General features: G+C 65.1%; 101 protein-coding genes, 2 tRNA genes and 1 pseudogene (2 of these 104 only partly in view). 52 read left to right on the top strand and 52 right to left on the bottom strand.

Translation table 11 applies throughout. From position 1 onward, the window contains the following. Both K0S66_RS03470 and K0S66_RS03465 read left to right on the top strand, forming a co-directional pair. Positions 1 to 173: the final stretch of a Xaa-Pro peptidase family protein gene (locus K0S66_RS03470; RefSeq protein WP_301073717.1), read on the top strand. Its footprint begins 1,099 nt before the window's first position; 173 of the gene's 1,272 nt are visible here — the last part of the coding sequence; its start codon lies off the left edge, out of view; the stop codon is at positions 171 to 173. Between the two features lie 17 nt (positions 174 to 190). Next, positions 191 to 1,543: a M24 family metallopeptidase gene (locus K0S66_RS03465; protein ID WP_301073716.1), complete on the top strand. Its 1,353-nt coding sequence runs from the start codon at positions 191 to 193 to the stop codon at positions 1,541 to 1,543. 93 nt (positions 1,544 to 1,636) lie between these two features. Here the strand turns inward: K0S66_RS03465 and K0S66_RS03460 are convergent, their stop codons facing one another. Next, complete coding sequence (locus tag K0S66_RS03460) at positions 1,637 to 2,980, bottom strand: M24 family metallopeptidase (protein WP_301073715.1); 1,344 nt, start codon at positions 2,978 to 2,980, stop codon at positions 1,637 to 1,639. Positions 2,981 to 3,167: 187 nt separating this feature from the next. Between K0S66_RS03460 and K0S66_RS03455 the strand changes: the two genes are divergently transcribed. Next, positions 3,168 to 4,478 carry a serine hydrolase domain-containing protein gene (locus K0S66_RS03455; protein WP_301073714.1) on the top strand — a complete coding sequence of 437 codons (1,311 nt, stop codon included), beginning with the start codon at positions 3,168 to 3,170 and terminating at the stop codon, positions 4,476 to 4,478. A 77-nt stretch (positions 4,479 to 4,555) separates the two neighbouring features. Then, positions 4,556 to 6,199 (top strand): MFS transporter, encoded by a 1,644-nt coding sequence (locus K0S66_RS03450; protein WP_301073713.1) that lies wholly within the window; start codon positions 4,556 to 4,558, stop codon positions 6,197 to 6,199. Between the two features lie 47 nt (positions 6,200 to 6,246). Here the strand turns inward: K0S66_RS03450 and K0S66_RS03445 are convergent, their stop codons facing one another. Together K0S66_RS03445 and K0S66_RS03440 are read right to left on the bottom strand one after the other, a co-directional pair. Beyond that, entirely contained in the window at positions 6,247 to 6,780 is a 534-nt protein-coding gene (locus tag K0S66_RS03445; RefSeq protein ID WP_301073712.1) for a PepSY-associated TM helix domain-containing protein, read from the bottom strand. A 284-nt stretch (positions 6,781 to 7,064) separates the two neighbouring features. After that, complete coding sequence (locus K0S66_RS03440; RefSeq protein WP_301073711.1) at positions 7,065 to 7,532, bottom strand: Lrp/AsnC family transcriptional regulator; 468 nt, start codon at positions 7,530 to 7,532, stop codon at positions 7,065 to 7,067. Positions 7,533 to 7,663: 131 nt separating this feature from the next. Here K0S66_RS03440 and K0S66_RS03435 point away from each other — a divergent pair, with 131 nt between their 5' ends. The 3 genes from K0S66_RS03435 (at position 7,664) to K0S66_RS03425 (ending at position 15,820) form a co-directional block, all read left to right on the top strand. Next, positions 7,664 to 10,999, top strand: coding sequence for a glycosyl hydrolase (locus tag K0S66_RS03435; RefSeq protein WP_301073710.1), 3,336 nt, complete (start codon positions 7,664 to 7,666; stop codon positions 10,997 to 10,999). Between the two features lie 67 nt (positions 11,000 to 11,066). Further along, complete coding sequence (locus K0S66_RS03430; RefSeq protein WP_301073709.1) at positions 11,067 to 13,034, top strand: TonB-dependent receptor; 1,968 nt, start codon at positions 11,067 to 11,069, stop codon at positions 13,032 to 13,034. A gap of 251 nt (positions 13,035 to 13,285) precedes the next feature. Further along, positions 13,286 to 15,820, top strand: a complete 2,535-nt coding sequence (locus K0S66_RS03425) for a TonB-dependent receptor (protein WP_301073708.1) — start codon at positions 13,286 to 13,288, stop codon at positions 15,818 to 15,820. Positions 15,821 to 15,874: 54 nt separating this feature from the next. On the opposite strand, the gene K0S66_RS03420 is transcribed toward K0S66_RS03425, so the two are convergent. From K0S66_RS03420 to K0S66_RS03390, 7 genes are all read right to left on the bottom strand, one after another. Then, the gene (locus tag K0S66_RS03420; RefSeq protein ID WP_301073707.1) at positions 15,875 to 19,066 is read right to left on the bottom strand and encodes a hypothetical protein; all 3,192 of its coding nucleotides are present in this window, start codon (positions 19,064 to 19,066) and stop codon (positions 15,875 to 15,877) included. A 128-nt stretch (positions 19,067 to 19,194) separates the two neighbouring features. After that, positions 19,195 to 22,122 carry a TonB-dependent receptor gene (locus K0S66_RS03415; protein WP_301073706.1) on the bottom strand — a complete coding sequence of 976 codons (2,928 nt, stop codon included), beginning with the start codon at positions 22,120 to 22,122 and terminating at the stop codon, positions 19,195 to 19,197. Between the two features lie 548 nt (positions 22,123 to 22,670). Beyond that, positions 22,671 to 22,904, bottom strand: a complete 234-nt coding sequence (locus tag K0S66_RS03410; RefSeq protein WP_301073705.1) for a helix-turn-helix domain-containing protein — start codon at positions 22,902 to 22,904, stop codon at positions 22,671 to 22,673. Positions 22,905 to 23,020: 116 nt separating this feature from the next. Then, positions 23,021 to 24,448, bottom strand: coding sequence for a L,D-transpeptidase family protein (locus tag K0S66_RS03405; RefSeq protein ID WP_301073704.1), 1,428 nt, complete (start codon positions 24,446 to 24,448; stop codon positions 23,021 to 23,023). Between the two features lie 84 nt (positions 24,449 to 24,532). Then, positions 24,533 to 25,309, bottom strand: coding sequence for a molybdopterin-binding protein (locus K0S66_RS03400; RefSeq protein ID WP_301073703.1), 777 nt, complete (start codon positions 25,307 to 25,309; stop codon positions 24,533 to 24,535). Continuing rightward, positions 25,306 to 26,163: a cytochrome b/b6 domain-containing protein gene (locus K0S66_RS03395; protein WP_301073702.1), complete on the bottom strand. Its 858-nt coding sequence runs from the start codon at positions 26,161 to 26,163 to the stop codon at positions 25,306 to 25,308. Before K0S66_RS03395 ends, K0S66_RS03400 begins: the two co-directional genes overlap by 4 nt. 28 nt (positions 26,164 to 26,191) lie before the next feature. After that, positions 26,192 to 26,803, bottom strand: coding sequence for a hypothetical protein (locus K0S66_RS03390; protein WP_301073701.1), 612 nt, complete (start codon positions 26,801 to 26,803; stop codon positions 26,192 to 26,194). A 224-nt stretch (positions 26,804 to 27,027) separates the two neighbouring features. On the opposite strand from K0S66_RS03390, the gene K0S66_RS03385 reads away from it, so the two are divergent. Then, positions 27,028 to 27,528 carry a MarR family transcriptional regulator gene (locus K0S66_RS03385; RefSeq protein ID WP_301073806.1) on the top strand — a complete coding sequence of 167 codons (501 nt, stop codon included), beginning with the start codon at positions 27,028 to 27,030 and terminating at the stop codon, positions 27,526 to 27,528. Positions 27,529 to 27,593: 65 nt separating this feature from the next. Here K0S66_RS03385 and treF read toward each other — a convergent pair whose 3' ends face one another. Beyond that, on the bottom strand, positions 27,594 to 28,823 hold the full coding sequence (treF, locus tag K0S66_RS03380) for an alpha,alpha-trehalase TreF (protein WP_366520769.1): 1,230 nt from the start codon (positions 28,821 to 28,823) through the stop codon (positions 27,594 to 27,596). Positions 28,824 to 28,826: 3 nt separating this feature from the next. Then, entirely contained in the window at positions 28,827 to 29,201 is a 375-nt protein-coding gene (locus K0S66_RS16740) for a hypothetical protein (protein ID WP_366520768.1), read from the bottom strand. 150 nt (positions 29,202 to 29,351) lie between these two features. Here K0S66_RS16740 and K0S66_RS03375 point away from each other — a divergent pair, with 150 nt between their 5' ends. From K0S66_RS03375 to K0S66_RS03365, 3 genes are read left to right on the top strand one after another with little or no spacing between them, the layout of a single operon-like run. Continuing rightward, positions 29,352 to 30,182 carry a phytanoyl-CoA dioxygenase family protein gene (locus tag K0S66_RS03375; protein ID WP_301073700.1) on the top strand — a complete coding sequence of 277 codons (831 nt, stop codon included), beginning with the start codon at positions 29,352 to 29,354 and terminating at the stop codon, positions 30,180 to 30,182. 37 nt (positions 30,183 to 30,219) lie between these two features. Continuing rightward, on the top strand, positions 30,220 to 31,161 hold the full coding sequence (locus K0S66_RS03370) for an SDR family NAD(P)-dependent oxidoreductase (RefSeq protein WP_301073699.1): 942 nt from the start codon (positions 30,220 to 30,222) through the stop codon (positions 31,159 to 31,161). Between the two features lie 50 nt (positions 31,162 to 31,211). Then, on the top strand, positions 31,212 to 33,029 hold the full coding sequence (locus tag K0S66_RS03365) for an NAD(P)/FAD-dependent oxidoreductase (RefSeq protein ID WP_301073698.1): 1,818 nt from the start codon (positions 31,212 to 31,214) through the stop codon (positions 33,027 to 33,029). A 2-nt stretch (positions 33,030 to 33,031) separates the two neighbouring features. Here K0S66_RS03365 and K0S66_RS03360 read toward each other — a convergent pair whose 3' ends face one another. The 3 genes from K0S66_RS03360 to K0S66_RS03350 all read right to left on the bottom strand — a co-directional run bounded on the left by K0S66_RS03360 (position 33,032) and on the right by K0S66_RS03350 (position 35,101). Next, positions 33,032 to 33,328: a hypothetical protein gene (locus K0S66_RS03360; protein WP_301073697.1), complete on the bottom strand. Its 297-nt coding sequence runs from the start codon at positions 33,326 to 33,328 to the stop codon at positions 33,032 to 33,034. A 4-nt stretch (positions 33,329 to 33,332) separates the two neighbouring features. Beyond that, the gene (gene rnk / locus K0S66_RS03355; protein WP_301073696.1) at positions 33,333 to 33,749 is read right to left on the bottom strand and encodes a nucleoside diphosphate kinase regulator; all 417 of its coding nucleotides are present in this window, start codon (positions 33,747 to 33,749) and stop codon (positions 33,333 to 33,335) included. Positions 33,750 to 34,060: 311 nt separating this feature from the next. Then, a complete protein-coding gene (locus K0S66_RS03350; RefSeq protein WP_301073695.1) occupies positions 34,061 to 35,101 on the bottom strand; it encodes a serine hydrolase domain-containing protein in 1,041 nt (346 codons plus the stop codon). Between the two features lie 236 nt (positions 35,102 to 35,337). Between K0S66_RS03350 and K0S66_RS03345 the strand changes: the two genes are divergently transcribed. From K0S66_RS03345 to mnhG, 7 genes are all read left to right on the top strand, one after another. Continuing rightward, complete coding sequence (locus tag K0S66_RS03345; protein WP_301073694.1) at positions 35,338 to 35,745, top strand: PRC-barrel domain containing protein; 408 nt, start codon at positions 35,338 to 35,340, stop codon at positions 35,743 to 35,745. 306 nt (positions 35,746 to 36,051) lie between these two features. After that, on the top strand, positions 36,052 to 38,949 hold the full coding sequence (locus tag K0S66_RS03340) for a monovalent cation/H+ antiporter subunit A (protein WP_301073693.1): 2,898 nt from the start codon (positions 36,052 to 36,054) through the stop codon (positions 38,947 to 38,949). Continuing rightward, complete coding sequence (locus K0S66_RS03335) at positions 38,949 to 39,287, top strand: Na+/H+ antiporter subunit C (protein ID WP_046406828.1); 339 nt, start codon at positions 38,949 to 38,951, stop codon at positions 39,285 to 39,287. The genes K0S66_RS03340 and K0S66_RS03335 overlap by 1 nt, the downstream gene beginning before the upstream one ends. Then, a complete protein-coding gene (locus K0S66_RS03330) occupies positions 39,284 to 40,897 on the top strand; it encodes a monovalent cation/H+ antiporter subunit D (protein ID WP_301073692.1) in 1,614 nt (537 codons plus the stop codon). The genes K0S66_RS03335 and K0S66_RS03330 overlap by 4 nt, the downstream gene beginning before the upstream one ends. Beyond that, positions 40,894 to 41,385, top strand: coding sequence for a Na+/H+ antiporter subunit E (locus K0S66_RS03325; protein WP_301073691.1), 492 nt, complete (start codon positions 40,894 to 40,896; stop codon positions 41,383 to 41,385). Before K0S66_RS03330 ends, K0S66_RS03325 begins: the two co-directional genes overlap by 4 nt. Positions 41,386 to 41,387: 2 nt before the next feature. Beyond that, positions 41,388 to 41,663 (top strand): K+/H+ antiporter subunit F, encoded by a 276-nt coding sequence (locus tag K0S66_RS03320; protein WP_301073805.1) that lies wholly within the window; start codon positions 41,388 to 41,390, stop codon positions 41,661 to 41,663. Further along, on the top strand, positions 41,660 to 42,034 hold the full coding sequence (gene mnhG, locus K0S66_RS03315; RefSeq protein WP_301073690.1) for a monovalent cation/H(+) antiporter subunit G: 375 nt from the start codon (positions 41,660 to 41,662) through the stop codon (positions 42,032 to 42,034). The genes K0S66_RS03320 and mnhG overlap by 4 nt, the downstream gene beginning before the upstream one ends. Positions 42,035 to 42,120: 86 nt before the next feature. Here mnhG and K0S66_RS03310 read toward each other — a convergent pair whose 3' ends face one another. Both K0S66_RS03310 and K0S66_RS03305 read right to left on the bottom strand, forming a co-directional pair. After that, positions 42,121 to 44,688 (bottom strand): PAS domain-containing sensor histidine kinase, encoded by a 2,568-nt coding sequence (locus K0S66_RS03310; protein WP_301073804.1) that lies wholly within the window; start codon positions 44,686 to 44,688, stop codon positions 42,121 to 42,123. Positions 44,689 to 44,836: 148 nt separating this feature from the next. Further along, positions 44,837 to 46,654, bottom strand: a complete 1,818-nt coding sequence (locus K0S66_RS03305) for a DUF885 family protein (protein WP_301073689.1) — start codon at positions 46,652 to 46,654, stop codon at positions 44,837 to 44,839. 275 nt (positions 46,655 to 46,929) lie between these two features. Between K0S66_RS03305 and K0S66_RS03300 the strand changes: the two genes are divergently transcribed. The 3 genes from K0S66_RS03300 to K0S66_RS03290 all read left to right on the top strand — a co-directional run bounded on the left by K0S66_RS03300 (position 46,930) and on the right by K0S66_RS03290 (position 49,831). Continuing rightward, complete coding sequence (locus tag K0S66_RS03300) at positions 46,930 to 47,586, top strand: flavin reductase family protein (protein ID WP_301073688.1); 657 nt, start codon at positions 46,930 to 46,932, stop codon at positions 47,584 to 47,586. Then, positions 47,583 to 48,494 (top strand): LysR family transcriptional regulator, encoded by a 912-nt coding sequence (locus K0S66_RS03295; protein ID WP_301073687.1) that lies wholly within the window; start codon positions 47,583 to 47,585, stop codon positions 48,492 to 48,494. The genes K0S66_RS03300 and K0S66_RS03295 overlap by 4 nt, the downstream gene beginning before the upstream one ends. A gap of 92 nt (positions 48,495 to 48,586) precedes the next feature. Further along, a complete protein-coding gene (locus K0S66_RS03290; protein WP_301073685.1) occupies positions 48,587 to 49,831 on the top strand; it encodes an acyl-CoA dehydrogenase family protein in 1,245 nt (414 codons plus the stop codon). A gap of 31 nt (positions 49,832 to 49,862) precedes the next feature. Here the strand turns inward: K0S66_RS03290 and K0S66_RS03285 are convergent, their stop codons facing one another. Together K0S66_RS03285 and K0S66_RS03280 are read right to left on the bottom strand one after the other, a co-directional pair. Beyond that, positions 49,863 to 52,187, bottom strand: coding sequence for a TonB-dependent receptor (locus K0S66_RS03285; protein ID WP_301073684.1), 2,325 nt, complete (start codon positions 52,185 to 52,187; stop codon positions 49,863 to 49,865). An 80-nt stretch (positions 52,188 to 52,267) separates the two neighbouring features. After that, positions 52,268 to 53,689: an amino acid permease gene (locus K0S66_RS03280; protein WP_301073683.1), complete on the bottom strand. Its 1,422-nt coding sequence runs from the start codon at positions 53,687 to 53,689 to the stop codon at positions 52,268 to 52,270. A 92-nt stretch (positions 53,690 to 53,781) separates the two neighbouring features. On the opposite strand from K0S66_RS03280, the gene K0S66_RS03275 reads away from it, so the two are divergent. Beyond that, the gene (locus K0S66_RS03275) at positions 53,782 to 54,237 is read left to right on the top strand and encodes an Lrp/AsnC ligand binding domain-containing protein (RefSeq protein ID WP_301073682.1); all 456 of its coding nucleotides are present in this window, start codon (positions 53,782 to 53,784) and stop codon (positions 54,235 to 54,237) included. 41 nt (positions 54,238 to 54,278) lie between these two features. Here K0S66_RS03275 and K0S66_RS03270 read toward each other — a convergent pair whose 3' ends face one another. From K0S66_RS03270 to K0S66_RS03260, 3 genes are all read right to left on the bottom strand, one after another. Further along, a complete protein-coding gene (locus tag K0S66_RS03270; protein WP_301073681.1) occupies positions 54,279 to 56,006 on the bottom strand; it encodes an amidohydrolase family protein in 1,728 nt (575 codons plus the stop codon). 41 nt (positions 56,007 to 56,047) lie between these two features. Further along, a complete protein-coding gene (locus tag K0S66_RS03265; RefSeq protein WP_301073680.1) occupies positions 56,048 to 58,540 on the bottom strand; it encodes a TonB-dependent receptor in 2,493 nt (830 codons plus the stop codon). Positions 58,541 to 58,788: 248 nt separating this feature from the next. Further along, on the bottom strand, positions 58,789 to 59,247 hold the full coding sequence (locus K0S66_RS03260; protein ID WP_301073679.1) for an Lrp/AsnC family transcriptional regulator: 459 nt from the start codon (positions 59,245 to 59,247) through the stop codon (positions 58,789 to 58,791). 148 nt (positions 59,248 to 59,395) lie between these two features. Between K0S66_RS03260 and K0S66_RS03255 the strand changes: the two genes are divergently transcribed. Next, positions 59,396 to 60,343, top strand: coding sequence for a DMT family transporter (locus tag K0S66_RS03255; RefSeq protein WP_301073678.1), 948 nt, complete (start codon positions 59,396 to 59,398; stop codon positions 60,341 to 60,343). A 69-nt stretch (positions 60,344 to 60,412) separates the two neighbouring features. Here K0S66_RS03255 and K0S66_RS03250 read toward each other — a convergent pair whose 3' ends face one another. Then, complete coding sequence (locus K0S66_RS03250) at positions 60,413 to 62,485, bottom strand: TonB-dependent receptor (RefSeq protein WP_301073677.1); 2,073 nt, start codon at positions 62,483 to 62,485, stop codon at positions 60,413 to 60,415. Positions 62,486 to 62,828: 343 nt separating this feature from the next. On the opposite strand from K0S66_RS03250, the gene K0S66_RS03245 reads away from it, so the two are divergent. Further along, on the top strand, positions 62,829 to 64,376 hold the full coding sequence (locus K0S66_RS03245) for a long-chain fatty acid--CoA ligase (RefSeq protein WP_301073676.1): 1,548 nt from the start codon (positions 62,829 to 62,831) through the stop codon (positions 64,374 to 64,376). A 235-nt stretch (positions 64,377 to 64,611) separates the two neighbouring features. Further along, entirely contained in the window at positions 64,612 to 66,234 is a 1,623-nt protein-coding gene (locus tag K0S66_RS03240) for an RNA-directed DNA polymerase (RefSeq protein ID WP_301073675.1), read from the top strand. An 87-nt stretch (positions 66,235 to 66,321) separates the two neighbouring features. On the opposite strand, the gene K0S66_RS03235 is transcribed toward K0S66_RS03240, so the two are convergent. From K0S66_RS03235 to K0S66_RS03165, 15 genes are all read right to left on the bottom strand, one after another. After that, positions 66,322 to 67,539, bottom strand: a complete 1,218-nt coding sequence (locus tag K0S66_RS03235) for a phage major capsid protein (protein ID WP_301073674.1) — start codon at positions 67,537 to 67,539, stop codon at positions 66,322 to 66,324. Between the two features lie 80 nt (positions 67,540 to 67,619). Then, positions 67,620 to 67,988, bottom strand: coding sequence for a hypothetical protein (locus K0S66_RS03230; protein WP_301073673.1), 369 nt, complete (start codon positions 67,986 to 67,988; stop codon positions 67,620 to 67,622). A 26-nt stretch (positions 67,989 to 68,014) separates the two neighbouring features. Beyond that, positions 68,015 to 68,215 carry a hypothetical protein gene (locus K0S66_RS03225; protein WP_301073672.1) on the bottom strand — a complete coding sequence of 67 codons (201 nt, stop codon included), beginning with the start codon at positions 68,213 to 68,215 and terminating at the stop codon, positions 68,015 to 68,017. Then, positions 68,212 to 68,457 carry a hypothetical protein gene (locus tag K0S66_RS03220; protein ID WP_301073671.1) on the bottom strand — a complete coding sequence of 82 codons (246 nt, stop codon included), beginning with the start codon at positions 68,455 to 68,457 and terminating at the stop codon, positions 68,212 to 68,214. Before K0S66_RS03220 ends, K0S66_RS03225 begins: the two co-directional genes overlap by 4 nt. Position 68,458: 1 nt before the next feature. Further along, complete coding sequence (locus tag K0S66_RS03215; RefSeq protein ID WP_301073670.1) at positions 68,459 to 68,974, bottom strand: hypothetical protein; 516 nt, start codon at positions 68,972 to 68,974, stop codon at positions 68,459 to 68,461. A 92-nt stretch (positions 68,975 to 69,066) separates the two neighbouring features. Next, positions 69,067 to 69,402: a hypothetical protein gene (locus K0S66_RS03210; RefSeq protein WP_301073669.1), complete on the bottom strand. Its 336-nt coding sequence runs from the start codon at positions 69,400 to 69,402 to the stop codon at positions 69,067 to 69,069. Further along, positions 69,399 to 69,719 (bottom strand): hypothetical protein, encoded by a 321-nt coding sequence (locus tag K0S66_RS03205; RefSeq protein WP_301073668.1) that lies wholly within the window; start codon positions 69,717 to 69,719, stop codon positions 69,399 to 69,401. The genes K0S66_RS03210 and K0S66_RS03205 overlap by 4 nt, the downstream gene beginning before the upstream one ends. A 180-nt stretch (positions 69,720 to 69,899) precedes the next feature. Beyond that, on the bottom strand, positions 69,900 to 72,161 hold the full coding sequence (locus K0S66_RS03200; RefSeq protein WP_301073667.1) for a primase-helicase family protein: 2,262 nt from the start codon (positions 72,159 to 72,161) through the stop codon (positions 69,900 to 69,902). Between the two features lie 58 nt (positions 72,162 to 72,219). Continuing rightward, on the bottom strand, positions 72,220 to 72,645 hold the full coding sequence (locus K0S66_RS03195) for a hypothetical protein (protein WP_301073666.1): 426 nt from the start codon (positions 72,643 to 72,645) through the stop codon (positions 72,220 to 72,222). 52 nt (positions 72,646 to 72,697) lie between these two features. Beyond that, a complete protein-coding gene (locus K0S66_RS03190) occupies positions 72,698 to 73,033 on the bottom strand; it encodes a hypothetical protein (protein WP_301073665.1) in 336 nt (111 codons plus the stop codon). Further along, the gene (locus tag K0S66_RS03185; RefSeq protein ID WP_301073664.1) at positions 73,020 to 73,262 is read right to left on the bottom strand and encodes an AlpA family phage regulatory protein; all 243 of its coding nucleotides are present in this window, start codon (positions 73,260 to 73,262) and stop codon (positions 73,020 to 73,022) included. The genes K0S66_RS03190 and K0S66_RS03185 overlap by 14 nt, the downstream gene beginning before the upstream one ends. Positions 73,263 to 73,361: 99 nt before the next feature. Next, on the bottom strand, positions 73,362 to 73,814 hold the full coding sequence (locus tag K0S66_RS03180; protein ID WP_301073663.1) for a hypothetical protein: 453 nt from the start codon (positions 73,812 to 73,814) through the stop codon (positions 73,362 to 73,364). Then, positions 73,811 to 74,995, bottom strand: a complete 1,185-nt coding sequence (locus K0S66_RS03175; RefSeq protein WP_301073662.1) for a site-specific integrase — start codon at positions 74,993 to 74,995, stop codon at positions 73,811 to 73,813. The genes K0S66_RS03180 and K0S66_RS03175 overlap by 4 nt, the downstream gene beginning before the upstream one ends. A gap of 182 nt (positions 74,996 to 75,177) precedes the next feature. Further along, positions 75,178 to 75,268: transfer RNA gene (locus tag K0S66_RS03170), tRNA-Ser, on the bottom strand. Between the two features lie 67 nt (positions 75,269 to 75,335). Continuing rightward, entirely contained in the window at positions 75,336 to 76,334 is a 999-nt protein-coding gene (locus K0S66_RS03165) for a ligase-associated DNA damage response exonuclease (protein ID WP_301073661.1), read from the bottom strand. 74 nt (positions 76,335 to 76,408) lie between these two features. Here K0S66_RS03165 and K0S66_RS03160 point away from each other — a divergent pair, with 74 nt between their 5' ends. Continuing rightward, on the top strand, positions 76,409 to 76,597 hold the full coding sequence (locus tag K0S66_RS03160) for a hypothetical protein (RefSeq protein WP_301073660.1): 189 nt from the start codon (positions 76,409 to 76,411) through the stop codon (positions 76,595 to 76,597). A gap of 27 nt (positions 76,598 to 76,624) precedes the next feature. Here the strand turns inward: K0S66_RS03160 and K0S66_RS03155 are convergent, their stop codons facing one another. Beyond that, the gene (locus K0S66_RS03155) at positions 76,625 to 77,212 is read right to left on the bottom strand and encodes a hypothetical protein (RefSeq protein ID WP_301073659.1); all 588 of its coding nucleotides are present in this window, start codon (positions 77,210 to 77,212) and stop codon (positions 76,625 to 76,627) included. 100 nt (positions 77,213 to 77,312) lie between these two features. On the opposite strand from K0S66_RS03155, the gene K0S66_RS03150 reads away from it, so the two are divergent. Both K0S66_RS03150 and K0S66_RS03145 read left to right on the top strand, forming a co-directional pair. Next, positions 77,313 to 79,724 carry a ligase-associated DNA damage response DEXH box helicase gene (locus K0S66_RS03150; protein ID WP_301073658.1) on the top strand — a complete coding sequence of 804 codons (2,412 nt, stop codon included), beginning with the start codon at positions 77,313 to 77,315 and terminating at the stop codon, positions 79,722 to 79,724. A 66-nt stretch (positions 79,725 to 79,790) separates the two neighbouring features. Next, positions 79,791 to 80,759, top strand: coding sequence for a retropepsin-like aspartic protease (locus tag K0S66_RS03145; RefSeq protein ID WP_301073657.1), 969 nt, complete (start codon positions 79,791 to 79,793; stop codon positions 80,757 to 80,759). A 184-nt stretch (positions 80,760 to 80,943) separates the two neighbouring features. Here the strand turns inward: K0S66_RS03145 and K0S66_RS03140 are convergent, their stop codons facing one another. The 5 genes from K0S66_RS03140 to K0S66_RS03120 form a co-directional block, all read right to left on the bottom strand. Then, positions 80,944 to 82,275 carry an ammonium transporter gene (locus K0S66_RS03140; protein ID WP_301073655.1) on the bottom strand — a complete coding sequence of 444 codons (1,332 nt, stop codon included), beginning with the start codon at positions 82,273 to 82,275 and terminating at the stop codon, positions 80,944 to 80,946. An 11-nt stretch (positions 82,276 to 82,286) separates the two neighbouring features. Then, positions 82,287 to 82,625: a P-II family nitrogen regulator gene (locus K0S66_RS03135; protein WP_301073803.1), complete on the bottom strand. Its 339-nt coding sequence runs from the start codon at positions 82,623 to 82,625 to the stop codon at positions 82,287 to 82,289. 129 nt (positions 82,626 to 82,754) lie between these two features. Next, the gene (locus tag K0S66_RS03130; RefSeq protein ID WP_301073802.1) at positions 82,755 to 82,955 is read right to left on the bottom strand and encodes a DUF2007 domain-containing protein; all 201 of its coding nucleotides are present in this window, start codon (positions 82,953 to 82,955) and stop codon (positions 82,755 to 82,757) included. Beyond that, positions 82,952 to 83,506 (bottom strand): pyridoxamine 5'-phosphate oxidase family protein, encoded by a 555-nt coding sequence (locus K0S66_RS03125; protein ID WP_301073654.1) that lies wholly within the window; start codon positions 83,504 to 83,506, stop codon positions 82,952 to 82,954. Before K0S66_RS03125 ends, K0S66_RS03130 begins: the two co-directional genes overlap by 4 nt. Positions 83,507 to 83,640: 134 nt before the next feature. Next, entirely contained in the window at positions 83,641 to 84,576 is a 936-nt protein-coding gene (locus K0S66_RS03120; protein WP_301073653.1) for a ribose-phosphate pyrophosphokinase, read from the bottom strand. Between the two features lie 111 nt (positions 84,577 to 84,687). Here K0S66_RS03120 and gltX point away from each other — a divergent pair, with 111 nt between their 5' ends. The 10 genes from gltX to K0S66_RS03070 all read left to right on the top strand — a co-directional run bounded on the left by gltX (position 84,688) and on the right by K0S66_RS03070 (position 93,467). Next, positions 84,688 to 86,028 (top strand): glutamate--tRNA ligase, encoded by a 1,341-nt coding sequence (gene gltX / locus K0S66_RS03115; protein WP_301073652.1) that lies wholly within the window; start codon positions 84,688 to 84,690, stop codon positions 86,026 to 86,028. Between the two features lie 45 nt (positions 86,029 to 86,073). Then, positions 86,074 to 86,421 carry a hypothetical protein gene (locus K0S66_RS03110; RefSeq protein WP_301073650.1) on the top strand — a complete coding sequence of 116 codons (348 nt, stop codon included), beginning with the start codon at positions 86,074 to 86,076 and terminating at the stop codon, positions 86,419 to 86,421. Beyond that, entirely contained in the window at positions 86,409 to 87,416 is a 1,008-nt protein-coding gene (ribD, locus tag K0S66_RS03105) for a bifunctional diaminohydroxyphosphoribosylaminopyrimidine deaminase/5-amino-6-(5-phosphoribosylamino)uracil reductase RibD (protein ID WP_366520767.1), read from the top strand. Before K0S66_RS03110 ends, ribD begins: the two co-directional genes overlap by 13 nt. Continuing rightward, complete coding sequence (locus K0S66_RS03100) at positions 87,398 to 88,012, top strand: riboflavin synthase (protein WP_301073649.1); 615 nt, start codon at positions 87,398 to 87,400, stop codon at positions 88,010 to 88,012. The genes ribD and K0S66_RS03100 overlap by 19 nt, the downstream gene beginning before the upstream one ends. Further along, a complete protein-coding gene (ribB, locus tag K0S66_RS03095; RefSeq protein ID WP_301073648.1) occupies positions 87,996 to 89,147 on the top strand; it encodes a 3,4-dihydroxy-2-butanone-4-phosphate synthase in 1,152 nt (383 codons plus the stop codon). The genes K0S66_RS03100 and ribB overlap by 17 nt, the downstream gene beginning before the upstream one ends. Before the next feature lie 152 nt (positions 89,148 to 89,299). Further along, positions 89,300 to 89,719, top strand: coding sequence for a 6,7-dimethyl-8-ribityllumazine synthase (gene ribH / locus K0S66_RS03090; protein WP_301073647.1), 420 nt, complete (start codon positions 89,300 to 89,302; stop codon positions 89,717 to 89,719). 143 nt (positions 89,720 to 89,862) lie between these two features. Continuing rightward, the gene (locus tag K0S66_RS03085) at positions 89,863 to 90,744 is read left to right on the top strand and encodes a bestrophin family ion channel (protein WP_301073646.1); all 882 of its coding nucleotides are present in this window, start codon (positions 89,863 to 89,865) and stop codon (positions 90,742 to 90,744) included. A gap of 133 nt (positions 90,745 to 90,877) precedes the next feature. Then, entirely contained in the window at positions 90,878 to 92,254 is a 1,377-nt protein-coding gene (locus tag K0S66_RS03080) for a cytochrome P450 (protein WP_301073645.1), read from the top strand. A 195-nt stretch (positions 92,255 to 92,449) separates the two neighbouring features. Then, complete coding sequence (locus tag K0S66_RS03075; RefSeq protein ID WP_301073644.1) at positions 92,450 to 92,740, top strand: hypothetical protein; 291 nt, start codon at positions 92,450 to 92,452, stop codon at positions 92,738 to 92,740. 61 nt (positions 92,741 to 92,801) lie between these two features. Continuing rightward, positions 92,802 to 93,467, top strand: coding sequence for a response regulator transcription factor (locus tag K0S66_RS03070; protein WP_076743664.1), 666 nt, complete (start codon positions 92,802 to 92,804; stop codon positions 93,465 to 93,467). Here the strand turns inward: K0S66_RS03070 and K0S66_RS03065 are convergent. After that, the gene (locus K0S66_RS03065; RefSeq protein WP_301073643.1) at positions 93,440 to 93,697 is read right to left on the bottom strand and encodes a hypothetical protein; all 258 of its coding nucleotides are present in this window, start codon (positions 93,695 to 93,697) and stop codon (positions 93,440 to 93,442) included. The genes K0S66_RS03070 and K0S66_RS03065 overlap by 28 nt on opposite strands. A 42-nt stretch (positions 93,698 to 93,739) precedes the next feature. On the opposite strand from K0S66_RS03065, the gene K0S66_RS03060 reads away from it, so the two are divergent. Beyond that, complete coding sequence (locus K0S66_RS03060) at positions 93,740 to 95,116, top strand: HAMP domain-containing sensor histidine kinase (RefSeq protein WP_301073642.1); 1,377 nt, start codon at positions 93,740 to 93,742, stop codon at positions 95,114 to 95,116. A 39-nt stretch (positions 95,117 to 95,155) separates the two neighbouring features. Here the strand turns inward: K0S66_RS03060 and K0S66_RS03055 are convergent, their stop codons facing one another. Then, a complete protein-coding gene (locus tag K0S66_RS03055; RefSeq protein WP_301073641.1) occupies positions 95,156 to 96,076 on the bottom strand; it encodes an SMP-30/gluconolactonase/LRE family protein in 921 nt (306 codons plus the stop codon). Between the two features lie 169 nt (positions 96,077 to 96,245). Here K0S66_RS03055 and K0S66_RS03050 point away from each other — a divergent pair, with 169 nt between their 5' ends. Next, a complete protein-coding gene (locus K0S66_RS03050) occupies positions 96,246 to 97,910 on the top strand; it encodes a thiamine pyrophosphate-binding protein (protein ID WP_301073640.1) in 1,665 nt (554 codons plus the stop codon). Positions 97,911 to 97,978: 68 nt separating this feature from the next. Here K0S66_RS03050 and K0S66_RS03045 read toward each other — a convergent pair whose 3' ends face one another. Together K0S66_RS03045 and K0S66_RS03040 are read right to left on the bottom strand one after the other, a co-directional pair. Then, complete coding sequence (locus tag K0S66_RS03045) at positions 97,979 to 98,497, bottom strand: DUF177 domain-containing protein (RefSeq protein WP_301073639.1); 519 nt, start codon at positions 98,495 to 98,497, stop codon at positions 97,979 to 97,981. Further along, positions 98,494 to 99,012 (bottom strand): ubiquinol-cytochrome C chaperone family protein, encoded by a 519-nt coding sequence (locus tag K0S66_RS03040; protein ID WP_301073638.1) that lies wholly within the window; start codon positions 99,010 to 99,012, stop codon positions 98,494 to 98,496. The genes K0S66_RS03045 and K0S66_RS03040 overlap by 4 nt, the downstream gene beginning before the upstream one ends. A 109-nt stretch (positions 99,013 to 99,121) precedes the next feature. Here K0S66_RS03040 and bamE point away from each other — a divergent pair, with 109 nt between their 5' ends. The 7 genes from bamE (at position 99,122) to K0S66_RS03005 (ending at position 106,560) form a co-directional block, all read left to right on the top strand. After that, on the top strand, positions 99,122 to 99,577 hold the full coding sequence (gene bamE / locus K0S66_RS03035; RefSeq protein WP_301073637.1) for an outer membrane protein assembly factor BamE: 456 nt from the start codon (positions 99,122 to 99,124) through the stop codon (positions 99,575 to 99,577). Positions 99,578 to 99,704: 127 nt separating this feature from the next. Then, positions 99,705 to 100,211, top strand: a complete 507-nt coding sequence (locus tag K0S66_RS03030; protein WP_301073636.1) for an RcnB family protein — start codon at positions 99,705 to 99,707, stop codon at positions 100,209 to 100,211. Between the two features lie 305 nt (positions 100,212 to 100,516). After that, complete coding sequence (locus tag K0S66_RS03025; protein WP_301073635.1) at positions 100,517 to 101,887, top strand: glycosyl transferase family protein; 1,371 nt, start codon at positions 100,517 to 100,519, stop codon at positions 101,885 to 101,887. After that, on the top strand, positions 101,884 to 103,089 hold the full coding sequence (locus tag K0S66_RS03020; protein WP_301073634.1) for a hypothetical protein: 1,206 nt from the start codon (positions 101,884 to 101,886) through the stop codon (positions 103,087 to 103,089). The genes K0S66_RS03025 and K0S66_RS03020 overlap by 4 nt, the downstream gene beginning before the upstream one ends. Positions 103,090 to 103,135: 46 nt before the next feature. Next, complete coding sequence (locus K0S66_RS03015; protein ID WP_301073633.1) at positions 103,136 to 104,050, top strand: sulfite exporter TauE/SafE family protein; 915 nt, start codon at positions 103,136 to 103,138, stop codon at positions 104,048 to 104,050. Then, positions 104,047 to 104,805: a TIGR02186 family protein gene (locus K0S66_RS03010; RefSeq protein ID WP_301073632.1), complete on the top strand. Its 759-nt coding sequence runs from the start codon at positions 104,047 to 104,049 to the stop codon at positions 104,803 to 104,805. Before K0S66_RS03015 ends, K0S66_RS03010 begins: the two co-directional genes overlap by 4 nt. A gap of 93 nt (positions 104,806 to 104,898) precedes the next feature. After that, positions 104,899 to 106,560, top strand: a complete 1,662-nt coding sequence (locus K0S66_RS03005) for a DUF87 domain-containing protein (protein ID WP_301073631.1) — start codon at positions 104,899 to 104,901, stop codon at positions 106,558 to 106,560. Positions 106,561 to 106,627: 67 nt separating this feature from the next. On the opposite strand, the gene K0S66_RS03000 is transcribed toward K0S66_RS03005, so the two are convergent. Both K0S66_RS03000 and K0S66_RS02995 read right to left on the bottom strand, forming a co-directional pair. Next, positions 106,628 to 107,167 (bottom strand): histidine phosphatase family protein, encoded by a 540-nt coding sequence (locus tag K0S66_RS03000; protein WP_301073630.1) that lies wholly within the window; start codon positions 107,165 to 107,167, stop codon positions 106,628 to 106,630. 12 nt (positions 107,168 to 107,179) lie between these two features. Then, positions 107,180 to 109,885 (bottom strand): ATP-dependent DNA helicase, encoded by a 2,706-nt coding sequence (locus K0S66_RS02995; protein ID WP_301073629.1) that lies wholly within the window; start codon positions 109,883 to 109,885, stop codon positions 107,180 to 107,182. A 255-nt stretch (positions 109,886 to 110,140) separates the two neighbouring features. Between K0S66_RS02995 and sucC the strand changes: the two are divergent. The 4 genes and pseudogenes from sucC (at position 110,141) to K0S66_RS02975 (ending at position 114,023) form a co-directional block, all read left to right on the top strand. Then, a pseudogene (sucC, locus tag K0S66_RS02990) lies at positions 110,141 to 111,332 on the top strand (ADP-forming succinate--CoA ligase subunit beta). 116 nt (positions 111,333 to 111,448) lie between these two features. Beyond that, positions 111,449 to 112,198 (top strand): electron transfer flavoprotein subunit beta/FixA family protein, encoded by a 750-nt coding sequence (locus tag K0S66_RS02985; protein ID WP_301073628.1) that lies wholly within the window; start codon positions 111,449 to 111,451, stop codon positions 112,196 to 112,198. Between the two features lie 76 nt (positions 112,199 to 112,274). Beyond that, positions 112,275 to 113,204 (top strand): FAD-binding protein, encoded by a 930-nt coding sequence (locus K0S66_RS02980; RefSeq protein WP_301073627.1) that lies wholly within the window; start codon positions 112,275 to 112,277, stop codon positions 113,202 to 113,204. 285 nt (positions 113,205 to 113,489) lie between these two features. Beyond that, a complete protein-coding gene (locus K0S66_RS02975) occupies positions 113,490 to 114,023 on the top strand; it encodes a septal ring lytic transglycosylase RlpA family protein (RefSeq protein ID WP_301073626.1) in 534 nt (177 codons plus the stop codon). Between the two features lie 114 nt (positions 114,024 to 114,137). Here the strand turns inward: K0S66_RS02975 and K0S66_RS02970 are convergent. Further along, positions 114,138 to 114,212 (bottom strand) — tRNA-Val (locus tag K0S66_RS02970). Positions 114,213 to 114,261: 49 nt separating this feature from the next. Continuing rightward, positions 114,262 to 114,639 carry a cell cycle two-component system response regulator CpdR gene (cpdR, locus tag K0S66_RS02965; RefSeq protein ID WP_301073624.1) on the bottom strand — a complete coding sequence of 126 codons (378 nt, stop codon included), beginning with the start codon at positions 114,637 to 114,639 and terminating at the stop codon, positions 114,262 to 114,264. 148 nt (positions 114,640 to 114,787) lie between these two features. Between cpdR and K0S66_RS02960 the strand changes: the two genes are divergently transcribed. Then, positions 114,788 to 115,343 carry the 5' portion of an N-formylglutamate amidohydrolase gene (locus K0S66_RS02960; protein ID WP_301073623.1) on the top strand. It continues 248 nt past the right edge of the window, so the window shows 556 of its 804 coding nt (coding positions 1-556); the start codon lies at positions 114,788 to 114,790; its stop codon lies off the right edge, out of view.

Here is a 115,343-nt window from a genome sequence, read left to right as displayed (position 1 = left end):
TCGTGCACGGCGAAACCACGCCGCTGGCGGCGGGAATGTGCTTCTCGAACGAGCCGGGCATCTATCTGCCGGGCAAGTTCGGCATCCGCATCGAGGATTGTTTCTACATGACCGAGCAGGGGCCGCGCTTCTTCACGCAGCCGCCCTCCTCGCTCGACAAGCCGTTCGGATAAACAAGGGGGAGGGCGCAATGCCACGATTGAAGAGCCTGTTGGGCGGCGCTGCGGCGTTCGCCATGGTGGCGCTCGCGCCCGCGGCGATGGCGCAGGAAGAACAGTCCATGTCGCCGGCCATGCCGAAGATCATGAGCCTGCGCGATCAGGCGCAGCTTCGCGACACGTGGCTGGAGCGCCGGTTCGAGACCGTGCTGCCGCAGCTGATGCGCGAGAACGGCATCGACATGTGGGTGCTGATCGCGCGCGAATATCTGGAAGACCCGGTGGTCTCGACGATGCTGAACGCGACCAATCTGCGCGCGCGTCGGCGCACAATCATCATCTTCTTCGATCCGGGCGCGGGCAAGCCGATCGAGCGGCTGGTGGTCAGCAAGCACGGCATGGGTGATCTCTACACGCCCGTGTGGGACATGGAGAAGCAGCCCGACCAGTTCGCCCGCGTTCGCGAGCTGATCGCCGAGCGTAACCCGAAGAAGATCGCGCTCAACATCTCCTCGCTGACGGCGTTCGGCGATGGCCTGACGCACAGCCAGTACACCGATCTGACGAAGGCGCTGACGCCCGAGCAGCAGGGCCGCATCGTCGCTGGCTATCCGCTGGCGATCGGCTGGCTGGAGACGCGCACGCCGGAGGAGATGAAGGTCTATCCCGAGATCGTGCGCGTCGCGCATGCGATCATCGGCGAAGGCTTCTCGCCCGCGGTGGTGAAGCCGGGCGTGACGACCAATGAAGATCTCGTCTGGTGGTATCGCCAGCGCGTCGCTGATCTGGGTCTCGCGTCCTGGTTCCACCCGTCGGTGGAAGTCACCCGCCAGGGCACGCCCGGCGTGCTGCGGGAGAAGGCCAGCGTGATTCAGAAGGGCGACATGCTGCGTGTCGACTTCGGCATCCATTATCTGAACTTCAGCACCGATACGCAGCACGTCGCCTATGTGCTGCGCGATGGCGAGACGGATGCGCCCGCCGGGCTGAAGGCCGGGCTTCGCGAGAACAATCTGGTGCAGGACGCGGTGACCAGCGAGTTCCGCATCGGCGCGACCGGCAACGAGGTGCTCAACCGTGCGCGCGCCAAGGCGATCGCGGCCGGGCTGAAGCCGACGATCTATTCGCATCCGATCGGCTATCACGGTCATGGCGCGGGCAGCTCGATCGGCCTGTCGGAAGAGCAGAAGTTCGTGCCGACCGGCGAATATAAGCTGCGGCCGAACATCGCCTGGTCGATCGAGCTGATGGCGACCAAGGCGGTGCCCGAATGGGGCGGCCAGATGGTCGATTTCAAGAGCGAGGAAGACGCCTTCTTCGACGGCAAGACCGTTCGCTATATCGACGGTCGCCAGACGAAGTTTCACCTGATCGGGGCACGCTAGATTCCCTTTGCGGCCGGCGTCTGCTGCGCCGGCCGGTCTGCGATGTCCCATAACTGGGCTCATTCCGTTGACCGGGATGAGCCCCATCTTTTCTTATTGGCGAGGGATGAGCAGGAATTCCTCCTGCCCGCCATCGAGGAAGCGGAACGTGCCGTCCGCGGCGAGGAAGCCGTTTTCCTCGTGCATGAAGCGGACCTTCTGCCCGCCCCACTCGGGCACATTGGCCTGCGCGTTCAGCTCGATCGACCAGGCGGTGTTCGGATCGATGCGATAATCGCCGCGGCCCGGCGCCGGCTTCTGGCTTTCCCACGCACCGATCCAGGTGCCGGCGCCATGGCCGTGATGCCCGATCGGGTGCGAATAGATCGTGCCGTCGATCTTCTCCGCTTCCACCTGGCGGCGAGCGGCGGCGAGCACTTCGTTGCCGCTGCGGCCGGGCTTCAGCGCAGCGATCGTGGCAGCACGCACGCGGTTCATTGCCGCCATGCCATCGCGCAGCCCCTTGGGCGCATTCGTCTCGCCTGGCTTCAGCACATAAGCGAGCCGCTGGATGTCGGTGTTCAGACCCAGATAGGTGATGCCGAAATCGACGTGCAGCATGTCGCCCGGCATGATGATCGTGTCACCGCGATGGCCCATCTCCTGCACGCTGAACTTGCCACCATCGGCGCGCTGGATCGCGACGCTCGGCTGGAACCATGTGTCCAGCCCAAGCGCGTTGATTCGGTTGCGGAAGAACCAGACGACATCGTCCGATGTGGTGACGCCGGGCGTGATGACGCGGTCGGAGAACCCCTCCTCGATGATCGCATGCGAGATGCGCGAGATCGTCGGATAGGCGGCCATTTCCTGCGGGATGCGCGTCTCGAGCCAGCCGAGCGCCAGCCGCTCATGCGCGACGAGGCGCTTCGACATGTCAGGCCCAAGCGCCCGGACGATTGCCTCATAATGGGTGGAGCTTAGGCCATCGGCGAGCGGGAAGGCCTCGGAGCGATTGAGCGCGATCGTCGCCGGGTTACGCGCAGCGATGATCTTGGCGAGCTCGGCCCATTGATCGGGCTGTTCGTCGGGACTCCACGCAGGCCGGAAATCGCCCACCGGATAGCGGGCGAGCGCCAGCTTCTCGATTGGCTTGCCTTCGCCCGGGTCGAAGAAGACGAGGATGGTGCGGCGGCGCGCGTGGAGCCAGGTGGCGGGCAGCATCGTCGCCATCACGGGATCTTCGTTATACTCGCCAGCGACGAGCACCCACATCTGCACCTTGTCGCGGCGCATCAGCGTGGGCAGCAGCGTTTCGAGCCGCTGCTTGAGCCAGCGGTCCTCGGTCTCGGCGCGGCGTTCGAGCGGCAGGATCGCAGGCATCGCCCGGTCGGCATTGCTTTGCGCGATTGCGGGTGACGCGGCGCCGATCGCCAGCGCCATGGCCAAAGGAATCATCTTACTCCCCCTCATACGTGTTCACATAGCGAACGGATGTTTGGGAGCGTGGCTACTCTGCCGGCGGGCGGTTGAAAAGGGGCGCGCTGTACCTTGCAGATGGGTTGATGATTTTGATCGCGGCACGTTGCTGACAGAGGGGTGACTCGGCATAAGCCCGCCACGTCTGCCACTTCCCGGAAAACCCATGCCCCAACCCTTTCGCACGCCGCAGATGGCTTGGACGCGGCGTCGCCTGGTGGGGGTGGCCCTGCTTCTGATCATCGGCGCCATCACGCTTGTGATGATGAGCCTGAAAAGCTCCTCGGCCGGCGTTGTCCTCGCCAGTCAGGAGATCAAGCCGGCAGTGCCGGATCTGCTGTCGACCGCCGGCACGAGCGAGCCGGGACGGGTGGATTACAGGCGGCTGGATTCACGCATCGCGCTGCTGATGCAGCAGAAGGATTTCGTTGGGCTGGCGGTCGCGGCGGTGGAGCGCGGCAAGGTCCGCTTCCTCCGCGGTTATGGCGAGACGCTCGCGGGGTCCGGCGATCCGATCACTCCGGACACGGTGTTTCGCTGGGCATCGGTATCCAAGGGCGTGGCGTCGGCGCTGGTCACCAAGCTGGCGGGCGAAGGCCGAGTGTCGCTCGAGGCGCCGATCGAGGGGCTGAACACGAGCTTGCGGCTGTCGCCGGCCGGCCGCAACGTCACCGTTGCCGATGTGCTGTCGCACCGGATCGGGATCGTGCGTAATGCCTGGGATGACCGGCTGGAACAGGGCGCTGATCCACGCGCGTTGCGCGCGCAACTCGGCACGCTGCCACTGCTGTGCTCCCCGGCGACCTGCTACGCCTATCAGAACATCGCCTATGATACCGCGGCCGAGATCGTCGAACATGCCGCTGGTCAGCCGTATGGCGATCTGGCGCAGGCACGGCTGTTCGCGCCGCTGGGGATGACAAGCGCGAGTGTCGGGCGACTTGGCCTGCAATCGGCGACCAGCTGGGCACGGCCGCATCGCGGGCGCACGCCGGTGACGGTGAACGACAGCTATTACCGCGTGCCCGCGGCCGGCGGGGTGAATTCCTCCGTCAGCGATCTGGCGCGCTGGATGCTGGCGCAGATGGGCAAGGCGCCGGACGTGCTGTCACCGCAGATGCTGCAGACGATGCACACGCCCCGCGTCTCCACGCCGCCGCACGGGCGCCGTTCGGCGATGGATCGCGCGCTGACGCAAGCATCCTACGGCCTGGGCTGGCGCAGCTTCAACTATGCCGGGCACACGCTGGTGGGCCATCGCGGCGCCGTGGAGGGCTATGGCGCGCTAGTGCTGTTCGACCCGGCAGAGCAGAGCGGGATCGTGATGCTGTGGAACAGCGGGAACTATAACGCTGCGCGCCTGCAGCTGGAATTTTTCGACATGCTGTACGGCCTGCCGCCGACCGACTGGCTGGAGCTGCCTGCGGCCAAGGGGCAGCAGAACGCGACCCGCCCGGGCACGGGCCGTGCCGGCTAGAGCAGGCGCGATAAAAGATATGTGATCCACTACCCCCGCGACGGATCGTCCGGGTGGTCTTCTGCATTCCATCAACGATGCGCTTCGCCCCTGATTCCCCTTTCAGCATTCCATTGTTCCGGGCGGTATGGATCGCCAGCCTGTCGTCGAACTTCGGTGGGTTGATCCAGGCGGTCGGTGCGTCGTGGATGATGACCAGCCTAGGCGCATCGGCGCAGATGATCGCGCTGGTTCAGGCGTCGACGACCCTGCCGATCATGTTGCTGTCGCTATGGGCCGGGGCGGTCGCCGACAATCTCGACCGCCGGCGCATCCTGCTGACCGCGCAAAGTTTCATGCTGATCGTATCGGTGCTGCTGGCGATCGGCACCTGGCTGGGGTGGATCACGCCCTGGCTGCTGCTGATCTTCACCTTTCTGATCGGCTGCGGCACGGCGATCAACGGCCCGGCATGGCAGGCATCCGTCGGCGACATGGTGCCTCGCCCGATGCTGTCGAGCGCGGTGGCGTACAACAGCATGGGCTTCAACATTGCGCGCAGCGCGGGCCCGGCGATCGGCGGCGCGATCATTGCGGCGGCGGGCACGGCGGCGGCGTTCCTCATCAACGCGCTGAGCTACGTCGGGTTGATCGTGGTGATCGCGCGCTGGCGCCCGAATCTGCCGCCTCGCAAGCTGCCGCGCGAACGGCTGGGCCTCGCGATGGCGGCGGGGCTGCGCTACGTCCGCATGTCCCCGTCGATCCGCATGGTGCTAGGCCGCGCCGCGCTGTTCGGCGTTCCCGCCAGCGCGATCCCCGCGCTGATGCCGATCGTCGCGCGCGACCTGATCGGTGGTGGCCCGCTGACCTACGGCCTGCTCTACGGCGCGTTTGGTGTGGGGGCGGTCGGGGGCGCGCTTTTATCCCGCCGCTTGCGGTTGCGCATGGCGACGGAGGGGATCGTACAGATTGCCGCGCTGGCGCTGGCGATCGGCGCGGCGGTGACCGCTACGGGCGTGTTCCTGCTGGCGCTGCCGGCGCTGGCGCTGGCCGGTGCCGGCTGGGTGCTCGCGCTATCGACCTTCAACGTCAGCGTTCAACTCGCCTCGCCGCGCTGGGTCGTCGCGCGGGCCGTTGCGCTGTACCAGATGGCGGCGTTCGGCGGCATGGCGGCGGGAAGCTGGCTGTTCGGTTCGGTCGCGGGCAGCCACGGCGTGCCAATCGCGCTGCTGTGCGCGGCGGGCGTGCAGTTGCTGAGCGTTCTCGCCGGGGCGCTCCGCCGCCTGCCTGAGATCAGCCAGCTCAATCTCGATCCCGCCAATACCTGGCGTGAACCGGATACCGCCGTCCCGGTGGAGCCCCGGAGCGGCCCGGTGGTGATCACCGTCGAGCACCGCATCGCCGAGGCCGACATTCCCGCTTTCCTCAGCGTGATGAGCGAACGTCGCCGCATCCGCCGCCGCGACGGTGCGCGCGACTGGACATTGATGCGCGATCTTGCCGACCCGCAATTGTGGATGGAGCGGTTCCACTTCCCGACATGGCTGGAATATGTGCGCCACAACGAACGCCGTACCCGCGCCGACATCGCCAACAGCGACGCGCTTCATGATCTGTGGCTTGAGGAGCGACCCTCGGTGATCCACCGGTGGATCGAACGCCAGACCGGATCGATGCCGGGCAGCGGTGCCGACGATGCACGCGCCTTCGATCCGGTGACCGATCCGTCACGGTCAAGCTGACCCTGCCAAGCTGACCCTGCCAGGCTGACCCTGCAGGTCGCGGTGGTCTAGCGCTCCTGGCGCCGCGCCTTGTCGATCCGCTTGCGTCGCCGCACCAGCATCGGCAGCGCAAACAGGTAGACGCCGGTTGCGCCCATGAAGATCAACGCGATACCGGAGCCGAACGAAAACACATATTTCGCCCAGTCGCCCATGAAACTGAAATCGTGGATCGTCTCCAGCAGGTCGGAGGTGCGATAGCCCGTATCCACCGCCTCACCGCTGGTCAGATCCACCTGGACTTCGTGGCGGGACCGCAGGATGACTTTGGCGATACCGTCCTTGGGACGAACGTCGATCCGGTCGACGTCCTTCCACGTCACCTCGGTGTGCGGCGGCAGCGCTTTCACCGACGCGATCAGGGAAGCGAGCGAACGATCTGGCAGGCCTGGGGCAATGCCATCGCGCGTCGCCGGTTGAAGAACATCGAGGTCCTTCTTCAGCGCCAGTAGCGATCCCGTGATCGCGATCACGAACAGGCTGATCAGCAGGGCAGGCGACAGCCAGTAATGGATCTTTCGCAGGAGGCGCGGTGCAGACATGGCTGCGTCATACCGGCTCGCCGGACAGGACCAAGCATGTTGAACGACGCTGTCGTAACTTTTTGTGTCTGGCGTGCAGAAAGTGCCAAGAGCTGTTTAGTTTTTGGAACGACTTAACCAAAAACTATGGATGTAACATGTAATTTTGGCGAGACAGTCTAGTCGCTTCTCGCCTAGCTTGCCCGCTTCGGAAGCGGGGGCAGATGAAGCAGGGGGGAATGACGGGTAGCGCCAGCTGGCGCGCGACGCCGCGCGACGTCGCCTTGTGTCACCCCTGCCGCGTCCTACGTCACCTTGACCGGGCGGCGCAGCACCGTCTTCAGCACGAAACTGGAATTGATCCGCGACAGCATCGGGATCCGCGACAGCGTGCCCAGCATCGCCTGATAATGTTCAAGGTCGTTGACGACGACGCGGACCAGATAATCGTAATCGCCCGTCATCTGGTAGCAATCGGTGACTTCCTCCACGTCCTGGATGTTGCGTTCGAAAATGGTCAACGCCTCGTCCGACTGACGATCCAGCGTGATCGAAATCATCGCCTCGATCGCACCACTCAGCCGGCGTTCGTTCAGACGCGTCGTATAGCCAAGGACATATCCTTCGGTTTCCAGCCGGCGAACGCGGCGCAAGGTGGGTGTGAGCGAAAGGCCGATTTCGTCCGCCAGATCGCGCCAGGAAATGCGCCCATTATTAGTCAGTATCTGCAGGATGCGGGTGTCGAATGCATCCAGCTTTGCCTTTGTTGCCATTTCTGCTGTCCCCGTTGGTCCGCTTCTTCACGGATCTTCACGGGGGACGCTTGCACAGACGAGCCGATACCGCAATTCGATCGCGCGCCGTCGCGCCGCGATCATCATTCTTTTCCACCGGAGGATCGCCCATGAAAAGACGCGTGATTTTTGCCCTGTTGCTCGCGGGCACACCGCTCGCGACGCTGCCTCATGTCGCCGTCGCGCAGGAGGCGACCCCCGCCGCCAAGACGCCGTTCGCCGGCATGCAATACCGCTTGGTCGGCCCGTTCCGCGGCGGGCGTGTCAGCGCGGTCGCCGGTGTGATCCAGGAACCCGACACCTTCTATCAGGGCGCGTCCGGCGGCGGCGTGTGGCGCACCGAGGATGGCGGCAACAGCTGGCAGCCCTTGTGGGACAAATTGCATGAGGCATCGCCATCGATCGGTGCGATCGTGGTCGCGCCGTCTGATCCCAAGGTGATCTACGTCGGGACGGGCGAAGCGAACATCCGCGGCAACGTCATCACCGGCAACGGCGTCTACAAGTCGGTCGATCGCGGCAAGACGTGGCAGTTCGCCGGCCTGCGCGAAAGCCAGGCGATCGGGCGCATGGTCGTCCATCCCACTGACCCGAACACCGTGTTCGTCGCGGCGCTGGGCCACCCGTTTGGCGACAATCCCGAACGCGGCGTGTATCGTACGCGTGATGGCGGCAAGACGTGGCAGCGCGTGTTGTTCGTCGATCAGAAGACCGGCGCGATCGACGTGCAGATGGATCCCAACGATCCCAACACGCTGTGGGCCGGCATGTGGCAGGTGCACCGCAAGCCGTGGACGATGGAGAGCGGCGGGCCGGGCAGCGGCATGTACCGGTCGCGCGATGGCGGCACGACGTGGGAGAAAGTGACCGGCAACGGCCTTCCCGCCGGTATCCTCGGCCGGATCGGCGTTGCCCCTTCGGCAGATTCAAAGCGCGTCTATGCGCTGATCGAGGCGGCCGAGGGGGGTCTGTTCCGCACCGACGATGGCGGCGCGAGCTGGCAGCGGATCAGCGATCGCGGCGATTTCCGCCAGCGCGCCTGGTATTACACCCATGTCATCGCCGACCCGAAGAACAAGGACAAGGTCTATGTCCTGAACGTCAACGCCTACAAATCCGAGGACGCGGGCAAGACGTTCAAGACGATGCCGACCTTCCACGGCGACAACCATTCGCTGTGGATCAATCCCAACGACACCAATCGCATGGTGGAGGGCAATGACGGCGGCGCCAACGTATCGGTCAATGGCGGGGCCAGCTGGACCACCGGCATGAACCAGGCAACCGCGCAATTCTATCACATCTCGGTCGACAAGCAGGTGCCGTACCGCATCTATGGCGCGCAGCAGGACAACAGCACCGTGTCGATCGCCAGCGGCAATGTGCGTGGACCGATCGGGCAGGAAAGCTTCTACGCGGTCGGCGGCGGCGAGAGCGGCTATGTCATCGCCGATCCCAAGAATCCCGACGTCACGATCGCCAACAGCTACGGCAATTACGTCACGCGCTACGACCACAAGACCGGGCAGCTGACGCCAATCGGGCCGTTCCCGCGTGAGGCGATGGGCTGGGCCGCGAAGGACCTGGAGCACCGCCCGCAGTGGACCGAGCCGCTTCTCTATTCGCCGCACAACCCCAACGTCCTCTACAATGCGACGGAGGTGCTGTGGCGCACTGACAATGAGGGGAAGAGCTGGACCAAGATCTCGCCCGACCTCACCCGCAATGACAAGTCGAAGCAGGAATCCTCCGGCGGTCCGCTGACCAAGGACAACACCGGCGTCGAATATTACAACACGATCTTCAGCGTGAATGAATCGCCGGTGCAAAAGGGACTGATCTGGGTCGGCACCGACGACGGGCTGATCCATGTCACGCGTAACGAAGGCGGCAGCTGGGAGAATGTGACGCCAAAGGCGATGCCCGAATGGGCAACCGTCAACATGGTGGAGCCCGATCCCCGCCGGCCGGGCACGATGTACGTGTCGGCCGATCGCCATCGCCTCGACGACTTCAAGCCCTATGCCTTCCGCACCGACGATTACGGCAAGACGTGGACGTCGATCACCAACGGCCTTCCGGCGGATGCCTATATGCACGTTATCCGTGCCGATCCGGCGCGCCCCGACCTGCTCTACGCCGGCACCGAGAACGGCGTGTTCGTCTCGTTCAATGGCGGCAAGCAGTGGCAGCCGTTCCAGATGGGTCTCCCGCGCAGCCCCGTGCACGATCTGGCGATTGCGGGCGCCGGCGATCTCGCAGTCGCCACGCACGGGCGATCGTTCTGGGTGCTCGATGATCTGAGCGCGGTGCGGCAATGGTCGCCGGAGGTGACGAAGAAGGACTTTCACCTCTTCCAGCCGCGCGAAACGATGCGCGTTCTGTACACTGGCCGTGGCAATGGCACGGGCGGTCCGACCGGCGCCAACCCGCCGCAGGGCGTGATTATCTATTACCATCTGAAGGAAGGGCAGGCCGAACCGAAGGCGGCAGCCAAGGCGGACGCCAGCTACACGCCCAAGACGACCGATGCGCCGTCGGTCGCCGGCGCCGAGGCGACCGGTGCGATCAAGCCGCCAGTCGACAATGGCATCAAGCTGGAAATCCTCGACGCGACCGATCGCGTGATCCGCACCTACCCCGTTCCGGAAACACCCGGTGACGACGGCGGCGAGGAAGAGGAAGGGCGCAGCCGCAAGCCGGCGAAGCTCACCCGCAATGCCGGGGTCAACCGCTTTGTCTGGGACTTCCGCGAGGATGGTCCTGTGAAGGTGCCCAAGGCGTCCTTGTGGCGCAACGCATCGGGCGGGCCGGTGGTGCTGCCGGGCCAGTACAAGATCCGGTTGACTGTCGACGGCAAGACCCAGGTCCAGCCGGTGACGATCACGCCGAACCCGAACCTGACGGTCACCCCGGCCGAGCTGAAGCAGCAATATGATCTGGTGTCGGCGATCAACCGCGACTTCAATCGCGTACAGACGGCGGTGCTGGAACTGCGCGCGCTTCACCAGCAGCTTGGCGACGTGCGCAAGGCCGCTGCCGGGAAGCCCGCGTTGGTAAGCGCGGCCGATGCCGTCGAGGCGAAGGCGACCGCGGTCGAGGACGTGCTGATCCAGGTGAAGAACGTCGCGCCGCAGGATCCGCTGAACTACCCCATCCGGCTCAACAACATGCTGGTCTCGCTCGCCAGCACGGTGTCGCAGGGGGACACGGCACCGGCGCAGCAGCATCACGAGGAATATGCCAAGCTGAAGGCGGTTGCCGATCAGCAGCTGGCCGCGTGGGAGCAGATCAAGGCGAGCGATCTCGCCCAGCTCAATGCCCAGCTGTCGCAGCAGGGCGTAACGCCGGTGAAGCTCGTGGCCAGCGCACAGCTCGAACGTGACCGGGCGGAGGCCCTGGCCAGCTGGATGCCCGAGGACGAGCAGGTCGGGATGCAGCAATAAGGGAGCTGCGGTCGGCCGGGCGAAGGACATGCTCCGGCCGGCCGCCAACGATGTTGTGGGGGCGTAGATGATGTCGAATAGCGTGCGGTGGGGGGCGGTTTCGCTTCTCGGGTTGTTGCTGGCGTGGCCGGCAATGGCGCAGGAGAGCCCCGATCCGACCGGGGACATCGTCGTCTCGCTCCCCCAATCGCGCGCGCCCCAGCCGCTCGAAACGCGCCATGTGCTGGACGCGCGCGAGATCGCGCTGGTCGACGCGGCGGCGGCGGATGAAATACTCCGCCGACTGCCGTCGGTCTATGTTCCGGTGAATTCGCGCGGCGAGGCAGTCGCCTTTGTTCGCAGCGCGGCCGAACGGCAAGTCGCCCTGTTCTATGATGGCGCGGCGATCAACGTGCCGTGGGACAACCGGCTCGACCTCAGCCTGTTTCCTGCGGCGCTGGCCGGGCGGGCGCAGGTCGCGGCCGCTCCGCTGGCGCCGCTCTATGGCGTCAGTGCGCTTGGCGCGATCAGTTTCACGCCGCCCCGCCCCGCCCAGGGCTATGCCCGCGGCATGATCGGCAGCGGCGGCCTGCGCGAGGTGGAGGCGGTCGCGCCGTTCACCAGCGGCAATACCGACGTGTTGCTCGGCGGCGGCTATGCCACGCGCGATGGCGACACGATCGCCGATGGCGCCGACCTCCCTTATTCGCAGCGGGGCGCCCTGCGCACCAACACCGATCGTGAGATCGCCAGCGTGTTCGGCCGCGTCGGCACGGCGATCGGCGACCATCTGCTGTCGGTCACCGCCTTTTACGTCGACGCGAACAAGGGCATCGCGCCCGAGAGCGACCGGCCTGATGGTGCTCGTTTCTGGCGCTACCCGACCCTTCAGCACTCGTTGATATCGGCTAACGCCGGGCTCGCGCTGGGGCCGACGACTGCGCTCGATATGGTGGGCTGGTACCAGCGGTTCCGCCAGACGATCGACAGCTATACCGACGCGACCTACACCGCGCGCAATTCGCAGGAAGCCAATCGCGACGACACGATCGGCGCGCGCGTGCTGCTGACGCAGCAACTGGGCCGCACGCGGATCATCGCGTCCGCCAACGTGCTGGATTCGCAGCATGACCAGCGCGACACCACCTTCACCCGCGGCCAGCCGCCCGCCGTGCTGCCCGCCTTTCTCCAGTATCGCCAGCGCAACTGGAGCTTTGGCCTGGATGCGACGTCGGCGCTGACCGATGCGATCACCGGCGAGATCGGGTTCGGCTACGACCGTGTCTATTATCTCGAAACCGGCGACAAGCCGGACACGCCGGATGCGAAGGGGTGGACCGGCCGGGTCGGCCTGTCCTGGGCGCCGGCGGAGGCGTGGCGGGTGCGCGCAGCGATCGGTCGCAAGATCCGGCCGGCCACCATGCGCGAATTGTTCGGGCAGGCGCTCAACCGCTTCCTCCTCAACCCCGATCTTCAGCCCGAGCGGATCGTCAGCGCCGACTTGGGCGCCGAGTGGCGCACCGAAGCGGCCGGCGTGTCGGTGGCCGGGTTCATCCAGGATCTCGACGGGACGATCGACCAGCGCAATGTCGGCCGCCTGCGCCAGCGGATCAATCTGGTCGGCTCGCAGGTGATCGGCGTCGAGGCGACAGCATATTGGCATCCCGCGTCCGAGTGGACGCTGGGTGGCAATGGCACGTTCGCGCGATCGCGGCGTAAGGGCACGACCGGAGATCAGACCGATCGGCTCGCGGAAAAGCCCGACGTGATCGCCCGCGCTTACGGTGATTATGCCGGTACCTCGGGCTTCGGCGCACTGGCGGAGGTGCTCTACACCGGCCGCGCCTATTCGGCTGATGCCGATGGCGTGCTGGTGGCGCTGCCGCGCGCCGCGTCCGTCAACGTCAGGATGAGCCAGCGGATTACCCTCGCTGGCGTCGCGGCAGACGTATTCGCGCGCGGGGACAATCTGTTCGATGCCCAAATCGTTCCGCAGATCGGCCTGCCCGCACCGGGCCGAACGTTGCGCATCGGGCTGACGATCATGGGCGTATGACGCACAACCAAGAACTTAGGCAATTCGTTCTATGCTTCATTGGTAACGTAGGACACTAATGCTCTAAAAAATGGTTTGTGCGGCAATATTTGGGATTGCGTTTGTGGCCGCAGGGCACTTTTATGTCCTTTAAAGGAAGTGCTGCGTCGCTCTCGCGTGAAATATCCCCGAGAGTTCGGCCGACCCTTCCGGATGCAATGGGTTCACAGAGTTAAACAACACCAACCAGGGTTCGAGGGGGCTTAATGACGATGAAGGGTTCAACGCGGTGTTTCCGCGGACGATGGCTGCTGCTTGGCGTTTCCCTGCTGGCGGCCTCCACGTCGGCACTGGCGCAGCAGGCGACGGATCCGGTTGCGGCCGACGCAGAACTTCCTGTCAGCCAGTCTCCTTCGGAAATTAGCGGCGGCACGGCGCCTGCCGCGCCCGCGCAGGACAGCAACCCCGGCGACATCGTCGTCACCGCGTTGAAGCGGGCGACCAGCCTTCAGGAAACGCCGCTCGCCATCTCCGCGGTCACGTCGGAATCGCTCGTCGCGCAGGGCATCACGGATTCGCAGGAGCTCACCCGCACCACGCCGAACCTGATCATCAACGAAAATGCGAACGGCGGCAGCCGCGTTATCATCCGCAATCTCTACGCGCCGGGCGAGCCGCTCGTCGGCCTCTATTACGATGAAACGCCGATCACCGGCACCAGCGGCGTCAGCAACGACGCCGGCGGCACGCAGCCGGGCATCCGCCTGTTCGACGTCGAACGGGCCGAGGTGCTGCGCGGCCCGCAGGGGACGCTGTATGGCGCAAGTTCAATGGGCGGCACGATCCGCCTGATCTTCAACAAGCCCGATCTCGACGATTTCGAGGGCGCGGTGAATGCGCAGGTGTCCACCGTCAGCCATGGCAGCGGCGCGGGCGCCAATGTCGATGGCGTCATCAACGTGCCGATCGTCGAAGACGTGCTGGCGGTCCGCGCCGTCGGCTATTGGGATCGCACCGCGGGCTTCCTCGACAACAGCGTGCTCGGCCTGAAGGATTACAACAAGAACCGCAGCTATGGCGGCCGCCTGCTGGTGCGCTTCCGTCCGATGGAGAATCTGACCATCGACGGCATGGCGGTCTACCAGGATCGCGACGGCTTCAACCCGAACTGGAACCTCACCCGCGCGCAGCTGTTCGGCCGCCGCTTCGATCAGGATCTGCGCACGCAGACACCGCAATCGGACAAGTTCGAATTGTACAGCGGCACGCTCAACTGGGATTTCAGCTTTGCGACGCTGACTGCGATCGCCTCCTATTCGAAGCGCGATCTGGCGGTGAATTTCGATTATGCGCCGTTCTTCAGCCGCTATTTCACCGGCAACATCGCGGCGAACCGGGTGCCCGGCTACGCCAATTTCGCGAACGACTGCAATCGCGGGCTGATCGGCGGCGCGAACGGTTGCTCGCCGGAGGAATATCAGCGCTTCGTCACCAGTTGGGGCAGCCTGACCGCCTACCAGCCGCAATCGACCAAGACGTCGACGCAGGAAATCCGGCTGGCCGACGCGCAGCATGCGATCAAGTGGACGGTTGGGTTCTTCCACAGCAATCGCGACAATTTCACGCGCAGCCTGCTCAACACCGTCGATCCAGTGACCGGGCAGCAATATTATCCCACCGGCTATTCGGCCACGCCTTATGGCTTCGGCTCGCGCACCCAACTCGACCGCACGATCGCCGACACGCTGAAGCAGATCGCCTTCTTCGGCGAGGCAACGTGGGAGGTGAACGACAAGCTGGAGCTGACCGCCGGCGCGCGCTGGTTCGAATATGAAAAGAGCACCGGGGCCGAGGTCATCATCCCCAATTATGTCGCCGGCAATGTCCGGCTGCCGTTCTCGGAACTGTCGGGCAAGGAGAACGGCACGCTGCTGAAGTTCAACGCCAGCTACAAGTTCAATCGCGACGTCATGCTCTACGCGCTTGCCGCGCAGGGCTATCGTCCGGGCGGCGTCAACCAGACGCTGGGCCTGCCGAGCTACGCCACCACCTATGATTCCGATCAGCTGTGGAATTACGAGGTCGGCCTCAAGACCTCGCTGTTCAATCGCAAGGTGACGCTCAACGTCGACGCGTTCCAGATGGACTGGAGCAACGTCCAGATCTCGGCGTCATATCAGGGGGCGTTCGGCTTCATCACCAATACGCCCAGCGGCACGCGCATCCGCGGCGTGGAACTGGAAACCGCTTATTATCCGATCGACGGCCTCGCGCTGCGCGCATCGGGCAGCTACACCTCGGCCAAGTTGCAGGACAACATCTCGCTGCCTGCGGGGATCAACCTGTGCACCGGCTCGCCGCCATATCTCGGGTGCGCGGTGCTGGCGGGGATCGGGCGCAAGGGCAACACGGTGCCTTATTCCCCCGAATGGACCGCGCAAGGGTCGGCCGATTACACCCAGCCGATCGGCAACGACATGGAGATCTTCTACCACGGCAACATCAGCTACCGCAGCTCGTCTTGGACGGTATATGATCGCACCGCGGCGAACATCACCGCGGCGGGGATGGAATTGCCCGGCTTCGCCAGTGTCGGCCTGCGCTTCGGCGTGCAAAAGGGCGACCGCTGGGGCCTGTATGTCTTTGCCAATAACGTGTTCGATGTGATCGGCGCGGTGAACAAGACGACCAGCGCGACCAGTTCGGTGCTGGCTCCTGTGGTCAGCAACGGCGTGACCTATCCCAGCGTCTACGTCACCTCCAGCCCGCCGCGCGTGATCGGCCTCAGCCTGCGTACCCGCTTCTGACGGGCAACGCTTGACGGATCGGCTGCCGGCGCCACGAGGCGCCGGCAGCATCCCTCAATTGTCGCTTTCGGTTTCGTCCTCGGTCGTATCGGCGATGTTGAGGATCGCGCCGTCTCCGCCGCTGCGATAGGCGGCCAGTTCCGTCTTGGTGACGGGCCCCAGCACCGCATCGATCTCCGCCGTGATGGCATCGATCGCGCCGCGCAATTCAGTGTAGCGCGTGGCGGCATCGGGCGGCACCTTCTGGTCGCTCCCGTTCAACTGATTGTAGAGGTACACGACATGCGTCTGCAGCCCCGGCTGGCTGTAGCGGATCCTGGGCGTGATCAGCCGCTGCGCGATGCTGCCCAGCGCGCGTTCGCGACGTGCGTCGGGCTGCTGCGCCAGCGCGGCCTGCGCCTGGGTGACGCGTGACACCGCCAGGTTCGTGTCATGTACCAGTTTCAGGGCGCGCTGATTATGGTCGTATTGCGCGACCAGATCGGCGTTGGTGATTCCGCTGGCGAGGATGCGCGGATCCTCCACGATCTCCAACGGCTGGCGCGTGGTAACACCGCCGGCGGTCATCTCCACGGTGTAACTGCCCGGCGGCACCATTGGCCCGGTCGGTGCGCGTCGACCGCCGCTCGCGGGTGCGCCATCGGGCGTGCCGGCGGTGCGCAGATCCCAGATGAAGCGGTGCATCCCCGGGGTTGCGGCAAGGCGCGTCGGATAGGTCGGGCGATAGGTGCCCAGTCCATCGTCATCCCCGCCGCCGCCGCCCGGCGTGGCCGCTTCGCCGGTGTCGCTGGTGAAGCGGCGGAGGACCTTGCCATTTGCGTCGTGGATGGTCAGCGCGACTGGCACGGCGGCGGCCCCCGGCGCGATGTAATAGTCGATCTGCGCGCCCGGCAGGATGTGCTCCGGGCCAACGTTCGGGTCAGATCCCTTGTCGCCCGATGCGTTGATGCGCACCGCGCGCGCCGGCTTGTAGAGCCGCGTCTGCCGCAACGATCCGTCGATCGGCAACTGCCGCAGCACGCTGAGGTTATCGAGCACGTAGAAGCCGCGGCCCTGCGTCGACAGCACCAGATCGCCATGCGCCAGCCGCAGATCGGTGATCGGCGTGGCGGGCAGGTTCAGCTGAAAGCTTTGCCAGCGCGCACCATGATCGAACGACACATACAGCCCGTATTCGGTCCCCGCGTACAGAAGCCCGGGCCGTTCCGGATCCTCGCGTACGACGCGGGTCGGCTCGTCCGCGCCGATGCCGTTGCGCCCGTCGGTCAGCCGCGTCCACGTTTTCCCATAATCGCGCGTCGCATAAATGTAGGGCGCGAAATCCCCCATCAGATAGCGGTAGATCGCGGCATAGGCGGTACCCGGCTCGCGAACGCCCGGCTCGATATTCTGGACGCGGCCACCCTGCGGCAGCCCCTTGGGCGTGACATTCTGCCACGATTTGCCGCCATCCTGCGTGACATGGATCAGGCCGTCGTTCGATCCGGCCCAGATCACGCCCGGCCGCACCTTGCTCTCGCGGATCGCGTAGAGCGTCGAATAGACTTCCTCGCCGGTCGCATCGATCGTGATCGGGCTGCCGGACGCGAACTGCTTGTCGGCCGGGCGCCAGGTCAGGTCGGGGCTGATCGTCTCCCACGTCAGTCCACCGTCGCGTGAGCGGTGAACATATTGCGAGCCGTAATAAACGGTGTTCGGCTCCACCGGCGATACTTCCATCGGCGCGGTCCGCTGGAACCGGTAGCGCAGGCGATCGGGATCGTTGCCGTACAGCGATTCACTGCCGATCCAGAAGCGTTCCTCGTTGAAGTTTGTGCGCATGTCCATGCGGCTGAACTGGCCCTTGCAGGCACCCCAGACGATATTGGGATCGTCAGGCTTGGGCATGATCGGTCCCGTCTCGCAACCTGGCCCGACGCGGTAATCCTGCCCGTCGCCCAGCGCGATCGAGGGGACGATAACGGTCGTATTGTCCTGCTGCGCGCCATAGAGGCGATAGGGAAACTGGTTGTCGACCGCGACCTGGTAGAGCTCGGCGGTCGGCTGGTTGCTCTGCACGCTCCACGTCGCGCCGCCATCGAGCGACACGTTGGCGCCGCCGTCATTGGCCTGCACCATTACCTTGGGATCGGCCGGGTTAATCCATACGTCATGATTGTCGCCGTGCGGGGTCGGCCGGGTAGCGAAGGTCTTGCCGCCGTCGAGCGATTCAAACCAGCCCTCGTTGCCGACGAACACGCGCTCGGCATTGCTCGGGTCGACGCCCAGCGTGGTGTAGTAGAACGGTCGGGTGACGAGCTTCCCGTCGCCGTTGACCAGCGTCCATGTCGCGCCGGCATCGTTCGACCGGTACAGGCCCTGGCCCGGCTTCGCCTCGATCAGCGCGTAGAGCGTGTCGGGCGCCGCGGCGCTGACGCCGACATTGGCGCGACCGAACAGCCCGGTGGGCAGACCGCCGCCCAGCTTCGTCCAGCTGTCACCGCCGTCGACCGACTTGTAGATGCCGCCTTCCTTGCCGCCCGAGATGATCGACCACGGCTGGCGCAGCCCGTGCCACATCGTCGCGTACAGCACGGCCGGGTTGCTCGGGTGATATTCGACATCGGCGGCGCCCAATCGTTCGTTGAGGAAGAACACCTTCTTCCACGTCCGGCCGCCGTCCCGCGTCCGATAGACACCGCGATCCTTGCTGTATTTGAACGGATTGCCGCTGGCCGCGACGAACACTTCTTCGGGGTTGGTGGGATTGATGCGGATCGTCGCGATCTGGCCGACGTCGGGCAGCCCCATGAAGCTCCAGGTCTTCGCCCCGTCGACCGACTTGTAGATGCCCTTGCCGATCGACACGTTGCTGCGGATCTTCGACGATCCGGTGCCGGCATAGATGATGTCGGGGTTGCTGTCCGCCACTGCCACCGCACCGACCGGTCCGACCTTGAACTGGCCATCGGTCGTGTTGACCCATTTGTGCCCCGCGTCGGTGGTCTTCCACACGCCGCCGCCAACCGTGCCCATGTAGAAAGTGCGCGGCTGCGAGGGCACGCCCGTGACCGTGGTGACACGGCCACCGCGCCACGGCCCGACATGCCGATAGCGCAGGCCCGACCATTGCTTCGCGTCATACGGCTGCGCGCTGGTCTCGGCGCCGGGCGCCGCCTTGGCCTGAGCGCTCGTTTGCGCGCTGGCGACACCGGCGATGCCGCCCAGCATGGTGCCCGCAGCGAGCAGCGCCAAAGTATATTTCATGTTGTTACCCCCGATATTCAGAAACGGTCATGACGGTGTGCGGCGATCCTGTCCAAACATGATGCCGCGCCGCTGCCGTCCCCGGCCGGCAACCTTGCGTCGCCGGCCGGGGATCGGCGTTCAACGGCTCATTTCAGGTCGAACCGGATGCCCAGCCGGAACGTGCGGCCGAGATAGTCGAAGAACGTCTGGTTGATGCCCAGATCGACGTTGGACGTGTCGGACGGCCCCTTGCCGACCGGCGCCGGATCACGATTGAACAAGTTCGCGACACGGAAATACAGCTGGCTCTTCGCCCCCCCGATCGGCAGCTCATACGCAAGATAGGTGTCGACGTAGAAGGCGCCGTCCACGCGGTTGTTCAGGATCGTCCGGTTGATCGTGTTGCTGGCCGGGCAGTTGATCGCGCATTCGACCCAGTCGTTGTTGTACACGCCCGCGCTGATCCCGCGCCCGATCACCTGCATCGAGAAATTGTCCAGCGCGTAGCCAAGCGTCGCCCGGTACGTCCAGTTCGGTGGACCGCCCCCGGCCGTCTGCCCGACGGTGTCGGTCGGCGCATTGACGCCGTTCGATTCCGACGCCTCCAGATAGTGCGTGGCGATCCCGCGGAAGCTGACCGTGCCGGGCAGCTTGGCGGACACGTCGGCGAGATCGAACTGATAGCTCAGCTCGAAATCGATGCCGCGCGCGCGGTTGGACAGGAAGTTATAGGGGCTGTTGGCGATCAGATATTCGCTAACCGCGGGCCCCGGTCCTGCGGTGTTGGTGAAGCCGTTGCTGCCGAACGGAATGACCTGGTTGCCGATCACTGCCTGCAGCCGGCGGCACAATTCGATGTTGCCGGTGAAGCAGCGGTCGACGATCTCCTGCGACCCCAGGGTCCCGATCGCGCCGTTGATCTTGATGTCGTAGTAATCGACGGACAGGCCAAGTCCCGGAATGAACGACGGGCGGAACACCGCGCCAAAGCCCCAGGTGTCGGCCTTTTCGGGTTCCAGCGCGAGGTTGCCGGTCACCGTCTGGGTGTAGCGGATCGACAGATTGTTCTGCCACGGATCGCCGATCGAATTGGTGTTGCGCGCCCCGCCCTGGAACAGCTCCGACAGATTGGGTGCGCGGATATCGCGGGAGCGCGAGACGCGCAGTCGAAGGTCGCTGATCGGCTCCCAGCTCAGCCCCGCCTTCCACGTCACGACATCACCGGATTCGCTATAGCTGGTGTAGCGCGCGGCACCGTTGAATTCGATGTTGAGCGGCAGCGAGACGAGCGATTCCAGATACGCCTCAGTCACCGAGTACGATCCGATCGTCGGCGTGAAATTGCCCGAATACCAGCCGGCGGCATATTCCGACGGCACATAGCCATCGATCTGTTCCTTGCGGCTTTCCACGCCGAACGCGAGGCCGATCGGCTTCAGCCACGGATTGGTGACGTTGGTGCTGAAGTTGAGCGAGGCGACATCCTGCTGGATGCGGCGATCGGCGTAGGGGGCGCCCATGATGTAATCGACCGCCGCTTGCGAATTGACGCCGATGCCCATGCGGTTGAACGGGACGCAACCAGCGGCGAGCGGATCGGCGCTGCCGTCGCGTGTCACACGGCACACGATCGCGCCGGTCGCATCGCGCACCGCATCCTGCGCAAAGCCCAGCTTCACGCGGTTGGCGGAGATCAGCGCTTCCTTCGCATTGGTGATGCCGCGCTGGTAGTAACCGTCCCATTTCCATTCGAGCGCGAGGAGATCGAACGATCCCTCGAACCCGGCCAGGTACCGCTGGACGTTGCGGTCATAATGGCTTTCGCGGGTCGGAATATCCTGGTTCCAGGTACCCAGCGTGAAGCCCGCGCCGTTCAACTGCGACCGGACGGCGGCAGGGATGAAGGCATTGTCGCCGCGAATCGACACATTGGCCTTGTCGGTGTGATAGCCGCCCCAGCTGTCCTGCTTGCTGCGGTTGTACGACAGCTCGGTGAACACCTGGAAGTTGTCGAGCACGTCGAAACTGAACCGGCCGAACACGCTGCTCAGATCCTCGCCCGGCTGGATCGAGGTGCCGTAATAATGCTGGCTGATCTGCCAGTCGCCGCCGATCGTCCAGGGCAGGCTGTTCAGCCGGTTGGGACCATAATCATAGCGGTTCACCGTGCCGCCCTGCCCGAAATAGGTGCCGCGCAGCGGGCCGGAGGTGATGATGCCGCCGCCGGTGGTGGTGTTCAGTCCCGATTGGCCGGCGACCATATATTCCGGCTGGCCATTACCGGCGACATAGCGCGGGTTCTGGATCAGGTGGACGCCGCGGTTCTGCCACGCGCGCGGGCCGGCCCCGCGCACGCCGTCGCGCCGCACGATGTTGCCGCTCAGCAACGCGCGGCCGCGGCCGTCGGCGAACTCGATCCCGCCGGTCAGCGTCGCGCGCCAGCTCTGGTCGTCGCCATAAGTGGTTTCGCCATAGCTGACGTCGCCCTTCAGCCCCTTGTATTCGCGGTCGAGGATGAAGTTGACGACACCCGCCACCGCGTCGGATCCGTACACCGACGATGCGCCGCCAGTGACGACTTCCACGCTCTTCACCAGCCCCTGCGGGATGGTGTTCACGTCCACTGTGCCCTGCGCAATCGAGCCGACGGAGCGATGCCCGTCGAGCAGCACCAATGTGCGCGTGGTGCCCAGAGAGCGAAGGTTGATCGTGTTGATGCCGCCGGTGCCGCCGCTCAACACGCGCTGCGTGTTCGATGGCGTGACACTGCCCGCCACCGAGGGGATCTGGTTGACGAAATCGGCGACGTTGGCCGGGGCGGAGGCCTGAATGTCGGCCAGGCCGATCACCGTCACCGGCGTCGGCGCGTCATAGCCGTTGCGCACGATGCGTGAGCCGGTGACGGTGATGGTGCCGCCATCACCCTCAGCCGCGGCCGCTTCGCCCAGCTGCTCGGCCGCATCGGGGACCAGTTCGGGCGTCAGATTGGGGGAGGGGGAGGGCGCGGCCGGAACCGGCTGGGCATCCTGCGCATAGGCGCCGTGCGCGCCCGTCAGCAGCAGCGCGGTTAACATCAGGCGGCGTATCTGTCGGCCGGGTGAAGAGAAAGGCGCCGCTCGCTTCAGGGGGCGAAAGTCGCGCACGATTGCGGTCGGGAGCGGGGCTTGTTGATCGCTGCAATAAATGCCTGATGATGCAGATATGCCCTCGCCGGGAACTTGTCCCGACGACAATATAGAACGCACAAACACACGCATATGGCCCCCTTCGGCTATGGTTATGTGTTTCCCCTGCGTGGGATGGAACGTTCGCCTTTTGATGGCGATTATGTTTTACGGCAAAACAGGCGCATTCGCACGCCCGTTGACGTTGTTCCTAGTTCAGTGAGGCTATCAGTGGCCCTTGCGTGGTCAAGCAGAGTCTAATTACCGGCCCATGCATGTTTGTTCGGTGGTCATGCGGGATCGCTATGGGTTGACGCTGCGCCACTCCATTGCTGACCAGCTATGTTGCAAAATGTTGCTGATGACCGGTCAGGCGCGAGAACTGGTGCTGTTCTGTAGCCATCATCGTGCGATCAGTCATCGAAGGCGAGACGCGGGAGCAGTGCCGCTCACAGCGTTCAATCGACAGCAATCCCTGCAATGCCAATGCTTTCCCACACGCCAGCGACATGCTCAAGGTTCAGCGCGTGGCCGATCCGTCGCAGCATGGCGTGGGGGTCGAGGATCAGGATCGCTTTCCCCAGGGACAGAACGCCATCGCGGCGCAGCACCGATATCTCTCGCGATACCGTCTGGCGCGTGGTGGACGCGCGCGCGGCCAGCTCGCCATGCGCTGATGTGATCTTGGTCACAACGCGCTGCTTTACGTGTCTGTTTTCCGGTCTGTCCGCCCGCCGGCGCGGAGGCGGGCGGGCGGACAGATCAGGCCGGCTGGCGCATCAGCACCAAGCCGCAGCGGCCGGTGGCGTTACGGGCCGACATCCGCCCCGCCGCGGCGGACCCGCAGCGAGGAATGGCCCTGCAGCCGCAGCGCCTCTGCCACGCGGTCGTTCCAGCCATAGGGATCGTTGCGGATCACCGGCGCGCCCGCTTCGTCGAACAGCACCGTCTGGTACAGCATCCGCACCGGGATCTGCGCCGGCAGCTTGACGAAGGTTTCCTTGCCCGTCGCGCGCGCCTTGTTCCATTCGTCCAGCACGCCGCCGTCGCGCGCCAGCATCTCGGCAAAGCCCAGCGCATCGTCCACCCGGACGCAGCCGTGGCTGCGCTGCCGCTGGACCATCCCGAACATCGGCTTGGCCGGCGTGTCGTGCAGATAGATGGCGTGATCGTTCTGCATGTCGAACTTCACCAGCCCGAGCGAGTTCTTCGGACCCGGCTGCTGCACGATCCAGCCGTCCTTCCACGTCATGTTGTTGGCCTTCAGATAGCCCGCGCCCTTCTTGGCGATCTCCTTTTCCTGGATCGACCGCGGCACCGTCCAGGTCGGGTTGGCGACCAGCCGGAACATCGGGGAGCCGAGCTGCGGCGTCTCCGTGTCCGGCTCGCCGACCACCACCTTGCGGCTGTCGACCAGCTTGCCGTCGCGCCAGTAGCTAAGCCGCGCCGCAGCGACGTTGACGTCGATGCGCGTCGGCGGCGGCGTCCGCTCCAGCCAGCGCAACCGCTCCATGTTCACCGCAATCGCACGCGCGCGATCGGCGTCCGACATGTTCAGGATCGACAACGCATCGTCGCCGACGACGCCATCGGGCTCCATCCCGTAATCGGCCTGCATCGCCTTCACCGCCGCGACCATCGCGGGGGAGTAGGCGTTGCCGCCAGCTGCACCCTGATCGAGATAGTCGAGCACCACCAACTGGCGGGCGATCGCCGGAATGCGCGGATCGGTCGCGCCCGGCTTGATGAGCTTGCCCGTTTCCGGAACCGCCGCGCTTGCCGCGCTGCCCTGGCGCCGCAGATCCACATAGGCTTGTGACAGGCGGCGGTAGTTCGCGTCCTGCGGCGCCAGGCTGTCGAGCCACTTGCCGACATCACCCGCCGCCAGCGCGCCGCGCAGCCCCTGCTCCAGATCGGCCTTGGGCCGTGGCACGGTGTAGACATCGTACAGTTTGGACGGATCGGTCGCGCCACTGGCGAGCGCCTTGGCATATTTCAGCGCCGACTGGGTCAGCGCCGCGTCATCGTCACCCTCGATCGCGAAGGGCAATTGGTCGAGCCCATGGGCACCGCGCGCATCGATCGCCTTGCGCAATTGATCCTTTGTCTTGCTGGTCCAGCTGGCGTCCTGCTGTGCCTCGGTGCCGGTGGCGCCATTTTGCGCGGATTGATCCTGAACGCTGCACCCCGCCATCAGCGCCGCCATCGACGCTGCCATCACCCAATGTTTCTGCACCAGCTACTCCTCTGAACCACGAAGGAAACGCGCCAGCGCGCCGCACGCTCCGCTGCGTGCCGGATGATGATCGTCTAACCTAAATCAGATCCCGGCATACCATTGGTAGCCGCGGTCTTCCCAATAGCCGCCCTTGCCCAGCCCCAGGTGATCGAAGCGGTCGATCGCCTCGATCCGCATCACGTACTTCGCCATCTTGTAACCCAGCTGCCGCTCTACGCGGAGCCGGACGGGCGCGCCGTGCGCCACCGGCAGCGGCGCATCGTTCATCTCATAGGCAAGGATGGTCTGCGGGTGATAGGCGTCGAGCAGCGAGATCGTTTCGTAATAATCACCCGTGCCGTCCAGCGTCAGTTCCAGCGTGTCGGCGCAATAGAAGGCGAGGTAGCGCGCCTTTGGCTTCAGCTTCGCCTGGTCCAGCAGCGGGCCTAATCGCGCGCCGCGCCACCCTGCGATGCACGACCATCCCTCGACGCAATCGTGGCGCGTGATCTGGTGGCGCGATGGTGCGGCGCGCAGGTCAGCCAGCGTCAGCGACAGCGGCCGTTCGACCAGCCCGCCGATCTCCAGCCGCCAATCGGCAAAGCCGTTCGCGGCCAGCGCCTGATATTCCTCGCTGTCGGGCTGCGTGCTGCCATTGGCGCGGAAATCGCGCGAGATGGCGCTGGCAGGATATTCGCGCGCCAGCGTGCGATCGCCCGCCAGATCATACAGCCCCTGGTTCAGCCCTTCCGCGCTCGAGAGTAAGCGGTTGACCGCCTGCGACTGGGTCAGCCGGTCGCAGCCGGTGGTCGCCAGCCCGGCCAGCGATGCGCATCCGCCTCGCAGCCACGCCCGGCGGCTGATCGCGGGATCGCTCATGCCGCTGTCTCTTCGGCAACCGGCACCGGCGTCGTACGGATCACGAACCATCCGGTGACCATCGACCGCAGCTCGTTCAGCGGCCCGGCCAGGACGACCATCGCGACATGCACCACCACGAACAGCACCAGGCCGCCGGCCGCCAGAAAGTGCAGGAAGCGCGCGGTCTGGCGCCCGCCCAGCATCACGGTCAGGAACGGGAAGAGCGCATTGACCGCCGGCGACATGGCCAGTCCGGTCAGGATCATCAACGGCAACAGCATGAAGACGACGGGCAGATAGGACAGTTTCTGCAGCACGTTGTAGCGGCGCGCCTCGTCGCCATGCGGCAGCCGCAATCGTGCGTGGTCGACAATTGCGCGGCCCAGATGCGCCCAATCCGCGCGGCTGGGAATCAGCGTGCGGCGAACCCGTCCGCTCGCCAGCCCCTGCACGACATACAGCATCCCGTTCAGGAAGAAGAGCCAGGCGAAGAAGAAGTGCCAGCGTCGCCCGGCGCCAAGATCGAGCTCCGCTGGCAGCGTCGCCCAGGCGGGCAGGGCGCGCGGCATCATCTGTCCATCGGCAGTACGGGACGCGCCCAGGAAACCGGTTGTGTCGAACGTCCGGCCGAATATCCTGAGCGCGCCCTGCGTCTCGCCATTGTCGTTGGTCGTGGTGACGATCGCCGCCGCCGGATTGGCGAAGTGCGACGTATCGCCCCAATAGAATGCCGGGTGGGCACACAGGATCTGCAGGCCGCTCAACAACAGCACCAGCATGCATGCCGCGTTGATCCAGTGCGTCAGCCGCACGATCGGCCCGTGACGATAAATCAGGGTCCGGCCCCGACTGATCGGCCTGTCCGCCTTCATCCCTGTTCCCTCCCGGCTGATGCGCCGATCACATCGGCGGCGCGGAACCGTTGGCGCCGACCGCGACCGAATTGGTCGCCAGCCCGCCCGGCGTCATCGCCGCCGGGATGAACACCCGCGCGCCGACCTTCACCAGCGTTCGCGGCCCCGGACCGATCTGGACGATCGGCGTCTTGGGCGGCACGACGATACGGCGGTTGCCGGTCGGATAGCTGACGGTGAAGGATCGACCCTGCGGACTGGCGACAACCTTGCCGACGGTGCCGTTGGTCATCATCGAGCCCTTTTTCAGGCCCCAGCCATAATGGCCTTCGCCCACCTTCACGCCAGGCGGAAACACATGGACTTCCAGCGAGCGGCCAGTGCCATCGGCCTGCGGCATTTCCGCCGTCCCGATGAAGCTGCCGCTCTTGATTTCCTCAACCGTCACCGGCTTCGTAACCTGAACGTTCCAGTCGGGCGCCAGCTTCACCGTCTCGGTCTTGCCGGCGGTGGTCTTGATGCGCAGCGCACCGGGCGTGACGCCGGTCACGGTGCCGCGAAGGAACTGCAATTGTGGTGCTGCCGGCGGATCAGCCGCCATCACCGGCATGGCGGTAATCAGCACCGCGACGGCGGCGCCCATGGTCGAATATCGCATCCGAACCTCTCCCCATTGGGTGACGCATCATGGCGCCACCACGCGCCGACGATCAGCCGCCGACTCAGCGATGGTAGCGTACAGCTAAATTGCGTACAATATAATAAGCAGGGGTACGTTCCGCGTGCTACCACGACGCGTCGGAAAGGCCGTAACGCGCTGCGCAGCCGGTACTTGTGCAACCGGCTTCAAGGGTGACGGGCGAGACTCAGATGGATCAGGACATGAAATCCGACGGCGAAACGCCGCAACTGGTTGATTTGGGCGCAGAGGCGCTGAAGCTTGAATGGCAATTGTGCTTCCCGCTCTATGCCGCGTCCAATCTGCTGACGCGCCTGTATCGCCCGGCGCTCGACGAACTGGGGCTCACTTATCCGCAGTATCTCGTGATGCTCGTCCTGTGGGAAAACGATCGTCAGAGCGTCAGTCAGATCGGCCGCCGCCTGTATCTCGACAGCGGAACGTTGACGCCGCTGCTCAAGCGGATGGAGGCGAACGGCCTCATCGCGCGGCGCCGCGACGTGGAGGATGAACGCCGCGTGCTGATCACCCTGACGCCGCAGGGCGATGCGCTGCGCAAGGTCGCGCGGCATGTGCCGGAGAAGATGGTAACCAATCCCGCGCTGACGCCGGAGGAGGGTGAAACGCTGCGCCGGATCGCGCGCAAGCTGGTCGAAAATCTCGCCGCGCGGCCGGAATTGTCGGGCCGCAGCGGCCCAGCGTGATCGATCCAGGCTGATCGATGCAGCCTGATCGATCCGCCTAACCGGCGGCTCCCGGCCCATTTTCCTTACAGGTCTTTGTAGCGTTCCAGCAGCGCGCTGGTCACGCCATTGGTCCAGCCGAAGCCATCCTGGGTCGGATATTCGCCGCCGCCGCCCGGCTTGCGCTCCTCCACATCATATTTCTCCAGCATCTTGCCGGTCTCGGTGTACGCCGCCGTCACCGTGCCCAGCCAGCGCCGCGCGATTTCCTTCGCCAGCGCCTGCTGGCCGTTCTTCTCCAGCCCGGCGATGGCGACCCATTGCAGCGGCGCCCACCCATTGGGCGCATCCCATTGCTGGCCGGTGCGCAGCGGCGTCGTGCGCAGGCCGCCCGGGGCCAGCAGCGTACGGCGAACCGTGGCGGCGACGGCGCGCGCCTGCGCCGGCGATGCGGCGCCGGCGAACAGCGGGTACAGCATGGCGGCGGTGACGTGCCGGGTCGGCCGTCGGGTTGTTCGATCCCAATCGGCGTAGCGGCCTTCGTCGGCGACCCAGAAATAACGGTTCAGCGCGGCTCGTCGCTGCTGCGCTAGGGTGGTGAAGGCCGCCTGCGTTGCCCGATCCCCCGCCGCGCCCGCGCGCCGCGCAATGGCTTCCTCCATGATCAGCATCAGGCTGTTCAGGTCGACCGGAACGATATCGGTGGTGCGGATCGATGACAGGCGCTGCGGATCGGCGAGCCAGCGGCTGCTGTAATCCCACCCGCTTTCCGCCCCGGCGCGCAAATGACGGTAGATCACGTCGGGCGTGCGCGACGGATCCTCCCGCGCCGTCGCCACATCCTCGGCAAAGGACTCGTCGCGCGGCAACGGGCGATCGTCCCAATAGCGGTTCAGCAGCGTGCCGTCGGGCATCCGCACGACGCGCGCGCAGGCGCCGCTTGCGTCCAGGCAGCCGGCCCCGCGCATCCAATAGGCATGTTCCCGCTTCAGCGCGGCGAGCCGGCGCGCGGCCAGCGCCGGGTCGTTGTCGGTGGACAAGTCCAGCATCAGCGCAAAGAACGGCGGCTGCGAACGGCCCAGGTAATAACTGCGCATCCCGTTCGGGATGTGGCCGTAGCGTTCGATCGTATCGGTGAAATCGGCCAGCATGGATTCGACCAGCGGCTGCTGATCGTCGACGGCAAGGCCCAGCATCGTGAAATAGCTGTCCCAATAGTACATTTCGCGATAGCGGCCGCCGGGTACCACATAGGGCTGCGGCATCGGCAGCGCGGAGGAACGGGCGACCGGCGCATCGGCCGGGCGCACCAGCATCGGCTACAGGCTGCGGATATGCTGGCGAAGATCGTCCGCTTGCCGGTCATTAACCCCCGGTACGGTGAAGTTGGCGAGAACGAAGGCACGCAGCGCGGCGGCATCGCGCGGTGCCTGGCGGCGATAATCCGCCATGATCGCCGCAGGATCGCGCCGCGCCGTCGCATCGACGAAGGTCTTGCCGTCCGGGAAGATCCGCATCGTCTGCACCGCCCGGAACAGCTCGCCATACAGCGCGGCGGGGGAGGCGGGGGCGACGACCCGCGCCGACGATGCAGGGGCGGCGCGAGCCGGCTGGGCGAGGGCTGGCGAGAGGGGGTGAGCGACGAGGGCGCCAATGATCAGTGATGGTCCAGCCTTCGTCCGCCAAAGCCTCATGCGTCACTCCCTGCAGGTTGCCCGTCAGCGCCACCGGCGACGGCTCCGTCATGTAACGCAGCAGCGCGCCGGCCGGTCGCACCCCCACCCCTTTGCATTTGACATAAGTGAAACACGTTATAGGTTCTTCATTAAAAGCGAGAGGATGCCATGGTCATCGACTGGGCGGAAAAACGTGCCGCGTACAAGCGGGACGGGGTGGTGCACATTCCCGGTCTGCTCGATCCCGATCAGCTCGCCGCCACGCTGAAGGCGTGGGAATGGAGCCTCGCCAATCCGACGCCCGCCAACGCCCCCTCGCTGAAGCGCGATGGCGCGCCGCTCTTCTATGCCGACTCGTTTCATCCCAAGGTGCTCGACGGCTATCGCGAGATGCTCGAACGCTCGCCCATTCCGGAGGCGTGCGCGCATCTGTGGGGCCGCGATCTCGTCTGGTTCATCTACGAACAGGTGTTCCTGAAGGAGGGCGGCGACACGCGGCGCACGCCCTGGCATCAGGACGGCTCGTACATCCCGATGGATGGCGAGGATAATGCCGTCGCCTGGATCACCTTCGATCCGCTGAGCCGCGAGGACAGCCTGGAGTTCATTCCCGGCTCGCATCTTGGCCCGATGTACAACACCTCCGCCTTCGATCCGAACGACGACACCCGCCCGATCGACGATCGCCTGCCGCTGCCGCGCTTGCCCGATTTCGAGGCGGAGCGCGAAAAGCACGAAATGATCTCCTGGGCGGTCGAGCCCGGCGACGTCATCTTCTTCCACTTCCGCACCATGCACGGCGGTGCACCGACGCGCCCGGGCCAGCGCCGCCGCACGCTGACGCTGCGCTTCTTCGGTGAGCGCACGCACTATGATCCGAAGGCGGCGAAATCGCTGCCCAACTTCCCCGACATGGCGACCAAGCTGAAGCCGGGCGACACGATGCGCGCGCCCGGTTTCCTGCACCTCCATCCCAAGACGGCAGCGACCGCCGCGTGACCCGGCGCCGCGCCAACAAGACCAGGAGAACATCGCGATGAAGGATTTCGGAGGGAAGCTGGCGGTGGTCACCGGCGGGGGCACGGGCATGGGCCGCGAACTGGTGCGCCAGCTCGTCGCGGAGGGCGCCAGCGTCGCGATGTGCGACCTGTTTGCCGAGACGATGGCCGAGACGGTGGCGCTTTGCGAGGCGGACGGCGTGCCGCAGGGCGTGCGCATCACCAGCCACATCGCCGACGTGGGCGACGAGGATCAGGTGAAGCGCTTCGCCGAGGAGGTCGCGCGCGATCACCAGAGCGATCACATCCACCTCCTCTTCAACAATGCCGGCATCGGCGGCGGCGGCAGCTTCGTGCTCGATGATCGCGCCGAATGGGATCGCGTGTTCCAGATCTGCTGGTTCGGCGTCTATTATTCCTGCCGCGCCTTCTTTCCGCTGCTCGAGCGCGCGAGCGAGGGGCATATCGTCAACACCTCCAGCGCCAACGGCTTCTGGGCGGCGCTGATGCCGGGCGTGTCGCACACCGCCTACAGCGCAGCGAAGTTCGCGGTGAAGGGCTTCACCGAGGCGCTGGTGACGGACCTGCGCAACTATGCCCCGCACATCAAGGCGTCGATCGTGATGCCCGGCGGCGTCGGCACCCCGATCGGCCGCAATTCACGCCGCGTCCTTTCGGGCGATGTCCTCACCGACGCGAGCCGGCGCAAGCTGCGCCAGCATCTGAAGGCGGTCGGTGTCCCGGATGCCGAGGCGATGGACGATGCCGCGCTGGAGGCGGCGCAGGCCGAACTCACCAAAAGGTTCGAGGAACTGGCACCGACCAGCGCGGCGCAGGCGGCCACCATCATCCTCGATGGTGTGAAGGCGGATCGCTGGCGAATCCTCGTCGGCGAGGATGTGACCCGGCTCGACCGCCGCGTCCGCGCTCATCCCGAGAGCGCCTATGAACCCGATTTCCTCGCCTACGCCGCCGAATAGCGGCGCGGCGACCAGCAGACCCAAACGATAGAAGAAACTGGAGAGGCACGATGAGCAACAGCGAGGGCCGGGAGGCGACGCTCGAAACCGATTTCGACATCGAGGCGCTGCGCGCGCGCTACAAGGCGGAGCGTGACAAGCGCCTGCGCACCGACGCCGATCGTCAGTATAAGGAGCTGTCGGGCGATTATGCCCGCTATGCCGAGGAAGATCCCTATGTGGAGCCCGGCTTTACCCGCGAACCGCTGAACGATTTCGTCGAGGTCGCGGTGATCGGCGGCGGCTTCAGCGGGATACTGGCAGCGGCACGGCTCAAGGAAAAGGGCGTCACCGATCTGCGCATCATCGAGGCGGGCGGCGACTTCGGCGGCACCTGGTATTGGAACCGCTACCCCGGCGCGCAATGCGACATCGAAAGCTATTGCTACCTGCCGCTGCTCGAGGAACTCAATTATCTGCCGAAGGAGAAATACTCCTACGTCACCGAGATCTACGAACACTGCCAGCGGATCGGGAAGCATTACGATCTCTACCCGATCACCCTGTTCCAGACGCGGGTGTCGGAACTCGCCTGGGATGATCAGGACAAGACCTGGATCATCCGCACCAACCACGGCGATGAAATGCGCGCGCGCTTCGTCGTTTCGGCGCTGGGCACCGCCAGCCGCGCCAAGCTGCCCGGTATCCCCGGCATCAAAAGCTTCGAAGGGCACAGCTTCCACACCAGCCGCTGGGACTATGGCTATACCGGCGGCGACACGACCGGAAACCTGACGAAGCTGGAGGACAAGACGGTCGCCATCATCGGCACCGGCGCCACCGCGATCCAGTGCATCCCCGCGCTCGGCCGCCATGCCAAGCAGCTCTACGTGTTCCAGCGCACGCCATCATCGGTCGACACGCGCGGCAACAAGCCGACCGATCCCGAATGGGCCAGCTCGCTCGAACCCGGCTGGCAGCGCGCGCGGCGGCATAATTTTGCCGACATCATCGAAGGCCGGCCGTTCGAACATGATCTGGTCAACGATAACTGGACCTCGATCTTCCGCGAGGTTCAGTCCTTCGTCATCCGCAATGCCAAGACGATGGGGCCGCAGGCCGCGATCCAGCATGCGGAGGTGGCCGACTTCCAGAAAATGAACCGCATCCGCCAGCGCGTGGACGAGGTGGTCAAGGATCCGGAAACCGCCGAGAAGCTGAAGCCCTGGTATCGTCAGTTCTGCAAGCGGCCGACCTTCAACGACGAATTCCTGCCGACCTTCAATCGCCCCAATGTGACATTGGTCGACGTCAGCGAAAGCAAGGGGGTGGAACGGATCACGCCCAAAGGCCTGGTCGCCAATGGCCGCGAATATGCGGTCGACTGCATCATCTACGCCTCAGGGTTCGAGATCACGACCTCGTTCAAGCGCCGCGTCGGTTTCGACATCAAGGGGCGCGACGGCGTGCTGCTGCACGATCATTGGGCCAACGGCTACAAGACGCTCCACGGCTTCGCGACCAACGGCTTCCCGAACTGGTTCTACATCGGCGTGTCGCAGAACGGCCTGTCGGTGAACATGACCGCGATGTTCGACGATCAGGCGCAGCACATCGCCTATATCATCGCCGAGGCGAAGAAGCGGGGTGTGACCGAGGTGGAGCCGACGCCAGAGGCGCAGGACGCCTGGGTCAGCACGATCAAGAAGCTGTCGGTGGTGAACCGCGCCTATCTCGAAAGCTGCACGCCCGGCTATTACAACAATGAAGGTGATCTGGAGGGCGGCCAGGCGGGGCAGACCTATGCGCCCGGCATCAACGCTTTCAACGCGTTGCTCGCCGAATGGCGCAACAATGGCGAGCTGCAGGGGCTGGCGCTGCGCGCCTGAGCTCAGCCGTGCAACGGTGACGGCGTCTCGGCGCCGTCACGCGCCACGATCCGCGGGGCGGGGGTGCATCCGCAGCGGATCGGATCATGGGTGATGATTTCGCCGCTCGCGACGACGCTGAACGTGCGCTCGTCGATATAGCGGACCGGCTCGCCATTCAGCATCGCCATGCGGGCAGCGCCATAGCGATGGTGCTGCCCGTTCGCATCGTGCGAGGTGAATACCGCGCGCTGCTCCACCACGAATAGCGGCAGGCCGGCGGCGTCGGTGCAGCGGTGGCGGGCGAGTTCCTCGATCACCCGCTTACGTTCCGCTGATCGGCGTGACGCTGACGATGCGCAGCAGGCGTTCGCGCCCGTCGCGGTCGGGCCAGCTGATCGAATGGCCGGCGCGCATCCCGATCAGCCCGGCCCCGATCGGGGTCAGGATCGATACGCGGCCCTGCGCGATGTCGGCGTCGCCGGGATAGACCAGCTCCACCATGCGGGTTTCGCCGCTTCGTTCATCGACGAATTCGATGCGCGAATTCATCACGACGGTCTGGTCGGGCAGATCGGCGGCTTCGCACACTTCGGCACGGTCCAGCTCGGCGAGCAGCATCGCGGCAGAATGCGGGTGGCGACGCTCCGCGCTCAGCGCCAGTTCGGCCAGCGTGTCGCATTCGGCGGCGACAAGGTAGATCGGTGGCGATGCCACCGCGAGCGAGGGGTGATGGTCCATGACAGTTCAGCTTTCTTCCGCTTTATCGATGGCAGGAATCCGGAATTGCCCGGTCTGCCCACAGGTCTGATCGACAAAGGCCCGAACTCAGGCGGCGCATGGCCGTCCGGAGCCCGGGCTACGGGCGCGCGGCGAGTTGCCCGGCGTGGTGGCGAAAGCGCCTGAATGTCGCGGAAGCGTACATCTCCCAAACTTGATGATCGGGGGCGGCCAAGTCAACCTTGCTGACGGCTGGCCCCGGATCGGGCAGCGCCGGCCGCCCCCGGCCGCAGGGGCGAATTGGCCGCTCGCCAGGGCGCGCTGCGCTCGTGTCAGCGCGCCGCCGCCAGCGCTGCTGCCACCTCGTCGTACATCCACGCCGTCCGCGTCGTGCCCCGGTTGGACAGGACGATCATCATCGCGTCCGGATCGGGAAACCGCTGGAAATCGGTGATATAGCCGTTGGTGCCGCCGGTGTGCCCGGCCATCAGCACGCCCAGAGGCTTCTGTACCGCAACGCCCAGCCCGAATGCCGCGCCGCCCTTGCCGTCCCCCGGCGCGATCGGGGCGCGGATCATCTCGTCCTGCATCGCCCGGCCGATGACCTTGCCCGCAGCGAGCGCCGCATCGAGCGCGATGAAGTCCGCCGCGCTCGCGCGAACCGCGCCCGCGCCCAGCTGCACGAATGCCCAGTTCACCGCTTCGCTGAGCGCACCGCGCTCGCCATTATAACCCTTGGCGAGGCCCGGCTCGCTCACCGGAACCAGATGCCCCGCCTCGATCGATGGCGCCTCGATGCTGGCGCTTCGCATCCCCGCCGGACCGAATACCTTGCGCTGGGCCAGCTCGGCAAAGGGTGTGCCCGTCGCCCGCGCCGCCGCCTCGGCGAGCAGTTCGAACCCGAAATTGTTGTAGCGTCGCGTCGTCCCCGGCGCGCTTTTCAACGCGCGCTCGGCGGGCGTCGTCGCGCCGAGCAGGTCGCGCATCGCCGTCGGGTGATCGCTGCGATAGAAATACAGCAGGCGCAGCGTCAGGTCGTCGATCCCCGACGTATGGTTCAGCAGCATCCGCAGCGTCACCCCGGCCCATTCCGATGGCGCATCGGCCAGATAGGATGTGATCGGCCGGTCGAGCGACAGCGTCCCATCCTCGACCAGCACCAGGATGGTCAGCGCAGTGATGAACTTGCTGTCCGAATAGATTTTGAAGCGCGTGTCGCGCGTAACCGCCACGTCATTGATGATGTCGGCCATCCCGCAGGCGCGCTGGAGCACGTCCTGGCCGGCGATGCGCACGATCACCACGCCGGAAAAGCGGCCGGCGGCGCATTCCGCATCGATCCGATCGCCGATCGCCTGAAGCGACGGCGGCATCGCCGCATGTGACTGCGGAGGAGGAGCGGGGGGCACGGGGGGCACGGGGGACGCGGCAATCGGAGCCGCCAGCGCGGCCAACAAACAGACGCTACGAAACACCTTCCACTCCCACTATGACTACAGATGTAGTCGTACGCATCCAGCGGTGTGCGGGCAAGTCGGCCAGGGCAGGCGGGGGAACAGACAGGTCCCGGCCCTGTTATTCCGATGCTATCAGACGATGGAGATCACGCATGAAGACCATGGTTCTCGCACTCGCCTCCGCCGCACTGGTGGCCGGCTGCGGCAGTAACGGCCGCGAGGCTGCGGCCGAACGCATGGAGGAAAGCGCCGAGGCGAACGCCGCCACCGCTGGCCCCGCGCCGGTCGCGCTGGGTCTCAGCGAGGCGCAGCTGCTCGACGCCGATCTCATCGGTCCCGGCAATGTCGAGATTGGCGAGGTGAAGAGCCTGGTGCGCAGCGCGTCGGGCGCTGTTGAAGGGCTGATCGTCGAGGTGGAGGACACCAATCCCGATCGCTTCGTCCAGATCCCGCTCACCGGATTGAAGGTGGTGCAGCGCGGTGATGATCGCGACCTGTCGACCACCATGACGCGCGAACAGCTCGCTGCCCTGCCGGACGTTCCGTTGCCCGTACGGTGATGATGCGCCGCTGACCCGGATCAGCGGCTCATCGCTGCGCGGGGCCGGCGTAATGCCGGCCCCGCGACCACGCCGACAGGGCGCCCGCTGGCGGATCGCAGCCGCCTTGCGACGACTGTTGGTGCCCTTGCCATCGCTGGATTGTCGCCCCCGTGTCGCTACGGCCGGGAGCGGTTCGGCATAAATCAGTGAGTTCCTGGGGTGGAACTATCGCCGTTTTCGCGATAGTCCCCCTGAACCGTTGGCTTTGCCGAAATCATCGAATTCAGTGGAGGTCGTGGGATAACGACGTCTGGCACAGGCCTGTTGTGGCTGATCCTTTTGCTCCCGTTCGCGGGGAGCCTCGCCGCCGCTCTGTTGCACTCGGGCGCGCGCAACGCCGCTGCGTTGATCGCTGGCGGGACCGCTCTTGCGGGTACGGTTCTGGTCGTCCTGCTGTATCCGGCGCTGGCCGGCGGCGCCCTGCTGGAAAGCCGGGTCGAATGGCTTCCCTCGCTCGGGCTGAACCTCGTCCTGCGGCTCGACGGCCTGTCATGGGTGTTCGCGCTGATGGTGCTCGCCATCGGCTTCCTCGTCGTGATCTACGCGCGCTATTACATGTCGCCGGAAGATCCCGTCCCGCGCTTCTTCTCCTTCCTGCTCGCCTTCATGGGGGCGATGCTCGGCCTCGTGCTGTCGGGCAATCTCGTCCAGATGGCGTTCTTCTGGGAATTGACCAGCCTCGCCTCGTTCCTGCTGATCGGCTATTGGCACCAGAACGAAAGCGCCCGCACCGCGGCGCGCATGGCGCTGCTCGTCACCGCCACGGGCGGTCTGTGCCTCCTCATCGGGGTCGTGCTGATCGGCAAGATCGTCGGCAGCTACGAACTTCAGGTGGTGCTTGCCGCCGGGGAGACGATCAAGGCCCACCCCTTGTACATGCCGGCGCTGATCCTGATCCTGATCGGTGCCTTCAGCAAGAGCGCGCAATTCCCCTTCCACTTCTGGCTGCCGCACGCGATGGCGGCGCCGACGCCGGTGTCGGCCTATCTGCACTCGGCAACCATGGTGAAGGCGGGCATCTTCGTGATGATGCGGCTCTGGCCCGTGCTGGCCGGCACCGACGCCTGGTATTTCATCGTCACCACCACTGGCATCACCACGCTGCTGATCGGGGCCTGGGCGGCGATATTCCAGCAGGATCTGAAGGGGCTGCTCGCCTATTCGACGATCAGCCACTTGGGCATCATCACGCTGCTGCTGGGGATCGGCAGCCCGCTGGCGCTGGTCGCGGCGATCTTCCACACGCTGAACCATGCGACCTTCAAGGCGTCGCTGTTCATGGCCGCCGGGATCATCGATCACGAGGCCGGGACGCGCGATCTGCGGCGGCTCAGCGGCTTGTACCGCTTCATGCCGATCACCGCGACGCTGGCGATGGTCGCCGCCGCCGCGATGGCCGGCGTGCCGCTGCTCAACGGCTTCCTGTCGAAGGAAATGCTGCTGGCGGAGGCGCTGGAGGATTATAACGACACCTGGCTCGATCAGGCGCTGCCCTATCTGGTCACGGTCGCGCTCATCTTCAGCGTGCTCTATTCGGTGCGCTTCATCCACAAGACGTTCTTCGGCCCGCCGCCGCAGCTTGACCGTGTCCCGCATGAGGCGCCGCGCTGGATGCGCGTGCCGATCGAGGTGCTGGTGCTCGCCTGTCTCCTCATCGGCATCGTACCGGCAATTACGATCGGCCCGGTCCTGTCGCTCGCCGCCCATGCGGTGCTCGACGAACGGATGCCGGTGTACAGCCTCGCGATCTGGCACGGCTTCAATTTCCCGTTGTTCCTCAGCGTGGTGGCGATGGTGCTCGGCACCTTCGGCTATGTCCTGTTCGCCCGCCGCCTGAATGAAATGAGCGCGCCGCCGCTGGTCGGCCTGCTGAAGGGGCGCCGGCTGTTCGATGCCGCGCTGTACTGGCTGGTCACGGCCGCTCGCTGGGTCCTGCCGCGGGCCGGCACCGACCGGTTGCAGCCGCAGCTTCGCATCCTGGTGACGGTCGCCTGTATCGCCGGGCTGCTGCCGTTCCTGTACCACGGCTATTCGCTCGGCACGCGATTGGGCACGGTGCTCGATCCGGGCTTCGGGATGTTGTGGGTGATCGGCGCGGTGCTCGCGATCGCCGGCGCATGGCAGGCCAAATATCATCGCCTCGCCGCCGTGGTGCTCGTCTCGGGAGTCGGCATGGTCAGCTGCATCAGCTTCGTCTGGCTATCTGCGCCGGATCTCGCGCTGACTCAGCTGCTGGTTGAAACGGTGACCACCGTTCTGCTGCTGCTCGGCCTGCGCTGGCTGCCCAAGCGTCTGCCCGATGTCTGGCCGGAGCATCATACCCCGGTCAGCGTTCGCTTCCGCCGCGCGCGTGACCTGCTGCTCGCGGTGGTCGCGGGCGCTGGCATGGCGCTCGTCTCGTTCGCCGTCATGACCCGGCCGTTGCCGGCCACCATCTCGCGCTTCTTTGTCGAGCAATCCTATGTCGCGGCGGGCGGGCGCAATGTCGTGAACGTCATCCTGGTCGATTTCCGCGCCTTCGATACGCTGGGCGAGATCACCGTGCTTGCGATCGTGGCGCTCACCGTCTTCTCGCTGCTGCGCCGCTTCCGGCCGGCGGGCGAGAGCGTTAGGCTGCCGTTGCAGCAATTGCGGCAGGACGCGTTCGACGATGCCGGCGAGGGGCGTGAGCGGGGCGACACGCTGTCCGACTATATCCTCGCGCCGCGCGTCATCATCGAATGGCTGTTCCCGGTGATCATCGTGTTCGCGGTCTACCTGCTGATCCGCGGCCATGATCTGCCGGGCGGCGGCTTTGCCGCGGGCGTCACCATGTCGATCGCGCTGGTGCTGCAATATATCGCGTCGGGCACGCGTTATGTGGAGGCGCGGCTGCGCGTACGACCGATCAAATGGATGGCGATCGGGCTGCTCGGTGCCGCCGGGACCGGCGCGGGCGCCCTGCTGTTCGACCGGCCGTTCCTCACGTCCTGGTTCCGCTATGTCGAGGTGCCGGTGATCGGCAAGGTGCCGGCGGCGACGGCGCTGCTGTTCGACCTCGGCGTCTTCCTCCTGGTGGTCGGCGCGACTGCCGTCATCCTGATCGCCATCGCGCACCAGTCGATCCGTACCCCTGTTCGGCGCAAGAGCACGCCGGCCGAACCCGTGCCGGAGCGTGTCTGATGGAGCTTGTTCTCGCCCTTGGTATCGGCGTCCTCACCTCGTCCGGGGTCTGGCTGATCCTTCGCCCGCGCACGTTCCAGGTGATCCTCGGCCTGTCGCTGCTGTCCTATGCCGTAAACCTGTTCATCTACGCGATGGGCCGGCTGAAGGTGGATGCCCCGCCGATCGTCGGCGCCATCGCCGGCGATGCCAGCGGCTATGACGATCCGCTGCCGCAGGCGCTGGTGCTCACGGCAATCGTCATTTCCTTCGCGATGACGGCGCTGCTGCTGGTCGTGCTGCTGGCCTCGCGCGGGATCACCGGCACCGACCATGTCGACGGGGACGACGGCGAATGACCGCCGACTGGTCCCGTCACCTGATCATCGCGCCGGTCCTTCTGCCGCTCGTCGCGGCAGCCGTGATCCTGCTGCTCAAGGAACAGCGCGTCATTGCCAAGCGTGTGATCGCGCTGGGCACGGCCGGCGCGCTGCTGGGCGTCTCGATCGCGCTGCTGATGCAGGTCGCCACCGCCGGCTTCGCCGGGGAACGCGCCACCACCGCCTATCTCGTCGGCAACTGGCCGGCACCCGTCGGCATCGTGCTGGTGCTCGACTGGCTTTCCGCGCTGATGCTGGTGCTGACCAGCACGCTGGGGCTCACTTCCCTGATCTACGCGGTGGCGCGCTGGGACCGGGCCGGGCCGCGCTTCCACGCCATGTTCCTGTTCCAGCTGATGGGGCTGAACGGCGCCTTCCTGACCGGCGATCTGTTCAACCTGTTCGTGTTCTTCGAAGTGCTGCTGGCGGCCTCGTTCGGCCTGTTGCTGCACGGATCGGGGAAGGCCAGGATCAAGGCGGCGCTGCATTATGTCGCGATCAACGTCGCCACCTCGCTGCTTTTCCTGATCGGCGCGGCGATGGTCTATGGCGTCACCGGCACGCTCAACATGGCCGATCTGACGCTCAGGATTCCTGCCGTCGGCCCGGAGAATCTGGCGCTGCTGCAAAGCGGCATGGCGATCCTCGGCATCGCTTTCCTGGTGAAGGCGGGCATGTACCCGCTCGGCTTCTGGCTGCCGCGCACCTATGCCGCCGCCACGCCGCCGGTCGCGGCCCTGTTCGCAATCCTCAGCAAGGTCGGCATCTACGCGCTGCTGCGCGTCTACCTGCTGCTGTTCGGCATTCAGGGTGGCAACTTTGGGGAGGAATGGCTGCTGTTCGGCGGCATGGCGACGATCACCTTTGGCATGATCGGCGTGCTGGCCGTGCGCACGCTCACCCGCATCGCCGGCTATTCGCTGATCGTGTCGGCGGGAACGCTGCTCGCCGCGGTCGGCGCCGGGGAAGGCGATGTCCTCGCCGGCGCGCTCTTCTATCTGGTCAGCTCGACGCTGGGCATCAGCGCCTTCTACCTGCTGATCGAATTGATCGACCGGCGTGAGGCGGCGCCGCTCGTCGCCGGTGAGCCGGTGTTCGATGATGAATATGCCGGTCCGCCCGATGCGCGCGAGACCGAGATCGGCGTCGTCATCCCCGCCACGCTGGCGATCATCGGCGGCGGCTTCGCCTTTTGCGCCTTGCTGATCGCCGGCCTCCCGCCGCTGTCGGGGTTCATCGCCAAATTCGCCATGATCGACGGCCTGCTGAACCTGGGGGAGAAGGTCGCACCCGTCACCTGGATCCTGATCGCGCTGATCATCGGATCGGGCCTGGCTACGCTGATCTCCACCAGTCGTGCCGGCATCGACCTCATCTGGGGCCCGTCGGATAGGCCGCAGCCTGCGCTGCGCGTCAGTGAGGCGGTGCCGGTCGGCCTGCTGCTGGCGGTCTGCCTTGGCCTGATGGTCTTTGCCGGGCCGGTGATGCGCTACATGGAACGCGCCGGCCAGTCGCTCGGCGACCGCCAGGGCTATGTCCAGGCCGTGCTCGGCGCCTCGCGTATTGCCGTGCAGGAGGGGCGCCCATGATCCGTCGCCTGCTCCCGCATCCGCTGCTCGCGCTGGCGCTGCTGGGTATCTGGCTGCTGCTGACCCAGTCGATCTCGCCAGGGCAGATTCTGCTCGGCACCGCCGCGGCGCTTCTCGCCACCCATGCCTTTGCCGCGCTCTTTGCCGGCCCGCCGGTCCGCGTCCATCTGCGCCCGGTGTTCAAGCTGGCGGGGCTTGTGGCGGTTGATATTCTGCGTTCGAACATCGCTGTCGCGGCGATCGTGCTGTTCCGCCGGCGCGATCGCGTCGCTGATTTCATCAATGTGCCGATCGTGCTGCAGAACCGTCAGGCCATCGCGTGCCTTGCGCTGATCGTGACCGCCACGCCCGGTACGCTGTGGGTCGATTTCGATCGTCGCCGCGGCATCCTGCTGCTGCACGTGCTCGATCTCGTCGATGAGGAAACGTGGATCCGGCTGATCAAGGATCGGTATGAGGCGTTGCTGATGGAGATCTTTGAACGGTGACGATGCTCGTCCTCGCGCTCGCCATCACTGGCGCACAGGTCATGCTGGGCGCGGCGATGATGTGCGCCGCCTATCGCATGGTCGTGGGGCCGCGCGCGCAGGATCGCGTGCTGGGCCTCGATACGTTTTTCACCAACGCGATGCTTCTGCTGCTCACCTTCGGCATCCAGACGGGACGCACCTTGTACTTCGAATCCGCCATCACGATCGCGCTGCTCGGCTTTGTCGGGACGGTCGCTTTGTCCAAGTTCCTGATGCGCGGCGAGGTGATCGAATGATCCAGGCACCGGATCTTCCCGGCTGGGCGGCGCTGATCGTCGGTCTGCTCGTGCTTGCCGGCGCAGGGGTCACGCTGATCGGGTCGCTCGGCCTGCTGCGGCTCCATTCCTTCTTTGATCGCGTCCATGCGCCAACGCTCGGCAGCAGCCTGGGCGCGATGCTGATCGTCGCCGCCTCGATCGTGTGCTTCTCGGTCCTGCGCACGCGGCCGTCGATCCACGAACTGCTCGTCGCGCTGTTCCTGACCTGCACGGCGCCCGCCGCGTTCATGCTGCTCGCGCGATCGGCACTGTATCGAACGCGCGCGGAAAAGCAGGGGGATGGCGCCGAACTGGCGCGCGATCCAAGTGAAACCGACCGGCGGGATTAATCGCCGGGCGGCGCAGGCCGCGCGCCGTGCGGGCGCGGCCGAATTGCTCCGGATACAGGCCGCAGCCAGGCCGCGGCTATTCCCGATCAGGCCGTCCGTGACCCCAGCACATGGCGCACCTTCCGCGCCAGCGCCTCGCGCGTATAGGGCTTCGACAGCAGCTCGACGCCCGGGTCCAGCCGCCCGTGATGGACGATGGCATTCTCGGTATAGCCAGAGGTGAAAAGCACCGCGAGCTCGGGCAAACGCTCCTTCGCCTTGCGCGCCAGCTCCGGGCTGCGCAGCGGCCCCGGCATCACCACGTCGGTGAACAACAGGTCGATCGGGATCCCGCTTTCGATCACGTTCAGCGCGCTCATCGCGTCACGCGATTTCAGCACGCGATAGCCAAGCTCGGTCAGCAGCGCGACGGCGGTTTCGCGTACCTCATCGTCGTCTTCCACCACCAGCACCGTCTCTGATCCGCCGGTCGCCGGCGCGGCGCTGATGTCGGTCACCATGTCCTCGTCCTCCAGCGATCGCGGCAGGTACAGGCGGATCGTCGTTCCCTCGTCCAGCTCGCTGTAGATCTTCACATGGCCGCCGCTCTGCTTGACGAGGCCATGGACCATCGACAGCCCCAGGCCCGTTCCCTTGCCCTCTGGCTTGGTGCTGAAAAACGGCTCGAACACCTGGTCCAGAATGTCGCGCGGGATGCCGCTTCCGGTGTCGGTCACCGCGATCATCACATACTGGCCGGGCTTCACGTCCTCGTGCTGGCGGCAATATTCATCGTCGAGAAACGCGTTGCTCGCCTCGATCGTCAGGCGCCCGCCGTCGACCATCGCGTCGCGCGCGTTGATCGCCAGGTTCAGGATCGCATTCTCGATCTGGCTGGGGTCGATCAGCGTGTTCCATAGGCCGCCCGACACCATGGTCTCGATCTCGACATCCTCGCCGATGGATCGGCGCAGCAGGTCGTCCATGCTGCGCACCAGCCGGCCTAGGTTGATGACCTTCGGCTCCAGCGGCTGCCGCCGTCCGAACGCGAGCAGCTGGGAGGCGAGCTTGGCGCCGCGCGTCACCCCCGCCATCGCGTTTTCGACGCGCTTCTCGGCGCGCGGGTTGCCGACGACGTCGCGGGTCAGCAGTTGCAGATTGCCGCTGATCACCTGAAGCAGATTGTTGAAATCGTGCGCCACCCCGCCGGTCAGCTTGCCCAGCGCCTCCAGCTTCTGCGCCTGTTGCAGCGCCCGCTCCATCGTGGCGCGTTCCGCCGCCTCGTGGTGCAGCTTGTCCAGCGCCGTGCGAAGTTCGTCGGTGCGCTCCGCCACGCGATGTTCCAGCGTTTCGTTCAGCTGGCGCAGCTGGTCCTCGGCACGCTTCTGGTCCGTGACGTCATAGCCGTCGACGAAGATCCCGCTGACCCGGCCGTCCTCGCCGAAGATAGGCTGATAGATGACGTGGACGTAGCGTTCCTCCGGCGCCGCTCCGGGTTGCCGCTCCACAATGACGGGCACGTTGCGGCCGACATAGGGTTGGCCGGTGGAATAGACCGTGTCGAGACGTTCGAAATAGCCCTGGCCATCAATGTCAGGAAGCGCCTCGCGGACCGGCACGCCGATCAGGTCGCGGTGGCCGACGAGCTGGAGATAGGCGTTGTTCACCAGTTCGAACCGGTGCTCGGGGCCTGCCAGGATGCACATGAAACTGGGGGCTTGCTGGAACAGGGCCCGCACCCGGTCCCGCTCGCGGGTACGCGCCTCCAGCGCATCGGCGCTGGCCAGCCCGGACGCGATCTGCCCGGCGAGCAGATCGAGAAAGCTCAGATATTGATCGCTGACCGATCGGTAGGGGTTCAGACCAACCACCAGCGCGCCGCGCGCGCGGCTGCCGAGCTGGCCGCCCAACGGGACGATCGCGACTTGGGTAGGCGGACGGTCCCAGGCGCCCATCGGCAGATTACCGCGCGGCGCATCATCCACCAGGATCTGAACGCCGGTCGACAGCCGATCGAGATCCCAGCTGTCGGCGGCCGCCAGCGGATGATCGGCATCGATGCCTGCACATGCTGCCAGTTCCGGCGAACCATCATCGCCAAAGAGATAAACCAGGCTGAACGGCAGGTCAGAGGCATTGTGGGACAGGCCGGTCTGCACCGCTTGCACCACCTGCGCGCGTCCCTGCGCCGCAGCGAGGCCCGATGCGAGTTCGCGCAGCGATTCCAGCCGCCGTTCGCTGATGACGCGATCGGTGTCCTCCGACACGGCGCAGAACACGCCCTCGACCGCTCCGGTGTCACCGATCAGCGGGCTGTACGAGAAGGTGTGGTACGTCTCCTCCGGATAGCCGTTCCGCTCCAGAACCAGCAGCAGCGCTCGGTCCCACGTGGCTTCACCCGTGTCATAGACGGTGGCCAACCGATCCTTGATGTCGTCCCAGATTTCCGCCCACAAAATGCGCGTCGGCGTGCCCAGCGACTGGGGATGCTTGTTCCCCAGCGTCGGCCGATAAGCGTCATTGTAGAAAAAGTTGATGTCCGGGCCCCAGCCCAGCCACATCTCGAACCGCGACGTCAGCAACAGACGAAGCGCCACCTTCAACGCGTTTGGCCAGCCTTCCGGACTGCCCAGCGTCGTTGCTGACCAGTCATGGGCGCGCATCAAGCGCGCCATTTCACTGTCGCCTACGAAGATGTCACTGTAGCGCTCAAGGTCGAGACTTACGGTCGTCAAGGTGGAGGGCTCCAGTTGCGGCTCGCGTGCGAGTAGCGGCAACGATCCGCCTAGGCCATAGTCCAATTGCGGTGATAGCCGCCCGCGTTCAGGTGCTTGGCCAGGCCTTCATTCGGCGTTCCAGCACCGCGAGCGGCATCGCGCCGCCTTCGAGCACGAAGTCATGGAAAGCGCGGCGATCGAAACCGGGTCGCTTGCTCGCTTCGTCACGCAGGCGCGTGATCGTCGCGTGACCGATCATGTAGCTGCACGCCTGACCCGGCATCACAATGTACCGGTCCACCTCCGAGGCGGCTCCGTCGCGCGTCATGGAGCTATTCTCCAACAGATAGTCGATCGCGCGCTCGCGATCCCAACCGCGACTGTGAATGCCGGTATCCACGACAAGCCGCGCTGCCCGGAACAGATGGCTTTGCAGATAGCCGATCCGCCCGGTCGGATCGTCATCGTACATGCCCAGTTCGTCAGCGATCTGTTCGGCATACAGGCCCCAGCCCTCCATATAGCCATTGAAGAACCAGCCGCGCCGATACAGCGGCAGTTCGCCGGATCCGATCTGCAGCCCGGACTCGAACAGATGGCCGGGGGCGGCCTCGTGAAAGGCGAGCGTGGGCAAGGTGTAGCGCGGCCAGTCCGTGGTCGACCGCAGGTTGATGAAGAAAATGCCCGGGCGGCTGCCGTCGGTCGAGCCGGGATAGGCGATGCCAAAGGGCGTGCCGTCCTGCCGCTCCGGCGGAAGCCGGCGGATCTCGTAGCCGGTCTTCGGAAATCTCCCGAACACCTCCGGCAGCCGCTTCCTCACCCTGTCGAGCCGCTCGTTGATATGGGCGAGGATCGCCGCCCGGCCTTCATCAGTGTCGGGAAAGGCTTGCGTCGGCGTGGCCGAAAGCGCCTTCGTTCGCTCCTTGATGGTGCCGCTCGCCATTCCCTGACTTTTCAGCAGCGCGTCGATCTCGGTGGACAGCGCGGCGACTTGCGTAAGGCCCAACGCATGGATCGCGTCGGCCTTCATTTCCGTGGTCGTATGCATGCGCAGGCAAGCGTCGTAATAGGCAAGCCCGTTCGGCAACCGGCCCACGCCGACATGCGCCTCGGCCGCATCGCTCGCCTGCGGCAGTACCGCCTGAAGCGCTGCAATCTGACGCGTCAGCGCCGGCTTGATCTGCTCGGCGACAATCACTCGCGCCCGCTCGCCATAACCGGTCAGCCTTTGGGCGGCCGCCTTCGTCTCGATCGTTTTGACCAGGCCGTCGCTCGCAGGATCGACGTCGCGCGCTTTGGTCAGGATGGCGATCATCTGCTCCACCACCGCGCGGGGCGCCACCACTCCCATAGCGGCGTTGCGCTTTACCCGGCCGGTGTCCGCGTCGATGATCCCGCCCATCCGGCCGAGCCGAGCGATATAGGCCTCGGCATCGTCGCGATTGTCGACCGGATGGAAGTCGCGGAGCATCAGGGAGGCGTTTTGATAGGCCGATTCCAGCGGCGTCGGCCCATAAGGGCCAGTGGTGCTGATGCCGTTGTACGGAAAGGCATGGAGCGCAGATTGCGCCTCAAGATCGAAAATCGAGACATCGCGTTCGAGCAGGTGCTCGTCCGACAGGCCAACGGTCGGCGTCGCGCGTAACTCGCGCAACTGCGCGGCAATTGTTTGCTGGGCCTTGGCGACGTAAGACGGGTCGCCATCGGAAAAGCTGCGCCGCAGCGATGATCGTTCCCCCGTATCGAGGCCCATGAACGTCGCAAGTTCAGGAAATAGTCGCAGCTTTTCCTCGAATTGACGCGTCAACAGATCAGGAATGGTGTTGCTGTTAGCGATCGATTGTGCCGACGATGGCAGTGCGGCGATCAATGCGCCCGCTCCTGCGCCAGTCATGATGGTCCGACGCGTATATTCCTGTGCCATTGTCGCTCCCCCCGGTGCGTTGTGTTGATGTGTTTATTGTCAGCAGCAGCAGGGAAGGTCTAGTTGGACCCGGACATATCAGTGGCGATATCTTTGTGGCCAACATCGGATATTGATCTGTGTCGTTGTTTCCATCTGCGTGCGGCAAGGTGGGTCATCAGTCAGGTGCATCAGCGCAACATGGTGACACCTTCCTCAGTCGATCAGCGCGTCGCTGAAGGCAGGCGCTCACAAGCCTCTTTCGCGCGCGCGCGGATGATGACATCGCAGGCGACATGCAGTTCGTCATGTCCGATCTGGCGCCGCGTGAACGCTACAAGATCCTGGTATCCACCATCACGCCGCGTCCGATAGCGTGGGTCACCACGCGCGGCCGCAACGGCGTGGTCAACGCCGCGCCCTACAGCTTCTTCAACGCGATGGGTGACGATCCGCCGCTCATCGTTCTTGGGCTGTTGAAGGACGCGTCGGGCGCCAACAAGGATACCGCGACCAACATCTTCGACACTGGCGAATTCGTTATTAATCTGGTGTGCGAGGCGGACGCGGAGGCGATGAACCTGTCTTGCGTCGATGCGCCCCGGGATGTGAGTGAAATCGACTATGCCGGTATCGCGACCCGCCCGGCCACGCGTGTGTCGCCCCCGCTGATCGCGAGCGCGCCGGTCAGTTTCGAATGTGTCCGGCGCGAAATGTTGGAGATCGGCCCACGTCAGGTAATCGCGGTCGGCGAAGTCGTCGTTGCGCACGTCCAGGACGCCTTTGTCTCCGACCCGGATCGCCTGCACCTCGACACGGCGGCCATGAAGCTGATCGGCCGCGTACACGGTACCGGCACTTATCTGCGGAACAGCGACACCTTTACGATGAAGCGTCCCGCCTTTGATCCCGATCGCGCCGCCGCCACCGGTGGCAAACGTAAGGGCGAATGACCAGGCCAATCAGCCGGGTCGACCTCAACCTCCTCGGCGTGTTCGAGGCGATCTATTCGCGCGGCGGGGTGACGGCTGCGGCTCGCCATCTGCACCTGTCGCAATCGGCGATCAGCCATTCGCTCGCGCGACTTCGGGTCGCATTCGATGACGAGCTTTTCGTGCGGTTCGGCAATCGTATGGTGCCGACCGCCTTGGCGCGCGCGATCATCGATCCGGTGCGCGACGCGCTGGGCATGGTGGAACAAGCACTGATATCCGCCACCCGGTTTGACCCGGCCACCGCGAACCGAACCTTCCGCGTCGGGCTCCGCCAAGCGAATGAGGCGCGCTTCTTCGCCGATCTCGTCGCACGCGCGCTGGCGCAAGCACCCGGCATCACGCTGACCAGCGTCAATTTCCGGCGCGGCGAAATCGGCGCAGCATTGGCGCATGGCGAGCTGGACGTCGCCGTAGACGTGCCCAGCGCGGCGATCGACGGCCTGCTCGCCGTCCCGCTACGCACCGACACGATGGTCGTTGCCGCTCGCCGGGGCCACCCGGCGATCGACGGCACCCTCGATCTGCCGACATATCTGGCGTGCGATCATGTGCACGCCTCACCACGCCCGACCGGCCCGGGGCTGGAGGATCAGGCGCTCGCCGCGCGGGGGTTGTCACGCGTAGTGCGGGTGCGCTGTCAGAATATCTGGTCGGCCTGGCAAACGGTTGCCCGCAGCGACATGATCCTGACCCTGCTCGATGCGCATGCCCGTGCGCTGATCCCGGTTGCCGATAATCAGGTCGTGCCGTTGCCGTTTCCGATCGCCGCACGACCGTTGCAGTTATTGTGGCACGCCAGCGCCGAACAGGACCCTAGCAATCTATGGCTGCGAATGCTCATCCGGCAGACCTTTGCTGACCTATGAATCCTGCTCATGTGAGTGATCATCAAAGGTCATTTATGTGATGGGCGTGCCAGCGGTAAGATAAGGTGACTTCATCACCGCGAGGCGTTTTCGTGTCCAACATCTTCACTATTCCCGAACTCGACGATCTGCGCATGTCGGAGGGCGCCCGGCCGCTGTTCGAAGCGGTAAAGCGCCACATCCGCGAGAACGTTGATCCGATCATGCAGGAATATGTTCGGCTGGGCGAGGGGCGCGAAGATCGCTGGAGCTTCGCACCCGGACAGCTCGAACTGCTGGAAACCGTCAAGGAGAAGGCGAAGGCCGCAGGCCTCTGGAACTTCTTCCTGCCGAACGCGGAAACGGGCGAGGGGCTCTCGAACCTCGACTATGCCTATATCGCTGCCGAACTCGGCAAGTCGCCGCTGGCGTCGGAATCGCTCAACTGCTCGGCGCCCGACACCGGCAATATGGAAGTGCTGGAGCGTGTCGGCACGCCGGAGCAAAAGAGGCAGTGGCTAGAGCCGCTGCTCGCCGGGGAGATCCGTTCGGCCTATGCGATGACCGAACCCGATGTCGCGTCGTCGGATGCCAAGAACATCAGCACCCGGGCGGAACTGGTGGACGGCGAATGGGTCATCAATGGCGAGAAATATTACATCTCGGGCGCCGGTGATCCGCGCTGCAAGGTGATGATCACCATGGTGCGCACCAGCACCGATGGGCCAAGCTCGCAGCAGCAGTCGCAAATCCTCGTGCCGATCGACACGCCGGGCGTCGAGATCCTCGGCCCGATGCACGTCTTCGGCGCGGATCACGCACCGCGCGGTCACATGCACATCCGCTTCAACAACGTGCGCGTGCCGGAGGAGAACGTCCTGCTTGGCGTCGGGCGCGGGTTCGAGATTTCGCAGGTCCGCCTCGGGCCGGGCCGCATCCATCACTGCATGCGCACCATCGGCAAGGCGGAAATCGCGCTCGACCTGATGGTGAAGCGCGGCAATTCGCGCGAGGCGTTCGGCCGCTCGCTCATCATGCTGGGCAAGAACCTGGAGCTGGTATCGCGCGCGCGGATCGAGATCGAGGCGATGCGGCTGATGGTGCTGAAGGCGGCCAAGGCGATGGACGTGCTGGGCAACCGCGAGGCGCGTGTCTGGGTCAGCATGGTAAAGGCGATGGTCCCGGAGAAGACCTGCCAGATCATCGACCAGGCGATCCAGATCCACGGCGCGACCGGCGTGTCGAAGTGGACGCCGTTGGCAGAGCTTTATGCCGACGTTCGCCACCTGCGCTTCGCGGATGGCCCGGACGAGGTGCACCACATGGTCGTCGGTCGCAACGAACTGGCGCTGCACTGATCCCAGCGGCGCGTGCACGCTGCGGCGGCGGTCAGAACCGTCGCCGCACCTGCAGCGTCACTTCACGCGGGGCGACCGGATAGCCGATCGTCCCCACGCTGCCGCTATTGTACCGGCGATCGCGCAAATTGGTCGCTGCGATCATCACGCCCCAATCCTGCCAATCGACCCCCGCCTGCAGATTGGCCGTCTCGGCATTGGTAACGCGGTGCTGCGGCTCGTTACACAGGGCAATGTTATAGGCGGACGCGCCGCTCACATCGCCGCCGACGCGCCATTGCGCCTTGCCCGCGCGACCGGTCAGCGTGGCACGCAGTTGATAGCGGAACGACGGCGTGAAGCGCAGGTCGAGCTGCCGTTCGTCGGCAACGAACGCGGTGCATCCGGGGCTCGACGCCAGCCGCGTGAAGCGATCCGCCAGCGTCGCGATCCAGCCCCCAATCTCCAGCCCGGGCAGCGGGTTTGCGGCCCATTCGACCTCAAGGCCCTGAATTCGCGCATCCCCGACGTTCTGGCGAAAGATCTCCGGCGGGCCGACGGTCACGCGTGACGCGGAAAAGGCGATATCGGTATAATCGTTGATGAAATAGCCGGCGTTGAGGCGCAGGCGCCGTTCGAACCAGTCGGATTTGACGCCCAGTTCGTACGTCCACACCGTTTCGGGTGCGATCGCCGCCTGACGATCGAGCGCGAAGCTGATGTTGCGCGCGCGCCCGTCAAAGCTGCCGCTGCGAAAACCTTTGGCGACCGAGGCGTAGGCCAGTGCAGTGTCGCCATCTTCGGCGCCCAGGCGATAGTCGATTGCCAGCCGCGGTGACACATCGGTCCAGCGCTGCGCGATCCGCCGCCGTGCCGCCCGGCCGTCCGGCAGCACCAGCACGGTATCCGGAGCGGTCAGGAAGCTGACCGTGTAGCGCTTCTGCTCATCGGTGTAGCGCAGCCCGGCGGTCACATGCGCTCGCGGATCGATCGCAACCGTCATCGAGCCGAATGCCGAATAGCTGTCGGTATCCAGCCGCGGCTCATAGGGCGACCAGTTGCCGGTGGTTCCCACCCCGCGCGACGGGGCGTTGAAGAAATCACCGTTGCGAAAGCGTGCGTTCGGCCCGGCGGGCGTAGCGAGACTGACGGCGGTCAGCTGATCATTATGTTCACGGAAATAATAGGCACCTGCCACCCATTCCGCACGGCCGCCCCAGGCAGAGCCGGTCAGCTGCACTTCCTGGCTGATGCTGTGCTGCCGCTGGTCCTGCAACAGGATCACGTTGCTGCCGACGCCCGGTGGGTTGGCGGTCTGGTCGAATCCGATGCGGGAACGCAGCGCGCGATAGCCGGTGATCGAGGACAGTTTGAGCTCGCCGTTCAGCAGATAGTCTGCGCGCAGCGATAGGCCGCCAGTGTCGGTGCTGTTCAGCGGATCGGTGTCGGCCGACAGAAAATGGTCAATGTCGCCATCCGGCGCAACGAAGCGGTTGGTGAAGCGGCCTGGCGCGGCGGGGTCGGGCTGGAAACGCTGCGGAAATCGCGGGCCCGATCGATCACGCGTCAGATCGCCCGTCGCCATGATCGAAAGCGCCGCATCGGGCTCCCACAGGAACGACACACGGCCACCCAGCAGATCCTGTCCGTTCACCCGCTGATCGTTGGTGAGGTTGCGCCCCCAGCCGCGCTGGTTGCGCGACAGCGCGGAGACGCGGACCGCAGCGTCGCTCGACACCGGAAGGTTCACTGCCGCCCGCGCATCCAGCCGGAGATAGCTGCCGACCGTCACGTCCGCCGCGCCGCTCACCGCGTCCAGCGATGGCCGCTTCATCACCAATTTGATCGCGCCACCGCTCGTATTGCGGCCGTAGAGCGTGCCCTGAGGGCCACGTAGCACCTCGATCCGTTCAATATCGATCAGGTCGAGCAGCGCGCCGGTCGACCGCGGCAGGATCACGTCGTCGACGTAGATACCCACCGGCGGATCGTTGGTGAAGATCGAATCGCCTTCACCGACTCCGCGCAGGAAGACCAGCGCGCCCGAACTCGTGCCGAAATTGCGCGCCAGATACAGGTTGGGCACGGCCGGCCCGATGCGGTCGAGGTTCGCGGCACCCTCCGCCTCCAGCTGCTCGCCGCTCAGCGCGGTAATCGCGATCGGCACGCGCTGCGCCGATTGTTCACGATGCTGCGCGGTCACCACGATATCGCCCAGCGCCCCGGCAGCGGCGCCAGTGCTGGCCTCGGTGATCGGCTGCGGCGGTGTTGCTGGCGTCGGGGCAACCTGCGCGGCAGCGGGGGAGGCGGCCAGTCCCGCCGAAATCATCACCAGTTCGCGCACATCTTCCCCCGACAGCCCGGCGCACCGCGCCAAGCCGGCGCCCGCTATGGAGCGGACGCCGGTTGGTCAAGCGATTGCCGTTGTCGGCCGAGCGACGAAGCTACGGCAGCGGCTCAGCCGTGCGCCTCGCCACCCTCCTTTTTCGCCAGCCGCATCGTAACCAGCAGGTAGATGCCGATCCCCAGCCCGTTCCACAGCAGGAAGTACAATTGCGTCTGCGCTGGCAGGCTCAGGAACAGATAGGCGCAGCCGGCGATCGCGATGCCGCCCACCAGCCACGGCAGCGGCGTCGAGAAGGCACGCGGCAGATCGGGGGCGCGGCGCCGCATCAGGATCATGCACAATGCCACGGCAGCAAAGGCGGCGAGCGTTCCTGCATTCGCCAGCGCAGCGATTTCATCGAGCGGGAAGACGCCGGCGATCAGCGCGACGATGGCGGCGGTGAAGATCGTGATGCGCACCGGGCTGCCACGGCTCGACAGGCGGGCCAGCGATCCCGGCAGTAGCCCGTCACGCGCCATCGCGAAGAAGATCCGCGATTGGCCATAGAGGAACGCCAGGATGACCGTTGGCAGGGCGATGACCGCTGAACCGGCGAGGAAGGTCGCCGCGCCCGGCTGATTGAGTTCGCGAAGGATCAGCGCCAGCGGCTCTGGGCTGCTCGCGAAGGTGGTGAAGGGCAGCGCGCCCACTGCCGCAGTAGCAACGGCGACATAGATCACCACGCAGGCGACCATCGATCCGATGATCGCGATCGGCAGGTCGCGCTGCGGCTTGCGGGTTTCCTCGGCCGCTGTCGCGATCGCATCAAAGCCGTAGAAGGCGAAGAAGATGATCGCCGCCGCGGCCATCACGCCGCGTTCGACGCCGTCGGGCCCAGTCGACTTGGCGAAGCCTGAAGGCGCGAACGGATGAAGGTTGTCGGCGTTGAAATAGGGCAACGCCACCGCGACGAAGACGATCAGCGCGACGATCTTTACCAGCACCAGCAGCGCGTTCAGCGTGGCGCTTTCGCGCGTTCCCAGCAGCAGCAGGATGGCGACGACCGCGATGATGAAGATTGCCGGCAAATTGACCAGCCCGCCCAGCTCCGGCCCCTGCATCAACGACATGGGTATCCCCAATGTCCCCTGCAGCAACGGCGCGGCATAGCCCGACCAGCCCACCGCCACGGCGCTGACGACCAGGCTGTACTCGAGGATCAGGCTCCACCCGATCACCCAGGCCGCCAACTCGCCGATCACCGCATAGGTATAGGTATAGGCGCTGCCCGACCCGGGATACATCGTCGCCATTTCGGCATAGGCGAGCGCTGCGCAGGCACAGATCAGTCCGGCGATGACGAAGGACAGGATCACGGCCGGCCCGGCCTTGCCTGCGCCTACGCCGATCAGGGTCAGGATACCGGTGCCGACGATCGCGCCGACACCCATCGCCAGCAGGTGCGGCCACGACAGGGTGGCCTTCAGCTGGTGTTCCCCTCCGGCCTCCCGTGGCGCGATGATCTTGCGTTTATTCCAGCGTGCCACGCCCATTCCCCTTCTTCATGCCTTCGCAGCAGATCCTTGTTGCGCAGCAGGCTTGCCAGGATAGTTTGGCATTTCCTGCTCCCTCCCGAAGGTCTGCCATGCTTGATGTGATCGATCGGAATATTCTTCGGGTTCTCCAACGCAACGGCCGCATCACCAATCAGGAGCTTGCGGCCCAGGCCGGAATTTCCCCATCAGCGTGTTTCGATCGTCTGCGCAAGCTTCGTGAGCAGGGATATGTCAGCGATATCGTCGCGCTGCTCGATCCGCAGAAGCTCGATCGGGCGCTGCTGGTCTTCATCGAAGTGATGCTCGACCGCACCACCAGCAACGTGCTGGAGGATTTCGCGCTCGCGGTGCAGGACATGCCGGAAATCCTGGAATGCCACATGGTCGCGGGCGGCTTCGATTATCTGCTGAAGGCGCGGGTCGAGGATATGGGCGCCTACCGCACCTTCCTCGGCAATTCGCTCTTCCACATGACCGGCATTCGCGAAACGCGCACCTTTGCCGTGCTGGAAGAGGTGAAATACACCACCGCGCTGCCGATCTGAAGTGACTGGGCGGGCGCCCCGCGGCGGGGCGCCCGTCTGTCTCACGATGCGGTGGGCTGCGCCGATGCCGGTGCGAAGGCGGGCTCCTGAGGGATGACCGGCGGCGATACCGGCGTTGGCACCACCTGCTTCTCGCGCTCGACCATGGCCGCGACGTCGGCCAGCAGGCGCGGCGCATCATATACGATGCCGTCCTTGATCGTGTAGCGGACGCCGCCGACCCGCTCCTGCTTGTTCGTCTCGGGGTTCAGCCGGACATGGCCGGTACCATAAAGCGTCTTCAGGTTGGCGAGCGGGTTCTCCGGCACGATGACGAGATCGGCCAGCATGCCACGCCGGACTGCGCCGAATTCCGGCTCCTGCCCCTTCGGCTCCATCAGCGTGCGGGCACCGTTGACCGTCGCCGCGCGGAAGATCTCCAGCGGGGTCAGGCCTGCCTCCTGGTACAGTTCCAACTCCTCGACGTAAGCGAAACCGTACACCTTGTAGATGAAGCCTGAATCGGTCCCCACCGTCACTCGGCCGCCGATCTGGTTGTAGTCATGGATCAGCTGGAAGAAGTTCTTGTAAAATCCCTTCCAGTTATTCTCGATCTGGCTGGTCCAGTCGAAGAAATAGGATCCGTGATTGTCGCGGGTGGACTGAAAATAATTCCACAGCTGCGGCGTGGTGTACTTACCCTGCCAGTCGGCGTTGCGGGCTCGCATCAGATCCCGCGAGGCGGCGTAGATGTTGAACGTCGGGTCGAACGTGACGCCGTTCGCCTTCTGCTCCTTCAGATAGTCCCACCATTGCTCCGATCCGACGTCATAGATCTCGTCCTTGATGTCGGCGACCTGAGCGAAGCGATGCAGTTCGTTGTAGAAATTGTAGTCGGGCGTGAACTTCTGGATCGTGTGGTTCTTCAGCAGCGATTCCATGTGCCCGTAGAAGTGCGTGATCGTGTCCAGCCCCGCTCGTCCGGCAACCACGCCGTTGAAGTCGGACACGCCGGTCTGGCTGAGGTGGGCGACGGTGCCCATCTTGTTCTTGTGCGCCTCGTCGATCGCCGCGCTCATCACCGCGGGGGTTTCATCCTCGCGCCCGAAGAACTTGATGCCGTCGATGTCGTTCTTGGCCGCCCAGCGAACCCATTCGCGCGCCTTTTCGGGGCTGGAAATACGCCCGCCGGGCCAGCCGGCGCCCAGCGTCTGATAGTTGAAGATGCGCGGCGCGGCGATCTCGTTGCGGGCTGAGCGCGCCTTTTCATTGCTGGTGAAGGATGGGGAGGCGAGCGAGACGCCGCGCACCGTGGTCACGCCATGTGCCAGCCACAGCTTGTAGGCGTAGGAGGCGTCGGGCGCCTTGTCCTTGGCGGGCAGGTGGGTGTGCATGTCGACGAAGCCGGGCAGGACATACATGCCGGTCGCGTCGATCTCCTGATCAAAATCCTGCGGCGCGCGGTTCTGCGCCAGCGCCATGCCCGGCCAACCCGCCTGGCGGATGTCGGCGATGCGATTGCCCTCGACAATGATGTCGACGGGGCCGCGCGGTACCGATCCCGTGCCGTCGATCAGGGTCGCGCCGCGGATGACGAGGCGGCGGAACGGGCCGGCGCCTTCGCCGGCGGCGCGGGCGGGTGCCGCGCCGGGCTGGTTGCCGGCGGGCGCGGCCGGCGTCGCGCTACGCGGCGCCTTTTCCTCATGTGCCTGCGCAGGCGAGGCCAGCGCCATGCCGGCGGCCGAGGACAGCATCAGCAGGCGAATGTTCAACAGGCGAAACAGGGCCATGGTCGATCCTTGAAAGATGGGCAGGGGCATGACGCGGCGGATCAGAACCGCCGCATCAGATTGAGCCCGTAGGTGCGCGGCGCGATGCTGACGGCGTTGGTGATGCCGCCGCTGTTGGCGCTTGCGCTCATCTGGTTGATGGCAGTGTCGTTCAGCAGGTTGTTGGCGAACAGATATACCCCCCAGTCACTGTCCACGCCCTCGATGCCGAAGCGCAGGTTGACCAGTTCATAAGCGGGGATCTTGCGACGGTATATGTCCGCCGGGCTGAGCATGCTGTAGAACGATCCGACGTGACTGGCGTCGATCCGCGCAGTCGCGGTCAGCGTGTCCGACACCGGGCGCTTGTAATCGAGCGAGGCGGAGGCGGAGATTCGTGGCACGTTGGGAATGCGATCGCCGCGGCGGCCGGTGGCCACCACGAAATCGCTGACCTGATCCTCCGACAGTTTGGCATCGGTGTAGCCGACCGCGCCGTTGAACGAGAGGCCGGGCAGCAAATTGGCCGACAGCTCGGCCTCGGCACCCCACACCCGCGCCGCGCCAGCGTTGGATATAAGGCCGAATACCGAGCCGGTCCCCGCGGTCCGCGCCGATACCTGCAGATTGTCCCAGTCGATGCGATAGCCGGCGAGGTTCAGGTACACGCCGCGCGCCAGCGTCGTCTTCGCGCCGATCTCGTAGTTCCACAGGCTGTCGGAGGTGTAGGCCGCGCGCTCGGCGGGAAGGCCGATCACTTGGTTCACGCCGCCCGGGCGGAAGCCCTGCGCCGCCTGCGCGTAGAACAACAGGCGCGTGGTCGGCTGCCACGACACGTTGAACTTGTAGATCAGTCCGTCTTCTTCGTAATTCGCCTCGGTATAGGGCGTCACGCGCGAGCTGTAGTGGATCTGCCCGACGTCGATCCGCCCGCCAACCTTGCGCTCGAAATTGAAATATCGCGCGCCGGCGGTCAGCGTCAGCTGGTCTGCGAGCTTGTAGCTGAGTTCGACATAGGCCGCCTTCTGCCGTAGCTCGTCGTTGATCGTGCGATCATAGGCGATCGCACCCGGTGTCGACGGGCTGTACACCGCGCCGGTTTCCGGGCTGGCGATCAGCAGCAGCGATCGCACTTCGGTGTCGCGGTTCTCCAGGAAACCGCCGATCGTCCACTGGAACGGGCTGTCGCTGGTGGAACTCAGGCGAAGCTCGTGCACCCAATTGTTCAGCTTCTGCGGCTGGTACAGCGCCGATGTCTGCAGCGGTACCGTGGCGTTGAAATAGCCGGTCAGCTGGTCGGCGCTGCATTGCGTGGTGTTCGCCGCCGAGGTGATGCCCAGTTGGTACCGGCGGCAACCCTCGCGCGTGCCGGCGGAATTCAGCACGTTGACGAACCGCCCTTCGGCATTCTGCACCGTGCCAACGCGTCCGTTGAACGTGTCGCTGACGTCATAGGTACGAGTGAAGTCGCGATCGAAATAGCTGGTCGTGCCGATCACGCTGAACGCGTCGAAATCGTAGCGGATGGTGCCGCTGAAGATGCGGTTGCTGTCCTCGTTGATATTGTCCGCGTGCATGTTGCTCGCGAAATCGAGGCCGTTCGCGCGCGAGAAATCAGGCCGCCACAGCGGGATCGGCGCATCGACATGCTCATAGGTTGCAGACAGGTCGATCGTCAGGTCTTCGGTCGGGGTGATGCGCAGCATTGCCCGCCCGCCATAGCTTTCGCCATCGTTGATGTTCTTGACGTTGCGTAGGTAGCGCGGGTCAGGGCTGGTATCGACAACGTTGCCGGCATTGGGATCGTCGGTCAGGATGATGTTGTCGACGTATCCGGCGAATTTGTTGTAATTGCCCACGATCCGCAGCGCGATCTTGTCCTCGATGATCGGCAGGTTGATCATCCCGTCAAGCGAGAAGCCGGGGCCGCCGCCTTCCACCGCGGTCATGTTGCCGCTGAACGCCGCCTCGAGCCGGTCCGCCTTGGGCTTTTCAAAGATGATGCGCAGCGTGCCGCCCATCGATCCCGATCCAAACAACGTGCCCTGCGGCCCGCGCAGAACCTCCGCTCGCTCAACGTCGAACAGGCGGAAATCGGGGGTGCTGCCGCCCGAATCCGATGTCGTGCCGACCGATCCCGAAACAGGGGTTTCGTCATAATAGACGCCGACCGTCGGCTCGCCGGCGGAGGTAATGCCGCGGATCAGCACGCGGCGGCTGCCCGGGCCGCTGTCGACGATACGCAGCGACGGTGCGGTGCGGGTCAGTTCGGTGAAGCTGGTGGTGCCCGACGCGGCCAGCGTCGCGCCCGAGGTCGCCGAAATCGCGATCGGGGTGTCCTGGATGCGGGTGTTGCGGCGAAGCGCGGTGACGACAATCTCGCCGTCCGCACCTGCGACAGGCGCAGGATCAATCGCACTCGTGGAACTGGCCTCGGTTTGCTCCGGGGGTGAGGCCTGGGCAGAGGCCAGCGAAGGCGTGATCGCCATGACACTACCGAGCAGAAGAGCGCGCAAACCGGCCTGGCGCCGGGCGGCACCATCACGTCCCATCATCGATTGTTCCCCCATCTGGTTGCGCCGATGCACCCGTTGGTGCTTGCTTCCGTAACCTTCCTGCCAAGATTAGCGTCGGCGCGACCGAAAGTGTTCCGTTTCTCCTGCCCGATGACAGAATTGTTGCATCTTTAACGCGCGATAAAACGAAGATCCTTCGGCGAACGCGGTGGATCCTTCCTGTTGCTTCGGCAAAAGTTGAGCTGCGAGTGCCGTCCGTCCGGCGCTGTGGGCCTTGCGCCGAACGGCTAGGGGATCGGCACTTCGCTGCCGAACTTTACGCGGTCCAGCGCTATGAGGCTGCGAAAGGTGGCAACCGAGGGATTGTGCGCGAAGAGCCGCCGTGTCGTTGCTTCATAGGCAACCATGTCGCGTGAGACGATCACGAGGACGAAGCTGATCCCGCCGGTCACATAATAGCATTGCTGCACATCGGCATCGGCACGGAACAGCGCCTTTGCCGCATCGACCGTGGCTGCCCGCTCATCGGTCAGGTGGACTTCGACGATCGATGTGATCGCCAGCCCCACTGCCGCCGTATCGACCACCGCCACGTTGGCGGCGATGATGCCGGCTGCCTCCATCGCTGCCACGCGCCGCTGAACCGCCGCGGCCGATAGGTTGACCGCTTCCGCAATCGCCCGCTGCGGCGTCTTGTTGTCACGCTGGATCACGCGAAGGATGGCGCGATCGAATTGGTCGGGCATCGGCCGGCGCGACGAAGGGGGGCGGCCGGCGGGTCGGCGGGAGGAAGGGCGAGCCATGGGTGAGTGATTGTTGCATTTTCCTGCCGTAGCAAGCGCGCTTCACTCGCCAGTGGCGCGCTATCGTTGCGCGGTTAGCAAGGGGCCACTCGTGTCAGCATCCGTCATCGCTCGGCCGCCCGGCAACGCCACTGCGCGCGGCGTTGCGTGCGGCGCCGCCGCGGGCGCCTTATGGGGCCTGGTCTTTCTGGCGCCGGCGCTGGTGGGCGAATTCACCCCGCTTCAACTCACGGTGGGGCGCTACCTTGCCTATGGCGCGATCGCTGCGGCGTTGATCGTGCCGCAATGGCGCCGGCTTCGGGCCACGCTCGGCCGCCGGGACTGGTTTGCGCTCGCCTGGCTCGCGCTCGCAGGAAACACGCTTTACTATATCCTGCTGTCGTCCGCCGTGCAGCGTGCCGGCATCCCGCTGACCTCGCTGGTCATCGGGTTCCTGCCCGTCGCGGTGACGATCGTGGGTAGCCGGGATCATGACGCGGTTCCCTTGCGCCGGCTTTTGGCCTCGCTGCTGCTGGGCGCGGGCGCAGCCGTGGCGATCGGCTCGCAGGAGCTCGATCCTTCGACGGCGTTCCTCGGTACGCACGGCCTGATCGGGGTGGCCTGCGCGGTTGGCGCCCTGTTGTGCTGGACGATCTACGCCGTCGGCAATGCGCGCGCTCTTGCCAGGCGGCCCGGCATTTCAGTGCATGACTGGAACCTGCTGATCGGCCTCGCCACCGGGGCGCAGGCGCTCTTTCTCCTGCCCCTCGCGCTCACCGGCACCGCAATCGCGCACACGATTGACGCATGGTGGCAATTTGCTGCCGTCTCGATCGGCGTCGCGGTGGCGGCCTCCATCGTGGGCAATGCGCTGTGGAACAAGATGAGCCGGCTCCTGCCGCTCACGATGGTCGGGCAGATGATCCTTTTCGAAACCCTGTTTGCGCTGCTGTACGGTTTCCTGTGGGAACAGCGCTGGCCGACGGGGCTGGAGATCGCCGCCGCGCTGCTGGTAACCGCCAGCGTCCTATCCTGTATCCGCGCGCACCGACCGCGATGACCGGCCCCGTTGATCGGCTCTGCCCCCTCACGCATTGCTGACGCAAGTGAGGCGGGTCGTGCCGCACCGTCAGAAGTCGACGTTTGCGGAAATCAACAGGCGCCGGCCTTCCTGGTTGATCGAATAGGCGGGGGCAAACACGGTGACCGGCGCCGCCGCGGTACCACTGCGATAGGGCTCGTACACCGCGTAATCGGTGTCCAGGATGTTCCACATGGTCGCCGACAGGCGCAGGGCAGGGGTCACCTGATATGATCCGCCGATGTGGAACAGTTCATAGCCGCGAAAGTCGCCCAGTTCCCGCTGCTGATCGGTATTGCCGCGATACCGGCTCGACCGGATTTCCGCGCGAGTCCACACCGTCGCTTTTTCGGTCAGGCGCCAGCGCAGATTGGCGTTCACCATATGCTTGGGAATGCCGATCAGCGGCAGCCCGGCTTCCGCGCCGCTCAGCTGCTCGGTTTCGGTATAGGTGTAATTGGCGGTCAGCGAGAGCGCGGGGGTGAACGCGACGCGCCCGGCGGCCTCGATTCCGCGCGTGCGCGCCTTGTCGATGTTGATCGACTGGCTGAACAGGTCGACCGCCGGGAAATTGCCGACGTCCAGGCACCCGGGGCGGTTCGGATTGCCCGCGAAACGGCAATTGGGAATACCGGGCCCGGCCGCGATCTTGTCGTCGAAGTCATTGTTGAACAGGGTAATGTTGCCGCTGAACAGCCCGCCATTGTCGAAATAAACGCCGGCTTCATAGGTCGTCGTGGTCTCCGGCGTCAGGCTGGGGGTGCCGAGCAACGGGATGCGGCCCTGTCCACCGAACCCGATAATCCCTTCGGCGATCTGCTCGACACGCGGCGTCTTGAAGCCGCGGCTGACCCCGCCCTTCAGCGTGAATGCGTCGGACACGTTCCACACCGCATAGGCGCGCGGCGACCATTTATCGCCAAAGGTGGAATGGTTGTCATAACGCACCCCGCCGGTGACGTTCAGCCCATCGACCACGGTCAACGTCGCTTCGGCGAAGCCGGCCCATTGGGTGAAGGTGAACGGCTCGGGTGCCACGCCCTCGATCATCCGAGCGTGCCAATATTGGCCGCCCACGGTGAACGCCAGTGGGCCCTCCTTCCCGGCCAGCCGTGAATCGATGATGTCGTTGCGCGCCTGAAGGTCACGCGGGCTGCCCGGCACCTGGCCGGGCGTGCCGTTGGGGATAAGGCGGCCGATCGTCTCCGTCTCGTTGCGGGTCAGCGTCGTGTCCAGTGTTCCGATCGGGCTGCGCCAGCTATGGGCCAGCACATAGTTCGATCGGTTGAACCGCTGCTCGGGCGCGTAACCGCCGGAGCCCAGCGTGCCGAGCCGCCCTTCGCTATTGTCATAGCGCTGTTCGTTGCGGTCGAACTCCAGCCACAGGTCATGGTCGGCATGCGGGGTCAGCGACAGGCGACCGCCATAGGTGTAGATATCCGACCGCACCGGGTTGCGTCCCAGCGTCAGCGCCGGATCGCCGGGGATCGGGATGTCCGCGCCCTCGCGATGGAACACGCTGCCACGCAGCGTCAGGCCCAGCAGGTTGCGGATCACCGGCCCCTGGGCAAAGGCATTGACCGACTGGATGTTGCCGAACCGCTCGTCGAACTGGACCGTGCTTTCCGCGGTCGCGGTGCCGACCCAGCGATTGCCGACCTTGCGCGTGATGATGTTCACCACGCCGCCCATGGCGTCCGATCCGTACAGGGTCGACATCGGGCCGCGGACCACCTCGATCCGGTCGATCGCGGAATAGGGCGGCAGGAAGCTGGTGGCCGTCTCGCCGAAACCATTGGGGGTGACGCCGCCCGGGGGGTTCTGCCGACGGCCGTCGATCAGGACCAGCGTATAGTCGCTCGGCATGCCGCGGATCGAAATGTTGAGGCCGCCGGTCTTCCCGGCCTCGCCACCCACATCGATCCCCTGCACATCACCCAGCGCTTCCGCCAGGCTGCCGAACCTTTTCTCCTCCAGGTTGGCGCGGCTCAGCACGCTGATGCTGGCCGGCGCCTCGACGATACGCTGTTCATAGCCGGCGGCGGTCACGACGATGTCGCCACCCGGTGCGTCAGCAGCAGGGGCATCCTGAGCACCGGCGCGAGCGTCGGCTTGTTCCATCCTCTCCGATGTATCGCTCGTCCCAGACTGCGCCGGAATCTGTGGCTGGTTCTGCGCGTGAACAGGCGAGAAAGCGGCGAGGGAAAGCGTGCACAGCGCAGCCGAGCACAGCATGGACGTCCGGAACATGAAACCCCTTATGAGACTGCTTCGCAGTTGCATGGTGCGCCGCGGCTAGCGTGGCCGACGGTCAATTGCAAACCATTCGCAGAAATATTTTTGGCGCGTACGCCGTGGCCTGATCGTTCCATGGCGCTCGCGAACACGGCTTCCTCATCGCCGTTGTAGAACGGCGCCCTTGCTATAAGGTCAGCCTCTACCTGCGACAGACAGGAGAGGATGAATGCTGCTGAGCGAGGTACCGGTGCATGCGGCGCACCGGGCGGCGGACCGGATTGCTGTTCGCCTCGACGAACGCGCGATCACCTATGCCGAACTGCGCGACGATTGCTGGCGGCTCGGCAACGCGCTGCTCGGCATCGCCCAGCCGGGTGACCGGATCGCGATCCTGGCGGAAAACTGCCTGGAATATGCGCTCTGCTATTACGGCGTGCCCGGAGCGGGCATGACGCTCACCTTCCTCAACTATCGCCTGGCACCGGCGGAGCTTGCCTGGATCGTCAACGATGCCGCACCCAGCGTGCTGATCGTTCAGGACAGATATCTCGGCGCGATCCAGGCGATCCGCGACCAGATCCCCTCGGTGGCGCATCTGCTGGTGCTTGGCCCGCCGCAGGAGGGTGCGGCCGGCTTCGACGCCTTTCTCGCCAATGGCGCTGCCGAGCCGCCGCCCGCGCCCGACGAGGATTCGATCGCCTGGCTGCTTTATACCTCGGGTACCACCGGGCTGCCGAAGGGCGCGATGCTGACCCACCGCAATGTGATGGCCGCGGTATTCAACAGCCTGGCGAGCTGGGACAAGGAGCCCGATTCCCACTATCTGCTCACTTTCCCGATGTACCATGTCGCAGGCTACGGGATGGTGGTGAACCATCTGCGCGCGGCGGAACTGACCATCCTGCCTAGTTTCGTGCCGGAGACGCTGTTCGCGATCATCGAACGCCACCGGATCACCTCCACTGCCGCCGCGCCCACGATGATCGCGCTGCTGCTCGATCACCCCTCGATGCCGGACTATGATCTCTCCTCGCTGCGCAACGTCGGCTATGGCGCGTCGGCGATGCCGGCCGCGGTGCTGCTGCGCGCGCGGGAGAAATGGCCGCAGGTGCGCTTCGGCACAGGCTTCGGCATGACCGAACTGGCCGGCAACGTCATGGTCCTGACCGCCGATGAGCATGATCGCGCGATCGATGAAGGGCTGCCGATCCTGAACTCGGTCGGTCGCCAGATGCTTCTCGCCCGCGTGCGCGTGGTGGACGAGGGCATGAACGACGTTCCGCCCGGTTCGGACGGTGAGATCGTGGTGAAGGGCGATCAGGTGCTCACCGGCTATTGGCGCAACCCCGAGGCCACTGCGAAGGCGTTCACCGACGGCTGGTTCCATACCGGCGATGTGGGCCGCTGGGATGCCGACGGCTATCTCACCATCGTCGATCGCAAGAAGGACATGATCGTCACCGGCGGCGAGAACGTCTATCCGCGCGAGGTGGAAGAAGTGCTCTACCGCCACCCCGCGGTGCTAGAGGCGGCGGTCGTCGGCATGGCCGATCCGGTGTGGGGCGAAAGCGTAATCGCCATCATTGCCATCCGCGACGGCGCGGCGACCAACGCGGATGCGCTGATCCAGCACTGCCGCGACCACATCGCCAGCTACAAGAAGCCCAAGGCGGTCGCCTTCATCGCCGAACTTCCCAAGAACGCCTCAGGCAAGGTCCTGAAACGAACCCTGCGCGACATGCTGGCAGACGGCGGCCTGATCGTGGAACGCTAGGCGTCAGCCTGAGCCCAACGCGCGGCCCCGGCGCGCTTCTCAGCCTCGGTCGGATGGATCGGAAAAGATGGCGGAGCGGGAGGGAGCCGAACACCCACGGTTTTCTGCGGGGTAGAGCGCCTAAGTCGGGTGACGGCTTCGATCTATCACCCGACTTAGCGTTTGCGAGACAGGGTGAGATTGCGCCTTCGCGTCGAGGCTAGCGCCAACGAAGTGGGACCGTATAGTGCGGCGTATGGCGACCATCATCAAAAAGCATAATATTGAGGTACGGCTGAAGAAGCTGCTGCGCAGAGGGTATTTTCCTGCCGAGCTACCGCCGCCCTTCACCACTGACACCTTTGCGGACAATGCCGTGGCATTTGCCGCGAAGTGGGAGGGGGCCAAGATTAGAGGTTTTTGGACGGCACCGGAGGTTTACAGCATACCGCGCTACGGCGACATTCGCCGTAAGCTGTCGCTGGTCAATCCAGTTAATCAGCTACACGTTGCGCATCTTATCAGTGAGAATTGGTCTGATCTCAAGACCAAGCTTGCTCGGTCGAAGGTCACTGAGTTCAAGCCGGAGTTCTCAAGTCACAATGCTGGTCGTGCAATAACAGGCGTGGATTTTGACGGAGTTGCTAGGCAACGTGCGCGCTTGCTCGCTACATACGGACGGTATGTAAAGACCGACATCGCGAGGTTCTACCCTTCCATATACACTCATTCCATCGCTTGGGCGATCGCCGGAAAGGCTCATGCGAAAGCAAACCACAGCACAAAGGCGTTCAAGGACTCTTACGCTAACCACTTGGACAAGGCTGTTGGCGCTGGGCAGGAAGGGCAAACGATTGGCATTCCGATAGGCCCGGATACCTCGCGCATCATCTCAGAGTTGATCGTGGTTGAGGTTGAAGAGATCGCAAAGGCTAACATCCCTAACTTTGAGGTGAGATCGCTTCGCTATGTCGATGATATACTCATTGGGTTGGAAGAAAACGAAACCGCGTCAGCAGTTCTATCAGGCCTCTCACTGGCCCTGTACGATTACCAGCTTGAGCTTAATGCGGAGAAGACAAGTACGCTGGGGCTAGGATGCAGTCACTCCCCTGAGTGGATACATTACGTGAGAACATTTGAGTTGAGTACTAGAGCTGGCCGACAGCGTGACGATCTTGACTCATTTTTCGAACAGGCGGTATTTCTGGCGGATCAGAACAAGCGTGATAATGCGCTGTTGTTCGCCGTCAAACGAGCAGCGAGCTTCGTTGTCGATGCTACTAATACTGACCATCTTGTTAGGTGGATGCTTTATTGTGCTCGCCGTTCAGCTACGTGCCTAAGCTTCGTCGCGGAGCATTTGGCTGCGATAAACTCGTCCAGCACATTGCCCGTCGAGGAGATACACACATATATTCTTCAACAGATACCGATCAAAGCGGCGGCTGGTCATACTGACGAGCTTGCATGGCTGCTGTTTTGGGCGCGGGAGATCAAGCTCATTGTCCCTGCAAGCGTCATGGCGAATGTAATGAAGCTGCGAAGCTCAACGGTCGGCCTTCTCACGCTAGACCTTTGGCACAGCAGCTTGATTGACGGCCCCTTAGACTTCTCGTTCTGGCAAGGCTTCGCCACAGAGAGCGGGTTGAAATCTGAGATGTGGCTTATTGCCTATGAGGCGACCCGTAAGGGCTGGTGGCCGAAAGCACAGAATGACGATTTCATAACAAAACACCCGTTCTTTGCTGACCTTTGGACTGCTAAGGTAGAGTTCTACGACTCAGCCAAGAAGGCTAGGGAGCGGGTGAAGCCTTCGGCGCTGGCAAAGGGCTTTGCTGAGGGCAGCGGCTTCGGTTCGCTGGAGTATCCGATGTAAGAGAAAAGGGCGGCGGAGGAGCCTAGCTCACCCCGCCGCCCACCGCGCGAACGTCCACCCCTAGCCGCCCGCGCGGAGCCGGTCAGATCAGGCCGCGACGCGCAGCAGCCGGATCGCGAACGGATCGAGCAAGCCGCCGCCCACGCGCTTCGTGACGTAGAAGTTCACATACGGCTTGTTCGTGTACGGGTCGCGCAGGACGCGAGTGCCGAGCCGGTCATTGATGAGGTAGCCAGCCTTGAAGTCACCGAAGGCGATGGCGAGGTTGCCAGCGGTCGGCGCGGGCATCGCCTCGTCAATCTCCACCGGACGGCCAAGCAGCAAGGCGGGCTGATCCGCCGTGAGCGCCTCCCGCCAGATCGGGCGACCATCGGCGTCCTTGATCTTCGCGATAAAGGCGGCGGTCAGGCTCGACATGAGCCACGTCGCGTTCTGGCGATAGGGAGCGCCCAGCCCGTACAGGAAGTCGGTCAGTGCATCGATCGTGATGGCGGATGCGACAACCTCGACCGGCCCGCCGGGATGGAGGTTCGCGTTCACCTCCCCGGTCCCGTGAGTGAGCAGACCGGCGGGCTTGTTCACCCCGTTGCCCGCAATGAAGGCGATGCCTTCCTGCCGGTTGAACTCGCGCTCGATGCTCTGCGCCAGCCACGTCTCCACGTTGATCGCGGAGTCATCGAGCAGGCGCTGCGTCGCTGCCGGCATGGCGTAGATTTCGCCTGCCGCGAACGTGATCGCCGCAAGCGTCGAACTGGTCGTCAGCGGACGCGCCGCCGTCTCGCCAACCCAGCCGGAACCCCAAGCGTCGGAGTTCCAGAGGGTGCTGAACGCGGCCACCGTGGTCGGCTGGACCGTGGCGAGGCGGCGCATGGGCGAGGTCGCGCGCTGCTGCTCCAGCAACTTGCGGTCCCATTCGACGGGCGCGAGATAGCCGCCGGTACTGTTGTCACCGATCGACATGGCCGCCTGCACTGTGGCTCGCTCACCGATAGTGTTCGCCGCCTTGAGCGCGTCCTCACTGTCACCGCGCCGGAAATAGCTGGCGAAGGCGCGGGTGTAGTCCGGCTCAACGGGGAGGATCGAGCCAACGACCGACACGCCGCCCGCATTGACCTGGCTCTGCACCGCGTTGAGCGCGGTTTCGAGGTTTTCGATCTGCTGATCGCGCTGCTGGAAGCCGTCGCGGAGCAGCGAGTCCAACTGATTGAACATCCCGTCCACAGTGGTCGGCGCAGCGGCCATGACTCGGCCACCAGTGCGACGAAGTGCGACTGGGGCGTGGCTGAGAAGAAGATTGGTTCGCATAATGGTTCCTCCTGGTAACGGGAGGACGTTCGGCCATTCGCGCTGGAAGATACTGTTTTAGGTTCAGTGATCGAAGATTTTTAGGCTCGCATGATCTTGAGGTAGCGGGCGACCAGCTTGCTCTCCACTAGCGCAAAGGCCGCGTTTACATCCTGCCATTCTTGGTTCGATGTTCTCGGCCAACCGTTCCTCGCACGGAGGGAGGCAGCGCGCGCTTCCACGAACATGGAAAGGGTGTCGATGTTCGGGTCTGTGGCGAGTGACAGTGCGGGGGTTGGCAGGACGGCACGCCGTAGCTCCCCCATCACCGCCAACACTGGTTCGGAGCCTTCGGCGGCATGGTCGCGTAAATGCTGCACGACGCGGGCGGCTAGATCGCGGGCCAGCGGCTCGCGAGGGGCGGAAGGAGCTATGCCCGCCACCGCCTCGCGAACCAGCCGCGCCTCCAACGCGGGTCGCCGGGGACGCCCGCCTGTCACCGGGGGACCAGCGCGATCACGTTGACGCTGCCGAGTGCGTGCTTCGCCTTTCGGGCTTGCCCGCGCGTCAGCCCGCAGTCCTGAAAACGGCGCTCAATGGCGTGGGGATGAAGCGGTTCGCTGATCTCGTCCAAAAGGGCGAGCGCGGCGGCTCGAACTTCGGGTGATGCGGCGGCATAGGCAGGGTGGTCAATCACTGCATGGTCTCCACGGTGAGGGGTAAGCCCGCTTCGATTACGTCGAGGGCGCGACGCACCCAGTCGATAGCGGTGGAAGGGTCGCCTACGTTGTACAAAGCGAGGTCCACGGCGCTGTAGGCGGCGGCTATGGCGATGTCGTCGGGGGCAACGCCTTGCTCTGCGTACTTGGCGGCGGCGAGCCGGTTGACCCGGCGGCAGCGTTCGATCTTGTCGATGCTGGCGGTTTCGCTGTTGGTCATATTAGTGCACCCCGTTGAAGTCGAAGTCAGCGGGCGGGCGGGCCAGCAAACCTTCGTCGTCGTCATCGAGCGGAAATGCCTCATTGCCGCGCTGGAGTTCGCGGCGGCGGGCGATGGCCTGCGTGTCCATGCCGCCCTTTGCCCGACTGTGGATCGCCAGCGACCGGCGGGTGGTCGCGATGCAGGCGCGCAAGGATGCCAGTTCCGCGCACCGGGGGTTGCGGATCGGCCCGCCGCTGGCCCCTTCCACAACACTGCCCTCCACGCGGATGGCGTCAGCTTCGGCGCGACTGTCAGCAATCATCCGCGCCAAGTCGGCGGCGATGCGGATCATGTGATCCGTCCATTCCCCCTTGGGCAGTTCAGCGATGACCTCGTTGAAGATGTTGAGTTCGACGCTGGTCAGTGTGTAGTCGGCGGGCGGCGTGATGATGCGTTCGCCGTTGAACATGTCCTTTACTGCCGCTTCCTTGCTATCAGCACGTTGGCGGCGCGGTTTATTCATGTTGGTACTCATCGGGTGTCCTCCACTTTGACGTGTTGCATTCGCGTTATTGAGTGGCGCCGATCGAGGTCGGCGCTGATCTTAAACATTTCCTGCCCCCTCCCTCACCTCATGTTCCAAGGGTGATTGGGATCGAGCGGGACGCCATCTGCGTCGAAGCCTTTGAGGCGACCGCCTTTGTCCTGAGACTGCTTGGTGCTGTTGTGGTGGTGGTCGCATAGGGTCTGGAGCGCGCCCCCGAAGAACTTGCGTTCATCGCCGCCGTGCGGCTCAACGTGGTCGGCCACTCGGCCAGCCCGTGTCTTACCTTCCGCCTGACACATGACGCACAGCGGTTGGGAGGCGAGGTGAGCGGCGCGACGCTGCTGCCAGCGATAGGTCTTGAACAGCTTCTGGCCCGCGTTACCGCCGGGGGTGCGGGGGCTGGCGCGGCGGGTCATCGTATCGCCTCCCCGATACCGTCGAGGCCAGCCGGAGCCGTTGCAGGGGCGCTGGCGCGGGGATCGGAGCTATCGAGGTACTGCACCGGGATGGCGCAGGCCTTACCGCGCCGCCGGATACGGTACTGCCGCTCAGTCGGGTCCCATTCGATGCCGGGGTCTGCCGCCGCATCCTGTCGCGTCTGTCGGTCGAGGGCCGAGAGGTTGAGGTGACGCACTCGCCAACGCACCTGCTCGCGGCGGGAGCTATGGGCGGGTTCGACCAGCGCGGGATAATAGTTGGTCGAGGCGGCGCGGATGTATTCAAGCTCGGGCACTAGATATCTCCAAGATCAGAGGGGGGGGCGGCGGGGCGATCCCCGATCCCCGATAAAAGGCCCGATTTCCTTCGGGGTAGTTTTCCCCTCTCCGACTTAGATTTCTTCCTAAGTAGATCGAAAAGGGGGTACTTATCGGGGATCGGGGATCGCTCATCCCTTCTCCCCTCCTGCAATCTGCTAAAGCTCGACATGGAAACCTACCTCCTCCATCGTCTTGAGGTGTTCTTCCATCTTGCTCCACGTCTCTCCGTCACCGGGCGTGAAGTTGAGGATGACGGCTTGCTTCGCACCGGCCTTGCCCCCGATCCGGGGACGCCTGTCGCCTTTCAGGACGTGGATGCCCGCGATCCCCTCAACCTCGTCAATGAGCGTTCGCTCGCTCTCAAGGCGCGGGTTGCTGCGATCCATGTGGCGCTTTCCGGCGACCCAGCCCTGTAGGTCGCTCACCCGCACGATGGCCCGCTCACCGAGGTCCACGAACGCCTCTGCGAAATCCTTGGCGAGCAGCCGCCCAGCCGACTTGTTCGCGTTGATGATCGCCGCTTTCGCGGACGATGCAGGCGCGCGCTCGCTTGTGCGAACTCGGTCAGCGTCGGGGAACGACTGAGCCCAATGCAGGATGATCCCGGCACCGTCGCCTTCAAGCCAGGAATAGAACTCCGCCCACCATGACTCGGGCATTATCTTGTCGGTGAGCTTAGGTATCAGCCACCGGCGATCATCGTCAGGAATGTATAGCGCCTTGTCCGAGTTCGAACACGCCACGATCACCGCGCAATTATTGACGTTGATCTCAGGCAGGTTCTTCCGGTTGACCTGAATATCTGTGTCGGTGACGTAGGGCTTGAGCTTGTCGTAAACGGTCGAACGCCCATTGGAGTAGATTTCGTTCACGATGATCGCGCGGACGCCCAGCGCCCAGCCGTTGAAGGCTGAGTCCGCCACTGACTTTTCGGAGGGGAAGGACACGTTCGTCTCCCCAAGCGTCAGTTTGAGGATGCTGCCGAGAGTGGATTTTCCCACCCCCTGCTGTTTCGAGATCAACAGCAGCGAAAACCGGACACGTATCTCCGGCGAACCGATGACGGTCGCGAGCCAACGCAGGAGTGATCGCTGATCGCTCGCCTCTGGCACCAGATACGCGATGTAATCGAAGAACCGCTGCGGATCGCCAGCGATAGGTTTGAGGCGGGGGCGCTCGTACTGGTTCCAGCGGACTTGCCCCCGCTCCATCTTCACCCCCGGCTCCGATGCCGGGTCATAGGTGATCGACTGACAAACTGCTTCGGAGTGGTTCAGCAGGAGGGCGTATGTGTCTTTCTCATCGGATCGCCAGCGCACGTCCTCGTTGAACTGCTTCCAAGTCTGCCCGTAGGACGCGCGGTCCTTGTGGAACACTTGCTGCGTCTCGGTGACGATATGATATTGTTCGATGAAGGTCTGCCGAAGGACAGAAATGAACCGGGTGCCGGTGCCGTCTTCCTTTGGAACCTCGATGCGATCAGTCGCTTTGTCGGCGGGATGCAGACAGTCGAGCAACGAAGGTCCGCGCCAACGCCCGGCACTGAACAGTCGCTCAGGAAACTCGTTGCCGAGATCGAACCCTTCGCCAAACTCTTGACCGAAACGGAGGATGGAAACCTTACAGGTAAACTCAGGTACGATTTCCGCCGCCGCTCGCAAACCGTTCGCGTCATTGTCGCTGATGATGACGACGTGCTTCCAGCCCTTGCTGGCGAGTTCCGGCCACTTGGACTTATCGAGCGCGAACACACCGCCTAGCCAGCCGACGTGATGGCCCCAGCGCAAGTCCTCTAGCCAAGGGCAATTCCCCTGCTCCTCGCCGGACAGCAGCCGCTTGATCCGCGCCGCCGCCCCTGCACCCTCGTGTAGATACAGAGTGCTGACCGTCTCCCAGCCCGGCAGGCCGAAGAACGGGAGCTTGTCCGGCTCCATGAGCCGCCAGACACCGTCCGAGAACGGCGTGTAGCTCAGGAAGCCCTTGGTGCCGTCGCGATTGTCGTAGCGCCGCTGCACCATTTCGATGCGACCGGCGAAGTCATGGCAGACGAACGTGTTTCGATCTTTAAGATCACAGTCTGGGGGGCCGTCAGCAATGCCGATGAGGGTCGTAGGCTTCGGGAAGCTCACCCCCAAAAAGGCGCGGTGGATCGCTTCCTGTTCCTCCGGGGTCGGCGGCTCGGCGTCACGCTTCGGTGCGACTGTCCCCTTGTCATCGAAAGTGAGGGTGCCGAGCGGCTTGGGATAGCCGTTCACGAACTCCTCGACCTTGGCAGTCTTGAAGTTGACCGGGGTGGCGTTGACGCGGCGGAGGTACGCGGCCACCGCAGGGAGGTCCGTCAGCGATGCGATCAAACCGATGCGCGGTGTCGCCGCTTCCTCTTGAATCGGATCGGCGGCAATAGGATCGGGCTTCAAGACTACCTCCTGGGTGGCCTCCGCCGTTTGCTCGGCGGAGGCTGTCTCATGTCGGGGATCACGCATCGGCCATCGCAGCGCGGATCGCGGCCCGGTACGCATCGAGGTCGAAGGTCGTGCGGAAGCGCACAGGCCCCGCAGCGTCAGCCGCCTCCGGCGCATCGTCGGACGTGAAGCAGAACAGCGCGCCGTTGCGGCGGAACTCGATGTGGACGCGCGCGGCTTCGGGATCGAACAGAAGCTGCTCGGCAATCCGGCAAGCCCACCGCGCCGCCAGCGGAAACTTCATGCCCGAACGGACCATATCGCTCGCGAGCATCATCAGCATGGTCTGGCGCTCGGTGAAGTTCCGGGTGCCGCCGTTCGTCGCAGGGGGCGGAAGCACCGGCTGAATATCCGGCTTGGTCAGCATCTGATAGACAGTGACCAGCGGCGTGTACATTAGATCAGCGACGCTGGAAGTCGGAAGAGTGTCAGTGGACATAGTATTTCTCCTTCTTCCTTCTTAAAAGCGAAGGCCGATTCAGAGAGAACAGTTAGAGTTCGGGACGCTCTCTATTTGGACCGATGCGCCCGAAACTCAGGCGGGTGCGGTCGGAGAAGCCGAGCTTGAAGCGGCCCCAGAGTTCGCGAGCCTCGTGCCATGCGTCCTGCTTCGTGGCGCAAGATCGGCGGTGATCGCCGCAGGGCAGCGGGGGATCGATCAGGACGGCAAAGGCGTCGCCGTCAGCGATCAGCACGACCAGCGGGCCGATAGGCTCTAGATCGTCGTCGCCGTCATCTTCCCGCTGTTCCGCTTTGCGGCGTTCGGCGGCCAGCCTCGCGGCGGCTGGACCGAGATACAGCCGTTCCTCCACCTCAAGCGCCGACACGCGGACGGCTCGCCAACCAATCGTGAATCTCGCTCACCAACCAGCCCCGCGCGCGGACGGAAAGTTGGATGGGCTTGGGGAACTCACCATCGCGCATGGCATCTTCGCGGGCCTTGCGGGACATCCGCGTCACCGCGTCCAAATCGCGCTCGCGATAGATGAGGGGAGCAGGAAGCTCCCGGCGATTGCGTTCTTTGCCCTCGACAGGCGGGGGAAGTTCTTCGATCATCTGCGTCCTCCGTTCGCGGGCGAAGCGCCGCGCTGAAGCTCGGAAAGACGCGAAAAGACGGACGGGAAAAACGCCGCCAAATAGACGATTTAGCGGCGGTCAGCGGTCCTCGATCATCCGGTGGGGGTTCCGCGACTTAGGGCGGCGCACCCGCTCGCCTAGCTCCTCTTCGCTTACACCGTGACGGTCGGCGGCGATCTCAAGTTGTGACAACGGCGGCTCCCCTGCCTCGCCCGACGCAGCCCAGAGCGCTGCAAGGCGGTCCGCGTCGCGAGCGGCGCGGGCTATAGGGGTAGAGGCGCGCTCCTCACGGCTCTGCACCCGCCGTCCGCGCTTTCCGGCGTGTTCGCGACTTTGAGCTAGGGCGATGAACTCGTCCCACGTTATGCCGGGGAAGGCGGCGCGGGCGTGGCGATAACGAGTTGCAAGCTCCACCATTAGATCGACCGACTGCTGATTGGTGGCGGCTGACTCCTCCGCGCGTTCGTCCATCTGATCGAGCGCGTCGAGCATCGCAGCCCGGTAGCGCCGCTGATCGAGGGGGCGGCTCATGCGACCTCCCCGTCACAATAGGCGGCGAACCGCTCCATGAGCGTCCGGCGCGTGTGCCAATAATCGCCGCGCTGGTACGCGCCCTCAACGCCGCCCACGGTATGCGCCAGCGCCGCTTCGGCAATCTCGCGCGGCACGTCCAAGCACTGTTCCGCCGCCCAGGTGCGGAAGGTGGACCGGAAGCCGTGGACCGTCACCCCGTCCTTCCGGCCCATTCGCTTCAGGAGCGCGGTCATCGCCATGTTCGTCAGGGTGCCGCCGCCCATCGACTGGCTGATGAAGATAAACTCCTCTCCTTTGTCGCGCGGCTGGCTTTTCAGCACGGCCAGCGCGGCGGGGGTGAGCGGCACCCGATGCTCCCGGCCCGCCTTCATGCGATCGGCGGGAACGGTCCACACGCCAGCGTCGAGGTCCACTTCGCGCCACCGCGCTTCCAGCACTTCGGTGGTGCGGGCGGCAGTCAGGATGAGGAACTCCAGCGCGCCCGCCGCAATGCCGTCCCGCTTGCGAAGCTCGTCCATGAACGTTGGCAATTCGGCATAGGGGAGCGAGGCGTGGCCTTCCGTCCGGCGGAGCCGCGCCGACTTGGGCAGCAGGTGATCGAGCTTGCCGCCGCTACGGGTGAGGTCGAGGTCGGGGCGGAGGTCGAGGCCCGCCGCGTAGCCAAGGATCAGGCCCATCCGCCCGCGCACCTTCTTCGCGGTGTCGTGCTTCGCGGTCCAGATCGGCTCAAGCACCTCGTGGACGTGCGACACGCCTATGTCGCCCACGTCCATATCGCCCATGACCGGATAGGCGTACTGCGTGAGGGAGGATCGCCATTGCGCTTCGCTCTTGGGATTGCGCCACGTCTCTCGGTGGGCGGCAATGTAGCGTTCAGTGATGTCTTTGAACGTCCGGCCCGCTTCCGGCTTCTTGAAAGTGCCGCGATACACCGGCGGCTCCTCGCCACGGCGGAGCATGGCGCGGTACTCCGCAGCCTTCTCCCGCGCTTCCGCAAGCCCGATCGCCTTGAGCGATCCCAGCCCCCGCATCTTATCCTTGCCCTCGCGCCGGTAGATGAAAAGCCAGCTTTTCGAGCCGTTCTTGCCGACATGGAGGTAGAGATTGCGGCCGTCGCTGTATTTGCCGGGGTCTTTGTACCGTTCAATCTTCTTCGTAGTGAGCTGATCGACCTTCATAGCCGCTCCGACAATCAGGAATTATTACCTGATTATCCCCCGACCCGACCCTAGAAGCTACAGAAATCGCAAAGAGGCGCTAAGGGGCCATCGTAAGCACCCTAAGTCCTTGTTTTCTGCGGGTTTTGATACGGTCGAAAGAGCCTAAAGAGGCTCAGGAAAACGGCTGAAAAAGGGGTAGTTGGCGGAGCGGGAGGGATTCGAACCCTCGATACGCTTTTGACGTATACTCACTTTCCAGGCGAGCGCCTTCGACCACTCGGCCACCGCTCCGCATGTCCTGGAAGTAGCGCGCCCTAAGCTGGTCTTTCGTCCGGCGCAAGCGTTTGCCGCGCGGGCATCAATCGTCCTCGTCCTCGAACCCCACCAGCGCCAGTGCGCGTGCCTTGATCTGGCGCATCGCGCACCAGTGAATCAGCGCTTCCTCCCGCCCATGCGTCACCCACACTTCGCGTGGGGCGATCTCCTGGATCGTGTCGGTCAACTCGTCCCAATCGGCGTGGTCGGACATGATCAGCGGCAGCTCGACCAGCTTCTGCCGCGCGCGCTGGCGCACCCGCATCCACCCGCTCGCCATGGCGGTGATCGGATCGGGCAGGCGGCGTGACCAGCGATCGTTGAGCGCGCCGGGCGGGCACATCACGACGTGGCCTGCCATCGCCGCCTTGGGCACGCCCGCGACAGGGATCAGCTCGCCCAGCCGCACGCCATGTTCGGTATAGAGGTCGCAGAGTCGCTGCAGTGCGCCATGGATGTAGATCGGCGCCTCGTGGCCTCGCCCACGCAGCTCGGCAATGACGCGCTGCGCCTTGCCCAGCGCATAGGCGCCTACCAGCACGCAGCGATCGGGATTGGCGTGCAGCCGCGTGACCAGCTTGTCGATCTCGTCACCGGTATCGGGGTGGCGGAATACGGGCAGGCCGAAGGTCGCTTCGGTGATGAAGACGTCGCAGGCCACCGGCTCGAACGGCGCGCAGGTCGGGTCGGGCCGCCGCTTGTAATCGCCTGACACCACGATCCGCTCGCCGCGATATTCCAGCAGGATCTGCGCCGATCCCAACACATGGCCCGCCGCCACGAAGGTCGCCTCTACCTCGCCCAGCCGGACGCTTTCGCCATAACGGACCGGATGCCCCGCCTGCTCGCCATAGCGCGTGTCCATGATCGCCAGCGTCTCGGGCGTCGCCCACACCGCGCCATGCCCGCCGCGCGCGTGATCGGCATGTCCATGCGTTACCAGCGCCCGCGCCTGCGGGATGGACGGATCGACCCAGGCGTTTGCCGGGCGAACGAAGATGCCGTGGGGGTGGGGATCGAGCCAGTCGCCGAGCTTGGGCATGGGGGCAGTACGCACGAGCGGATCAAATCGCCCCAGCGCCTCGTTGTGGCGATAACAGATAAGGAGAGTGCGGCATGGAACATCAGGCATTGGGCGACAGCCTGTGGGTCTTCGTCATCATCGGCGGCTTCATCATCCTGGGTGTTGCGATCGCGATTGCGAAAATGCGCAACAAGGTGACGCCCGAGCAGGAGCGCATGACCGAAGAGGCGACCCATCGGTTGTATGAAGAGCAGTCGCGCGAGGATGCTGCGCGCGGCTGATGCAGGGCGGCTAGCGGGCCTGCGCGATCAGGCGGTCGGCGTGGCGGTGACGCGCGCGCTGACCTGGCCAAGCTGCGAGGCAAGTCGCTGGGAGAGCCGCGCGATTTGCTCGCGCAGCGCCTGCGCTTCGGTCTCGTCCAGGACCAATGTCTCGCGACACAGCGCACCGCCGCGAAGCGCCACTTGCCGCAGTATCAATGTCCAGCGTGCGCGCGAGTCCAGCGTGACCTTGCTCGTCCCGTGACACAGCATGTTGCGAAAGCCGGCATGGCCGCGATATTCCTCCAGCGTCGCCGCCGTGGCCTTTCCCGCTTCCGCCGCAAACGGGCCACCCGCGCAAATCGCCGCGGACAGCGAGTCCAGCCGCTGGCCGATCAGCAGGGGCAATTTGACGCTCTTGCCCCGTTCCCCCAACCCGGACAGGGCCGAGAGGCACTCGGTCACCGCCGTCTCACCGCGCGTGAAGGCGTCGAGGCAGCGGCCCCGCCATTCGTTGACCTGTGCATTGGCGGCATGGAAGGGCGCAGCGGGAAGGAGCATCGCCGCGTCCGCCGCGATCTTTGGCGGCTCTGCCACAGTCGAACAGGCTTCGGCGATCGGGACAAAGGCGTTCATCCCGCCAGGCTAGGCACAAGGAGTTGCCAAAAACTTGAACCAACTGGGAAGATAAGGCTCGCCGTTCTGAAACCGCATGGCATTCCTATATGATAGCGCGATGACTGCTTCACTTCCGGCCCCGCTTGTCGATTGGTTTGCGTCGCGGGGCTGGGCGCCGCGCCGGCACCAGCTGGACATGCTGGCGCAGGGCCGCGCCGGGCGCCACGCTTTGCTCGTTGCGGCGACGGGCGCCGGCAAGACGCTTGCCGGATTTCTGCCGACGCTCGCCGAACTGATCGAACAGCCGGCGGAGGGGTTGCACACCCTCTACGTGTCCCCCCTGAAGGCGCTGGCGGTGGATATTCAGCGCAACCTCGTCACCCCGCTCGATGAAATGGGCATCGACATCCGCGTTGAGACCCGCACCGGCGACACCCCGTCCGATCGCAAGGCGCGTCAGCGGGTGAAGCCGCCGCAGATCCTGCTCACCACGCCTGAATCGCTGTCGCTGCTGCTGAGCTACCCCGACAGTTTCACCATGTTCGCCGGCCTCAGGACGATCGTGATCGATGAGGTGCACGCCTTCGCCACTGGCAAGCGCGGCGACCTTTTGGCACTGTGCATGTCGCGGCTTCAGGCGATCGCGCCCGGCATGCGCCGGGTCGCTCTGTCCGCCACCGTCGCCGATCCGGACGGCTATCGCGCCTGGCTCGCGCCCGACGGGGACATCGACAGTGTCAGCCTGGTGCAGGGGGAAACCGGCGTGGATCCCAACATCGCCATCCTGCTGCCCGAGGACCGCATCCCATGGGCGGGCCATTCCGGCCGCTATGCCGCCGCGCAGGTGATGGCGGAGATCGAGACTCACAAGACCACCATCGTCTTCTGCAACACCCGCAGCCTCGCCGAGCTGATCTTTCAGGATCTGTGGAAGGCGAACGAGATGCAGCTGCCGATCGGCATCCATCACGGCAGTCTCGAGAAAGAGGCCCGGCGCAAGGTGGAGGCCGCGATGGCTGGCGGCCGCTTGCGCGCGCTCGTCGCCACCGCCAGTCTCGATCTGGGCGTCGACTGGGGCGATGTCGATTGCGTGATTCAGATGGGCGCGCCGAAGGGATCGTCGCGCCTGTTGCAGCGGATCGGGCGAAGCAATCACCGGCTGGATGAGCCGTCGGAGGCGATCGTCGTCCCCGGCAATCGCTTTGAATATCTCGAGGCGCGCGCTGCGCTCGACGCGGTGGAGGCGGGTGAGCTCGATACCGACGTGTTCCGCATGGGCGCGCTCGACGTGCTGGCGCAGCATGTCATGGCCTGCGCCTGCGCCGCCCCGTTCGATCAGGCCGCATTGCTCGACGAGATCCGCTCTGCGCTCCCCTATTCGGCGCTGACCGATGAGCTTTTCGACAAGGTGCTCGGCTTCATCCGCGACGGCGGCTACTCACTTCGCGCCTATGATCGGTTCAAGCGGCTGACGCAGGACACCGACGGCCTGTGGCGCGTCAGCCATCCAAAATTCGTCGCGCAGCACCGCCTCAACGCTGGCATCATCGTCGAGGCGACAATGCTCAAGGTCCGCTTCCGCAACGGGCGCGCGCTGGGCAAGGTGGAGGAGGCGTTCGCCTCCACGCTCAGCCATGGCGATACCTTCTTCTTCGCCGGCATGAGCCTTGAGGTCGAGAAGATCGATACCGAGGATCTGATCGTCCGCGCCACCGCCCGGCCCGCGCGTATCCCCACCTATGGCGGCGCCCGCATGCCGCTGTCGACCAACCTAGCCGATCGCGTGCGCCGCTTCCTCGACACCCCCGCCGAATGGTCGCGCTTCCCCGATGACGTGCGTGAGTGGCTGGAGATCCAGGCGCGCCGCTCAGCATTGCCGCACCCCGATCAGCTGCTGGTGGAAACCTTTCCGCGCGAGGGGCGCAACTACATGGTCGCCTACAGCTTCGAAGGGTGGAACGCGCACCAGTCGCTCGGCATGCTCATCACCCGGCGCATGGAAACCGCGGGGCTGAAACCACTGGGTTTCGTCGCAAACGATTATGCCATCGCTACCTATTCGATCGATCCCGTCACTGATCCCGCGGCGCTCTTCTCGGCCGATATTCTCGAACATGAATTCGTTGACTGGGTGCAGCAATCGCACCTCTTGAAGCGCGCCTTCCGCGAAGTCGCGGTGATCGGCGGGCTGGTCGAACGGCAGCATCCCGGCAAGCGCAAGACCGGCAAGCAAGTCACCTTCTCCACCGATCTCATCTACGATGTGCTGCGCAAATATGAGCCCGGCCATATCCTGCTCGAGGCCGCATGGGCTGACGCGCGCGCGCGCATGACCGATGTCGGCCGCCTCGCCGACTTACTGGATCGCGCGGCGGGCACGATGCTCCACGTTGATCTGCCGCGTGTCTCGCCGCTCGCCGTGCCGGTGCTGGTGCTGATCGGCCGCGAACGAGTCGCCACCGGCAGCGCCGACGATGCGTTGCTGATCGAGGCAGAGTCGCTCGCCGGGGAGGCGATGCGGCTCGACTGAGGCGGCGCTTGCCAGACGCGGGCGATAACAATTGACAAGGGTCCGGATCGGGCGCTTCATTCGGCGATGCGCCGCTGGCTTGCCTTGCCGCTCTTGTCGCTGCTCGCCAATGCGGACGATCAGCAGCCCGTTGTGCCGCCCGCGCCGCTGAGTGATTATGCGTCGCACATCGGCCTTGGCCATGCGGCGGATCCAACGCTGCCAACCGGTGAGCATCTAGATTTCGGTGAGAACGGTCCGCGCATGACGGTGCCTGTCCAGATCGCCGGGGCAGGGCCGTACCAATTCGTCATCGATACGGGCGCGCAGCGCACCGTGATCAGCCGCGAACTCGCGACGCGGCTCGGCTTGTCAGGGGGGCGCAACGTGCGCCTGACGGGCATGACCGGGACGCAGGATGTCGGCACGGTGGTGATTCCCTCGATCTCGGTCAGCACGCTCGGCGGCGAACGGATCGAGGCGCCGGCACTGTCGGCGGCGAACCTCGGCGCGCCCGGCATGCTCGGCATCGATGCGCTGCAGGGTCATTCGCTGGCGATCGACTTCGACGCGCAGCGGATGACCGTTACGCCCGCGCGCAAACGAGGCGAACGCGTGCGCCGCGCCCCCGACGAAATCGTCATTCAGGCAAAAAGCCTGTTCGGCCAGCTCGTCGTTACTGATGCGCGCGTTGCGGGGGAGCGGGTGCGCGTCATCCTCGACACCGGCAGTGTCGTTTCGATGGGCAACATGGCGCTGCGCAAGCGGCTCGCGAAGCGCGGCAAGGTCACGCCGATCACGCTGATCAGTGTGACCGGTGGGGAGCTCGTCGCGGATTATGGCTCCGTCAAATCGATCAAGATCGGCGATGCGGAAATCCGCGACATGCCGGTCGCCTTTGCCGATGTCCCGCCGTTCCGCGTCTTTGGCCTGGAAAAAAAGCCCGCGATCATGCTCGGCATGGATGTGCTGAAGCTGTTCACCCGGGTTCAGATCGATTTCGCGAACCGCGAATTGCGGCTGCTGCTGCCGCGCGGGGCGTCCCGCCGCGGCTGAGGCCGCCTTTCTCCAGAAAAGGCCGAATGCGGCCGAACGCGGCCAAAAGCGGCCAAACGTCTCCGACCGATGCTGCGTGGTGGCCGATGAGCCATGAAAAGAGGCCCGGCACTTTCGTACCGGGCCTAGTGCGTCCGCAGGAGGAACATCGTTTGGGAACCGGCCGCAGCCGGCCCCAATCTCGTCAATAATTGTAGGCGCGCTCGCCATGCTCGCCGAGGTCGAGGCCTTCGCGCTCCACCTCTTCGCTGACCCGCAGTCCGACGGTCGCCTTGGCAATCGAGAACGCGATGACCGATCCGACGCCTGCCCAGGCCACGGAGATCAGTACCGCGACCACCTGGGTCATGAGCTGCGGCCCCAGCGCGTAATCGGCGGCTCCCGGCCCACCCAGGCCCGGCAGCATGGTGAACGCGGTGCCGATTGATCCCACGATGCCGCCGATGCCGTGAATGCCAAAGGCATCAAGCGAATCGTCCAGGTTCAGCTTCGGCTTCACCGCGACCACGAAATAGGCGCAGACGATCGCTGCGATCCCGCCCAGCAGGATGGCGCCGAACGGCCCCGAATTGCCGGCGGCGGGGGTCACGGCGACCAGCCCGGCGATGGCGCCGGAACATGCGCCCAGCATCGATCCCTTGTGGCCCAGCATCCGCTCGGTCAGCATCCAGAACAGCACGCCCGCCGCGGTTGCGACAAAGGTGTTGATCATCGCCAGCGCCGCGGAGCCGTTCGCCTCAAGCGCGGAGCCCGCGTTGAACCCGAACCAGCCGACCCACAGCAGGCCGGTGCCGGTCAACGTCATGACCAGCGAGTGCGGGGCCATGATGTCCTTCTTGTAGCCCAGGCGCGGGCCAAGGATGATCGCGCCTACCAGGGCCGAGATACCGGCATTGATGTGCACCACGGTGCCGCCGGCGAAGTCGAGTGCAGCCGGCTCCCAGTTGAACAGCAGGCCATTACCCGCCCACACCATGTGCGCGATCGGAAAATAGACGATCGTGAGCCAGATGAGGGCAAAGACCATCAGGCCGGCGAACTTCATCCGCTCCACAAGGCCGCCCACCACAAGGCTCACGGTGATCGCGGCAAAGGTCATCTGGAAGGCGATGAAGACATATTCCGGGATGACGACGCCGTCGGTGAAGGTCGCGGCGGTCGAGTCAGGCGTGACACCGGCCAGGAACAGCTTGTTGAAGCCCGCGATGAAGGCGTTGCCACCGTCGCCGAATGCCATGGTGTAGCCATAGGTGACCCAAATGATCATCGCGAAACTGGCCACGGCGAGGATCTGCGTCAGGACCGACAGCATGTTCTTGGTACGAACGAGGCCGCCGTAGAACAGCGCCAGCCCCGGCACGATCATGGTCATGACCAGCACCGTTGCCGTCATCATCCAGGCGGTGTCGCCCTTGTTCGGCACTGGTGCGGCGGCTTGCGCCCAGGCCGGCGCTGCGGCCGCGATCGCGACGGCGCCTAGGCCGACCGTCAGGCCAGTTTTGACTATCTGCTTCATCACCACCCCCCTCAGAGTGCCGTGTCGTCGGTTTCACCGGTGCGGATGCGCACGGCTTGCCCAACATCGAGGACGAAGATCTTGCCGTCGCCGATCGCGCCGGTGTTGGCGGCGGCCTGCACCGCTTCGATCACGCTGTCTGCGAGGTCGGCGGGGCAAACCACTTCGATTTTGATCTTGGGCACCATGTTGGTGCTGTATTCAGCCCCGCGGTAGATTTCGGTTTGACCCTTTTGTCGGCCGAAACCCTTCACCTCGGTGACTGTCATCCCCGCCACCCCGATCCCGGTGAGTGCTTCTCTCACTTCGTCGAGCTTGAACGGCTTGATGATGGCTATGACCAGTTTCATCGCGCCCCCTTCCGTTACCCGGAAAGGACTTCGCAACAGATGTGCCAAATCGTTTCCGGCTAGCGCGTGGCGGTCACAAGACCTGGTCGAGCGTTAGTTTTTGTGCAGATGCGAGAAGTTGCTCAAGAATTAGGCACCGTCGACGATGTTCCTGGCTCGATCGAGATCATCTTCATCGACCATTACGCGCACCGGGATCAGCAACCAGCTGCCGTCGGCGATCGACGCGCCAGTATCGAATGGCACTGCCGTTATTCCTTCGCTCTCCAGTCGCGCGACCAGGATATTCGCCAAGTTCCGGTCGTAGCGACCAAGTTCAACGAGCATCAGCTTGGCAGCCCATCGGGCGTGCGCACGTGCAGGCCGTCGATGCTGCTGGTGCGCGCGCTCTGCCAATAAGATAGGCGCTCTTCGTTGCTGTATTTCGCGTTATACTTGTTCAGCGTCTCGCGCGGGTGATCCAGCGTCATCTGTGGCACGCCCCAGCCGCACGATGTCTGCACCTGATCGATCGCCACCACGAATATCTGGCGGGTGCCCGGCAGGGGCGGAAACTGGGCGTACAGCGCTGCCCACTCCGCGTCCTGCGGCAGCACTGCGCGGCCGCGACCATAAATGCGGAAGATCAGCGCCGGTTGATCGAACGCACAGAACATGATCGTGATGCGGCCATCGGCGAGAAGATGCGCGTTCGTCTCATTGCCCGATCCGGCGACATCCAGATAGGCGACCGTGTTCGCGTCCAGCACGCGGAACGTGTCCATGCCCTTGGGACTGAGATTGATCCGCGCATCGGCTGCGGTCGTCGCGACGAAGAAGATCGGCTGCCTGGCGATGAAGGCGCTGTGCGCCTCGGTCAGCGCCGGAAAGAAATCGGCCATTCAGGAGCGCTCCCTCGGTCAGGCGAAAATGGTAGCTCGCGGCAACCTGCCTACCATCTCCGACGCGCTGTATCCATCGGACGGCGGGGGCCCGCCTACCGTCCGATCGTATGCCGGGTCAGCGCCGTGCGATCTCAGTCAAAAAGCGACGAGACGCTGGTTTCGTCCGCGATGCGGCGGATCGCCTCCGCCAGCAGCGGTGCGATCGTGAGGTGGCGGATGCGCTTGGCTGGGCCAATCGCCTCCTGATTCCCGATCGAATCGGTGATCACCAGCTCCCGCAGCGCCGATCCCTCGACGCGTGCGACCGCGCCGCCTGAAAGAACGCCATGGGTGACATAGGCGACGACATCTTCTGCCCCCGCCTCGCGCAGCGCCGCTGCGGCGTTGCACAGCGTGCCAGCCGAATCGACAATGTCATCGATCAGGATGCAGAAGCGGCCTTCCACGTCGCCGATGATGTTCATCACTTCAGATTCGCCCGCGCGCTCGCGCCGCTTGTCGACGATCGCCAACGGCGCATTGTTCAGCCGCTTGGCCAGCGCGCGTGCGCGCACCACGCCGCCCACGTCCGGTGAGACGACCATCAGGTTCTTCGAGCCGAAACGCGCCAATATGTCGGCGGACATCACCGGCGCGCCGAACAGATTGTCCGTCGGAATGTCGAAGAAGCCCTGGATCTGGCCTGCGTGCAGGTCCACGGAAAGAACGCGGTCCGCGCCTGCGGTCGTTATCAGATTGGCGACCAGCTTGGCTGAAATCGGCGTGCGCGGCCCCGGCTTCCGGTCCTGTCGGGCGTAACCGAAATACGGCACCACCGCGGTGATCCGCTTTGCCGACGCACGCTTCAGCGCGTCGATGCAGATCAGTAGCTCCATCAAATTGTCGTTGACCGGATAGCTGGTCGACTGGATCAGGAAGACGTCTTCGCCGCGGACGTTCTCCATGATCTCGACGAAGATCTCCTCGTCGGCGAATCGCCGCACCAGTGCCTCGGTCAACGGGAGCTCCAGATAGGAAGCGATGTCCCGTGCCAGCGGCAGGTTGGAGTTGCCGGTCATCAGTTTCATGTCAGCACGCCCTTTCGTGACGCCCCCTTAGCGGGCCGGGCATATGTTTCAATCGTGGGACGTACCGCGAGCATGTTTGCTGTCGCGCCGCGGAGGGCGTACCGGCGCGACATGACCATCGTAACCCGCTTTGCTCCGTCACCCACCGGCCGGTTGCACGTCGGCAACATCCGCACGGCGCTGCATAATTGGATGTTCGCCCGCGCTCAGGGCGGGCGTTTCCTGCTGCGCATCGACGACACGGATCAGGAGCGCAGCGAAGAACGCTATGTCACGGCAACGCGTGAGGATCTGGCTTGGCTGGGCCTCCTCCCAGATGCCGAGGTGCGGCAATCTGAGCGGTTCGATTTGTACCAGGCCCGCTTCGATGCGTTGGTCGCGGCCGGCCGTATCTACCCCGCATATGAAACCAGCCAGGAACTGGACCTGAAGCGCAAGATCCAGCTCGGTCGCGGTCTTCCCCCCATCTATGATCGCGCGGCGCTCGCGCTGAGCGATGCGGACCGGGCGCGGCTCGAGGCAGACGGCGTGCGGCCTCATTGGCGCTTCCGGCTCGACCATGGCAGCCCGGTCGAATGGGATGACCTTATCCGCGGGCCGCAGCGGTTTGATCCGGCGACCATGAGCGACCCGGTGGTGCGCCGGGCTGACGGATCGTGGCTTTATATGCTGCCCTCCGCCATCGATGACGTCGACATGGGAATTAGCCATGTGGTGCGCGGCGAAGATCACGTCGCCAACACGGCGTTGCAGATCCAGATGTTCGCGGCACTGGGCAGCACGCCGCCGACCTTCGCCCATGCCGCGTTGCTGACTGGCGCCGAAGGGAAGTTGTCGAAGCGTTTGGGTAGTCTGGGCGTTGATCAATTGCGCGACGCCGGCGTGGAGCCGCAGGCCATTCGTGCCCTGCTTGCCCGGCTCGGCACCAGCGACCCGATCGAGCCGGCGGCGGACATGGCGCCGCTGCTCGCCAGTTTCGACTTTGCGCGATTCGGCCGTGCGCCGGCGCGGTTCGATGAAGGGGAATTGATGCAGCTGAATGCGCGGATCGTGCATCAACTGCCGTTTGACGCCGTCCGCGATCGGCTGCCCGCGGGCATGACGGCTTCCGCCTGGGACGCGGTTCGCCCCAATCTTTCGACGGTCACCGAGGCGGCGGATTGGTGGGGCGTGATCGAGGGGCCAGTCACTGCGCCGCAGGTTTCTCCCGATGACGCCGACTATCTGGTGATTGCTGCGGAAGAAGTCTCGTCGATCGATTGGAACGCAGACCCCTGGCATGCGCTGACCTCCGCGCTGAAGAACCGGACGGGACGTAAGGGCAAGGCACTGTTTCTGCCGCTTCGCCGCGCACTCACCGGCCGCGATCATGGCCCCGACATGGCGGCCTTGCTGCCGCTGATCGGTCGTGACCGCGCGATCGAGCGGCTGCGCCGGCCTACTGCCGCCTGATTCGAGGGACTGGCCCTTGGCGGCCCATGTCCCTATGTTGAAACGATGCAGTTCTTTGCCCGGCTAATCCCATTTCGTGCGGTGCGCGATCTTCGCCTGTTCCTGCACCAACGACAGAAGCATGAGCTGTTTTTCCTGTTTGCCTCGATCCTCATGACGGGTTTGCTCATCATCGGGTTCGCCAAGGATTCGAAGGTCGAGAAGGTCTACAAGCCGGACATCGTCTATGTTCAGCAATGGCGGCTCGACCGCAGCGATGCCGAAATCCGCGCCCAGCAGGCGATTGATGCGCCGATCAAGCAGAAGCAGATTGAAGAGCGCGAGAAAGCGCTGGCTGAGCGGCAGGCGTCGTTCAAGCGCCTCGAGGACAAGATGAAGAAGTGGGGCCTGTAAGCGCCGCTGCCTCTCCCGACGACCATCGCTGGATGGGCGCCGCGCTTGCCCTGGCGGCGCGCGGTCGCGGGCGGACGAGCCCCAATCCCTCGGTCGGTTGCGTCATTGTGCGGGGCGGCGCCGTCGTGGGACGCGGCTGGACCCAGCCGGGCGGGCGGCCGCATGCCGAGGCGATCGCGCTTGCCGAGGCCGGTCCTGCCGCACAGGGCGCGACGGCCTATGTGACCCTCGAACCCTGCGCGCACGTCTCGCCGCGAGGGCCGGCCTGTGCCGATCTTCTGGCCTCGCATGGTGTAGCACGCGTCGTTACGGCCCAGACCGATCCAGACCCCCGTACCAACGGCAAGGGTCTGGCGCGGCTCGCCGCTGCTGGCGTGCAAGCGATATCGGGTATCCGCTCTGTCGAAGCGCGCACCACCATGGCCGGATTTCTCACGCGACTCGCTTTGGGGCGGCCGCACGTGACGCTGAAGCTGGCGACATCGCTCGACGGCTGCATCGCCAAGGCGGATGGTGAAAGCCGCTGGATCACGGGTCCGGACGCCCGGGCACACGCGCATCTCGAACGAAGTCGGCATGAGACTATCTTGGTGGGGCGGGGCACGTGGGAGGTTGACCGGCCGGCATTGGACGTCCGGCTGCCCGGCTTGGAAGATCGCGCGCCGCAGCGTGTCATTCTCTCGAGCCATGATGATGGGGGAGGCGATGCCGTCTGGCTCTCGTCGCCTGGCGCGATCGCACAATTGCGCGGCGATCATGTGCTGGTGGAGGGCGGCGCGCAGGTCGCCTCCGCGTTTCTGGCCGAGGATCTTGTCGATCGGCTGCTGCTGTATCGCGCGCCAATCCTGATCGGGGATGGCAAGCATGCGCTGGGCGCGATCGGCCTTGGCGCCCTGGCTGATGCGCATGGTCGTTGGGCAATGATTGATTCACGCCAGCTTGGCAGCGATCGGCTCGAGGTCTACGAGCGGGTTCGATGTTCACCGGGATCATAACCGACGTCGGAGTGATTACGCGCGTTGAGACGCGCGGGGACACGCGCGTCGTTGTCGCCACCAGCTACGAAACGCTCGAAATCGATCTGGGTGCCTCCGTTGCCTGTTCGGGGGTCTGCCTCACCGTTGTCGACAAGGGCCCCGACTGGCTGGCCTTTGATGTTTCGGGCGAGACGCTGACGCGGACGGCGCAGGGGCAATGGTCCGAAGGGCGCCGGCTGAATCTGGAACGGGCGATGAAGCTAGGCGACGAGCTTGGCGGTCATATCGTCACTGGCCATGTGGACGGGATCGCCGAAGTTACGAGCGTCCAGGTGGACGGCGATTCGAAGCGGGTCGCGTTCCGCGTGTCGAGCGATCTTGCGCCGTTCCTTGCCTCCAAGGGGTCGGTGACGGTCGATGGCGTGTCGTTGACCGTCAACGACGTGGACGACGATCCCGATGGCGCGACGACGTTCGCGGTCAACATCATTCCGCATACCCAGGCGGTGACGACGCTTTCTGATCTGGCGCCGGGCAGCGCCGTCAACATCGAGATCGATGTGCTCGCCCGCTACCTCCAACGGATGGAACATTATCGTGCAAAAGCCCGCTGAACTCGCGCGCCTGCGCCACGCCTTTCTCTCGAGCCCGGAAGAGATCATCGACGAGGCCAAGAATGGCCGGATGTTCATCCTGGTCGATGACGAAGATCGCGAAAACGAAGGTGATCTGGTCATCCCCGCGCAGATGGCGACGCCCGAAAAGATCAATTTCATGGCGCGCCACGGCCGCGGTCTGATCTGCCTTGCGATGACCAAGTCGCGCGTCGATGCGCTGGGCCTCGACCTGATGAGCCGGCACAATGGCACGCGCCACGAAACCGCCTTCACCGTGTCGATCGAGGCGCGCGATGGCGTGACGACCGGCATCTCTGCCGCCGATCGTGCCCGCACCATCGCGGTGGCGATCGATTCGTCGAAGAGCCGCGAGGAAATCGTCACCCCGGGTCACGTATTCCCGCTTGTGGCGCGTGATGGCGGCGTGCTGGTGCGTGCGGGTCATACCGAAGCGGCGGTCGACGTGTCGCGGCTGGCCGGCCTCAACCCGTCCGGCGTGATCTGTGAGATCATGAACGAGGATGGCACCATGGCGCGGATGGACGATCTCGTCTCCTTCGCGCAGCTGCACAACCTGAAGATCGGCACGATCCGCGACCTGATCGCCTATCGTCGCCGCTATGACCATCTGGTCGAGAAGAAGGCCGAAATGACCTTCGACTCGCGCTGGGGCGGCCAGTGGAAGGCCGTTACCTTCCACAACAAGGCCACCGGCGATGAGACGATCGCCCTGGTGAAGGGCAAGATCGACCCCGAGAAGCCGACGCTGGTGCGCATGCACACCGCGAGCTTCTTTGTTGATATGTTTGGTGAAAACTCCGAGCGGTCGGGACTTCTGTCGCATTCGATGGAGCTGATCGCCGAAGAGGGCGCAGGCGTGATCGTGGTGATCAACCGCGCGATGAAGGGCGTGGTCACCCGGTTCATGGAACTGCGCGCGGCGGGCAAGGGCGCCGGCGAGCCGGAAGTCGAGGAATTGCGCGACTATGGCGTGGGTGCGCAGATTCTGGCCGAGCTCGGCGTTGAGGAAATGGTCCTGCTGACCAACACCCATCACACGCTCGTCGGGCTGGAGGGCTATGGCCTCTCCATTGTGGGCGAACGACCAATTCCGGGCACCGGTGGCGAATAACGGCCCTTTTGCGGTGACATTCGGCCAGCAGCTTCGATAGCGGCCGGCAGTGACAGACGGGAGGGGGGCTCCGCCTGATCGCGTGAACAGGAACGCCCCTCGCGTCGCCCAGCGGCGGCACTCCCCGAAGCGGGGGGCAGAAAGGCGAGATCATGGCGCACATCCTCATCGTTGAAGCCCGTTTCTACGATCATCTGAACGACATGCTGATTGCGGGCGCGCGCGCGGCGATCGAGGCGGCGGGGCACAGCGCGGAGGTGGTGACCGTGCCGGGAGCATTGGAAGTGCCCGGCGCGATCTCGATGGCGGCGGAGAGCGAGCGCTATGATGCGTTCGTGGCGCTGGGGGTCGTGATCCGCGGTGAGACCTATCACTTCGAGATCGTGTCCAACGAAAGCGCACGCGGCATCATGGCGCTGACGATGGACGGCATCCCGATCGGCAACGGCATCCTGACCACCGAGAATGAAGAGCAGGCGATCCGCCGCGCCGATCCGGCGCAGCTCGACAAGGGTGGTGGCGCGGCGCAGGCGGCGATCGCGATGCTGGAGCTGCGGCAGCGGCTCGGCTGAACGCAGGGCTCAGCGGCTGGGCAGATCGGCCTGAGCGACCGGCGGGGGTGCAGCGCCGCCGCCGGAAAAGGTTCGTTACGGACCTGAAGCAGCAATCGCGCGTATGGGATCATCCGATCCATTAGCGAGCCTTTGCTGCCCCTATGATAATCTCCTCGACCCCGCGCTTCGGCAACATCGTTGGCGAGGTGTGGCGTCCGCTCGCGGCGCTGTTCGTGTGGGACTGCATCGTCACCGCGGTCTATTTCTATTATCCGTTCACCGCGCCGTCGCTGCCGCTGACGATCTTCGGTTCGGCGCTGGCACTGTTCCTCGGCTTTCGCACCAATTCGGCTTATCAGCGCTGGTGGGAAGGCCGCAGCCTGTGGGGGCTGATGATCAATGCATCCCGCAGCCTGTCGCGCAGCGCGCGCAACCTGCTGCCCGACGAGGCGCTGGACCTGAAGCGCACGATCGTGCTGCGCCATGTCGCCTATGTGAATGCGCTGCGCTGCCAGTTGCGTCGGCAATCGACCGATGCCGAGGTGCTGCGGTTCCTCTCGCGCGGCGAGGCGGAGCCGGCGCTGCAGCGGGTGAACGTTGCCAACGGGATTCTCGATGGGTCGTCGCGGCGGCTGGACGATGCCCGGCGCAAGGGGTGGATCGACACCATCCAGCAGACCCATTTCGAGAGCCTGTTTGTCGACATCGCCAATGCACAGGGGGGCATGGAGCGGATCAAGAACACGCCGCTGCCCAACCAATATCGCTTCTTCCCGACCTTTTTCACCCGGCTGTTCTGCGTGCTGCTGCCAATCGGGTTGGTCGAAACGCTGGGTATCGCAACGCCAGTCGGATCGACCGTCGCCGGGCTGATGTTCCTCGCCGCGCTGCAGATCGGTGACGATCTGGTCGATCCGTTCGCCAACACGATCCATGACGTGCCGCTGACCGCGATGTGCCGCACGATCGAGATCGACCTGCTGCAATCGATCGGCGACGAAGCGCCGCCGCCGCTGCAGCCGGTCGACGACGTGTTGTGGTGACCGGACGCCCGACGTTTCACCTGCTGATATCCGCAAGCTGACACGCTCGTTCATGGGCAACGCTTTCGGTATGGCGCCGCATCACGATGTTACTTATACTCGTGTAAGTAAGATCGGGAGAGAGATCGCCATCATGGCTTATGCCCATACACTCGCGGGCAATCCGCATTGGTTGCCGGCCAATCCGCCGTCGGTATTGAACGACATTCCGGGCAGCCGGGGCCTGCCGTTTGTGGGCAATACGTTCGCGGTGCTGAAGGACCCGCTGGGCTTCACCGGCAAGATGGTGGCCAAATATGGCCCGGTCTATCGCAACCGCACGTTCGGCGGCGACAGCGTGGTGCTGCTGGGGCCAGAGGCGAACGAGCTGGTGCTGTTCGACAAGGAGAAGAACTTTTCCTCCGAACAGGGTTGGGGCCCGATCCTGAACCTGGTGTTTCCGCGCGGCCTGATGCTGATGGATTTCGAGAAGCATCGCGCCGACCGAAAGGCGCTGTCGGTGGCGTTCAAGCCCGAGCCGATGCGCCATTATGCCGCCGAGCTGAACGCCGGCATCGCCGCGCAAGTAGGGAACTGGGGCGATCGGCCGCAGCCATTCTATCGCGCGATCAAGGCGCTGAGCCTCGACCTTGCCGCCACCAGCTTCTTGGGCGTGCCGCTTGGCCCCGAGGCGTCGAAGATCAATCAAGCGTTCGTCGACGAGGTACAGGCATCGGTATCGCCGGTGCGCACGCCGCTGCCGGGCACGTCGATGCGCAAGGGCGTGAAGGCCCGCGAATATCTAGTCGATTATTTCACGCGTGAGATCCCGCGCCGCCGCGAAGGAGAGGGGCAGGACTTCTTTTCGCAGTTCTGCCGCGCGACGGACGAGAGCGGTGCGCTGCTGGCGGATGATGCGATCGTTGATCACATGAACTTCCTGATGATGGCCGCGCACGACACGATCACCTCGTCCGCAACCAGCCTCGTCATGCTGCTGGGCCGCCATGTCGAATGGCAGGACCGGCTGCGCACGGAAATCCAGTCGCTGGGCAGCAATGACGGCGGCGTGCCGTACGAGCAGCTCGACCGACTGGTTGAAACCGAATGGGCGTTCAAGGAAGCGCTTCGCCTGATGCCGCCGGTGCCGTCGATCCCGCGGCGCGCGCTGCGCGACTTCTCGTTCGGCGGCTATCACATCCCGGCGGGTACCCATGTCGGGGTGAACACCGCCTACACCCACATGATGCCCGAGCATTGGCCCGACCCGGCGCGGTTCGACCCCGAGCGTTTCTCGCCCGAGCGATCGAAGGGCCGGCATCGCTTCGCCTGGGTGCCGTTCGGTGGCGGCGCGCACATGTGCATCGGGCTGCATTTCGCGACGATGCAGATCCGCATTCTGATGGCACATCTGCTGAGCCGCTATCGCATCGAACTGGAGCCGGGTGCGGGCACGGACTGGCAGATCTTCCCGATCCCGCAGCCCAAGGACGGACTGCCGGTGCGCTTCGTACCGCTTTCAGCGGCGTGATCGGCTGAACCTGCGGGGGGGGGCAGCGATGCCTCTCTTCCGCGCGGGCGTGGGCGTGAACGTGGGCCGGGGCTGCCGGGGCCAGGCGAGCTGGCGCGTTGTCGCGCGATTCCGGGCCGGCTGTTCACATCAGCAAGCTGACGGCCCTATTCACAAGGTGTTCAATCCCCTGTGGTTATGTAACGAGGCATGAGGATGTTCGCCGCCCTGGTCCTGTCGCTTCTGGCCGCGCCCGTCGTGGCGCAGCCGAGTGAGCAGCAGCGCGACGGCGTGGCCGCGTGGCGCGCACTGCGCGAGGGGCGGATCCTGCCGATCAAGGAAATCGAGCGCCGCGTCGTCCCGACGATGAAGGACGCGCAATATATCGGTTTCGATTTCGAGATGCCGAGCGCGGTATACACGCTGAAATTCCTGCGCGATGGAACGGTGATCTGGGTGGACGTGGATGGCCGCTCCGGTCAGATCATTGGTCGCACCGGGCGCTGAGCAGCCTTTGACGCGCGCCGCCGCGATGCTAACCACAATCTTTGGTGACAAGAGGTAGTCCATGCGCGTCCTGATCGTTGAGGATGAACCCAATCTGGGCCAGCAGCTCAAAAGCACGCTGGAGGGGGCGGGGTACGCCATCGATCTGGCGACGGACGGCGAGGAAGGGCATTTCCTCGGTTCCACCGAGAATTACGATGCCGTCGTGCTCGATTTGGGGTTGCCAGAGATCGACGGGCTGACCGTGCTCGACCGCTGGCGCAAGGAGGGCAAGGTGATGCCCGTGCTGGTGCTGACCGCGCGCGACAGCTGGTCGGACAAGGTCGCGGGCCTCGATGCCGGTGCCGACGATTATGTCGCCAAGCCGTTCCAGTCGGAAGAACTGATCGCGCGGCTACGCGCGCTGATCCGCCGCGCGTCGGGCAATGCCTCCTCAGAGCTGACGGCGGGCGACGTTCGGCTCGATACGCGCAGCGGCAAGGTGACTCGCGCGGGCGAGCCGGTGAAGCTGACGGCGCAGGAATATAAGCTGCTGTCCTACCTGCTTCATCACAAGGGCAAGGTGGTGAGCCGGACCGAGTTGATCGAGCATATCTACGATCAGGATTTCGACCGCGATTCGAACACGATCGAGGTGTTCGTGACGCGCATCCGCAAGAAGCTGGGCCAGGACGTGATCACCACGATCCGCGGGCTTGGCTACAGCTTGGAAGATCCGGCGGCGTAAAGGTCCGCCGCCCGCGGCTGTTCCCATAGACCGATGCGATCATATCCCGCCTCGTGCCAGCTGTTGGTTCCCGGCACACCCTGCGTGTCCAACCCCGCGATGAGCGGCGGGGCGGCATGAGCGGGCACGATGCCGGTGAAGACCCAGGACGCGAGCAGGAAGCCCGCGACCAGGCTGGCGATGAGCGCGCCGAGCGACGCGATCGCGAGGACCGGAAAGGTACGCGACATACTTCGTCTCCTTTCTCTGCGGGTGAACAACACGGCGACGGCATGGTTCCCCCGGGTGACGAACCGAACGCCGACGGACGGTTTGCCAGTACCGGATCGCTGACCCGGCGGATGATCGTTATCGCCGCGGTGTGGATCGCGGTGCTGCTGGCCGGGGGCGGCTTTGCGCTGGATCGCGTGCTGACCGCGGCGGTGACGCAGAATTTCGACGATCAGCTGGAATATGTGCTGCGGTCGCTGCTGGTATCGGCAGAGATCGGCCCCGAGGGCGAGGTGATGTTCAATCGCGAGCCCGCCGACCAGCGCTTCCTGGAGCCGTATTCGGGACTCTACTGGCAAGTGTCGGCGAAGGGGCGTGAGGCGTTTCCCTCGCGATCGCTGTGGGACCGCCAGCTGCAATATGGCCAGCCGCACGATGACCGCGCGGTGCACATCTACGACAGCGACCAGTTCGGGACGGAGAAGCTGCGGATCGTCGAGCGCGACGTGAAGCTGCCGGGGTCGAATGTTCGCTGGCGGTTCCAGGTGGCGCACAATCGCGACGGTCTCGACGCGCAGATCGGGGCGCTGCGCCGCACGCTGGTGCGCAGCTTCCTGTTGCTGGGGCTGGGGCTGACCGTGCTGGCGGCGTTGCAGACGTTCTATGGGCTGCTGCCGCTTCGCAAGCTGCGGCTGGAGATCGCGCGGATGCGAGGCGGGCGAACCAATCGCATCGCGGGGCCACTGCCCGTGGAGGTTGCGCCGCTGGTCGAGGAGCTGAACGCGCTGGTCGCGCACAATGAGACGCAGGCCGAAGAAGCGCGGCGGCATGCCGGCAATCTGGCGCATGCGCTGAAGACGCCGCTGACCGTGATCATGAACGCGGCGACGGCGCAGTCGGACGATCTGGCGGACACGGTGGTGCGAGAGGCGCGCACGATGCGGCGGCAGGTGGACCACCATCTCGCCCGTGCGCGCGCCGTCGGGCGCCGCGGATCGGCGCATAGCCGGGCGGAAGTGTGGCCAAGCGTCGAATCGGTCGAGCGCGCGGTGCGCCGGCTGTACCCGCACGTCCGCATCGACATGGATGGGCCCAAGGATCTGGTCGCGCACATCGAGCGGCAGGACCTGGACGAGATCATGGGCAATCTGGTCGAGAATGCCGCCAAATATGGCGGCGGCAGCGTGTTCGTGACGGTGGGGGCGCAGGCCGGCTTCGTCGAGATCCTGGTCGAGGATGACGGGAGGGGCATCCCGGAGGCCGATCGTATCCGCATCTTCGACCGTGGGGTGCGGCTGGACACGGGCAAGCCGGGCACCGGGCTGGGCCTGGCGATCGTGCGCGACGTCGCCGAAATCTACGAAGGGACCGTCAGCCTGGAGGAAAGCGAGGACCTGGGCGGTCTGCTGGTCCGGCTGCGCTTGCCGATGGCGACCTGAAGGACGCCCTCCGCCGAGGCGGAAGGCGCCGATCGTGCATCAATAAGCGAGTTTGAGGCCGGGGCGGTCCCAGCGCGTCTTCACCAGGCGGCCGGTGCCCGACAGGGTGAGATAGGCGTCGCGCATGTCATCGCCGCCGAAGCAGATGTTGGTGGTGAACACGTCGTCGGTGTTGACGAATTCGACCAACTCGCCCCCCGGAGAGACGACGCTGATGCCGCTTTCGCCGATCGTCGCTACGCAGACGTTGCCCGAAGCCTCGACCGCTAGCGAATCGAAGAACTTCCAACCCGCGGGACGATAGACGGGGATTCCCGCGCCGCCGACCCCCGCCGCGGTATCGACCTTGCCCGGCGCGGTGACGCTGAACTTCATCAGCCGGCAGGTGTAGGTTTCCGCCGCGTACAGCCATTTGCCGTCGGGCGAGAGGCCGCAGCCGTTGGGATTGTTGGAGGGGAAGACCACTTCTTCCAGATGGCTGCCGTCAGCCTTCGCATAGAAGATGCCGACTACATCGTGGATCCGCTTGGCGTGATCCATCTTGCCGTGATCGGTGAACCAGAAGCCGCCATGCTCGTCGAACACCAGATCGTTCGGCCCCCGCAGGACGCAGCCGAAATCGCCCGACTTGTAGAGCACCTCGACCGCACCGGTCGCTGGGTCGATCCGTTCGATCCGGCCGCCAGAATAGTTGGAGGCGATGCCGCCGGGCGCCAGCATCCCGTTACTTTCGTGCCACTCGAACCCGCCGTTGTTGCAGCAATAGAGCATGCCGTCCGGCCCCAGCGCGAGGCCGTTTGGGCCGCCGCCGGGCTTGGCAATCGTCTCCTTCGACCCGTCGGGCTTCACGCGAGTGATCCGCCCGGGTTCGATTTCCACCAGCGCGATGCTGCCATCGGGCATGAAGACGGGGCCCTCGGGGAAGCGCAGCCCATCCGTCACCAGCTCGAAATCCGCCATGATCCTCTCCCTTTTCTCGTTGCGCGGGAGAATTGTCTAAGGCGATCGGCTTAGCAAGCAGGTTCGCCCTGGACGGGCGTGAGCTGGCGGGGGGCTAGGCAGCGCCGTTATGGCGGCGTTCCAACCAATATAGTGGCGGACGATCGGGCGCCGGAGTAGGGAATCGCGCATGAGCGAACCCGAGACGACCCGCACCGGCGGACGCATCCTGGTGGATCAACTGGCGGCGCAAGGCTGCGACCGCATCTTCACGGTGCCGGGGGAAAGTTTCCTCGCCGTGCTCGATGCGCTGGTCGACGTGCCGCAGATCGATGTGGTGACGTGCCGGCAGGAAGGCGGCGTCACGTTCATGGCGTGCGCTGACGGGGCGCTGACCCATCGGCCGGGCGTTGCCTTCGTCACGCGCGGACCGGGCGCGACCAATGCGTCGATCGGCGTCCATGTCGCGATGCAGGATTCGCAGCCGATGATCCTGTTCATCGGCGATGTCGATCGCGGGATGCGCGACCGCGAGGCGTTTCAGGAGATCGATTTCGCCGCGATGTTTGGCCCGGTTGCCAAATGGGTGGCGCGGATCGACGATGCCCGGCGAATCCCGGAATATGTCGCGCGCGCCTATTCGGTCGCAATGAACGGCCGCCCGGGCCCGGTGGTCATCGTGCTGCCCGAGGACATGCTGCTCGACGAGGTGACGGCGATCGACCGCCCGCGCGTGGAGCGGGTCGGCCAGGCGCCCGATCCCGATGCGATGGAGCAACTGGCCGACCTGCTCGCAACGGCGGAGCGGCCGATGGCGATCATCGGTGGGGCCGGCTGGGATGCGGCGGCGGGCCAAGATATCGCCGCCTGGGCCGATCGCACGGGCGTGCCGCTGGTTGCGGCATTTCGGCGGCAGGATTCGGTACCGAACGACTGCCCCGCCTATGCCGGCAATCTGGGCTATGGCCCGAACCCGCTGCTCGTCGAGCGCGTCAAGGACGCCGACCTGCTGCTGGTGATCGGCGCGCGGCTGGGCGAGGCGACGACCGATGGCTACACGCTGATCACGCCCGAGCATCCCGACCAGCGGCTGGTGCATGTTCACCCCGATCCCGCGGAGCTTGGTAGCACCTATTGCACCGATCTGGCGATCTGCGCGACGATGGCGGAGTTTGCCGAGGCGCTGGCGCTAGTCGACGGACCGGCGCGCGCGCACGATCTGGAGGCGCACGACGATTACCGGGCTTGGTCCACCCCGCGCGAGCGTGAGGGCGTGACGCTGGACCTCGGCCAATGCGTGCTGGCGATGCGGCAACAGCTGCCGGCGGACACGATCATCTGCAACGGCGCCGGCAATTTCTCCGGCTGGTGGCATCGCTACTGGCCCTATGCGGGGCCGGGCACGCAGCTGGCGCCGACCGCCGGCGCGATGGGCTATGGCGTGCCCGCCGCGGTGGCCGCATCGCTGCGGCGGCCGGAGCGGATGGTGGTGGCGGTGGCGGGCGACGGCGACTTCCTGATGAATGGGCAGGAACTGGCTACCGCGGTCCAGCATGGGTGCGAGATGCTGGTCATCGTGGTCGACAATGGCGCCTATGGCACGATTCGGATGCATCAGGAGCGCGAGTTCCCCGGCCGTTTGTCGGCGACCCGGCTGCACAATCCCGATTTCACCAAATTGGCGCAGGCCTATGGCGCATGGGCCGAAACGGTGGAGCAGACCGCGGACTTCGGAGCCGCGCTGGGCCGGGCGGCGGCGCAGGGCGGCGTCCGGCTGCTGCATCTGAAGACCGACGTCGAGTTCATCACCGCGGGAACGACGCTCAGCGCGATACGCAGCGCCTCGTCGCGCTGACGCGCTTCGACCGAGGACGCGTGCGCCCGCGCCACGAGGCGCGGCGCACCGCGCCCTTCGCCAAGATCCTACTTCTTGGCCAGTTTGTCCTTGAGCGCGGCGAGCGCGCCGAACGGACCGGCTTCTTCCTCGGCGAGCACGCCAGCGTCGCGCAGTGCAGCCTCGGCATTCGGCCCGCGCGGGAAGGGATCGAGCGCGAGCACCAGCGTTTCCGCCGCGACTTCGCCCAGATCGATCGCGCCGCCCTCTAGCGGCAGGACGTCGATCCCGCTGTCGTCGAGCTCCACTTCCTCCTCAGCAACCCGATCCTCGATGAAGCGCAGATCGACCGGTTCATCGATTCGCGCCGGAAGCGGTTCGTCGGTGATCGAGCAGCGCTGGGTGGCGACGGCCTGAACATTGCCGGTCACGGCGACGGCGCCGGAAACCCGCTGCACCGTGAAGGTGCCGGACAGGCTGTCGATCCCGATGAGGTTGAACCGCCGCGCCAGTGCCGCGCGCTGCGCTTCGTCGGCTGACACAGTCTCGGTACGGACGCCTTCACCGATCGTGTCGACCCGGACGGGGTGGGAGAATTCGGGGGTCATGCCAGCCGGCCCTCGCGCAACGCGGTGAGTGGAACGGAAGCGAGCGAGGCGTGCAGCGCCTGCAATTGATCGCTGACGTAGCGCGCTGCCTGATCGCTGGGGGGTGTGCCGCGCCACAAGTTGCGGATCAGCCCGTCGCGCAGGTCGCGGGCGGCAATCCCGTCGCGATAGGTGCCGAGCCGCCCGCCCAGCATCCCCATCATGCGGCCGACGTGCTTGCCGACAACGATGTCGCCAAAGCCGATCTGTCGCACCTGCGCGTCCATGTCGTCGACGAAGCGTTCGGTCAGGTCTTTCGACAGGGTCGCGGCAGCGACATCGCCGGGCGGCTCCGCCTCAATCCGCAGCATCACCATGGCGAGCACGGCGGCCACCATATCAAACCGTCCGTCCAGCGTATCGGGTGCTGCGCCCTCGAGATACCAATGCGGTTCACGCGCCTTTGCCACGACCGCCGCATAGAGTGGAGCCGCCGCTTCGCGATCGCGCCGTCGAAACCGTTGAAGAAGAGCCAAGATCGTCGTGCCTGTCATGCTTGTGTCGTGTGTCGTGCGGGCATATTGAGGGGAATGGCCGACGGCGCAACGGCGCGTCGCATGCCCCAAGGCCTTTTGCGGAGTAGCCATGCGTTTTCCCCTCCTGATCGCTGCCGCCATCGCGGTAACCGCGTCAGCCTGCGCCCCCCTTCGCTCGCATCAGGGCTATGTCGTTGATGCAGACCTGCTGAATTCGGTGCAGCCCGGCGTGGACAACCGGCAGTCGGTGCTCGCAACGCTGGGCCAGCCGAGCTTTGCGAGCCAGTTCAACCAGGGTGACTGGTATTATATCTCCCGCGACAGCCGGAATTACGCGTTCAACACGCCCAAGCCGAAGGAGCAGGTGACCGTTCAGATCAGCTTCGATCAGAACGGCAACGTCAGCGCGATCCGCAAGTCCGGCGTGGAGCAGGTCGCATCGGTAAGCCCGGCGAAGCGGACCACCCCGACGCTGGGCCGTGACCGCGGCTTCTTTGCCGATCTGTTCGGCAACATCGGTACCGTCGGCGCGGCTGGCGCAGGCGCTGGTCCGGGCGGGCGCTAAACCCCACCCGATGCTTTCTGGCGGCTGACTGGTGCATTCTTCACCGGTTCAGCCGCGCAGGCCGATACCTTCGATCACGGCGAGGCATTCCGCGGAATGCCGGCCAGGAGAATGGAGGTGTCTGATCATGCGTAAGTTGATCGTTTCGCTGGTAATGGCAGCGACTATCGCGCCGGGTGTAGCCAGCGCGCAGTCCGCGGCAGAGTTGCGCCGGGACCGGCAGGATATTCGGGAGCAGCATCGCGACCTGCGCGATGCGCAGCGACGGGGTGACCGGCGCGATGTGCGCGATGCGCGCCAGGATCTGCGCGAATCACGCCGTGAATATCGCGAGGATCTGCGTGACCGCGACCGCCGATGGGCGCGCGACGACTGGCGTGCCTATCGCAACCAGAACCGCTCGCTTTACGCCCGCGGACAATGGCGCGCGCCGTTCCGTTACAACCAGTGGCGCCCGGGCGTGCGGATCGCGCCCAGCTATTACGCGCAGCGTTATTGGATCAACGATCCCTGGCGCTATCGCTTGCCGCCGGCCCGTGCCAACGCTCGGTGGGTGCGCCACTATAACGACGTGCTGCTCGTCGATTACCGTCGTGGCGTCGTGCTGGACGTGATCCCGAATTTCTACTGGTGAGTATCTGACGAAGCGGGCCGGGCGAATAATCGCCCGGCCCGTCCCGTACTTGTGACCCAGAGCGACCGCGCCGCAAGCTACGCCGCGCGCGCGGCCGGTGCCTGGCTTGGGATCCGGCACTAGTCCCGAAAGGGGGTTAGGGACTGTGCGGGGAACGCGCGCGCCCTGAATTGGTTCGGCGAAATGACGGGATTTTCGCCGCGACGACGAAATACTTGGACGAGCCGAGGCGGAACTCCTTTTTGTTGCGCCATCACAAATAATCGCACAGTCTTTACCCGCCGTATCGGGGGGGTCGGCATGCGATGGGGGCAATCGCAATTCAGTGGCTCGACGCAATCGTGCGCGAGCTCACATTGTTCGCTGCGGTCGGCTTTCTGGTCGGCGGTATCGACGACCTGTTGATCGACGTGGTGTGGCTGTTTCACCGGCTGCGACATGGCTCGACGCGGCGGTCACTGGCCAATCTGCCGCATCCCGAAGATGCCAGGCGGCTGGCGGTTTTCGTCCCCGCGTGGGACGAATCGGCCGTCATCGGGCCGATGCTGCGCACCGCCTTGGCGCGCTTCGACCATCCCTGCTTTCGCATATACGTCGGCTGCTATCCCAACGATCCCGCGACGATCGATATTGTCGCTGAGCTGGCCGCGCAGGATTCCCGCGTGCGGCTCGTCATCGGCGGGCGGGCGGGGCCGACGACCAAGGCGGACAATCTCAACGAGATGTGGCGCGCGCTGCGGCATGACGATGCGGTGAATGGCGAGAACACCGTCGCGGTGGTACTGCACGACGCGGAGGATGTGGTGCATCCGCTGGAGCTGATGGTGTTCGACGCCCTGATCGGGCGATACCATCTGATCCAGATCCCCGTGCTGCCGCTGGTCGATCGGCAGGCGCGGCTGGTGTCGGGCCATTATGCCGATGAGTTCGCCGAATCGCACGGCCGCCACATGGCGCTGCGCGCCGCACTTGGCGCTGGACTGCCGCTGTCGGGGGTTGGCTGCGCGATCTCGGTCGCGGTGCTCGTCGCGTTGGATGAGGCATATGGCGCGCCGTTCGACGAGGACAGCCTGACCGAGGATTATGAGCTTGGGCTGCGCGCCGCGGCGCTTGGTTACCGGCCCTGTTTTGCCCGCGTCGAGGATTGGGCCGGCCGGCTGGTCGCGGTGCGCGCGTTCTTCCCCGCCACGGTGGAAGCCGCGGTGCGCCAGAAAGGGCGCTGGATGACCGGCATCGCGCTGGCGGGCTGGGATCGGATCGGCTGGGCCCGCGTGCCGCACCTGGTGGATCACTGGATGCGGATGCGCGACCGGCGCGGGCCCCTGGCAGTGATCGTCCTGGCTGCGGCGTATCTCGCCATCGTTGGCTGGGGCGTGGCGGCTGGTGCGCACGCGATCGCAGGCGTGCCGCTGCGGGCGATCAGCGACCCCATGCAGCTGTTGCTGATGATCAACCTGCTGCTGCTGATCTGGCGGCTGGGGTGGAGAGTGGCCTCCACAACCCGGTCCTATGGCTGGCGCGAGGGGATATGGGCGGTCCCGCGGGCAGTGGTCGCGAACATCATTGCGATGCTCGCAGCGATCCGAGCCGCAGGCCAATATGTGCGGATGCTGACCGGGTCCCCGCCGCGGTGGGACAAGACGGCACATGTGTTTCCGGCGGAACTGGCGGCATGATGATGACCCAAACCGGGCGGCCGCTTCGCTTCCTCGTCGCGTTAATCGGCCTGTGGATCGGGCTGCGGGTCCTGCTGCTTTGGCCGGGCGGGGAAGCAATTGCGGCGGAGGCGACGATCGGCCCCGCAGTGGCTGAGGAGGCGATAGCGCCGCGCATCCTTGCCCGGATCGCGGCACCCTTTGCACGTTATCGGCCGCCCGTGTCGGTGGAAGCCGAATCGCAACCCACACGAGAGATGGCTGCGCCGACCCGGGCGGTAGCTGTCGCGCCGCGGGTTTCGTCCGTCATGCCCGCGGGGGCGGGGGCGGGGGCGGGGGCGTTGGAAATCCGCCTGTCACCAGTCGAGGCGCCGCAGCCGCGATACGCAGCGCCCGCGGTGCGCCTCGTGCCGGTAACGCCGCAACCACTCGCCATCGCCTATGACCTGCCGCGACAGTCGCTGCCGCCCGGCGGGGCGTTGACCCAACCGGCGGAGCTGATCGGTGACGCTGCCAAGTCACCGGAGCGGGCGGCAGTCGTGTCTGTGCCGTTGCAGGCGAGCGTCGCCGCCGGCGCTCCGCTGCCGGCGGCACGTGGCCGCTCGCGATTTGGCGGAAGCGCCTGGGCGATTCTGCGACCCGGCGACGCGGCGCCGTTCGTGCCGCAACTCGGCGGCAGCCAGGCGGGTGCGCGCCTAACCTATGCCATCGATCAGGCCCGCCGGCTGTCCGTTGCCGGGCGTTTCTCCAGCGCCCTGGAGAGCCGACAGAGCGAAGCCGCGATCGGGCTGGACTGGCAACCGACGTCGCTGCCGGTCCATCTCGTCGCCGAGCAGCGGATCGGCGTCGATCGGGCACGCGGCGGGCCGGCGTTGGGCCTGATCGGCGGCTTTGGGCCGGTTCCGCTGACATCCTGGCTCCTGCTGGATGGCTATGCGCAAGGGGGCGGGATCGCGCGCGATGGCATCGAGGGCTATGTCGATGGCGCAATGCGGGTCAGCTACTCGTTGGCCAAGCTGGGCCCTGCGCGCATCGATCTGGGCCTGGGTGCTTGGGGGGCGGCGCAGCGCGGGGCGTCGCGGATCGATGCGGGACCGTGGCTGTCGACGGCGCTGCCGGTCGCAGGCCGCTCGCTTCGTCTGTCGATTGAATGGCGACAGCGGCTCGCCGGGCGGGCGGAGCCGACATCCGGGCCGGCATTGACCATCGGCACCGATTTCTGACCGCTGGCGCTTCCCCGCCGGCGCCGATGGGCATATCGACTATCCCATGGATCTGTACCTCCCGATCGCGAACCTGTCGGTAAACGCGCTCGTGATCATCGCGCTGGGCGCGGGGGTGGGGTTGTTGTCCGGCATGTTCGGCGTGGGCGGCGGGTTCCTGACCACTCCGCTGCTGATCGTGTACGGCATCCCGCCCACGGTGGCGGCTGCCTCTGCAGCAAGCCAGGTGACGGGGGCCAGCGTGTCAGGCGTGTCAGCCTATTTCCGGCGGGGTGGGGTCGACATCCAGATGGGTGGGGTGATGGTCATCGGCGGCGTTCTGGGATCGCTGTTCGGTGCCTGGTTGTTCCGCCTGCTGCAGGCCAGCGGCCAGATCGATACCGCAATCGCCATCACCTACGTCCTGCTGCTTGTGTCGATCGGTGGGCTGATGCTGAAGGAATCGCTGGAGGCGATAGCCGTCAGCCGTGGCCGCCGTGCCGCCCCGGCGCGCCGGCGGCGGCATCATCCGCTGGTCGCGTCGCTGCCGTTTCGCATGCGCTTCTACCGGTCGGGCCTGTATATTTCGCCGCTCGCCCCACTGTTGCTGGGGTTCGGGACCGGGATCCTGACCATCCTGCTGGGCGTTGGCGGCGGCTTCGTCCTTGTGCCGGCGATGATCTATCTGCTGGGCATGGCAACTCAGGTGGTGGTCGGTACGTCGCTGTTCCAGATCCTGTTCGTGACCGCGGCGGCGACGATGGTCCATGCCATGACGACCAAGGCGGTGGACATCGTGCTGGCGGGCCTGCTGCTGATCGGTTCGGTGGTCGGCGCACAGGTCGGCGCGCACTTTGCCGCCCGCGCGCGGCCGGAATATCTGCGCCTGGCGCTCGCGTTGATGGTGCTGCTGGTAGCTGGGCGTATCGCGATCGGACTGGGGTGGCGGCCGGACGAGATCTATTCGGTCGAATTGATGTGAAGCGGGCCGCGTTGATCCTCGCCGCGCCGCTGTTGATGGCGCAGGCGAAACCGGTGCTGGTGCCCGACGTCTCGCAGCGCGAAATCCGCATCGCGTACAGCTTCACCGGCGCAGAGCTCCTGTTGTTCGGCGCGATCCTGTATCCCGGCGGCCGCCTGCCCGATGACGAGCATCAGACCGATCTGGTCGTCGTGGTGAAGGGCCCGGTGCAGTCGATCACGGTGCGCGAGAAGGAGAAGCTGGCCGGCGTCTGGGTGAATGCTGAGGCGCTCCGCTACCGATCCGCGCCCAGTTTCTACGCGGTCGCGTCCTCGCGGCCTGTCAGCCAGATCGTCGATGACCGGACGCGCGCGATCTACGAACTCGGGCTGGACAGCCTTCAGTTATCGCCAGCGTCGTCGGCACCGCCGCCGGTGCAGGACCGGTTCGCGCGCGGGCTCGTCGATCTGCGGCGCCGCGCGGGCCTTTATTATGAGGCGCCCGGCGCGGTGGAGATCACGGAAGGCGTCTTGTACCGTGCGCGCGTCAGCATTCCGGCGCGTGTGCCGGTCGGCCAGTTCACCGCGGAAACGTTCCTGATCCGCGATGGCAAGGTGCTGGCGGCGGCGGTGCGCGACATCACGGTCGAGAAAACCGGCTTCGAGCGGTTCGTCGCCCGCGCGGCGGATCGTCATGCGTTCGTCTATGGCCTGGCGGCAGTCGCATTGTCCGTTTTGCTGGGCTGGGGTGCAGGGCGGCTGGCACAGCGGGCGTAAACGACTGCCGGCGGAGCGCAATTCATCGCTCACGCTCTGTTTACCCTTATGCCCTAGACCCGGCGGGATGGGAAAGGGGCGTGGGAATACCAAATGAGTGAATTACCCGCGCGTCACGTTTTCGACGCGGCCATCGCTGCTGCCGGGGCGTCGGCACCGGCCGATCTGGAGGCGATCGGCTTCGTCACCGAAATCGGCGGCGCATCGAGCCAGGTCGTGTTCGACCCTGCCGCACTGGCCGCGCTGAGCACCCATGCCGACGCGGTAGTCGCAAGCGGCGGCCAGGTTGGTGGGCAGATCAAGGTGCGGGTCGGCCACAGCTGGCTGATCGCCAATGTCCGTGCGCTCAAGCTCGACGACTATGAGACCGGGCGGATCGTCGCCTCAGTCGACTTCCTCGGGGAAGGCGACGAGGAGAAACTGACCGGCAAATTGTATCAGTTCCGCCGCGGCGTGACTCGCTATCCGACGCCGGGCGCGGACGTTTACCCCATATCGTCCGACGATCTTCGGCAGGTCTATGCCGCCGAAGGGCGCGCGCATATCGAGATCGGCAGCGTCTATCCCACCGCCGACGTGCGCGGCGCGCTGTATGTCGATGCCATGCTGGGGAAGCATTTCGCGCTGCTAGGATCAACCGGCACCGGCAAGTCGACTGCCGTCGCGCTGATCCTCCATCGCATCTGCGACATGGCACCGCAGGGCCATATCGTGATGGTCGACCCGCACGGAGAATATTCCGCCGCCTTCCGCCACAATGGCGCGATCTATGACGTGTCGAACCTTCAGATGCCGTACTGGCTGATGAACTTCGAGGAACATTGCGAGGTGTTCCTCACCACGCAGGGCGCGGAGCGGCAGGTGGATGCGGACATCCTTGCCAAATGCCTGCTGGCAGCGCGCGCCAAAAGCCGGGTCGGGGCCGAGATCCCGAAGCTGACCGTCGACGCGCCGGTACCCTATCTGCTGAGCGACCTGACAACCCTCATCCAGCACGAGATGGGGAAGATGGACAAGGCGTCGAACACTGCGCCCTACCTGCGACTGAAGAGCAAGATCGACGAGATCAAGGCCGATCCGCGCTACGGGTTCATGTTCTCAGGCATGCTGGTCGCCGACACGATGAGCAGCTTCATCCAGCGCGTGTTCCGCCTGCCCGGTGACGGCAAGCCGATCTCAATCATCGACGTATCGGGCGTGCCGAGCGAGATTACCTCGGTCGTCGTCGCGGTGCTGAGCCGGATGGTGTTCGATTTCGCGATCTGGTCGCGCAATGAGCCGCAGCGGCCGATCCTGCTGATCTGCGAGGAAGCGCACCGTTATATTCCGCGCGAGGAGGACGGGTCATCCGTGGGCCGAATCCTGGGCAGGATCGCCAAGGAAGGCCGCAAATACGGCGTGTCTTTGGGGCTGATCACGCAGCGGCCGTCGGATCTTGCCGAGGGCGTGCTGTCGCAATGCGGCACGATCCTGACCATGCGGCTCAACAACGATCGCGACCAGTCGTTCGTGCGGGCCGCGATGCCCGAGGGCGCGCGCGGTTTCCTCGATTCAATTCCCGCGCTGCGTAATCAGGAATGTATCATCAGCGGCGAGGGCGTTGCGATACCCATCCGCGTGCGCTTTGACATGCTGGAAGAGGCGAGGCGGCCGGCGTCCGACGATCCGGTTTTCTCACGCCTGTGGCGCGAGGTCGGCCATGAGGATGAAATTATCCAGCGCACGATCCAGAAGTGGCGCGCGCAAGGCCGGTAAGGTCGATTGCTGGCTACGCGCCGTGACAGCGGTGCGGCTGAACCGGGCGCCCGGATGGGGCGGCTGATCAGTGGTCGTCGGGACCGAGCGTCGGATCGAGATCGCGCGGGCGGACGAAACGGGCCAGCGTGCCGCCACCGCGCGCTACCTCTGCCCAGCGGCCCACGTCAAAGGTCAACTGCGCCATCGTGGCGGTCGGATATTTTTCCTCCAGCGCGCTGACCAGTTCGGGCGGGCCGGTGCCGGTGAGCAGAAGCGCGAAATCTTCCAGGCCGGGATTATGGCCGATCAGGAGCAGCCGATCGCAATCGTCGGGGGTTTCGCGCGCTACCTCCAGCAGGGTGGCGGCGGAGGCGAGGTACAGCCGCTTGTCCCAGATGGGCTCAATCGGCGCGCCATAGCCGATTGCGACCTCCGCGATCGTTTCCACGACCCGGCGCGCTGGCGATGCCATGATGCGGTCGAACGTTTCGCCCTGCGCGCGCAGTTCGCGACCCATCACGACCGCAGCCTTGCGGCCCTTGTCGTTGAGCGGGCGATCGAAATCACGCGTCACCGGATCGTCCCAGCCCGATTTGGCGTGGCGCAACAGCGTCAGCGTCTTCAAGGCTACTCTCCGTTAGGCCGCGGGAGCCGCCTCATGCCCCAAGCCGACGCGCGAGGAAAGGCGCGATCCGACCCTGGCCACCGCCTCGTCCAACGGGACGCGCGAAATCGGGACGCCGGGGGGGAAGGAGTCGAGCAGCCGCGACGGCGTAGCGGCCGACAGCAACACGAAGACGCCGCGATCATCACGTGAGCGGATCAGCCGGCCGAACGCCTGCGCCAGCCGCGCCCGCACGATGCGATCGTCATAGGCACTGCCGCCGCCGGTGAGCCTGCGAGCGGCGTGAAGCACGGTCGGCTTGGGCCAGGGAACGCCTTCCATCACCACCATGCGCAGCGAGTGACCGGGCACATCCACCCCGTCGCGCAAGGCGTCGGTGCCCAGCAAGGAGGCGTGCGGATCGTCGCGGAAGATGTCGACCAGGGTACCGGTGTCGATCGGATCGACATGCTGTGCAAGGAGCGGCAGGCCCTCGCGTGCCAGCCGGTCCGCTATGCGCGCATGCACGCCGCGCAGCCGCCGTATCGCGGTGAACAGCCCCAGCGTGCCGCCGCCCGCCGCCTCGATCAGCCGGGCATAGGCGCCTGCGAGCGCGGGCACATCGCCGCGCTTCACGTCGGTGACAATGATCACCTCCGCATGGCCGGCGTAGTCGAACGGGCTGGCCGCCTGAAAGCGCGCTGCAGCGCCCGAGAGATGCGGCGCACCGACCCGCGCCTCTGCCGTTTCCCACGTCCCGCCCGCGGTGAGCGTGGCAGAGGTGACCAGCGCGCCATGCGCGGGTTTCAGGACGATCTCGGCAAAGGGCCGGGTGGGATCGACCCAGCGGCGATGAAGCCCGATGTCGTATTCGCGCCCCTCGACGCGATCGACCGCCAGCCAATCGACGAAGTCCGGGTTGGCCGGTGCGCCCACCCGGGCGATCAGCGAGAGCCACGAGGCGACACCTTCCGCCCGCCATCCCAGCGAGGCGATCGCCCCCTCGACCCGCGCGCGGGCCTGCCCATCGAGCCAGTCGGGCGCGTCGTTCAGCACCGCCTCCAGCCGTTTCCCAAGCGCGACGAGCGGGCGATACAGGGCATCCAGCGCCTCTGCGCCATGCGCGGCAGCCTCGATCAGTTCGGGCGACGGCTCCGCCAATTCGGTCTCAAGGCCGTAGCCGGCGTCATCCGCCCCCTCGGTGCGCGCGTAGGTGAGGCCGCGTACGCTGGCGAGCAGCGCCTCGATCGGGCCGAACGGCGCCCCTTCGGTGATCCGTTGTAGCCAGCCATCGGCCGCGAGGCCGTGCGCTGCCTTTACCGCGTCGGCGATCGCCTGCGCGCCGGCTTCGTCGTAGCTCGCGACATCCGACAGCCGGGCGCCAAGGCCGCGGCGCCGCCCCCGGCTGCCGGCCTCCGGACCGATGATCCAGCGCCGCAACTCGATCGTCTCTTGCCCGGTCAGCGCGGTGGCGAACATCGAATCGGCGGCATCGAACAGGTGATGCCCCTCGTCGAATACATAGCGGGTGGGGCGTGTCGCCGTTTCGCGGCCACGCGCGGCGTTGACCATCACCAGCGCGTGGTTGGCGATGACGATATCGGCGTCGGCAGACGCGCGGGCAGCGCGCTCGATGAAGCATTTCCGATAATGCGGGCAGCCGGCGTAGATGCATTCGCCGCGGCGGTCGGTCAGCGCGACCGAGCCGTTGCGCCGGAACAGGGTGGTGAGCCAGCCGGGCAGGTCGCCGCCCATCATGTCGCCATCGGCGGTATAGGCGGCCCAGCGCGCGACCAGTTGCGCCAGGATCGCGGCGCGGCCGGCGAACCCGCCCTGAAGCGCATCCTCCAGGTTGAGCAGGCACAGGTAATTCTCGCGCCCCTTGCGGGTCACCACACGCGCCCGGCGCTCCGCCTCATCGGGATAGACGCGCTGCGTCTCATGGCCGAGCTGCCGCTGAAGCGCCTTGGTATAGGTGGACACCCAGACCGCCCCGCCTGCCGTCCGTGACCACAGGCTGGCGGGCGCCAGATAGCCCAGCGTCTTGCCGATCCCCGTGCCTGCCTCCGCCAGCACGAGATTGGGTGTCTCTCGCCCCGCGCGAGGCGCGAACGCGTGCGCCGCAACCGCAGCGAAATCGCGCTGGCCCTGACGCGGTTCTGCCATCGCACCGACGAGCGTCGTCAACGTCTGCTGAGTCGCTTGCGCATCCAGCGTGACGGCGCGCGGGGCGGGGCGGGGCGCCGTCTCCTCCCATTCGGGCAGGCGCGAGAAGAGCCAGGGTTCGTCGCGCGCCGGCTTTCGCAAGCGATCGGCCAGCAGGGGCCCCCACGACCAACGCAGCCGCGCAAGGGTCTGAGCGGCAGCCCAGGCGCCCTCGCGTTCGGGCCAGTCGGTTTCAGTCAGCTCCAGAAGCCGGAAGGCCGCGGCGCGCAGGAACGGCGCGATCTCGCTATCATTGGTCGGCACATCGAGCTGAGCGACCTTGGCCAACCCCTTCGGCGTCGGGACCATGAAGCGGGCCGGCCGGAGAAAGGCAAACAGCTCAAGGACGTCGAGGCCCGAGAGATCGGCGTAGCCGAGCCGCTGGCCGACGAGCGGCGCGTTCATCAGGATCATCGGCGTGTCGGCGGCGGCCCGGATCGCCTCGCCCCGCGAGACACCACGTACGCCCTCCTCATTCGCGATCCAGATGCCGGTATGGCTCGCGTGTAGCGCCGGATAGGGAAGAGCGATCACGCAGCGGAAGATAGAACAAACTGGAAACCCACGCCACCCTCTAACGGCCAATCGATGGCTGGCTACCCAGCCGGTGTCCCGTCAGGCAGCGTTGATTTGAATGCCGGACTGGCGTTCACGCTATTGCGAACCAGTATCCAGATGAAGCTTGGGTATCCGCCGACAAAGGAGGTCGCGGCGGCTATGAAGGCTGGATTCCGGCTGTCCCCTGTGCTTAAGGCTTCATGTTTTCGGTTTTGTAAGGCGAGCCCCGGCATGAACATCCACGAATATCAGGCCAAGGAACTGCTGGCGAAGTTCGGCGTCCCCGTTCCCGCGGGTTATGCGGCGATGACCGTCGAGGAAGCAGTCGAAGCCTCCAAGAAGCTGCCTGGGCCGCTATATGTCGTGAAGGCGCAGATCCACGCTGGTGGCCGCGGCAAGGGCAAGTTCAAGGAACTGCCGGCCGAGGCAAAGGGCGGCGTCCGCCTCGCCAAGACCGAGGACGAGGTTCGCCATGCCGCGACCGAGATGCTCGGCAACACGCTGGTGACGATCCAGACGGGTGAGGCCGGCAAGCAGGTGAACCGCCTGTACGTGACCGACGGCGTCGACATCGCGAAGGAATTCTACCTCGCGCTGCTCGTCAACCGCGCGACCAGCCGCATCTCGATGGTCGTCTCCACCGAAGGCGGCATGGACATCGAAACCGTCGCCCATGACACGCCGGAGAAGATCCACTCGATCGACATCGATCCGGCGACGGGCCTGATGCCGCACCACGGCCGCGCTGTCGCCGCCGCGCTGGGGCTGACTGGTGATCTGGCGAAGCAGGCGGCGAATGTCGCTGCCAAGCTGTACGATGCATTCCTCGGCACCGACGCCGAGCAGATCGAGATCAACCCGCTCGCAGTGACCGATGATGGCAAGCTGATGGTGCTCGACGCCAAGGTCGCTTTCGATGGCAATGCGATGTTCCGCCACAAGGACCTGGCCGAGCTGCGCGACGAGACCGAGGAAGATCCGGCCGAGCTGGAAGTACGACCTCGCCTACATCAAGCTCGATGGCGACATCGGCTGCATGGTCAACGGCGCCGGTCTCGCCATGGCGACGATGGACATCATCAAGCTGAACGGCATGTTCCCGGCCAACTTCCTCGACGTCGGCGGCGGCGCTTCGAAGGAGAAGGTGACCGCGGCGTTCAAGATCATCCTTGCCGATCCGAACGTGAAGGGCATCCTCGTCAACATCTTCGGCGGGATCATGAAGTGCGACATCATCGCCGAGGGCATCGTTGCCGCAGCGAAGGAAGTTAATCTGTCGGTGCCGCTTGTGGTTCGGCTCGAGGGTACCAATGTCGAGAAGGGCAAGGAAATCCTCGCGAATTCCGGCCTCGCCATCGTTCCTGCGAACGACTTGGGCGACGCCGCACAGAAGATCGTCGCCGAGGTGAAGAAGGCGGCGTAAGTTTCGACTGATCGTTCTCCATCGTCATGCCGGCTTCGGCCGGCATCTCCCCGACGTGGAGTGCGACACAACCGGGAGACCCCAGCGTTTGCTGGGGTGACGCTTGGGAGAGTGGAATGAAGGTTCTGGTGCCGGTCAAGCGCGTGCTTGACTATAATGTGAAACCCCGCGTGAAGGCGGACGGGACGGGGGTCGATCTGGCCAACGTCAAGATGAGCATGAACCCGTTCGACGAGATCGCGGTCGAGGAAGCCATCCGCCTGAAGGAAAAGGGCGTGGCGACCGAGGTCGTCGTGGTATCGATCGGCGAGCCGAAGGCGCAGGAAACGCTGCGCACCGCGCTTGCCATGGGTGCCGATCGCGCGATCCTGGTCACGTGCGAGGACAAGGTGGAGCCGCTGGCCGTCGCCAAGATCCTGAAGGCGGTCGCCGATGAGGAACAGCCGCAGCTCATCATCCTGGGCAAGCAGGCGATCGACGACGACAACAACCAGACCGGCCAGATGCTGGCTGGCCTGCTCGGCTGGGGCCAGGGCACGTTCGCGTCCAAGGTCGAAGTGTCGGGTGACAGCGTCAAGGTAACGCGCGAAGTCGATGGCGGTCTCGAGACCGACAACTTCAAGCTGCCGGCGATCGTCACCACCGATCTTCGCCTGAACGAGCCGCGCTACGCCTCGCTGCCGAACATCATGAAGGCCAAGTCGAAGCCGCTCGCGACCAAGACGGCCGCCGACTTTGGCGTCGACACCGCGCCGCGCGTCAAGACGCTGAAGGTTGTCGAGCCGGGCAAGCGCGAGGCCGGCATCAAGGTTGCCGACGTCGATGAGCTGGTGATGAAGCTCAAGGCGATGGGCGTCGCGAAGTAAGCGCACCGCCGGTCACTGATCCCGTTCCGCGCGCCGGGTGAACCCGGCGCCGACGGGGAGAGGAAAGAGGTTCAAGATGAAGACTCTGGTTTGGGTCGAGCACGACGGTTCGACCGTAAAGGACGCAACGCTCGCCGCGGTGACCGCCGCGTCGAAGCTGGGCGAAGTTCACCTGCTGGTCGCCGGCAAGGGCGTCGACGGCGTCGCACAGGAAGCGGCCAAGATCGCTGGCGTGGGCAAGGTCCATGTCGCAGACGACGACGCCTATGCGCATGCGCTGGCTGAAAATGTCGCGCCGTTGATCGTTGAGTTGATGGGCCACCATGACGCGTTTGTCGCGCCGGCCACCACTTCGGCAAAGAACATCACGCCGCGCGTCGCCGCGCTGCTCGACGTCATGCAGATTTCCGAAGTGCTGTCGGTTGAGAGCGAGGACACGTTCACGCGTCCGATCTATGCCGGCAACGCCATCGCCACCGTTCAGACTTCGGATGCCAAGAAGGTCCTGACCGTGCGCACGACCGCCTTCGAGAAGGCGGCGGCGGAAGGCGGATCCGCGACGGTCGAGGCAGTCGCCTCCACCGGCGACAAGGGCCTGTCGACCTTCGAGGGCCAGGAAATCGCCAAGAGCACTCGTCCGGAGCTCGCCAGCGCAAAGATCATCGTGTCAGGCGGCCGTGCGCTGCAGAACGGCGAGAACTTTGCCAAGCTGATCGAGCCGCTGGCCGACAAGCTCGGTGCCGGCGTCGGCGCCAGCCGCGCTGCGGTGGACGCGGGCTTCGTGCCGAACGACTATCAGGTCGGCCAGACCGGCAAGATCGTCGCTCCCGAAGTCTATATCGCGGTGGGCATCTCCGGCGCGATTCAGCACCTTGCCGGCATGAAGGACTCCAAGACCATCATCGCCATCAACAAGGACGAGGACGCGCCGATCTTCCAGGTGGCGGACATCGGCCTGGTTGGCGATCTGTTCAAGCTGGTCCCGGAACTGACCGAGAAGCTCTGACGCTTACCCGGCGCGGTCCAGCGGATCGCGCCGCGGCGGGCGACGCTCCTTCGGGCGTCGCCGCTGCTGCCGCCTGACGCGATATGCGGCCACCCGTGCTTGGCGCAGCTCACGCGCCCGCCCTGCCTTAACAGCAACACCAACTCTCCAGGCCTGGTCACACGGTGAGAGACGCTGTCTCGCGTGCATTGCGAAGCGCGCGACGCGTCGGTTAAGGTCGATAAGATGGGTGGCGCACAGAGAAGCTCGTTTCGATTACCATTGCTCGCGATGCTGGCGCTGGCCATGTCAGCCTGCGCATCGCAACGGTTCCGGCCCGTCAGCGACACGCCGGTGCGGATCGGCAAGCCCTACACCGTCCGGGGCGTCACCTACACGCCGGCGCCTGATCCCGCCTTTGACGTCCTTGGCTATGCGAGCTGGTATGGCTCTGAAAGCGGCAACCAAGTGGCGCTGGGCGAGCGTTTCCGCCCCAAGTGGGTCACCGCTGCACACCCTACACTTCCACTGCCGAGCTATGTCGAGGTGACCTCGCTCGAGACCGGCCGCACCATCGTGGTTCGGGTGAACGATCGCGGTCCATTTTCGCGCGGGCGGGTGATCGATTTGTCGCGCGGTGCCGCGGAGCAGCTGGGCGTGCGACGCACGGGTGTCGTTCCGGTGCGCGTGCGGCTGGCCAATCCGCCAGAAAAGGATCGTGAGCGGCTACGCCGCGGAAAGAAGCTGCGCGAGCGGCCGACCGTGTCCGAAAACGCGCTGGCGAACCTGCGCGCGCAACTGGCCGCTGGGGTGCGGCAGGGACTTGTCCAGGCGCCCTAGGAGTGCGTCCGACCACCAGACGGATGCTGGTGCGATCGTGTTGACGCTTGATTGAATTCTTTTTGGGGGGGGCAGCGAAGGCCTTGCCGGCTGTAAAAGCGGCAAGGCCTTCGATGGTGGGCGTGGCAAGGATTGAACTTGCGACCCCTGCGATGTCAACACAGTGCTCTACCACTGAGCTACACGCCCACGGGGAGCGGCGCCATTAGCCGGGCTGCCGAAGGTGCGCAAGCCCCCTTCAGTTCAAACCTTCGAATTCTCCCACTTCGAACATGCGATCGACCTCCATGACGAGATCGCGAAGGTGGAACGGCTTCGACAGGACGCGTGCCTGCGGCATCGCCTGACCCGCCTTCAGTGTGACGGCCGCGAAGCCGGTGATGAACATGACACGCAGCTTGGGACGGATTTCGCCCGCCTTTTGCGCCAGTTCGATGCCGTCCATCTCGGGCATGACGATATCGGTCAGGAGAAGGTCAAATTCCTCCTCCTCGATCAGCGGCAGCGCGGCGGTGCCGCGATCGACGGCGGTGACCGCATATCCCGACTTTTCCAGCGCGCGCGCCAGATATTCGCGCATGACCTGGTCATCCTCGGCCAGCAAAATTCGGATCATTCGTGGGTCCCTGTGCTCGGCCAGCAGCTTATGCGGAGAACACTAATATTTTCCAGCCGACGGTATCGATTGCTGTCTGTCGTTGCGACGGTCGCCGGTCGCTCATAGGCTTGCGTTAATGGATGCGTGCTTCGTTTCATACGGCGATATGCCGCCGGCGAGCCCTGTGGTGCTGTCGGTGCCGCACGCAGGGCGCAGCTATCCCGATCAGTTGCGCGCGTCGCTGCGCGTGCCGTTTTCCGCCGTCACGATGCTGGAGGATCGGCTGATCGATTCGGTCGCGCTGGCGGCGCGGGCGAGCGAAACCACGCTGATCCAGAATGCGGCGCGCGCGTGGATCGATCTGAATCGCGCCGAAGATGATCGCGATCCGATGATCGACGATGGCGCGCAGAGCGGGCATCTGAGCGCCAAGGTGCGCAGCGGGCTGGGCCTGGTGCCGCGTCGTACCAGCGCCGCGGGGGAGCTGTGGCGCGGGCGCCTGAGCCCAGACGACGTGATCGCGCGGATCAACACCGCCCACCGCCCCTATCACGCGGCGCTTGCCAGGACGCTGGAGGCGGCGCGGGCGCGGTTTGGCGTCGCCGTGCTGCTGGACCTTCATTCGATGCCGCCGATCCGCGGCAGCCGTACCCGGATCGTCATTGGCGATCGCTTCGGACGCGCCGCAGCCAGCCGGTTCGTGAACCGTGTCGAGGCTGCCG

Origin of the sequence: Sphingomonas sp. (genome assembly GCF_029239295.1) — a bacterium.
Lineage (GTDB): Bacteria > Pseudomonadota > Alphaproteobacteria > Sphingomonadales > Sphingomonadaceae > Sphingomonas.
Note: the sequence above shows the minus strand (reverse complement) of the source record. Positions and strands in the feature narration are given on the sequence as shown.

Coding starts and splice junctions, on each gene's coding strand:
- K0S66_RS03085 (WP_301073646.1), top strand. CDS start 89,863: ATGATAATCTCCTCGACCCCGCGCTTCGGCAACATCGTTGGCGAGGTG.
- K0S66_RS03220 (WP_301073671.1), bottom strand. CDS start 68,457: ATGACCAACAGCGAAACCGCCAGCATCGACAAGATCGAACGCTGCCGC.
- K0S66_RS03300 (WP_301073688.1), top strand. CDS start 46,930: ATGCAGTTCGTCATGTCCGATCTGGCGCCGCGTGAACGCTACAAGATC.
- K0S66_RS03235 (WP_301073674.1), bottom strand. CDS start 67,539: ATGCGAACCAATCTTCTTCTCAGCCACGCCCCAGTCGCACTTCGTCGC.
- K0S66_RS03305 (WP_301073689.1), bottom strand. CDS start 46,654: ATGGCACAGGAATATACGCGTCGGACCATCATGACTGGCGCAGGAGCG.
- K0S66_RS03030 (WP_301073636.1), top strand. CDS start 99,705: ATGCGTAAGTTGATCGTTTCGCTGGTAATGGCAGCGACTATCGCGCCG.
- K0S66_RS03395 (WP_301073702.1), bottom strand. CDS start 26,163: ATGAAGGCGGACAGGCCGATCAGTCGGGGCCGGACCCTGATTTATCGT.
- K0S66_RS03150 (WP_301073658.1), top strand. CDS start 77,313: ATGACTGCTTCACTTCCGGCCCCGCTTGTCGATTGGTTTGCGTCGCGG.
- K0S66_RS03120 (WP_301073653.1), bottom strand. CDS start 84,576: ATGAAACTGATGACCGGCAACTCCAACCTGCCGCTGGCACGGGACATC.
- K0S66_RS03250 (WP_301073677.1), bottom strand. CDS start 62,485: ATGGAACAAGCCGACGCTCGCGCCGGTGCTCAGGATGCCCCTGCTGCT.
- K0S66_RS03140 (WP_301073655.1), bottom strand. CDS start 82,275: ATGAAGCAGATAGTCAAAACTGGCCTGACGGTCGGCCTAGGCGCCGTC.
- cpdR (WP_301073624.1), bottom strand. CDS start 114,639: ATGATCCGAATTTTGCTGGCCGAGGATGACCAGGTCATGCGCGAATAT.
- K0S66_RS03415 (WP_301073706.1), bottom strand. CDS start 22,122: ATGTTAACCGCGCTGCTGCTGACGGGCGCGCACGGCGCCTATGCGCAG.
- K0S66_RS03450 (WP_301073713.1), top strand. CDS start 4,556: ATGCGCTTCGCCCCTGATTCCCCTTTCAGCATTCCATTGTTCCGGGCG.
- K0S66_RS03370 (WP_301073699.1), top strand. CDS start 30,220: ATGAAGGATTTCGGAGGGAAGCTGGCGGTGGTCACCGGCGGGGGCACG.
- K0S66_RS02985 (WP_301073628.1), top strand. CDS start 111,449: ATGAAGGTTCTGGTGCCGGTCAAGCGCGTGCTTGACTATAATGTGAAA.
- bamE (WP_301073637.1), top strand. CDS start 99,122: ATGCGTTTTCCCCTCCTGATCGCTGCCGCCATCGCGGTAACCGCGTCA.
- K0S66_RS03180 (WP_301073663.1), bottom strand. CDS start 73,814: ATGAGCCGCCCCCTCGATCAGCGGCGCTACCGGGCTGCGATGCTCGAC.
- K0S66_RS03265 (WP_301073680.1), bottom strand. CDS start 58,540: ATGATGGGACGTGATGGTGCCGCCCGGCGCCAGGCCGGTTTGCGCGCT.
- K0S66_RS16740 (WP_366520768.1), bottom strand. CDS start 29,201: ATGAGGCTTTGGCGGACGAAGGCTGGACCATCACTGATCATTGGCGCC.
- K0S66_RS03280 (WP_301073683.1), bottom strand. CDS start 53,689: ATGGGCGTGGCACGCTGGAATAAACGCAAGATCATCGCGCCACGGGAG.
- ribH (WP_301073647.1), top strand. CDS start 89,300: ATGGCGCACATCCTCATCGTTGAAGCCCGTTTCTACGATCATCTGAAC.
- K0S66_RS03135 (WP_301073803.1), bottom strand. CDS start 82,625: ATGAAACTGGTCATAGCCATCATCAAGCCGTTCAAGCTCGACGAAGTG.
- mnhG (WP_301073690.1), top strand. CDS start 41,660: ATGATCCAGGCACCGGATCTTCCCGGCTGGGCGGCGCTGATCGTCGGT.
- K0S66_RS03445 (WP_301073712.1), bottom strand. CDS start 6,780: ATGTCTGCACCGCGCCTCCTGCGAAAGATCCATTACTGGCTGTCGCCT.
- K0S66_RS03080 (WP_301073645.1), top strand. CDS start 90,878: ATGGCTTATGCCCATACACTCGCGGGCAATCCGCATTGGTTGCCGGCC.
- K0S66_RS03045 (WP_301073639.1), bottom strand. CDS start 98,497: ATGACCCCCGAATTCTCCCACCCCGTCCGGGTCGACACGATCGGTGAA.
- K0S66_RS03390 (WP_301073701.1), bottom strand. CDS start 26,803: ATGCGATATTCGACCATGGGCGCCGCCGTCGCGGTGCTGATTACCGCC.
- K0S66_RS03015 (WP_301073633.1), top strand. CDS start 103,136: ATGGATCTGTACCTCCCGATCGCGAACCTGTCGGTAAACGCGCTCGTG.
- K0S66_RS02975 (WP_301073626.1), top strand. CDS start 113,490: ATGTCAGCCTGCGCATCGCAACGGTTCCGGCCCGTCAGCGACACGCCG.
- K0S66_RS03020 (WP_301073634.1), top strand. CDS start 101,884: ATGATGATGACCCAAACCGGGCGGCCGCTTCGCTTCCTCGTCGCGTTA.
- K0S66_RS03330 (WP_301073692.1), top strand. CDS start 39,284: ATGACCGCCGACTGGTCCCGTCACCTGATCATCGCGCCGGTCCTTCTG.
- K0S66_RS03155 (WP_301073659.1), bottom strand. CDS start 77,212: ATGAACGCCTTTGTCCCGATCGCCGAAGCCTGTTCGACTGTGGCAGAG.
- K0S66_RS03385 (WP_301073806.1), top strand. CDS start 27,028: ATGAAATCCGACGGCGAAACGCCGCAACTGGTTGATTTGGGCGCAGAG.
- K0S66_RS03185 (WP_301073664.1), bottom strand. CDS start 73,262: ATGATCGAAGAACTTCCCCCGCCTGTCGAGGGCAAAGAACGCAATCGC.
- K0S66_RS03400 (WP_301073703.1), bottom strand. CDS start 25,309: ATGAGCGATCCCGCGATCAGCCGCCGGGCGTGGCTGCGAGGCGGATGC.
- K0S66_RS03005 (WP_301073631.1), top strand. CDS start 104,899: ATGAGTGAATTACCCGCGCGTCACGTTTTCGACGCGGCCATCGCTGCT.
- K0S66_RS03060 (WP_301073642.1), top strand. CDS start 93,740: ATGGTTCCCCCGGGTGACGAACCGAACGCCGACGGACGGTTTGCCAGT.
- K0S66_RS03145 (WP_301073657.1), top strand. CDS start 79,791: ATGCGCCGCTGGCTTGCCTTGCCGCTCTTGTCGCTGCTCGCCAATGCG.
- K0S66_RS03460 (WP_301073715.1), bottom strand. CDS start 2,980: ATGATTCCTTTGGCCATGGCGCTGGCGATCGGCGCCGCGTCACCCGCA.
- K0S66_RS03345 (WP_301073694.1), top strand. CDS start 35,338: ATGAAGACCATGGTTCTCGCACTCGCCTCCGCCGCACTGGTGGCCGGC.
- K0S66_RS03075 (WP_301073644.1), top strand. CDS start 92,450: ATGTTCGCCGCCCTGGTCCTGTCGCTTCTGGCCGCGCCCGTCGTGGCG.
- K0S66_RS03335 (WP_046406828.1), top strand. CDS start 38,949: ATGGAGCTTGTTCTCGCCCTTGGTATCGGCGTCCTCACCTCGTCCGGG.
- K0S66_RS03175 (WP_301073662.1), bottom strand. CDS start 74,995: ATGAAGGTCGATCAGCTCACTACGAAGAAGATTGAACGGTACAAAGAC.
- K0S66_RS03320 (WP_301073805.1), top strand. CDS start 41,388: ATGCTCGTCCTCGCGCTCGCCATCACTGGCGCACAGGTCATGCTGGGC.
- K0S66_RS03440 (WP_301073711.1), bottom strand. CDS start 7,532: ATGGCAACAAAGGCAAAGCTGGATGCATTCGACACCCGCATCCTGCAG.
- K0S66_RS03465 (WP_301073716.1), top strand. CDS start 191: ATGCCACGATTGAAGAGCCTGTTGGGCGGCGCTGCGGCGTTCGCCATG.
- K0S66_RS03275 (WP_301073682.1), top strand. CDS start 53,782: ATGCTTGATGTGATCGATCGGAATATTCTTCGGGTTCTCCAACGCAAC.
- K0S66_RS03350 (WP_301073695.1), bottom strand. CDS start 35,101: ATGCCGCCGTCGCTTCAGGCGATCGGCGATCGGATCGATGCGGAATGC.
- K0S66_RS03310 (WP_301073804.1), bottom strand. CDS start 44,688: ATGGCGCGCTTGATGCGCGCCCATGACTGGTCAGCAACGACGCTGGGC.
- K0S66_RS03270 (WP_301073681.1), bottom strand. CDS start 56,006: ATGGCCCTGTTTCGCCTGTTGAACATTCGCCTGCTGATGCTGTCCTCG.
- K0S66_RS03125 (WP_301073654.1), bottom strand. CDS start 83,506: ATGGCCGATTTCTTTCCGGCGCTGACCGAGGCGCACAGCGCCTTCATC.
- K0S66_RS03165 (WP_301073661.1), bottom strand. CDS start 76,334: ATGCCCAAGCTCGGCGACTGGCTCGATCCCCACCCCCACGGCATCTTC.
- K0S66_RS03215 (WP_301073670.1), bottom strand. CDS start 68,974: ATGAGTACCAACATGAATAAACCGCGCCGCCAACGTGCTGATAGCAAG.
- K0S66_RS03430 (WP_301073709.1), top strand. CDS start 11,067: ATGATGTCGAATAGCGTGCGGTGGGGGGCGGTTTCGCTTCTCGGGTTG.
- K0S66_RS03365 (WP_301073698.1), top strand. CDS start 31,212: ATGAGCAACAGCGAGGGCCGGGAGGCGACGCTCGAAACCGATTTCGAC.
- gltX (WP_301073652.1), top strand. CDS start 84,688: ATGACCATCGTAACCCGCTTTGCTCCGTCACCCACCGGCCGGTTGCAC.
- K0S66_RS03065 (WP_301073643.1), bottom strand. CDS start 93,697: ATGTCGCGTACCTTTCCGGTCCTCGCGATCGCGTCGCTCGGCGCGCTC.
- K0S66_RS03295 (WP_301073687.1), top strand. CDS start 47,583: ATGACCAGGCCAATCAGCCGGGTCGACCTCAACCTCCTCGGCGTGTTC.
- K0S66_RS03160 (WP_301073660.1), top strand. CDS start 76,409: ATGGAACATCAGGCATTGGGCGACAGCCTGTGGGTCTTCGTCATCATC.
- K0S66_RS03455 (WP_301073714.1), top strand. CDS start 3,168: ATGCCCCAACCCTTTCGCACGCCGCAGATGGCTTGGACGCGGCGTCGC.
- treF (WP_366520769.1), bottom strand. CDS start 28,823: ATGCTGGTGCGCCCGGCCGATGCGCCGGTCGCCCGTTCCTCCGCGCTG.
- K0S66_RS03260 (WP_301073679.1), bottom strand. CDS start 59,247: ATGCCCGACCAATTCGATCGCGCCATCCTTCGCGTGATCCAGCGTGAC.
- K0S66_RS03195 (WP_301073666.1), bottom strand. CDS start 72,645: ATGTCCACTGACACTCTTCCGACTTCCAGCGTCGCTGATCTAATGTAC.
- rnk (WP_301073696.1), bottom strand. CDS start 33,749: ATGGACCATCACCCCTCGCTCGCGGTGGCATCGCCACCGATCTACCTT.
- K0S66_RS03375 (WP_301073700.1), top strand. CDS start 29,352: ATGGTCATCGACTGGGCGGAAAAACGTGCCGCGTACAAGCGGGACGGG.
- K0S66_RS03050 (WP_301073640.1), top strand. CDS start 96,246: ATGAGCGAACCCGAGACGACCCGCACCGGCGGACGCATCCTGGTGGAT.
- K0S66_RS03435 (WP_301073710.1), top strand. CDS start 7,664: ATGAAAAGACGCGTGATTTTTGCCCTGTTGCTCGCGGGCACACCGCTC.
- K0S66_RS03245 (WP_301073676.1), top strand. CDS start 62,829: ATGCTGCTGAGCGAGGTACCGGTGCATGCGGCGCACCGGGCGGCGGAC.
- K0S66_RS03110 (WP_301073650.1), top strand. CDS start 86,074: ATGCAGTTCTTTGCCCGGCTAATCCCATTTCGTGCGGTGCGCGATCTT.
- K0S66_RS03420 (WP_301073707.1), bottom strand. CDS start 19,066: ATGAAATATACTTTGGCGCTGCTCGCTGCGGGCACCATGCTGGGCGGC.
- K0S66_RS03240 (WP_301073675.1), top strand. CDS start 64,612: ATGGCGACCATCATCAAAAAGCATAATATTGAGGTACGGCTGAAGAAG.
- K0S66_RS03210 (WP_301073669.1), bottom strand. CDS start 69,402: ATGACCCGCCGCGCCAGCCCCCGCACCCCCGGCGGTAACGCGGGCCAG.
- K0S66_RS03070 (WP_076743664.1), top strand. CDS start 92,802: ATGCGCGTCCTGATCGTTGAGGATGAACCCAATCTGGGCCAGCAGCTC.
- K0S66_RS03055 (WP_301073641.1), bottom strand. CDS start 96,076: ATGGCGGATTTCGAGCTGGTGACGGATGGGCTGCGCTTCCCCGAGGGC.
- K0S66_RS03425 (WP_301073708.1), top strand. CDS start 13,286: ATGAAGGGTTCAACGCGGTGTTTCCGCGGACGATGGCTGCTGCTTGGC.
- K0S66_RS02980 (WP_301073627.1), top strand. CDS start 112,275: ATGAAGACTCTGGTTTGGGTCGAGCACGACGGTTCGACCGTAAAGGAC.
- K0S66_RS03025 (WP_301073635.1), top strand. CDS start 100,517: ATGGGGGCAATCGCAATTCAGTGGCTCGACGCAATCGTGCGCGAGCTC.
- K0S66_RS03100 (WP_301073649.1), top strand. CDS start 87,398: ATGTTCACCGGGATCATAACCGACGTCGGAGTGATTACGCGCGTTGAG.
- K0S66_RS03325 (WP_301073691.1), top strand. CDS start 40,894: ATGATCCGTCGCCTGCTCCCGCATCCGCTGCTCGCGCTGGCGCTGCTG.